Annotated in this window: 91 protein-coding genes and 18 pseudogenes (2 of these 109 running past the window's edge); 55 read left to right on the top strand and 54 right to left on the bottom strand. The window is 69.6% G+C overall.

Annotation, left to right across the window (positions count from 1 at the left end; all coding sequences use genetic code 11):
* Both ACFYMM_RS25895 and ACFYMM_RS25890 read left to right on the top strand, forming a co-directional pair.
* Positions 1-25 carry the 3' portion of an NAD(P)-dependent oxidoreductase gene (locus ACFYMM_RS25895; RefSeq protein WP_388390466.1) on the top strand. 593 nt of this gene lie to the left of the window's left edge, so the window shows 25 of its 618 coding nt (coding positions 594-618); the start codon falls outside the window, past its left edge; its stop codon occupies positions 23-25.
* On the top strand, positions 25-990 hold the full coding sequence (locus ACFYMM_RS25890; RefSeq protein ID WP_388390464.1) for an amidohydrolase family protein: 966 nt from the start codon (positions 25-27) through the stop codon (positions 988-990). The genes ACFYMM_RS25895 and ACFYMM_RS25890 overlap by 1 nt, the downstream gene beginning before the upstream one ends.
* A 354-nt stretch (positions 991-1,344) precedes the next feature.
* Here ACFYMM_RS25890 and ACFYMM_RS25885 read toward each other — a convergent pair whose 3' ends face one another.
* Positions 1,345-1,494 (bottom strand): hypothetical protein, encoded by a 150-nt coding sequence (locus tag ACFYMM_RS25885; protein ID WP_388390462.1) that lies wholly within the window; start codon positions 1,492-1,494, stop codon positions 1,345-1,347.
* Between the two features lie 604 nt (positions 1,495-2,098).
* Between ACFYMM_RS25885 and ACFYMM_RS25880 the strand changes: the two are divergent.
* Positions 2,099-2,993 (top strand): annotated as a pseudogene (locus ACFYMM_RS25880) (FAD-dependent monooxygenase); the annotation flags it as partial.
* A gap of 834 nt (positions 2,994-3,827) precedes the next feature.
* Complete coding sequence (locus ACFYMM_RS25875) at positions 3,828-4,532, top strand: trypsin-like serine peptidase (protein WP_388390460.1); 705 nt, start codon at positions 3,828-3,830, stop codon at positions 4,530-4,532.
* A 203-nt stretch (positions 4,533-4,735) separates the two neighbouring features.
* Here the strand turns inward: ACFYMM_RS25875 and ACFYMM_RS25870 are convergent.
* Positions 4,736-4,957: pseudogene (locus ACFYMM_RS25870) on the bottom strand (transposase family protein); the annotation flags it as partial.
* Positions 4,958-5,471: 514 nt separating this feature from the next.
* Here ACFYMM_RS25870 and ACFYMM_RS25865 point away from each other — a divergent pair.
* Positions 5,472-5,927, top strand: a complete 456-nt coding sequence (locus tag ACFYMM_RS25865; protein ID WP_388390458.1) for a hypothetical protein — start codon at positions 5,472-5,474, stop codon at positions 5,925-5,927.
* A 79-nt stretch (positions 5,928-6,006) separates the two neighbouring features.
* On the opposite strand, the gene ACFYMM_RS25860 is transcribed toward ACFYMM_RS25865, so the two are convergent.
* From ACFYMM_RS25860 to ACFYMM_RS25825, 8 genes are all read right to left on the bottom strand, one after another.
* Complete coding sequence (locus tag ACFYMM_RS25860; protein ID WP_388390456.1) at positions 6,007-6,870, bottom strand: LLM class F420-dependent oxidoreductase; 864 nt, start codon at positions 6,868-6,870, stop codon at positions 6,007-6,009.
* A gap of 219 nt (positions 6,871-7,089) precedes the next feature.
* Entirely contained in the window at positions 7,090-8,127 is a 1,038-nt protein-coding gene (locus tag ACFYMM_RS25855) for a 1-acyl-sn-glycerol-3-phosphate acyltransferase (RefSeq protein WP_388390455.1), read from the bottom strand.
* 29 nt (positions 8,128-8,156) lie between these two features.
* On the bottom strand, positions 8,157-9,032 hold the full coding sequence (locus ACFYMM_RS25850) for a patatin-like phospholipase family protein (RefSeq protein WP_388390453.1): 876 nt from the start codon (positions 9,030-9,032) through the stop codon (positions 8,157-8,159).
* Positions 9,033-9,201: 169 nt separating this feature from the next.
* Positions 9,202-10,059, bottom strand: coding sequence for a DUF2127 domain-containing protein (locus tag ACFYMM_RS25845; protein WP_388390451.1), 858 nt, complete (start codon positions 10,057-10,059; stop codon positions 9,202-9,204).
* Between the two features lie 826 nt (positions 10,060-10,885).
* Complete coding sequence (locus ACFYMM_RS25840; protein ID WP_388390449.1) at positions 10,886-11,242, bottom strand: ArsC/Spx/MgsR family protein; 357 nt, start codon at positions 11,240-11,242, stop codon at positions 10,886-10,888.
* A 48-nt stretch (positions 11,243-11,290) separates the two neighbouring features.
* A complete protein-coding gene (gene folE, locus ACFYMM_RS25835; RefSeq protein WP_388390554.1) occupies positions 11,291-11,902 on the bottom strand; it encodes a GTP cyclohydrolase I FolE in 612 nt (203 codons plus the stop codon).
* Positions 11,903-11,948: 46 nt separating this feature from the next.
* Positions 11,949-12,404, bottom strand: coding sequence for a hypothetical protein (locus tag ACFYMM_RS25830; RefSeq protein ID WP_388390448.1), 456 nt, complete (start codon positions 12,402-12,404; stop codon positions 11,949-11,951).
* 83 nt (positions 12,405-12,487) lie between these two features.
* Positions 12,488-13,033, bottom strand: a complete 546-nt coding sequence (locus ACFYMM_RS25825; protein ID WP_388390446.1) for a DUF2231 domain-containing protein — start codon at positions 13,031-13,033, stop codon at positions 12,488-12,490.
* A 120-nt stretch (positions 13,034-13,153) separates the two neighbouring features.
* On the opposite strand from ACFYMM_RS25825, the gene ACFYMM_RS25820 reads away from it, so the two are divergent.
* On the top strand, positions 13,154-13,906 hold the full coding sequence (locus tag ACFYMM_RS25820) for a helix-turn-helix transcriptional regulator (RefSeq protein ID WP_388390445.1): 753 nt from the start codon (positions 13,154-13,156) through the stop codon (positions 13,904-13,906).
* Positions 13,907-14,084: 178 nt separating this feature from the next.
* Entirely contained in the window at positions 14,085-14,678 is a 594-nt protein-coding gene (locus ACFYMM_RS25815) for a DoxX family membrane protein (RefSeq protein ID WP_388390443.1), read from the top strand.
* Positions 14,679-14,850: 172 nt separating this feature from the next.
* On the opposite strand, the pseudogene ACFYMM_RS25810 reads toward ACFYMM_RS25815, so the two are convergent.
* Positions 14,851-15,209 (bottom strand): annotated as a pseudogene (locus ACFYMM_RS25810) ((2Fe-2S) ferredoxin domain-containing protein); the annotation flags it as partial.
* Positions 15,210-15,246: 37 nt separating this feature from the next.
* Positions 15,247-17,238, bottom strand: a complete 1,992-nt coding sequence (locus ACFYMM_RS25805) for a heavy metal translocating P-type ATPase (RefSeq protein ID WP_388390441.1) — start codon at positions 17,236-17,238, stop codon at positions 15,247-15,249.
* Positions 17,239-17,342: 104 nt separating this feature from the next.
* On the opposite strand from ACFYMM_RS25805, the gene ACFYMM_RS25800 reads away from it, so the two are divergent.
* The 3 genes from ACFYMM_RS25800 (at position 17,343) to mscL (ending at position 19,368) form a co-directional block, all read left to right on the top strand.
* A complete protein-coding gene (locus ACFYMM_RS25800; protein ID WP_388390439.1) occupies positions 17,343-17,738 on the top strand; it encodes an ArsR/SmtB family transcription factor in 396 nt (131 codons plus the stop codon).
* Positions 17,739-18,137: 399 nt separating this feature from the next.
* On the top strand, positions 18,138-18,653 hold the full coding sequence (locus tag ACFYMM_RS25795) for a GNAT family N-acetyltransferase (RefSeq protein ID WP_388390437.1): 516 nt from the start codon (positions 18,138-18,140) through the stop codon (positions 18,651-18,653).
* A gap of 271 nt (positions 18,654-18,924) precedes the next feature.
* Positions 18,925-19,368: a large conductance mechanosensitive channel protein MscL gene (mscL, locus tag ACFYMM_RS25790; RefSeq protein ID WP_388390435.1), complete on the top strand. Its 444-nt coding sequence runs from the start codon at positions 18,925-18,927 to the stop codon at positions 19,366-19,368.
* 388 nt (positions 19,369-19,756) lie between these two features.
* Here mscL and ACFYMM_RS25785 read toward each other — a convergent pair whose 3' ends face one another.
* Both ACFYMM_RS25785 and ACFYMM_RS25780 read right to left on the bottom strand, forming a co-directional pair.
* Positions 19,757-20,155, bottom strand: a complete 399-nt coding sequence (locus ACFYMM_RS25785; protein WP_388390433.1) for a hypothetical protein — start codon at positions 20,153-20,155, stop codon at positions 19,757-19,759.
* Positions 20,156-20,308: 153 nt separating this feature from the next.
* A complete protein-coding gene (locus ACFYMM_RS25780; protein ID WP_388390431.1) occupies positions 20,309-20,695 on the bottom strand; it encodes a GGDEF domain-containing protein in 387 nt (128 codons plus the stop codon).
* 357 nt (positions 20,696-21,052) lie between these two features.
* Between ACFYMM_RS25780 and ACFYMM_RS25775 the strand changes: the two genes are divergently transcribed.
* A complete protein-coding gene (locus ACFYMM_RS25775) occupies positions 21,053-21,952 on the top strand; it encodes a virginiamycin B lyase (RefSeq protein WP_388390429.1) in 900 nt (299 codons plus the stop codon).
* Between the two features lie 719 nt (positions 21,953-22,671).
* Here the strand turns inward: ACFYMM_RS25775 and ACFYMM_RS25770 are convergent.
* Both ACFYMM_RS25770 and ACFYMM_RS25765 read right to left on the bottom strand, forming a co-directional pair.
* Positions 22,672-22,836: pseudogene (locus ACFYMM_RS25770) on the bottom strand (ATP-binding cassette domain-containing protein); the annotation flags it as partial.
* A 50-nt stretch (positions 22,837-22,886) separates the two neighbouring features.
* A pseudogene (locus tag ACFYMM_RS25765) lies at positions 22,887-23,267 on the bottom strand (PadR family transcriptional regulator); the annotation flags it as partial.
* A gap of 364 nt (positions 23,268-23,631) precedes the next feature.
* Here ACFYMM_RS25765 and ACFYMM_RS25760 point away from each other — a divergent pair.
* A pseudogene (locus tag ACFYMM_RS25760) lies at positions 23,632-23,751 on the top strand (hypothetical protein); the annotation flags it as partial.
* 298 nt (positions 23,752-24,049) lie between these two features.
* On the opposite strand, the gene ACFYMM_RS25755 reads toward ACFYMM_RS25760, so the two are convergent.
* Together ACFYMM_RS25755 and ACFYMM_RS25750 are read right to left on the bottom strand one after the other, a co-directional pair.
* The gene (locus tag ACFYMM_RS25755; protein WP_388390427.1) at positions 24,050-24,490 is read right to left on the bottom strand and encodes a non-reducing end alpha-L-arabinofuranosidase family hydrolase; all 441 of its coding nucleotides are present in this window, start codon (positions 24,488-24,490) and stop codon (positions 24,050-24,052) included.
* Between the two features lie 95 nt (positions 24,491-24,585).
* Positions 24,586-25,224 (bottom strand): TetR/AcrR family transcriptional regulator, encoded by a 639-nt coding sequence (locus ACFYMM_RS25750; RefSeq protein ID WP_388390425.1) that lies wholly within the window; start codon positions 25,222-25,224, stop codon positions 24,586-24,588.
* A 90-nt stretch (positions 25,225-25,314) separates the two neighbouring features.
* On the opposite strand from ACFYMM_RS25750, the gene ACFYMM_RS25745 reads away from it, so the two are divergent.
* The 9 genes from ACFYMM_RS25745 (at position 25,315) to ACFYMM_RS25705 (ending at position 34,644) form a co-directional block, all read left to right on the top strand.
* Positions 25,315-26,757: an amidase gene (locus tag ACFYMM_RS25745; protein WP_388390423.1), complete on the top strand. Its 1,443-nt coding sequence runs from the start codon at positions 25,315-25,317 to the stop codon at positions 26,755-26,757.
* A gap of 164 nt (positions 26,758-26,921) precedes the next feature.
* The gene (locus ACFYMM_RS25740; RefSeq protein WP_388390422.1) at positions 26,922-27,182 is read left to right on the top strand and encodes a hypothetical protein; all 261 of its coding nucleotides are present in this window, start codon (positions 26,922-26,924) and stop codon (positions 27,180-27,182) included.
* A gap of 105 nt (positions 27,183-27,287) precedes the next feature.
* Positions 27,288-27,968, top strand: a complete 681-nt coding sequence (locus ACFYMM_RS25735) for a class I SAM-dependent methyltransferase (protein WP_388390420.1) — start codon at positions 27,288-27,290, stop codon at positions 27,966-27,968.
* Between the two features lie 99 nt (positions 27,969-28,067).
* On the top strand, positions 28,068-28,364 hold the full coding sequence (locus ACFYMM_RS25730) for an IS3 family transposase (protein WP_388390553.1): 297 nt from the start codon (positions 28,068-28,070) through the stop codon (positions 28,362-28,364).
* A 723-nt stretch (positions 28,365-29,087) separates the two neighbouring features.
* Positions 29,088-29,456 carry a DUF4440 domain-containing protein gene (locus ACFYMM_RS25725; RefSeq protein ID WP_388390418.1) on the top strand — a complete coding sequence of 123 codons (369 nt, stop codon included), beginning with the start codon at positions 29,088-29,090 and terminating at the stop codon, positions 29,454-29,456.
* Between the two features lie 684 nt (positions 29,457-30,140).
* Entirely contained in the window at positions 30,141-31,919 is a 1,779-nt protein-coding gene (locus ACFYMM_RS25720; protein WP_388390417.1) for a flavin monoamine oxidase family protein, read from the top strand.
* 617 nt (positions 31,920-32,536) lie between these two features.
* Positions 32,537-32,794 (top strand): hypothetical protein, encoded by a 258-nt coding sequence (locus ACFYMM_RS25715; protein WP_388390415.1) that lies wholly within the window; start codon positions 32,537-32,539, stop codon positions 32,792-32,794.
* A gap of 30 nt (positions 32,795-32,824) precedes the next feature.
* The gene (locus ACFYMM_RS25710) at positions 32,825-33,592 is read left to right on the top strand and encodes a hypothetical protein (protein WP_388390413.1); all 768 of its coding nucleotides are present in this window, start codon (positions 32,825-32,827) and stop codon (positions 33,590-33,592) included.
* 944 nt (positions 33,593-34,536) lie between these two features.
* Positions 34,537-34,644, top strand: coding sequence for a sigma factor-like helix-turn-helix DNA-binding protein (locus ACFYMM_RS25705; RefSeq protein ID WP_388390551.1), 108 nt, complete (start codon positions 34,537-34,539; stop codon positions 34,642-34,644).
* A gap of 422 nt (positions 34,645-35,066) precedes the next feature.
* Here the strand turns inward: ACFYMM_RS25705 and lspA are convergent, their stop codons facing one another.
* Positions 35,067-35,654, bottom strand: a complete 588-nt coding sequence (lspA, locus tag ACFYMM_RS25700) for a signal peptidase II (protein WP_388390411.1) — start codon at positions 35,652-35,654, stop codon at positions 35,067-35,069.
* 143 nt (positions 35,655-35,797) lie between these two features.
* Here lspA and ACFYMM_RS25695 point away from each other — a divergent pair, with 143 nt between their 5' ends.
* The 3 genes and pseudogenes from ACFYMM_RS25695 to ACFYMM_RS25685 form a co-directional block, all read left to right on the top strand.
* On the top strand, positions 35,798-35,941 hold the full coding sequence (locus tag ACFYMM_RS25695; protein WP_388390409.1) for a hypothetical protein: 144 nt from the start codon (positions 35,798-35,800) through the stop codon (positions 35,939-35,941).
* Positions 35,938-36,252, top strand: coding sequence for a hypothetical protein (locus tag ACFYMM_RS25690; RefSeq protein WP_388390407.1), 315 nt, complete (start codon positions 35,938-35,940; stop codon positions 36,250-36,252). Before ACFYMM_RS25695 ends, ACFYMM_RS25690 begins: the two co-directional genes overlap by 4 nt.
* A 134-nt stretch (positions 36,253-36,386) precedes the next feature.
* A pseudogene (locus ACFYMM_RS25685) lies at positions 36,387-36,578 on the top strand (VOC family protein); the annotation flags it as partial.
* 385 nt (positions 36,579-36,963) lie between these two features.
* On the opposite strand, the gene ACFYMM_RS25680 reads toward ACFYMM_RS25685, so the two are convergent.
* Genes ACFYMM_RS25680 through ACFYMM_RS25650 form a run of 7 tightly spaced genes read right to left on the bottom strand, consistent with a single transcriptional unit; the run spans position 36,964 to position 48,006 of the window.
* Complete coding sequence (locus tag ACFYMM_RS25680) at positions 36,964-38,151, bottom strand: FAD-dependent monooxygenase (protein WP_388390405.1); 1,188 nt, start codon at positions 38,149-38,151, stop codon at positions 36,964-36,966.
* A gap of 28 nt (positions 38,152-38,179) precedes the next feature.
* Complete coding sequence (locus tag ACFYMM_RS25675) at positions 38,180-39,115, bottom strand: thiopeptide-type bacteriocin biosynthesis protein (RefSeq protein WP_388390403.1); 936 nt, start codon at positions 39,113-39,115, stop codon at positions 38,180-38,182.
* Positions 39,116-39,129: 14 nt separating this feature from the next.
* A complete protein-coding gene (locus ACFYMM_RS25670) occupies positions 39,130-40,659 on the bottom strand; it encodes a hypothetical protein (protein ID WP_388390401.1) in 1,530 nt (509 codons plus the stop codon).
* 37 nt (positions 40,660-40,696) lie between these two features.
* Positions 40,697-42,649 (bottom strand): TOMM precursor leader peptide-binding protein, encoded by a 1,953-nt coding sequence (locus ACFYMM_RS25665; RefSeq protein ID WP_388390399.1) that lies wholly within the window; start codon positions 42,647-42,649, stop codon positions 40,697-40,699.
* Complete coding sequence (locus ACFYMM_RS25660) at positions 42,639-44,336, bottom strand: hypothetical protein (RefSeq protein ID WP_388390397.1); 1,698 nt, start codon at positions 44,334-44,336, stop codon at positions 42,639-42,641. Before ACFYMM_RS25660 ends, ACFYMM_RS25665 begins: the two co-directional genes overlap by 11 nt.
* A complete protein-coding gene (locus tag ACFYMM_RS25655; RefSeq protein ID WP_388390395.1) occupies positions 44,333-46,933 on the bottom strand; it encodes a hypothetical protein in 2,601 nt (866 codons plus the stop codon). The genes ACFYMM_RS25660 and ACFYMM_RS25655 overlap by 4 nt, the downstream gene beginning before the upstream one ends.
* The gene (locus ACFYMM_RS25650; protein ID WP_388390393.1) at positions 46,930-48,006 is read right to left on the bottom strand and encodes a hypothetical protein; all 1,077 of its coding nucleotides are present in this window, start codon (positions 48,004-48,006) and stop codon (positions 46,930-46,932) included. Before ACFYMM_RS25650 ends, ACFYMM_RS25655 begins: the two co-directional genes overlap by 4 nt.
* 273 nt (positions 48,007-48,279) lie before the next feature.
* Here ACFYMM_RS25650 and ACFYMM_RS25645 point away from each other — a divergent pair, with 273 nt between their 5' ends.
* Complete coding sequence (locus ACFYMM_RS25645) at positions 48,280-48,783, top strand: hypothetical protein (RefSeq protein ID WP_388390391.1); 504 nt, start codon at positions 48,280-48,282, stop codon at positions 48,781-48,783.
* A gap of 93 nt (positions 48,784-48,876) precedes the next feature.
* Here the strand turns inward: ACFYMM_RS25645 and ACFYMM_RS25640 are convergent, their stop codons facing one another.
* Positions 48,877-49,053 (bottom strand): thiazolylpeptide-type bacteriocin, encoded by a 177-nt coding sequence (locus tag ACFYMM_RS25640; RefSeq protein WP_388390390.1) that lies wholly within the window; start codon positions 49,051-49,053, stop codon positions 48,877-48,879.
* Between the two features lie 226 nt (positions 49,054-49,279).
* Positions 49,280-50,794, bottom strand: a complete 1,515-nt coding sequence (locus ACFYMM_RS25635) for a SagB family peptide dehydrogenase (RefSeq protein WP_388390388.1) — start codon at positions 50,792-50,794, stop codon at positions 49,280-49,282.
* Positions 50,795-51,223: 429 nt separating this feature from the next.
* On the opposite strand from ACFYMM_RS25635, the gene ACFYMM_RS25630 reads away from it, so the two are divergent.
* The 3 genes from ACFYMM_RS25630 to ACFYMM_RS25620 are packed head-to-tail and all read left to right on the top strand — an operon-like array spanning position 51,224 to position 54,703.
* Positions 51,224-52,783 carry a class I adenylate-forming enzyme family protein gene (locus ACFYMM_RS25630; protein ID WP_388390386.1) on the top strand — a complete coding sequence of 520 codons (1,560 nt, stop codon included), beginning with the start codon at positions 51,224-51,226 and terminating at the stop codon, positions 52,781-52,783.
* A complete protein-coding gene (locus ACFYMM_RS25625; protein WP_388390384.1) occupies positions 52,780-53,622 on the top strand; it encodes a 2-amino-3,7-dideoxy-D-threo-hept-6-ulosonate synthase in 843 nt (280 codons plus the stop codon). The genes ACFYMM_RS25630 and ACFYMM_RS25625 overlap by 4 nt, the downstream gene beginning before the upstream one ends.
* Complete coding sequence (locus ACFYMM_RS25620) at positions 53,594-54,703, top strand: 3-dehydroquinate synthase II family protein (RefSeq protein ID WP_388390382.1); 1,110 nt, start codon at positions 53,594-53,596, stop codon at positions 54,701-54,703. The genes ACFYMM_RS25625 and ACFYMM_RS25620 overlap by 29 nt, the downstream gene beginning before the upstream one ends.
* 69 nt (positions 54,704-54,772) lie before the next feature.
* Here ACFYMM_RS25620 and ACFYMM_RS25615 read toward each other — a convergent pair whose 3' ends face one another.
* Both ACFYMM_RS25615 and ACFYMM_RS25610 read right to left on the bottom strand, forming a co-directional pair.
* The gene (locus ACFYMM_RS25615; protein ID WP_388390381.1) at positions 54,773-55,378 is read right to left on the bottom strand and encodes a LuxR C-terminal-related transcriptional regulator; all 606 of its coding nucleotides are present in this window, start codon (positions 55,376-55,378) and stop codon (positions 54,773-54,775) included.
* A gap of 414 nt (positions 55,379-55,792) precedes the next feature.
* Positions 55,793-56,293, bottom strand: a pseudogene (locus ACFYMM_RS25610) (sensor histidine kinase); the annotation flags it as partial.
* A gap of 522 nt (positions 56,294-56,815) precedes the next feature.
* Between ACFYMM_RS25610 and ACFYMM_RS25605 the strand changes: the two are divergent.
* Entirely contained in the window at positions 56,816-57,181 is a 366-nt protein-coding gene (locus tag ACFYMM_RS25605; protein WP_388390379.1) for a hypothetical protein, read from the top strand.
* 572 nt (positions 57,182-57,753) lie between these two features.
* On the opposite strand, the gene ACFYMM_RS25600 is transcribed toward ACFYMM_RS25605, so the two are convergent.
* The 4 genes from ACFYMM_RS25600 to ACFYMM_RS25585 form a co-directional block, all read right to left on the bottom strand.
* The gene (locus tag ACFYMM_RS25600) at positions 57,754-58,122 is read right to left on the bottom strand and encodes a DUF6233 domain-containing protein (protein WP_388390377.1); all 369 of its coding nucleotides are present in this window, start codon (positions 58,120-58,122) and stop codon (positions 57,754-57,756) included.
* Positions 58,123-58,297: 175 nt separating this feature from the next.
* On the bottom strand, positions 58,298-59,362 hold the full coding sequence (locus ACFYMM_RS25595) for an SWIM zinc finger family protein (RefSeq protein ID WP_388390549.1): 1,065 nt from the start codon (positions 59,360-59,362) through the stop codon (positions 58,298-58,300).
* Positions 59,363-59,631: 269 nt separating this feature from the next.
* The gene (locus tag ACFYMM_RS25590; RefSeq protein ID WP_388390375.1) at positions 59,632-62,613 is read right to left on the bottom strand and encodes an SNF2-related protein; all 2,982 of its coding nucleotides are present in this window, start codon (positions 62,611-62,613) and stop codon (positions 59,632-59,634) included.
* A gap of 223 nt (positions 62,614-62,836) precedes the next feature.
* Positions 62,837-63,820, bottom strand: a complete 984-nt coding sequence (locus tag ACFYMM_RS25585; RefSeq protein ID WP_388390373.1) for a GlxA family transcriptional regulator — start codon at positions 63,818-63,820, stop codon at positions 62,837-62,839.
* A gap of 70 nt (positions 63,821-63,890) precedes the next feature.
* On the opposite strand from ACFYMM_RS25585, the gene ACFYMM_RS25580 reads away from it, so the two are divergent.
* A complete protein-coding gene (locus ACFYMM_RS25580) occupies positions 63,891-65,201 on the top strand; it encodes an MFS transporter (RefSeq protein WP_388390371.1) in 1,311 nt (436 codons plus the stop codon).
* A 560-nt stretch (positions 65,202-65,761) separates the two neighbouring features.
* Here ACFYMM_RS25580 and ACFYMM_RS25575 read toward each other — a convergent pair.
* Complete coding sequence (locus ACFYMM_RS25575; RefSeq protein ID WP_388390370.1) at positions 65,762-66,727, bottom strand: Lrp/AsnC family transcriptional regulator; 966 nt, start codon at positions 66,725-66,727, stop codon at positions 65,762-65,764.
* Between the two features lie 115 nt (positions 66,728-66,842).
* Between ACFYMM_RS25575 and ACFYMM_RS25570 the strand changes: the two genes are divergently transcribed.
* The gene (locus ACFYMM_RS25570; RefSeq protein ID WP_388390368.1) at positions 66,843-68,279 is read left to right on the top strand and encodes an FAD-dependent monooxygenase; all 1,437 of its coding nucleotides are present in this window, start codon (positions 66,843-66,845) and stop codon (positions 68,277-68,279) included.
* 191 nt (positions 68,280-68,470) lie between these two features.
* Here the strand turns inward: ACFYMM_RS25570 and ACFYMM_RS25565 are convergent.
* Positions 68,471-69,071: pseudogene (locus tag ACFYMM_RS25565) on the bottom strand (transposase); the annotation flags it as partial.
* Positions 69,072-69,580: 509 nt separating this feature from the next.
* On the opposite strand from ACFYMM_RS25565, the gene ACFYMM_RS25560 reads away from it, so the two are divergent.
* From ACFYMM_RS25560 to ACFYMM_RS25550, 3 genes are all read left to right on the top strand, one after another.
* Complete coding sequence (locus tag ACFYMM_RS25560; RefSeq protein ID WP_388390366.1) at positions 69,581-69,787, top strand: transposase; 207 nt, start codon at positions 69,581-69,583, stop codon at positions 69,785-69,787.
* Between the two features lie 376 nt (positions 69,788-70,163).
* On the top strand, positions 70,164-70,421 hold the full coding sequence (locus ACFYMM_RS25555) for a hypothetical protein (RefSeq protein ID WP_388390364.1): 258 nt from the start codon (positions 70,164-70,166) through the stop codon (positions 70,419-70,421).
* Complete coding sequence (locus tag ACFYMM_RS25550; protein WP_388390362.1) at positions 70,418-70,789, top strand: fic family toxin-antitoxin system, toxin component; 372 nt, start codon at positions 70,418-70,420, stop codon at positions 70,787-70,789. The genes ACFYMM_RS25555 and ACFYMM_RS25550 overlap by 4 nt, the downstream gene beginning before the upstream one ends.
* A gap of 142 nt (positions 70,790-70,931) precedes the next feature.
* Here the strand turns inward: ACFYMM_RS25550 and ACFYMM_RS25545 are convergent, their stop codons facing one another.
* Both ACFYMM_RS25545 and ACFYMM_RS25540 read right to left on the bottom strand, forming a co-directional pair.
* On the bottom strand, positions 70,932-71,132 hold the full coding sequence (locus tag ACFYMM_RS25545; protein WP_388390360.1) for a hypothetical protein: 201 nt from the start codon (positions 71,130-71,132) through the stop codon (positions 70,932-70,934).
* Positions 71,133-71,539: 407 nt separating this feature from the next.
* Entirely contained in the window at positions 71,540-71,860 is a 321-nt protein-coding gene (locus ACFYMM_RS25540; protein WP_388390359.1) for a hypothetical protein, read from the bottom strand.
* A gap of 298 nt (positions 71,861-72,158) precedes the next feature.
* Here ACFYMM_RS25540 and ACFYMM_RS25535 point away from each other — a divergent pair, with 298 nt between their 5' ends.
* Positions 72,159-72,692, top strand: coding sequence for a hypothetical protein (locus tag ACFYMM_RS25535; protein ID WP_388390357.1), 534 nt, complete (start codon positions 72,159-72,161; stop codon positions 72,690-72,692).
* Here ACFYMM_RS25535 and ACFYMM_RS25530 read toward each other — a convergent pair.
* A pseudogene (locus tag ACFYMM_RS25530) lies at positions 72,679-73,092 on the bottom strand (transposase); the annotation flags it as partial. The gene ACFYMM_RS25535 and the pseudogene ACFYMM_RS25530 sit on opposite strands and share 14 nt — an antisense overlap.
* 89 nt (positions 73,093-73,181) lie before the next feature.
* Here ACFYMM_RS25530 and ACFYMM_RS25525 point away from each other — a divergent pair.
* Positions 73,182-74,303 (top strand): epoxide hydrolase family protein, encoded by a 1,122-nt coding sequence (locus ACFYMM_RS25525; protein ID WP_388390355.1) that lies wholly within the window; start codon positions 73,182-73,184, stop codon positions 74,301-74,303.
* 287 nt (positions 74,304-74,590) lie between these two features.
* On the opposite strand, the pseudogene ACFYMM_RS25520 reads toward ACFYMM_RS25525, so the two are convergent.
* Positions 74,591-74,665, bottom strand: a pseudogene (locus tag ACFYMM_RS25520) (hypothetical protein); the annotation flags it as partial.
* Positions 74,666-74,771: 106 nt separating this feature from the next.
* Between ACFYMM_RS25520 and ACFYMM_RS25515 the strand changes: the two are divergent.
* Together ACFYMM_RS25515 and ACFYMM_RS25510 are read left to right on the top strand one after the other, a co-directional pair.
* On the top strand, positions 74,772-75,461 hold the full coding sequence (locus tag ACFYMM_RS25515) for a helix-turn-helix transcriptional regulator (RefSeq protein ID WP_388390353.1): 690 nt from the start codon (positions 74,772-74,774) through the stop codon (positions 75,459-75,461).
* A gap of 32 nt (positions 75,462-75,493) precedes the next feature.
* Positions 75,494-76,057 (top strand): DUF3291 domain-containing protein, encoded by a 564-nt coding sequence (locus ACFYMM_RS25510; protein WP_388390351.1) that lies wholly within the window; start codon positions 75,494-75,496, stop codon positions 76,055-76,057.
* A gap of 208 nt (positions 76,058-76,265) precedes the next feature.
* Here the strand turns inward: ACFYMM_RS25510 and ACFYMM_RS25505 are convergent, their stop codons facing one another.
* Positions 76,266-77,684 carry an MFS transporter gene (locus tag ACFYMM_RS25505; protein ID WP_388390349.1) on the bottom strand — a complete coding sequence of 473 codons (1,419 nt, stop codon included), beginning with the start codon at positions 77,682-77,684 and terminating at the stop codon, positions 76,266-76,268.
* Entirely contained in the window at positions 77,681-78,451 is a 771-nt protein-coding gene (locus tag ACFYMM_RS25500) for a class I SAM-dependent methyltransferase (protein WP_388390347.1), read from the bottom strand. Before ACFYMM_RS25500 ends, ACFYMM_RS25505 begins: the two co-directional genes overlap by 4 nt.
* A 330-nt stretch (positions 78,452-78,781) precedes the next feature.
* Between ACFYMM_RS25500 and ACFYMM_RS25495 the strand changes: the two are divergent.
* From ACFYMM_RS25495 to ACFYMM_RS25485, 3 genes and pseudogenes are all read left to right on the top strand, one after another.
* Positions 78,782-79,224, top strand: a pseudogene (locus ACFYMM_RS25495) (RNA polymerase sigma factor); the annotation flags it as partial.
* A 169-nt stretch (positions 79,225-79,393) separates the two neighbouring features.
* Positions 79,394-82,195, top strand: coding sequence for a SpoIIE family protein phosphatase (locus ACFYMM_RS25490; RefSeq protein ID WP_388390345.1), 2,802 nt, complete (start codon positions 79,394-79,396; stop codon positions 82,193-82,195).
* Positions 82,196-82,300: 105 nt separating this feature from the next.
* Positions 82,301-82,716 (top strand): annotated as a pseudogene (locus ACFYMM_RS25485) (transposase); the annotation flags it as partial.
* Between the two features lie 117 nt (positions 82,717-82,833).
* Here ACFYMM_RS25485 and ACFYMM_RS25480 read toward each other — a convergent pair.
* Positions 82,834-83,897: pseudogene (locus ACFYMM_RS25480) on the bottom strand (aldo/keto reductase).
* Between the two features lie 118 nt (positions 83,898-84,015).
* On the opposite strand from ACFYMM_RS25480, the gene ACFYMM_RS25475 reads away from it, so the two are divergent.
* The 7 genes and pseudogenes from ACFYMM_RS25475 to ACFYMM_RS25445 all read left to right on the top strand — a co-directional run bounded on the left by ACFYMM_RS25475 (position 84,016) and on the right by ACFYMM_RS25445 (position 93,117).
* Positions 84,016-84,852, top strand: a complete 837-nt coding sequence (locus ACFYMM_RS25475) for a helix-turn-helix domain-containing protein (RefSeq protein ID WP_388390343.1) — start codon at positions 84,016-84,018, stop codon at positions 84,850-84,852.
* Positions 84,853-84,964: 112 nt separating this feature from the next.
* Positions 84,965-85,516 (top strand): annotated as a pseudogene (locus ACFYMM_RS25470) (IS3 family transposase); the annotation flags it as partial.
* Positions 85,492-85,755, top strand: a complete 264-nt coding sequence (locus ACFYMM_RS25465; protein WP_388390341.1) for an integrase core domain-containing protein — start codon at positions 85,492-85,494, stop codon at positions 85,753-85,755. The pseudogene ACFYMM_RS25470 and the gene ACFYMM_RS25465, both read left to right, overlap by 25 nt.
* A 657-nt stretch (positions 85,756-86,412) precedes the next feature.
* Positions 86,413-86,961 carry a hypothetical protein gene (locus tag ACFYMM_RS25460; RefSeq protein ID WP_388390339.1) on the top strand — a complete coding sequence of 183 codons (549 nt, stop codon included), beginning with the start codon at positions 86,413-86,415 and terminating at the stop codon, positions 86,959-86,961.
* Between the two features lie 14 nt (positions 86,962-86,975).
* Positions 86,976-90,182: a tetratricopeptide repeat protein gene (locus ACFYMM_RS25455; protein ID WP_388390338.1), complete on the top strand. Its 3,207-nt coding sequence runs from the start codon at positions 86,976-86,978 to the stop codon at positions 90,180-90,182.
* A 34-nt stretch (positions 90,183-90,216) separates the two neighbouring features.
* On the top strand, positions 90,217-90,897 hold the full coding sequence (locus ACFYMM_RS25450) for a glycoside hydrolase family 20 zincin-like fold domain-containing protein (RefSeq protein ID WP_388390336.1): 681 nt from the start codon (positions 90,217-90,219) through the stop codon (positions 90,895-90,897).
* A gap of 1,557 nt (positions 90,898-92,454) precedes the next feature.
* Complete coding sequence (locus ACFYMM_RS25445; protein ID WP_388390334.1) at positions 92,455-93,117, top strand: hypothetical protein; 663 nt, start codon at positions 92,455-92,457, stop codon at positions 93,115-93,117.
* A 397-nt stretch (positions 93,118-93,514) separates the two neighbouring features.
* Here the strand turns inward: ACFYMM_RS25445 and ACFYMM_RS25440 are convergent, their stop codons facing one another.
* The 4 genes from ACFYMM_RS25440 to ACFYMM_RS25425 form a co-directional block, all read right to left on the bottom strand.
* A complete protein-coding gene (locus ACFYMM_RS25440) occupies positions 93,515-94,135 on the bottom strand; it encodes a TetR/AcrR family transcriptional regulator (RefSeq protein WP_388390332.1) in 621 nt (206 codons plus the stop codon).
* A 221-nt stretch (positions 94,136-94,356) separates the two neighbouring features.
* Entirely contained in the window at positions 94,357-94,638 is a 282-nt protein-coding gene (locus tag ACFYMM_RS25435) for a hypothetical protein (protein WP_388390330.1), read from the bottom strand.
* The gene (locus ACFYMM_RS25430) at positions 94,635-94,817 is read right to left on the bottom strand and encodes a hypothetical protein (RefSeq protein WP_388390328.1); all 183 of its coding nucleotides are present in this window, start codon (positions 94,815-94,817) and stop codon (positions 94,635-94,637) included. Before ACFYMM_RS25430 ends, ACFYMM_RS25435 begins: the two co-directional genes overlap by 4 nt.
* A gap of 530 nt (positions 94,818-95,347) precedes the next feature.
* A complete protein-coding gene (locus ACFYMM_RS25425) occupies positions 95,348-95,680 on the bottom strand; it encodes a hypothetical protein (protein WP_388390547.1) in 333 nt (110 codons plus the stop codon).
* Between the two features lie 955 nt (positions 95,681-96,635).
* On the opposite strand from ACFYMM_RS25425, the gene ACFYMM_RS25420 reads away from it, so the two are divergent.
* The 4 genes and pseudogenes from ACFYMM_RS25420 to ACFYMM_RS25405 all read left to right on the top strand — a co-directional run bounded on the left by ACFYMM_RS25420 (position 96,636) and on the right by ACFYMM_RS25405 (position 101,629).
* Positions 96,636-97,295, top strand: coding sequence for a zinc ribbon domain-containing protein (locus ACFYMM_RS25420; protein ID WP_388390326.1), 660 nt, complete (start codon positions 96,636-96,638; stop codon positions 97,293-97,295).
* A 64-nt stretch (positions 97,296-97,359) separates the two neighbouring features.
* A pseudogene (locus ACFYMM_RS25415) lies at positions 97,360-97,617 on the top strand (DNA-binding protein); the annotation flags it as partial.
* Between the two features lie 157 nt (positions 97,618-97,774).
* Positions 97,775-98,725 carry an RICIN domain-containing protein gene (locus tag ACFYMM_RS25410; RefSeq protein WP_388390324.1) on the top strand — a complete coding sequence of 317 codons (951 nt, stop codon included), beginning with the start codon at positions 97,775-97,777 and terminating at the stop codon, positions 98,723-98,725.
* A gap of 453 nt (positions 98,726-99,178) precedes the next feature.
* Positions 99,179-101,629, top strand: a complete 2,451-nt coding sequence (locus ACFYMM_RS25405) for a SpoIIE family protein phosphatase (protein WP_388390322.1) — start codon at positions 99,179-99,181, stop codon at positions 101,627-101,629.
* Positions 101,630-102,460: 831 nt separating this feature from the next.
* On the opposite strand, the gene ACFYMM_RS25400 is transcribed toward ACFYMM_RS25405, so the two are convergent.
* The 4 genes from ACFYMM_RS25400 to ACFYMM_RS25385 all read right to left on the bottom strand — a co-directional run bounded on the left by ACFYMM_RS25400 (position 102,461) and on the right by ACFYMM_RS25385 (position 108,989).
* Positions 102,461-104,236: a sigma-70 family RNA polymerase sigma factor gene (locus tag ACFYMM_RS25400; RefSeq protein ID WP_388390320.1), complete on the bottom strand. Its 1,776-nt coding sequence runs from the start codon at positions 104,234-104,236 to the stop codon at positions 102,461-102,463.
* A 173-nt stretch (positions 104,237-104,409) separates the two neighbouring features.
* Complete coding sequence (locus ACFYMM_RS25395) at positions 104,410-106,326, bottom strand: autotransporter (RefSeq protein WP_388390318.1); 1,917 nt, start codon at positions 106,324-106,326, stop codon at positions 104,410-104,412.
* Positions 106,327-106,544: 218 nt separating this feature from the next.
* The gene (locus ACFYMM_RS25390) at positions 106,545-108,008 is read right to left on the bottom strand and encodes an alginate lyase family protein (protein ID WP_388390316.1); all 1,464 of its coding nucleotides are present in this window, start codon (positions 108,006-108,008) and stop codon (positions 106,545-106,547) included.
* Positions 108,009-108,794: 786 nt separating this feature from the next.
* The gene (locus tag ACFYMM_RS25385; protein WP_388390545.1) at positions 108,795-108,989 is read right to left on the bottom strand and encodes a hypothetical protein; all 195 of its coding nucleotides are present in this window, start codon (positions 108,987-108,989) and stop codon (positions 108,795-108,797) included.
* 642 nt (positions 108,990-109,631) lie between these two features.
* On the opposite strand from ACFYMM_RS25385, the gene ACFYMM_RS25380 reads away from it, so the two are divergent.
* Positions 109,632-111,908 carry a hypothetical protein gene (locus ACFYMM_RS25380; protein ID WP_388390314.1) on the top strand — a complete coding sequence of 759 codons (2,277 nt, stop codon included), beginning with the start codon at positions 109,632-109,634 and terminating at the stop codon, positions 111,906-111,908.
* An 18-nt stretch (positions 111,909-111,926) separates the two neighbouring features.
* Here ACFYMM_RS25380 and ACFYMM_RS25375 read toward each other — a convergent pair.
* The 3 genes and pseudogenes from ACFYMM_RS25375 to arsM form a co-directional block, all read right to left on the bottom strand.
* Positions 111,927-112,205 (bottom strand): annotated as a pseudogene (locus ACFYMM_RS25375) (transposase family protein); the annotation flags it as partial.
* Positions 112,206-112,409: 204 nt separating this feature from the next.
* Positions 112,410-112,580 (bottom strand): integrase core domain-containing protein, encoded by a 171-nt coding sequence (locus ACFYMM_RS25370; RefSeq protein WP_388390312.1) that lies wholly within the window; start codon positions 112,578-112,580, stop codon positions 112,410-112,412.
* A 366-nt stretch (positions 112,581-112,946) separates the two neighbouring features.
* The gene (gene arsM, locus ACFYMM_RS25365; protein WP_388390310.1) at positions 112,947-113,795 is read right to left on the bottom strand and encodes an arsenite methyltransferase; all 849 of its coding nucleotides are present in this window, start codon (positions 113,793-113,795) and stop codon (positions 112,947-112,949) included.
* A gap of 105 nt (positions 113,796-113,900) precedes the next feature.
* On the opposite strand from arsM, the gene ACFYMM_RS25360 reads away from it, so the two are divergent.
* Positions 113,901-114,275: an ArsR/SmtB family transcription factor gene (locus tag ACFYMM_RS25360; RefSeq protein ID WP_388390308.1), complete on the top strand. Its 375-nt coding sequence runs from the start codon at positions 113,901-113,903 to the stop codon at positions 114,273-114,275.
* A gap of 4 nt (positions 114,276-114,279) precedes the next feature.
* A pseudogene (locus ACFYMM_RS25355) lies at positions 114,280-114,848 on the top strand (aquaporin) (it continues 162 nt past the right edge of the window).

The following is a 114,848-nucleotide window of genomic DNA, read 5'->3' as shown; positions in this document are numbered from 1 at the left end:
CCTCGTCCCGGTGGGACGCGTCTGATGCGCGGGTACGTCGCCGTCGAGGAGGCCATCGCGATCCCGGGCCTGGCGGACCGGCGGCCGCCGTTGCCGATGCCGTCCAACATCGAACCGTCCTTCCTCGCGGACATGGCCGCCCGGCTGCCCGACGTCACGCGGTTGCGGCTGCCCGACATGGACGCCAACGGCATCGCCGTACAGGTGCTCTCCCTCACCGTCCCGGGCATCGAAGCGGAAGAAGATCCGGCCCGCGCGGTGGACAACGCCCGGTACGTCAACGACCACCTCGCCGAGATCGTCGACGCCCACCCTGGCCGGTTCGCCGCCTTTGCGGCGCTCCCGCTCCAGGACCCGGCCGCCGCTGTCACGGAGCTGCGCCGAACCGTCGAACGCCTCGGGTTCAAGGGAGCGCTCGTCAACGACCACATCCAGGGCCGGTACCTCGACGACCCCGCGTTCGACCGGGTCTGGGCCGCGCTGAGCGAACTCGGTGTACCGCTGTATCTGCACCCCGGCATGCCACCCGCGGACCGCTGGCGCGTTCTCGACGCCCATCCTGAGCTGGACGGCGCATTGTGGAGCTGGCAGGCCGCCACCGGCGGGCATGCCATGCGCGTGATCATGTCCGGGGTTTTCGACCGGCATCCGGAGGCGACGATGATCCTCGGGCACGCCGGCGAGTTCCTCCCCTTCCAGCTCTCCCGCTTCGACTCGCGCTACGCGACCCTCACCGTGCCGCACCCGCTGCGGCGCAAGCCGTCCGAGTACTTCGGGACGAATGTGCTCGCCACGACCAGCGGTGTGCTGTCCCCGGCCGCGATCGAAGCGCTCGTGCACGTGCTCGGTGCGGACAGCGTGCTGTTCGCCGTCGACTACCCCTACGAGAGGACAGGTGCGGCCGTCACCGCCCTCGAACGGACCCGCCTCCCGGACGCCGACAAGCAGAAGATCGCCTCCGGTAACGCCCGTCGGCTCCTACGCCTTTGACCGTGCGGTATCCCGCACATTGCGCGGCCTCCCACGGTGGAGGTGTCGATGCCCCGCTCGATCACGTGCAGCCCGTTGCCGCCCTCGCGCAGCTTGGCGCTTGATACCCGGCCAGCTGCGTGTAGGTGATCGGAGCTCACGAAGCCGCCGGTGAGGGCACCTACTCCCTGCGCAGCATCATGGGCATGTACGTCGGGCGAGACCCGGAGCTGGAGAAGGAGCGATTCGGCGACGGCCGAGGGCGGCCGAGGTCCATCGTCGGCCGAGAGCGTCGATTCGGCGGCAGCCTGCCTGGCCCGACCAGGCCCGGGGAGCCGGCCCGGACCGGCTGATGGATCCGTGCCGGCTCGTGGTTCATCCCTTCGGTGTGGTGTAGAGGGCTTCGGCGGTCCCGTGCGCCAGCACGGTGTCGGTGGGGAACGCAGGCGTGCCGAAGGCGGCGGTGAAGGCCTCCAGCAGCTCGGCGGTGGGACGCGGCGGCACGTCCTGGATCCGCACCCTCATCGGCTGGCCCGGCGGCGCGTTGTCCGTGGTGAGCCGCCGAACAGACCACGCCGGAATACCGACCGGTGCCCCATGTCGGCGCCGTTGAGCAGGCACGTCCCGGACGCCACCCCGTCCTGCAGGACGCTTTCCCGGTTCTCCACCCGGAAGTCCGTCCTGCGGCGTGCGTACCGCGACCTCGCCGTACAGACCCCAACTGTCCGCCGCGTTGCGAACGTTGGCGAGCGAGGGATCGCCCGAGCCGACCGCACGGGAAACCGCACCGCCGACCCGCGCGCATCCCTCACCAGCTCTGCAGGAGCCACCACCTCGACCACCGCCTCGAACCGGTCCAGCTGCTTCTGAGCCTGCGGTGTCCAACGAACCTCGACCCGGCCGTCGGAAACCGTGCTTCACTTGACGTCCGCGGCGGACGCCGTCCCCGCGAACTGGGCCAGCAACGGAGCGGGCATGGCCGCTCCCAGAACCATTCGCCGCGTCGTGCTCATCGCTGTGTGCACCATCCTTCCCCCCGTCGCCGGACACGACCCTGGAACAGTCGGCGAGTTTTGCTCTTCCGTAGAGGCCAACTCGGGGAGCTACGGCTGCGACGCCGACCTGCACAGAGCCCACCAGGCGCCAATGGCTGCTGGGCGAGGTTGAGGTGGCCGTTCCGCCCGAGACGCTGAACGCCGTGGTGGCCGAAGTCCGCAAGAATCACCGGGGGTTCGGCGCCATGTCGCTCGGGGATGGGATCTACCGCTTCATCGCGCGGACCGAGAAGGTGGCCGAGGACCGCGCAGTCCCGCCGACCCTAGAGGAGCTGAAGCAGCGGGTGCGGGTGTTCGCTGGCACCGACTTCGGCGTGCACTCGCCGCGCTGGCTGTCCCGCTTCGGCGATGCCACCCGGCTGGCCGGCGACGCGGCGCACATCCACCCGCCGCATGGCGGGCAGGGACTCAACCTCGGCTTCCAGGACGCGTTCAACCTCGGCTGGAAACTGGCCGCCGAGGTCGGCGGCTGGGCACCGGAGGGGCTGCTGGACAGCTACCACACCGAACGGCACCGCTTGGCCGCCGCCGTGCTGGACACCACCCGTGCGCAGGTCGAGCTGCAGTCCAGTGAGCCGGGCGCCCGGGCAGTGCGCCGGCTGGTGTCGGAACTGATGGACTCCGAGGAGGCGAACCGACACCTGATCGAGAAGATCACAGCGATCGGGGTCCGCTACGACTTCGGCGAGGGCCATGAACTGCTCGGCAAGCGGCTGCGGGACGTGGGCCTGAAGCGCGGGCGCCTCTACGAGCTGATGCACGGCGGCCGCGGACTGCTGCTCGACCAGACCGGCCGCCCTCTCGGTAGCGGGCTGGACAGATCGGGTCGACCACGTCGTCGACGTCAGCGAGGAACTGGACGTGCCCGCCGCGCTGCTGCGGCCAGACGGCCACGTGGCCTGGATCGGTGACGATCAGCAGGATCTGCTCAGTCGGCTGCCCAAGTGGTTCGGCGCTGCCGTCGGCTGAGGGCGCACTTGAGGCTCGAAAGCCTACCGGTCCTGCCAGCTGGCGGAGCGGATGAGCAAAGCTGTCACTCGTGAGGGGACGCTGTACCCGCTCCAGCCCACTGACCAGTCTGCTGGGTGGTTGAGGCGGGATGGGTGGCTTCGGTGGTGAGGCTGGGATGTGTGAGCGAAGGGGTTGCCGCCGCCGTCGCTCCCGAAGACGATTCCATGATCGCCAGAATCGAAGGGGACCGCGCTGTACTCGTCCAGGTGCGCAGTCACGGTGGAGGGCGGGCGCATGAAGTACCCGTTGCTGATGTCGGGCACAGACACGCGGGTAGGGCCGCACGAAAAGCCTCTGAACAACATTTCCCTGCAGCCGACGGCGAGCTGACTGAACTGCTGGACGATGAAACTGACTTGTCTCCGCTGTCCCGTCGTACATGTCATAGCCGAGGTTGTCGGTGATCTCGCCTTCCAGGCGGACTGCTGCAGCAGTCCGCACCGGCCGGTCAGCTTCCGGCCCCTTGCCTGGGGCCGGCCCGCCGCTCGTCGATCCGTTCTCACTGGTCATCGATGCAACTTCCATGATCGAGAGTTACACCGAGCGTCTTACGGGTTCAGGCCGCGGGCCCGGTTGATCGGCGGTGACAACGAAATCAGACGACTCTCACATGGCTCACATGCCGGTTTCAGGGCATTGGGTGATCGTTCAGTTACCACGAAGGGCAGGGACGGTGAGGTGGCGGTCATGAGGAGTTCCAGGCGGGCACGGCATGGCGAGCCGAGCCGAACCAGGCACCGCTCTCGGGTCCTTGCGGCGCTGGTGGCCTGCGCCCTTGTGACTGGCGGTGGCGTGGCCACCGCCAGTCGGCTTGCTGACCCGACCACCCCGCTGGCCGACACGGCGGAGGTCCTGGCTGACCCTGGTGTCTCCCACGCCGTGCCGGTGTCCCAGATGGCTCCGCAGATCGGTGCGGTGTTCGACAGCGGCGGGCTGAACGGCGCGCATCACTGCACCGCCAGCGTGGTGAACAGTCCCGGCGGGAACCTCATCGTGACCGCCGCGCACTGTCTGGGGTCGACGTCGGACGTGTTCGTTCCCGGCTACCACGACGACAAGGCGCCGTACGGTGTCTGGCATTTGCGGCGCATCGTGGTCGACCCGCAGTGGTCGGCCAGTTCCGACGAGGACCAGGATGTCTCGTTCGCGGTCGTGGAGCCGTTGAACGGCCGCAACATCCAGTCCGTGGTGGGCGGTTACACACTCGGGATCGACCAGGGCTCGGACAGCCCGGTCACGATCACCGGGTACCCGGCGGCGACACAGACCCCGATCACCTGTATCGACCGTATCTCCGCATACAGCAGCACGCAGTTGCGGATCTACTGCACCGGTTTCACCGGTGGGACGAGTGGCAGCCCTTGGGTCATCGGCTCCGGGATGGTCATCGGCGTCATCGGCGGCTACCAACAGGGCGGCGACACCGCTGACGTCTCCTACAGCGTGGCCTTCGGTCCGAACGTCAAGGCCCTGTATCGGCACGCCGTTTCGTTGTGAAATCCGTGTCCTTCCGATCACCTGGGACGACGTTCCGTCCTGGTGGGCGCCCTGGCGATGGAAGCCGCCTCCGTTGTGCTGCTGGCCTCGGCGGATGGCGCTGGTGCGCTGATCGCCGCCCATGTCCTGCAACGAGCGGCCACCGGCGCGGCCCTCCTCGACCTGGGCCGACCCCCGTCGTCGCGGGGCCGGTCCGCCCTGGCGGCCACGCTCCGGTCGCGGGTCGGGGACACGGGGCCGTCCACGACCAGCATCGTGCCCGCCGGGTGCCGGCCCCGGGCGGGGGACAGCGCGAGAAGCGGGGCGATGTCGTCGATGACCCGGGCAGCGACGAATTTTGAGATCCCGAACCAGGGGCCGAGTTGCCGCATCGTGTGGTTCGTCCGCCAGTAAGCCGCCACCAGCAGTATGAGGTCCTCTCGCGGAGCTTGGGCTCGGTGTTGGGAAGGCGCTTGTCGAACGTCGCACTGTGCGGGGGCTATTTCCAGCCGTGCAGGGTCAGGGCGCTGGATGGGTTGAGGCAGCCGTACGAGCCGGCGCCGCGGTACTCGATGACGTCGTCGGGAAGATCATGGTTGGTGAACCATCGGGGTGCCAGGTGTTGCGGGTCAGGATGTCGGTGACGTGAGTTGTTGGCAGATCAGCTGGTGAGCAAGTTGCGCCGTCGCCAGCAGGTCCTCGCGAGCCGTGTCGACGTTGGATCGCACCGACAATCCGTGCCAGACGGATTGGATGAATCCGGTCAGGACCGCTGGGTTGGTGCCCGCGGCTAGTGCTGTGGCCGGAAAGGTTTGCCGAGAAGCTCGCGGCGTCCGGTGCGGTGCATCGCAAGGCGGAGCGTCGCCCGCGTACTGGATGTACTCGGGTGATGCGACAACGCGGCGTGGGGGTACCCCCGGCCGAAGGCTGGGGGAGTGCCGTGCCGGGCGTCGCGAGCCGGTGCACCTCGGCGGCCCCCTCCCCGGTTTCGGCATCCTCGCCGACGCGCTGAACGAGATCGCGGGCTTCGGCGTCGACAACCCGATCCGCGAGCATGGCTTCGTCCCTGGTCGTCTGCCCTTCCACGTCGTCAAACTCGCCTTGCGGAACGGACACGCACACCCTGATCACCGGGGAACTCTCCACCTGGGTCCTGGACTGGCTGGCGACAATTTCAGCAACTGGTACGTGGACGCAAAGGACCGCGAGCAGTCGAGCGGGCGCATCGTCCACGAGTCGCCAAGGAGGTCCGCCCAGTTCCATGAGAAGCGCGTCGAGATCGGCGGCGCGAGCAACCCCGTCGTGCAGGCCGTGCAGGCGGCGCGCGTCAGCATCGCCGCGGCCTCGGGTGACGACACGCCGCTCATCGCCGCCTCCGGTCGCAGGGACGTCGTCACCCTCATCCGCAGCGTCTGAGCCGCGCCACCGGTCGGCACCAGCCGCGGTGAACGCACCCGCCCTCCTTCCACCGGGTGAGCGTGGGCCGGGGACAGCGTCACGGGCGGATCCACGTCCGCGCGAGTTCGGTGACCCAGGCGCCCGCCGCGTCCGGACCCGGTGGGGGCGCGCCGACGACGACGAGTTCGGTGACGCCCGCAGCGGCCAGCGCGGGGAGGTGCTCGGGGGTGCCGTCGCCCAGGGCGACGGCGACCGTGAGCTCGTCGAAGGCGCGGCCACGACGGGCGCACTCGTGGGCGAGGACGGCGATACGGGCGGGCACGTCGGCCGCCGCGACGTTGAAGCCGTACCAGCCGTCGGCGAGCGCCGCCGCACGGCGCAGGGCGGCGTCGCTGTTGCCGCCGAACACGACCGGGAGTCGGCCGCCGCGCAACGGCTTGGGGTTGACCCGGACCGCCTCGAAGCGGGTGAACTCCCCCGCGAAGGAGGCCGGGTCCTCGGTCCAGAGGGTGCGCATCGCGGCGAGGTACTCCTCCGTGCGTCGCCCGCGCCCGGCGAAGGGGACCCGGAGCGCCGCGAACTCCTCGGCCGACCAGCCGACCCCTACCCCGAGGCTGAACCGCCCGGCACAGAGCACGTCGAGTGTGGCGGCCTGTTTGGCGACGACGACCGGGTTGTGCTCGGGCAGCAGGAGCACGCCGGTGGCGAGCTCGATGCGGCTGGTGACCGCCGCCGCGAAGCTGAGGGAGAGCAGCGGGTCCAGCCAGTCGGCGTCCGCGGGTACGGCGATCCGGCCGTCCGCGGAGTAGGGGTAGCGGGAGGCGGGCGCGTCCACGAGCACCACGTGCTCGCCGCACCAGAGCCTCGCGAAGCCGTGCGCCTCCGCGGCCGTGGCCACCGCCCGGATGACCTCGGGACGGGCACCGTCACCGATACCGAGCGCGTGCAACCCCACTCGCATCGCCCACCTCCTGGCGGCACCGTAAGCGGACGGCGCGCCCGCGCCGGGACGACATGGCCGACGACCGCTGGATCGGGTGCGGCGCCGCGCCGTGCCTTCTGACCGAGGCGGACATCCTGCGCGTCGGCGGCCGTCAGTACATCGGTGCGTGTCAGGAGCCGCGTGCCGCGGCGCGGCTCCCGCGGTCCGCAGGTGCGCCGGCGCGCGCACGGCCCGGCCTCACGCGTGCGTCGCGTCCGGGGTGGCGTGGTCGGCGATCCAGCGGTCGACGCGGGCCCACTGGCCGAGCAGCCACTCGCTCCGGGCGTCGTCGCCCGGCGGGACACGGGCGGCGGGTATGCGCCACCAGTGCGCCCGCACGCTGTCACGCAGCGGCAGTCTGGTCCAGGCGGTGCGCGCCGAGTGGACGACGTCGAGGCCGGTGTGGGCGACGAAGACCACGTCGGCAGCGGGTGCGGCGGCGATCGCGGCGAGTGCGCCGGCGTCCTGCGGCGGCAGCACATGGTGCATGCGTTCCGCGCGGGACGCCCGGCGCGGCAGCCCCCGGCGGCGCAGCGAGGCGATCGCGCGTCGGCGGCGGCGCGGTGTGAAGTTGCCGCCCTCCGGGAAGATCACGAGCGTGTCACCCGGGCCCAGCCCCGCCGCCAGCTCCCCGATCGCGTCCTCGGCCCGCCCGTCGAGGGGCGGAAGGAAGCAGTGGGGGACCCGCCCGATGAGGACGTCGAGAGCGGGGTCGGCACGCAGGGCCCGCTTCAGGACGGTGTGGGGACGCAACCCGGCCTCGCTGAGCAGCGTCTGGAGCAGCAGGAAGGAGTCGCCGACCCCCGCGTGCCGTACGAACACCAGGACCGGCGCCGCCGTGTGTCCGTGCGCGACCGCGAGCGGGGGCGTCGCCTCCACCCGGAGGTGGAAGACCCGCTCGCCCGCATGCCGTAGCAGCCGCAGCACCCTCTCCAGCACGGCGAACGCGTCCGTGGCCGCCGCGGCGCGCCGCTCCCCGCGGTCCCGCAGGGCGGGCACGCGTCGCGCCCACAGGCCGGCGGCGGCCACCAGCCCTGCCAGGTCCACCAGGAGGTACAGCAGGGCGAACCCGGCGATCCGCACCGGTCGCCACGCGCCGCGTGTGGCGAGCGAGACCGGCGCGCAGAGCACGCCCGCGGCGACGAGGAGCGCGGCCACCGCAGGGACGAGGACGAGCAGCAGCGCGATGGTGGTCGTACGGCGCAACCCGGTGACCACCGCGCCGGCAAGCCGCACCGGAAGTCCTCGATGCGCACCCGCACCGCTCATGGCGCGCCGTCGGGTGCGCTGAGAACGGTCTCGAGGTATCGGGACGAGGCCGCGTAGGCACGTTCGATGCGCTCGGCGGTCCGGCCGAAGGTGCGGTACCTCAGCTGTCGCAGCGTGGCCGCGCCCTCCTCGGGGCCGGAGCCCGACGGCAGCACGCGGACCGTGACGCCGGGCGGCAGGTCGGCCATGTCGCGGGCGAACCGGTGCCGGCGGGCGATCTCGAACGCCACCAGCGCCACCTGCCAGGGCGCACGCGGCGGCGAGAGGGCCCGCTCGACGCGGCCGACCTGCAGGACGTACACCTCGGTCGCGCCGAGGGCCACCGCGCGGCCGACGGGGATGCTGTTGACCAGGCCGCCGTCGACGAAGTGCTCGCCGTCCAGCCGGACGGGCGGCAGCAGCCCGGGCACCGCGCACGAGGCGAGCACGGCGTCCACCAGCGACCCGGCGGCGAACCAGTGCTCGGCGGCCCGTTCGATGTTCGCGGCGACGCACTGGAACGGCAGGGCCAGATCCTCGATCCGAGTCACCGGGAGGTGCGAGGAGAGCAGATCGCGCAGCGGCGTCGGGTGGTACAGGTGGGTGCCGCTGCGCACGGCGGTGCCCAGCCGCCCGAGCAGCGATCCGGAGAACACGCCGGCGCGGCCCAGACCGGTCCACAGGTTGGCGAGCCGGGCCACCGACGCCCGTGACGGGTCGGCCGCGACGGCGGCTCCGTTGATCGCGCCGACGGAGGTGCCGACGACGAGGTCCGGATGCACCGCGGCGGCGAACAACGCCTTCAGCATGCCGACCTCGTAGGCGCCCAGCGCACCGCCGCCGCCCAGGACGAAGGCGCGGGTCGGTGGACGGGTGGGCCGGCTGTCCTCCATGGCCGAAGGGTGCCCCGGCACGGCTCGGCCAACCACCGCAGGCCCCCTCACGGACCGCGACGGCGGCCGTGAACACCCGGACGGCTCCGGCACGGCAGGCGACGTCCGGCGGGGCGGGCCCGGTGTGCGTGCAGCGGTGCCGCACGCCGGGGGAGGCGGAGGGGCGCGGTCAGTGTGGCGGCGGTCCCGGCAGGACGCGCTCCAGGGCTTCCCAGTTCGTATCGCGGGCTCTTTCGGCCGCTTCGGCCCTCCCTCCGCCACGTAGACCGAACAGACGTTTGGCGATGAGGAGGTAGACGCTGATCGCCACGTTGATGACCAGTGTGAGGACCTTGGTCGGCGTGACGCGCCCCTCGGCCAGCTCGTAGATCTCCGGGACGAGCAACACGGTCGTGGCCACGAAGGTCAGGTATTCCGCCCAGCGCTTGGTCAGCCACAGCCCGACCGCCTCGACGCCTTCGAGGACCGCGTAGGCGCCGAGGACGAGCCCGATGGCCCACAAGGTCGACGAACGGGCGGCGAAAGCCTTGCCGAGCTCGCCCAGCAGTCCCTGCCCGGATCTGCCCGTGGGCCCGCCGATGCCGTTCTGCAGCGCGTCCATCGTCCGGTAGAAGGGCCCCCTCAGGCGTCGCCGTTCGTGCGCGAAGCCGAGTACGGCGACCGAGAGGACACCGAGCACCAGGAAGTGGAGCAAGCGGTCGAGCGCGATCAGCCGGAGTACGTAACGGTCCCGCAGCGGTTTGCCGCGCAGCGGAATCTCGATCTCCTGGCGCCCGGGCGGGAACTCCCGCTGCGGATGTGCGGCGGGCCGCACCGGGAGCCAGGCGTCACAGCGCAGGCACCGGTGCCAGCGAAACCCGTCCCCGAAGTCTCTGACCAGGACCGCGTCCTCGCCGCGCACCCGCGCCGCGTCCGTGCCCGCCAGGCGGTGCCCGCGCCGCGCGCACTCCAGGAGCTCGTACCAGAACAACCGGCGCCGCTTGGAGCCGATGCCGGGGGGCTGGTCCGTGGCGATGTCTTCGGTCATGCTCCGTATCGTCCTGCCCGGAGGGTCCCGGCGCGGCCGACCGGGCCGTCGCTCGCCCCGCTTCTTTTCGCCCCCGTCAACCCGCCGGCCGGCGACGGCTCACGTGGCTCCGCAGGCCGTCGACGGGCGGGCACGTCGGGGCGCTCCGCCCGAGCGGGGCGCGCCTTCGTCCAGGTCACCCGAAAGGCGGCACGTCAGTGCGGCGGGTTACTTTCCCCCACAACCGCTGGGCCGGGTCACTGCAAGACCGATCGTTTGGAGCCCGGCCCCATGGACGAGTTCTCCCCTCCCGAGGACAGTACCGCCCTCTCCTGCGATGAGTTGGACGCTTCTAGACGGAGCGGTCAAGGCCTTCGACGCGAATGCAGGCAGCAGCACGGCCGCCGAGGTGCGCGGCGACGACCGCGGGAGAGACCCCGAACAGCGGCGCGAGCTCCAGCTGAGGGGCCTGAGGGGCCTGAGGTATGGCGACGAGGTCCCACCGCCCCGGGCCGACGCGGCCGTGAGCAGCCCGCCTTCGCCCAGCAGGGCAGCACCCGGGGCGTCGGCGCGGTCCAGCAGCCGCTCGACGATCTCATCCACGAGCTTGTCCTCGACCGGTTCGACGGCCGGGATCTCGTTGTCGTTCATGTCCGTCCCGGCTGGTCGAAGGCCCAGGTCAGAGCCCCGACCAGCCTGTCACATCACGGACTTGCACGATCTTTCAGACGCGCTCGGCAGCTACAACCAAGGAGACGACGGCGGTGCGCACCCTATATTCCACGCCGCCGTCAGTCGATCGGTACGAGCCGGGCCGGGGCCGTCGACGTCATCGTGTCGCGCCGGGTCAGCGCAGGACTGACCGTACGGCGTCCGGGGATCGGCCGACGGCTGCTGTGCCGTCGTCGGCGGTGATGATCGGGCGTTGGATGAGGATGGGATGGGCGGCCAGGGCTTGGATCCAGCTGTCGCGGTGCGCGGCGTCGCGCGTCCATGTTGCCATTCCCAGGCTGGTTGCGGCCGGTTCTCCGAGCCGGGTGATGTCCCAGGGCTCCAGCCCGAGCCGGTCCAGTACCTGCTCGAGTTCCTGTGTGGTGGGTGGCTGTTCGAGGTAGTGCCGAACTGTGTACTGGGCTGCTTCCGCGTCGAGCAGGGACAGGGCGGAGCTGCATTTGGAGCAGGCTGGGTTGATCCAGATTTCCATGGGTTGTGGTCTTTCTGATGCCGGGGCGGGGGCGTGCGGCGCGGTGGGTCAGGAGGTGGCGCCGGTGAGGGCGAGGAATTCGCTGCGGGAGCGAGCGTCGGAGCGCAGCAGACCGAGCAGGGTCGAGGTCATGGTGCTGGACCCGGTGGCCTGGACACCGCGCAACGTCATGCAGCAGTGTTCCGCCTCGATCACCACGCCCACACCCTTTGGTTCCAGATGGGTCCGCAGCCAGTCGGCCACCTGCTTGGTCAGGCGCTCTTGCACCTGCGGGCGGCAGGCGAAGTGCTCGACAACGCGGGCCAGCTTGGACAGGCCCAGGATGCGGGCACCCGGCAGATAGCCGACGTGCGCGGTGCCCACGAACGGCAGCAGATGGTGCTCGCACACCGACCGGACCGGTATACGACGGGCCAGGACGAGTTCGTCGTAGCCCTCGTCGTTGGGGAAGGTGGTCAGGTCGAAGGGGCGCGGGGTGAAGAGTTCGGCGTACGCCCGGGCCATCCGCCCTGGTGTACCGCGCAGGCTCTCCGAGGCGGTGGAGATGCCGAGGGCGGTGAGGAATTCGCCGGCCGCGGCTTCCGCGGCGGCCAGGTCGACCCCGTCGGGCTCGTGGACGACCCGCAAGGCGGGCCGTCCGGGTATCGCCTCATCCTCCATGAGGGGGTCTGCTCGGGCGGTGGTGACGTCCCGGCGCTCGCCCATGTCAGCTGCCCCCGATGCCCAGAGCGGTGAGCAGCACCAGGACAAGGGTGACCACAGCGAGCAGACCGTGGGCCAGCACGACCGTCACGGGGAAGTGCCGTTCGGCAGGGACGGTACCTTCGGCTCCCGGACCTGTGGCGGTTGTCGCCGCCCCGGCCGTGGCACGGTCACGGTAGACGGGCATCCAGCGGGCCAGCATCACGAAGCCCAGTAGGGCGACCGGCAGCAGCAGGCCGAAGGCGGTCCAGGCCAGGGCGCTCTTGTCGGCGACGACGTAGATGATCCATACGACCAGTCCGATCGCGGCCAGGGCGAAGTGCCCGAAGACGACGGGTGCGGGCAGGCGGCTGGTGCCGGTCTGCTGCTGCCGGATGCCGCCGCGTTGGATCCAGGTGCCGAGCATGTAGAAGCCGCCGAGGGCGGTGACGACCCAGGCGATCAGTGCGGCGATGTCCATGGGAACTCCCAGGTGCAAGTGAGGTTGATATTGAAGGCAGCCTGCAAAGGACGGCAGCCGTGCGGGGAGGTGGCGGGGCCGGGTCACGCTGGGGTGTGCGGGCTCCTGCTGCCGCCGGAGGTGTATCCCTCGGCCTGAGTGGCCTCGTCGGCGACACGCACGCCGTAGCGGTAGGCGAGCTTCCCGCCCAGGAATCCCGAGACGCCCAGGACCACCACGCTGAGCGCGGACAGGACGAGCCGGCCGATGCCGACGCTTGTGCCGCTGGTGTAGTCGCCGTACCGCCACAGGAAGTTGACGACGTAGGCGGCGGTCACCAGCAGGTTCAGCGTCATGTGGACCAGGCCGGTCCGGAACGCGGGGGTGCCGGAGGGAATCGCGAACAGGTCGAGGAATCCGACCATGGCCGCCAGCAGGGCACCGATCACCCCGACCGCGATCAGCCACTGCGAGGACTGGGTCAGGAACCCCGGCCGGTGCACGACGTGGGAAGCGATGTCGAACACGAGGCTGGTCACCCAGGCTCCGATCGGCACGGTCACCAAGATCGGGTGGAAGGGATGGCCGTAGGGGCCGGCGAGCGCGGCGCTGACCGGGCGCTTCGCCTGAAGCTGTGATTCACAAGTCATCGCAACCTCCTCTCATTTCACCAATAAATCTTGGTCTTATTGGGAGATGGCGTCAAGACGTGCAGCACACAGCGCCTGAAAAACACTTGTCCCCACGCAGATGGGAGTTACTGTGGTCTCGTGGCTTCTGATCTGACTGCGCAGGCCAACGCGGCCGACAGCGCCATCGACTCCGTCAGCGTCCTGAGCGAGGACTCCCGCCGGCGCATGTTCGCCTTCATCCGGCGTGCCGGCCGCGCTGTCACCCGGGACGAGGCCGCCGCCAGCGTCGGCATATCCCGCAAGCTCGCCGCCTTCCACCTCGACAAGCTCGTCGAGGCCGGCCTGCTGCGGGCGCGGTATGAAACGCCCGGCGGGATCCGCAAGGTCGGCAGGCAGCCGAAGGTGTACGAACCCACCGACGCCCAGATCACCGTGAGCATCCCCGACCGCCGCCACGAACTCCTGGCCGACCTCCTCCTGGACGCCGTCCTGACCGAGGGCGCCGACGAAAACGCCGCCCAGGCAGCGATACGGACCGCCGAACAGCGGGGCCGGCAGCTAGGTGAGGCCGCACGGGAGCAGACCCGCCCTGGCCGCCTGGGCCCCGAGCGAGGGCTCACCACCTGCGAGCCGCTACTGGACGAGTACGGCTACGAACCCGTCCGGGAAACCCCCACCCAGCTCCGGCTGCACAACTGCCCCTTCCATCCACTGGCCGCGAAGGCCCCGGAGCTGGTGTGCGGCATGAACCAGGCATTCCTCTCCGGCTACCTCCACGGCCTGGGGGTCAACGGGATCCGAGCCGTCCTGGCCCCCGAGGCCGGGGAGTGCTGCGTGCGGCTGGGCCCGAGCGACCCCGATCGTGATGACGAGATGGCGCAGGACCACTGACGCGACGCCGGCCGGCTGCCCGCGCGGGCCACCGCCGAGGTGCACGGCGATGCCCCGAGCGGAAGCGTCGCGGTGGCGGAGGCGCTCCGCAATGCTGCAGGCTCACGCACCACCGGTTGCTCGGGCTCCGCCCGAGCTGGGGGAAACGCCCGTTCTGGCGTTCGACCGGAGCACTGTCATGTTGACCAACCGCATCCTGAACCGTCCCGCTCGTTCCACGGAACCGGAACCGGAACCGGAACCGGTAGCGCATCGAGCTGACACCGTCACCGGGAGCACCACCGCAACGACTACCGCCGCCGACTTCGGACTGCTGCTCATCAGGCTGACCTTCGGCCTGCTGATGACCGCCCATGGTGCTCAGAAAATCTTCGGGCTCTTCGGAGGCCGGGGTCTTACCGTCACCGGCAAAGGGTTCGCGGCCCTGGGCTACCACCCGGGCAAGCTCTTCGCCACGATCGGCGGCCTGTCCGAGCTGCTCGGCGGCCTCGGTCTGGCCCTCGGTCTGCTGACGCCACTGGCGGCCGCCGCACTGATCGTCGTCATGATCAACGCGATGACCACGGTCACCGGCGCTCACGGCCTGTGGGAAACCGACGGCGGAGTGGAATACAGCGTGTGCATCGCGGTCGTCGCCCTCGCTCTTGCTGCCATCGGCCCTGGCCGACTGGCTGCCGACCGCTACCTCCCTTGGGGGGCAGGCGGTTGGAAAGAGGCCGCCTTTGCCCTCGGCCTCGGTGGTCTTGCCGCTGTGATCACACTGGCTCTCTGAACGGCGACCCCCACCCGCACTCTTGTGGAACGGGTGCCCAGGGGCGGGGGCACCGGTACACCTGGGGGACGCGGAGGTATCCGTGTACGCTCGGCGGTCGCGAAGGGGTGTAGCCCCGTAATACCGGTCGTCGACATACTGGAGCCCCGCCGCATCCGCCGGCAGATCGACAACCGAAGCGAACCAATACCGAAGGCTCCACCCTGTCCACCTGGGTGTCGGGTGGGTCGGCGAGGCTGGGGCCGCCGGCTTGGACCCAGGCGGTGATGTCGCGGGCGGCGTCGGGGTCGTTGACCAGGCCGAGCCAAACGGAGCGTCCGCCGGCCTTGCGGTCTTCGGCGGAGGGCTGGACGACGATGACGTTGCCCTGCGCGCAGGCGTTCAGAGGCAGTCGGTGGGGCGTACGGTCGCCATGCCAGCGAGGGGTTCGCGTAGGTCGGTGAGCTGGGCGCGGTGGCCCAGGCCTGGGACCTTGGGGGTGCCGCAGCGGCAGCCCCGGGAGACCGTGACCGTGCAGCGGGCCGCCGCCACCTTCTCGGGGCGGCGGCCGACTTGCGGGTGCGCTTGCTCACCGGCGGCCCTCGGCGCGGGCCCGGCTCCAGGCGGCCTCGCGCAGCAGCCGCAGTCCGTTGAGGCCGACGATGACGGTGGAGCCTTCGTGGCCGAGGACACCGAGCGGCAGGGGCAGGGTGGCGATCAGGTCCCAGACCACCAGGCCGGTGATGAACACCGAGGCGATCACCAGGTTCTGCACCACGAAGGAGCGGGCGCGGCGGGAGAGGGCGACGGCGGTGGGGACGGTTTCGAGTTCGTCGCGGACGATGGCGGCGTCGGCGGTCTCCAGGGCGAGGTCGGAGCCGGCGCGGCCCATCGCGATGCCGGTGTGGGCGGCGGCCAGGGCGGGGGCGTCGTTGACTCCGTCGCCGATGACCAGGACCTTGCGCCCGGCCGTCTCCTGCTCGCGGACGGCGGTGGCCTTGTCCTGGGGCAACAGGCCGGCGCGGATGTCGGTGATGCCGACCTCGGCGGCCAGTCGGGCGGCGGCGCGCGGGTTGTCGCCGGTGACCAGCATCGGCGCGGTGCCGGTCAGGGAGGTGAGCGCGGTGACGGTGGCGGCGGCGTCCGGACGCAGGCGGTCGGCGATGCCGAGCACGCCGACCGGGCGGCCGTCGGCCTCGACCAGGACGGCGGTGCGCCCGCCGTCCTCCAGCTCGCCGGTGATGGCGGCGGCGCGGGCGCAGACGGTGTCCGCGGCTCCGTTGAGGAGTCGGGCCGGGGCGCCGACCGCGACAGCGCGGCCGTTCACGGTGGCGGTGACGCCGATGCCCGGGGCGGAGGAGAAGTCCTCCGCGACGGCAAGGACCAGGTCACGGGCGCGGGCGGCGTCCACCATGGCCCGGGCGAGTGGGTGTTCGCTGGGGTGCTCGGCTGCTGCGGCCAGCGCCAGCAGCTCGTCCTCGTCCAGGCCGGAGCCGTTCAGGGGGCGGATGTCGGTGACGCGCGGGGTGCCCTCGGTGAGGGTGCCGGTCTTGTCGAGCGCGACGGCGTCGACCTGGCCGAGCTGCTCCATGACGACGGCGGACTTCACCAGCACGCCGTGGCGCGCGGCATTGGCCATCGCGGACAGCAGCGGCGGCATGGTCGCCAGCACCACCGCGCACGGCGAGGCGACAATCATGAAGGTCATCGCCCGCAGCAGTGAGCCGGTGAGCGGGGCGCCGAAGGCCAGCGGCACCGCGAACACCGCGAGGGTGGCGATGACCATGCCGATCGAGTAGCGCTGCTCGACCTTCTCGATGAACAGCTGGGTGGGCGCCTTGGTCTCGGACGCTTCCTCGACCATCTTCGCGATCCGGGCGATCACCGAGTCGGAGGCGTCCCGCTCGACCTTCACCCGCAGCGCGCCGGTGCCATTGAGGGTGCCGGCGAACACCTCGTCGCCGCTCTCCTTGGCGACCGGGAGGGGCTCGCCGGTGATGGTGGCCTGGTCGACGTCGCTGGCGCCGTCCAGGACGCGGCCGTCGGCGCCGATCCGCTCGCCGGGTCGCACCAGGATGGTGTCGCCGACCGCGAGCTGCTCGGTGGGCACGCGCTCCTCGGTGCCGTCGTCCAGCAGCCGGGTCGCGGTGGTGGGAGCGAGGTCGAGCAGGCCGCGCACCGAGTCCGCGGTACGGGCGGTGGTGATCGCCTCCAGCGCGCCGGAGGTGGCGAAGATGACGATCAGCAACGCACCGTCCATCACCTGTCCGACCGCCGCCGCACCGAGCGCGGCAACAATCATCAGCAGGTCGACGTCGAGGGTCTTCTCCCGCAGCGCCTGCAGCCCGGCCCACGCGGGTTCCCAGCCACCAGTGGCGCAGGCGAGGGCGTACAGCGGACCCCATGCCCACGCCGGGGCGCCGGTCAGCTGCAGCGGCAGCGCGATCAGGAACAGCACAGTCGCAGCCAGAGCCCAGCGGGCCTCGGGCAGCGCGAAGATCCGCGTGCGCCTCCGGGGAGCGACGCTTGCGGAAGCGGGCGCCACCTCGGGGGCGGGACGCTCGATCAGGGTGGAAGGCATGGCAGGCAGAACCCTTCGCACAGGCCATGGGCAGGACTAATGACCCGATCCACGATACAGGAACGAATGAACATCTCTTCATGAGTTGTCTGTAGTATTGGCGCATGGGTCATGGAGCCGTCCCCGCGAAGAACGCCGTCCCGCGCACGCGCCTGGACGCGGACAATGCCGCCCGGGTGGCGACCACCCTGCAGGCCCTGGCCACTCCGTCCCGGCTGCTGATCCTCGCCCGGCTGCGCGAGGGGTCCTGTGCGGCCACCGAACTCGCCCACGAGGTCGGCATGGAGCAGTCGGCCTGCTCCCACCAACTGCGGCTGCTGCGCAACCTCGGCCTGGTCGTCGGCACCCGGCAGGGGCGCTCGGTGGTGTACGCGCTGTACGACAACCACGTCGCCGAACTCCTCGACCAGGCCGTCTACCACACCGAGCACCTCCGACTCGGGCTCAGCGATACCGCCGGCGCCGAGGATGCGGACCTCGTGGCCGATACGGCGACCTGACCGGGCCTCCCTGCCGCCGACCACGATCACCGTGACGGTGGAGACCTGGTGACCAACGGCGCCACCCAGATGCGGGGGGACACCGCTCACCCCGCCTACCTGTCCACCCGGCCGGTGAGGTGCAAGGCTCAGCAGCCGGCATACAACGTCCCCGGCGATCTCACGCCTGCCCGGCTACTTTCCAGCGTCCATCCGACCTGAGCACGTCACTACCCGGGAGTCCCCCGGCAGTAGCTCTCCGGAGGACGCTTGAGATCTGGTATCCGCCGGGAGATCATGTCCGGCAGCATCTGCCGAACATGTCACGGAGGCCGTCCCGGGACAAGAAGGTGCCCCCGGGCGGGGTGCCTGGCGGCGCTGGAACGGGTATCCGTCGGCTGTTTGGGCACACGGGACGTCATGCACGGACAACATGCGCGTCCCGCCCACAGCAGTCTCATCGGCCAGGCCTCCACAGCCGAGACATCGCCGCCCGGTCACGACGGGGCCAAGCACTCACGCCGAGGCCGGCGCACCGGCCGCCTGCGCCGCCGGGTCCTCGCCTACCGGGCCATCGAATTCCTGTCCACGCACATCCCGGACGACCCCGGCCCGGGCGACGAATGCCTGCTCCTGGTCCACACCCGCCAGGTCGTCGGGCAGGTCCGGTACCGGATCTGCACCGACTGCGCCCAGGGCGTCATCACCACCGTCGTCATCGACGAGCGCTTCCGCAGCACCGGCCTGGGCACCCGTGCGCTGTCACACCTACGGTCCCGCCACCCGGGACTGACCTGGCGCAGCACACTGCGCAAGCGCACCACCCGTGACCTCCTGCACCGGATGCGCATTGCCACAACCACTTCTGCCACGCCCTGCCCCCACGCTCACCAGACACGCTCTGCCCCGGCCGGCCCGACACTGACCAGCGGCTGACCCCGACGTCCGGCAGTCACAGGGCACAGCGGAGACGGCGCCCCCTCATCCCGGACCTGCCGTAAAGGGCGGTACGTGAGTCAATGTCTGTTTCGGGGTGCAGCTCAGGCTGAGCGACCGGTCGCGATGGCGTGCTTGACGTACATCACAGCGCCGCGCGGAGGAGCCGGCATGGGGGACGGGTGGCAGGGCATCCGAGCTGAAGGGGGTGGGCTGACCGCGCTTTCGGTAGCGCCCCGTCGACGTCAAGAGCCTCTTAGGAGTTGAGAAGGTGAAGGGCTTCCGCAGCTTCATCCTGCGCGGCAACGTGGTCGACCTGGCCGTCGGCATCGTCATCGGGGCAGCGTTCACCGCCGTGGTGAACGGCTTCGTCAGCGCCTTCCTGACGCCACTTGTCGGGCTGGCCACCGGCGCCACCGGCGACATGAGCCGCAAGACCTTCACCGTAGGCGCCACCAAGTTCCCCTACGGCGCCTTCATCAACGCGGCGATCAGCTTCCTCCTCCTCGCCAGCGCCCTGTACTTCCTGGTCGTGCTCCCGATCAACAAGCTCCACGAACGCCTCGCCCCGCACCAAGACGTCCAAGCCCCCAAACGGGACTGCCCCGAATGCCTCAGCCCCGTACCCGCCCAGGCCCGACGCTGCGCCTCCTGCACCGTCTCCCTGCCGGCCGTACCCGCTCAGGCCGGGCAGACAACCCAGCGCGCCGGGTGACCCGACCTCCCAGGCCCCGCCCCAGGTATGGCCGCGCCTGACGGCGGGACCGGGAGCCAAGGGGGAACGGTTCTACGACTGGGCCCGCCGCCCGCGCTGGTACTCCATGCCGACGAAGACGCCTGCGTGGTAGCGGCACTGGTCCTGGGCTTCGAAGCAGGCCCGGCAGTCCTCCCAGGACACGTCATACGGCGTGGTCTACGGCCCCGGCCGGTGGCCGGCGGGGGAGTCTGGGCTGGGGGTGAACAGGTCCTCCTGCCAGGCGGGCGGAAGTTCACAGAGGTAGCCGGCCAGGGCGGCCGGGATCGGCCGGTAATGCTCGAACAGCGACGCCCAGAGCCTGCGGGCCTCGGTGTCCGGGTCGAATCGCGAGGGCAGCCCATGGGCCTCACGAGCGAAGGCGCATGCCTTCTCGCGGCACTCTTCCCAGTGGCTGGTGTCGATGCCGGCCTCCACGGTAGCGCCCAGGATCTGGGTGCGCGCCGCGCTGCGCCCAGGGGCTGATGCACTTCTCGGGGCCCTGATCGGGGTGGCAGCCGGTGAGGCGAGCGACGCCGACGACCGCACCGAGGTGCAGTTCGTGGTCGCGGTTCGCAGTGGCGACCAGTGGGTCGCGCAGGGCGGGGCGCTCCAGCTTCGGTCCGGTGTGGATCATGATCCAGCCGCGCCACGGCCAGTTCACGGGCCTGATTTTCGGGATCTCGCCCGCGAGGGTGCAGGTGGCCCAGGGCTGGCGGATCGTGATGCCGCGGATCCAGTCGCCCTCGGGCAGGGTGACGGCGCTCATGCGGTTCGCCCCCATGCTGCGGTGCCGGGGCGTCCCGCACGGCGGCCGTTGATGGACGGCACCGTGGCGTGCGCGGCAGCGGCGAAGTACGCACGGCCGCAGTGCTTGCCGTTGTAGAAGGCGGCGTCAGCGGATCGCTGTACAACGGTCAGCTCATAGGAGCTGATCACGTCCGGGGGCGCCGCGGCGGCTGCGACGGTGCGGCCGTCGTCCGGGACGAACCGGGGTGCGCAGCACGCGACCCAGCTGCTGAAAGCGGGGTGCGCGCCGGTCGGCGGTCAGCCCCAGGACCACGGCGAACTCATCGCCTCGGAGGCGGCCGACGGACGAGCGCGGGACCGCCCAGGCGGTGAGTCGGGCACCGAACGCGGCGAGGACGGCATCGCCGGCCGCGTGGCCCATCGTGTCGTTGATCTGCTTGAAGTGGTCAGGATCCGGCGAGGCGCGGGCGGTGTAGGCCTCGCGGCGCAGCAGGCCGGTCAGCGGATCGCGGTGGGAGGCGGCGAGCTGCCTGTGCAGCGTGACCGCGTGGACCGCCAAGCCCTCAACGGCACGGCGGTGGTCGTCAGTAAGAGGGTGCGCCGGCCGATCCGGCACTGAACGCGCAGAAGAGACGACATACTTGGGGTTCTCCGTCTCGTCTCGTGCGGGATGGATGGGCGCGTGCTGTCCGGGCGGCGACGGGCGAGGGGCGCCCGGAGTCGGTGCAGGGTTCCAGCTTGAGCGAGCATGTCCGGACGCAGACGGTGCATATCGGCCCGTCAGCAGTGCGGGCGGCGACGCCCTCTATTCGTCCGCAGCTGACGGCCAAACTCGAATATCCAGGCGCGTGGGCGCTGTTGGCACAGATAGCATCCGCAGTCGCACTATCACCGTTCACCGATCAAGGAATTTGCGATGCCGAGCCGTCCGTCCGTTGCGATCGCCGAGTTCTCCGTATCCGACCAAAGTGCCGGGCCCTACGGCATCACTGCCGGACCAGACGGTGCACTGTGGTTCACCATGGTCCACCACGGACGGATCGGCCGCATCACACCCGACGGCGACGTCACCTCCTACCAACTCGAACCGGCTTCCAGCGGACCGTCGCTCATCACAGCAGGGCCCGACGACGCACTGTGGTTCACCGAGTTCCGCAGCCACCGGATCGGCCGAATCACCACGACCGGAAACATCACATCGTTCCCGCTGCCAACGCCGGGTGCCGGGCCGTTCGGCATCACCGCGGGCCCCGATGACGCACTGTGGTTCACCGAGGCCAACGCCGACCGCATCGGCCGCATCACGCCCGACGGGCAGATCACCGAGTTCCCTCTCCCGCTGTCAGGTGCCTTCCCGTCAGCCATCGCCACCGGCCCGGACAGCCGGCTGTGGTTCACGATGAACCAGGCGAACGCGATCGGTGCCATCGGACGCGACGGCGACGTCACCGTTCACCCGTTGCCTACACCGGCCAGCGCCCCGGTCGGCATCACGGCCGGCGCCGACGGCGCCATGTGGTTCGTCGAGATCGGCACCGGTCAGATCGGACGGATCACACCGGACGGGAAGGTCGACGAATTCGCCCTGTCCGACCGTGCGTCACGCCCGCACGCCATCGCCGCCGACGTCGACGGAAACTGCTGGTTCACCGAATGGGGAGCCAACCGCATCGGCCGGATCACCCCCGGCGGCCATATCGACGAACACGACCTTCCCAGCCCGGCCTCGGAACCCCACGGCATAGCCCAAGGGCCAGACGGCGCGATATGGACCGCTCTGGAGATCGGAACGATCGCACGCCTCACCGCACCCTGAGACGGAATCCCGGCAGAGCATGTCGACGACGATCCCCCGAGCGTGACGAACCGGATCTTGAGGTTTCTTGGGCCGCTCGGGCTCGGTGAAGGCGGAGGAGCGGACAGCGGTGCTCATGGGCGGGGTCCTCTCGGATCAGGCGGCAAGCAGGTGCTTGGCCATGGGCCCTTGGTGGCGTCCTCCAAGGCGGCGCCACGATGTATGCGGCCGCGACAGAGCGGGGCCGGACTGCCGACGAGTACGGAGTGACCGTTCGCGTGATCGTCGTTCACTGGCATGTGAAGACGACCAAGATGATCCGTGTTGTCGCCGCCGTTTGCATGACGGTCGCCGCAACAGTCGGGGCGGGCTCCCTCGCACGCCGGTTCCGTAGCGCCTGCCGCTCGGCGGGCCGCCGACGAAACCTGCACCCCGGAGACGGACAGCTACAGTTCCGACCGATGGACCTCAGCGCGTTGGAAGACCTGTCTCGGCACCTACGGCGGGCCCCACGGTTCCTTCCAGGCGAAGTGCTGGGGCGGACAGGTCATCGGCTGGAGCCAGATGAACTGCCGTGTCTCTGGACAGTTCGAGATCCGTGACGGGCAGAAAAACTGGTGAAGAGTGGTGGTTTCGGCCTGGTCTGCAACGGGCTGATCGACGAGCCCACTGTCACCACCAACGCGTTCCGCTTCAACTGTGACGGAAGGACTCATGGCCAGTTCACCTTCAAAACCTTTGCAGTGCAGCAGCGTGGACTTGCCGGACCCGGAGGGGCCCATCACGGCGACGACGTCACCGGGGTGGATGGAGAAGTCGGCGCCGTCGAGCGCGGTGGTCGGCCCGTAGGCCTTGCGCAGGTCCTGGGCGGCGAGCAGAGAACCAGGAGGAGGAACATGGGTCACGCGGTCACCGCCTCGGCGAGCTTGTCCAGACGCGCTGCGGTCAGCTCCAGTCAGCGCAGGTCCGCTTCGAGGTGGAACAGTGCGTGGTCGCAGATCAGTTGGTCGGCCAGGTCGCCCTGGCGCTTGCGGTCGGTCAGGATGCGCATGCTGCGCAGGTGCTCGGAGCGCTGCGTGTCGAGGATGCCGGCCGCGTCCCGGTGCGTCAGCAGCGCCAGGACGACCTTGCTGTACAGCAACGACTGCAGGTACGGCTCGGGCTTCTCTGGCGTCGCGAGCCACCGCTCGACGTCGGTGAGCCCGGCGTCCGTGATGGCGTAGCGCTTGCGCTCGGGCCCGCCGCCGGCCTCGATGCCGTCGACCTCGACGAGGCCGTTCTTCAGCAGGCGCGACATCGTCGCGTAGACCTGTCCGTAATGCAGGGGCCGATCGTGCCTTTGTCACCCTTCTGATACGAGGGCCCCGCCTCTTCGGGCGGGGCCGGGTGTGTCCTGGACAGCCGTCCAGCCATCCGTCGGCGTCCTGTAGGAGAACTCGCCGTCCCGTTCCTCCATGACGCTCCAGGAACACGCACGAAGGTCGTTTTCAGCATATATTCGCCCTGAGCAAAGCGAAGGGCCGCATTTGCTGTGCGGCGGCGGCGCGCCGGCGCCGCACCACCGGTTTCCCCGGACAGCGCATGGACGCTCACCTGGCAAGGGGGTCGATCAGGAATGAGATGTGATTCGCCTGTTTGGCCTACGAGTTGTTCGGTGGACCGTTCGGCCTACATCCGTCCAGCGGTAAGGCCAGATCGAGAAAGCGATTCCATACGGAATCCATGACATGGCGGCGAACACCGGCTGGGTCAGCATCGGCACCGGTCACGACACCGCAGCGTTCGCCGTCGCCTCGATCCGGCGCTGGTGGCAGGCCCGCCGCCGCGTCAGCGGCTGACGGCCCGGCCTCCAGAGCGTGCGCCCCGGGCCGTCGGCCTCCGCTTGGGTGTCGACGGCACCAGGAAACTGCGCGCGGCGGTGCCCTTCCTACCCGACCATCTCTTCCTCGCCCCCGGTTGAGTCGGTCCGGGGGAGACGGGTCTTCACACGGGTCGGAGACTCGTTTGACGTCTGCAGGCGTAGTCCACGCAGCAGATGGCGTCGAGCCACAGCCTGCGGCTCGGGCCTCCGAGCCGCAGGTCGTCCTGCCGCGCCACCTGCGCCGTGGATGGGGCGGGTCAGTGCTGCAGGGTGAGGAGACCCGGCCGGTACGGCAGTTTGTCGTAGGGGCCGCTCGCGGTGGGGGACTTGCCCTGGTAGAGGAACTGCAGGTTGCAGGGGTCGACGGTCATGGTCTGGTCGGGGTTGTCGCGGACCAGGTCACCGTGGCTGATGTCGTCGGTCCAGGTGGCACCGCTGTTGGCCTTGCCCGCGAAGGGGTTGCTCTCCGTGGCGGCCTGCGGGGTCCACGAACCGCTCAGGCTGGTGGCCGTGAACGAGCGGAAGTAGCGCTGCTGATGCGCACCCTTCGCCTCGACGATCATGAGGTACCGGTTCTGGCCCTGCACCTTGTAGACCTGCGGCGCCTCGAACAGGTTGTCCGGCGAGTCAGGTCGGCGCGGCCTGACCGCGCTGTTCTGGTCGAAGGTCAACCCGTAGGGGACGTACAGGCTCGACATGGGCGAGCGGCTCGCCCGTGCCCGGGGCAGCTCCACGGCCGTGGCAATTCGGTGCAGCCGACACGGCACGCGCGAGGCGACGAGTGCCCTGAGTATCAGACGGTCTTTCGGGGACGGGTGGTGCCGAGGCGTTCCCAGAGGCCGGCCAGATGCGTGTGCAGGACTTCCTCGGCTTCTTCTGCGGTCAAGTGGCCTATGAGTACATGGGTGGTGAGGCCGTCGGCGAGGGCGAGCAGAGTGCAAGCCTCGTGCTGCGGGTTGGGTGGTGTAGCACCTTCGTCGGCCGAGCCGCCCCTGTCCGTGGCCTCTGTGATGAGGCGGGCGAGAAGGTTCTGGAGGGCCGCGTAGCTGGTTCTCAGCGGGCCGGCCAGTGGCTCGCTGACAGAGGCCTGAGCGATGAACGCGAGCCAGATCCGTGCTTCGGCGCGGTGTTCTTCGCGGAGCAGGGCGATCTCGTTGGCCGTGTGGCCCAGGGCCGTGGCGGCAGACTGGGCCGGGCTTGCAGCCAGGCGGGTCCTCACACGTTCGGTGATGCGCTCGCCGACGTGGTCGACGGCGAAGAGGAGCATCTCCCCCTTGCTGCGGAAGCAGCGCTGAACGGCGCCCAGTGAGACCTGCGCGCGGGCGGCGACGTCGCGCATGCTTACGCCCTCCGGTCCGCGTTCGTCGACGAGGAGGCAGACGGCCTCGGCAATCCGGCGGCGTCGGCTTTCGTAGTCCACCTGTTTGGGCATGCGCGGTCGGCCTCCTTATTCCGATACGATCGTATCGCTTCCGGGTTAGGGTTCGGCCACAAATACTTCGGCATGTGGATGGGAAGCGCGATGATCAGGCAGGACGCCCTGTGGGCAATGACGGCCGGCGCCCAGGCGGAGGCGGTCCGAGGCGGAGAGATGTCGGCCCTCGAACTGGTTGACAGTCATCTGGAACGCATTGCCGAGGTCAACCCGCAGATCAACGCGGTCACGCAGTTGATGGCTGAGCGAGCCCGTGAAGCGGCGGCGCAGACGGACCGGCGGCGGGCATCGGGCGAAGAACTCGGGCCGCTGGCCGGTGTGCCGTTCACGGTGAAGGAGACCACCGCTGTCGAGGGCGTGCCGACCACACTCGGAACGTCACGCTTCCGCGACCTGGTGGCTCCGGCCGACGCACCACCTGTGGCCCGGCTCCGTGCGGCGGGAGCCATACCGATCGGCCACAGCAATATGCCCACTCTCGTCGTGGCCGGGATGCACACCCGCAGCGAGTTGTTCGGCGACACCGTCAACCCGTGGAACCGGAGCCGGACCCCGGGCGGCAGCAGCGGCGGTGACGGCGTGGCCGTCGCCACCGGAATGGCCGCACTCGGGCTCGGCAACGATTCCGGCGGATCAGTCCGGATCCCAGCCTCGTTCTGCGGCGTGACGGGGCTGAAGCCGACCACCGGGCGGTTCCCCGCAGACCACCGCGTCCTCGGCCCGGACGACCCGGGACCAGCCTCACAGACGCTGGTCACCGACGGGCCCCTGGCCCGTACGGTCGCCGACCTGCGGCTGGCATACGAGGTGCTGGCTGGGACCGACCCTCGGGACCCACGGGCCGTACCCGTGCCCCTTTACGGCGAACCGCTGCCGGGGCCGGTCAGGGTCGCGGTCGTCGCCGACCCCGGCGGTCACGGCGTCCACCCCACGGTCCGCGGGGCCGTCACAGCGGCAGCGGAAGCGTTGCGCGACGCAGGGTACGACGTACGGGAGATGGCGGACGTTCCACGGCTGGACGAGGCACTTGAGGCATACGGCCGGATCACCGTGACCGAATTCGCGCCGACCTGGCCGGTGGTGCGGAAACTGCTCGGCGAAGGCGGAGACCGCTACATCCAGATGGCCATGGAGAAGACTCCGCCTGCGAACGCGGCAGAGCTCACGAAGCTGATGGGGACCTGGCTCGGCATCCGCCGCTCCTGGGCAGAATTCCTCGACGAATACCCGCTGCTGCTCGGCCCGGTGTTCACCGAGCCGCCCGTCGAGCCGGGACTGGAGTCACGCGATGAAGCGGGACGGGAACGGGTCGCCCAGGGCATGCGCCTGTGCACGGTGACCAGCTTCGTGGGCATACCCGCGGTCGCCGTACCGACCGGGCTCGGCGACGGACTGCCATCCGGCGTACAGATCATCGGGCGCGCGTTCCGGGAAGACCTGTGCCTGGCCGCTGCCCAGGACATCGAGGATCGCCTCGGCGTGCTCACGCCGATCGACCCTCGCCCCGAATCCCCGGCTGCCGCTCGGTAGGCGGAGCTACCACAGAGGGCAAAGAGACGGCCAGAGGTCAACGAGCGGCGCGGAGGAGGCTGCATCCGTGCCGCGCCGCTCACTGGCCCCTCCCCGGTCGAAGTGTCGGCAAACGACGGCACCCTCAAGTGATCAACGCACTACCTACAGATGATCATATGATCATGGAGGCACAGGTGCGTGACTACGGGTTTTCGCCGGCTCAGCAGGATGAGATCTGTAAACGCTGCTGCGAGGGGCAGTCGTTCAGCTTGATCGGGCGGGCGCTCGGGGCACCGATGCAGAACGCTCGTCGGTTCCTGCACCAGAGCGGCGGCATCCGCGAAACCTTGGCCGATTGCCACCGAAGACTGGTTGACGACGGTTTGTGCCATCGGAGATGGTCTGCGCAGGTCAAGGATGCCGTGGCCGGTCTGTTTCGATGACGTCCAGTGCGATTGCGCCCGGCTGTTCCTCGCCCCTTGGGCGCCGTTTTGCCGGAGTGGCAACAGGAGTGGCGTGAGCGGGCCACGATGGGTGACGGTGGGCCCGTGACCGACAACATCACAGCGGGATCGCCCGCGACTGACACTTCCTTGCCTGGCGACGGATACGTCGGAGACCCCGCGGTGCGGGCGGAGTGGGACGACCGATACGCCGACCGACAACAGCTGTGGAGCGGCCAGGCCAATGGTGTGCTCGTGGCCGAGGTCGCCGGGCTCACGCCCGGGCGGGTGCTCGACGTCGGCTGCGGCGAGGGCGCGGACGCCGTCTGGCTCGCGCGCGGCGGCTGGGACGTGACCGCCCTCGAGGTCTCGGGCGTGGCGCTGGAGCGGGCGGCCGGGCACGCGCGGGACGCAGGCGTCACCGTTCGCTGGGTACACGCCGCGCTGACGGAAGCGGCTCTCCCGCCAGCTTCCTTCGACCTGGTCTCCGCGCAGTATCCAGCCCTGCTGCGCACCTCCGACGCCGCAGCCGAGCGAGCGCTGCTCGCGGCCGTCGCGCCCGGTGGCGTGCTGCTGGTCGTACACCACGCGGGGATGGACACCCAGCAGGCGCGCGACAGCGGCTTCGACCCGGCTCACTACGTCTGGCCCTCGATGGTCGCCGCCCTGCTCACCGACGACTGGAAGGTGGAGGTGAACGAGCAGCGGCCACGCGTGGCACCCGACGGCGGCGCCGGCGCGCACCATACCGACGACCTGGTGCTGCGTGCGCGACGGCTGCGCTGAGTCCCTCCGCTCACAGCAGGCCCGGCAGCTGGGCAGACTGGATGACCGAGCCACCGAAAACGGGCTGCGGCCTCTCACGGATCGGTCCGTGACGCCGAGCTGGAGACGCAGATCAGTCGCGTCCACACGGAGAACTTCAGCGTCTACGGAGTGCGGAACGTCTGGCGGCAGCTGCACCGCGAAGGCATTCCGGTAGCCCGCTGCACGGTCGCCCGGCTGATGCAGCTCACGGGGATCAGCGGCCTACCGCAGGCCCTACCCGGGAGAACTGCGGGATCTCGTTCACCCGCTGCTCATGGAACGCGTTCACTGCGCACGCGGACTGCATCGAGGTGTACGACATGCGATGGGCGAGGTCTGGCTCAAGATGTCGGGCTGCCCGGCACGGGAGCGTGAACGACCTTGTCAGGTAGCGATGCCGACCAAGGCACTGCGGCTATCAGCCACCTGTCGCTCTGCGTGCACCGGGTGTTCCCGACGGGCGCACTTCCGAGAGCTGCACCTTGCACGTTTTTCGGATTCCCTGCTGGAGTCGTGGTTTTGCCGCACCCGCCGATAGAAGGCAGAAGCAGCGCTGTGGCGATGCACGAGCCGGCTGTTCGGAGCCTCACTGTCCTGCCCTTCTGCGTGAGCGTTGTCGGCGCACGGGTTTGACGTGATCGCGTTTCTCCCGGTTCACCGTCCCGGGACCCATTCGTCCCGGGACACGGAGGCATGCTCAGTGCGTGGGCTGTGGGTAGCCGCCCATCGTGATGTCCACGGCCCATGTCGGAGAGGTCCAGCTCCAGGCCGTTGGTGGAGTCGGCGCTGATGACGCCCTGGGGATGCACGCCCGCCCCGACGGCACCCCGCACGCCGGACACGGCGCCATGTCCTGAGGCGTGCTCGCCCACACCGCGATCCGCTCACCCCCGTCGACCACGCCGTCTATGACCAGCGGGAACAGGCCCGAAAGCACCGTCCTGACAAGCTCGTTGACGATCTTCACACGCATACCAACGACGCGTCACGACACTCCGTCACCACCGGATGTGAGACAGGGCCGTCTATTGGACACTCCCGCCGTGTCGCGTGAACAATTCGCTGTTCCCTGGGGTGCCGTGTTCGTAAGGTTCCGGCATGGCGGATGACGAGCGGAAGCAGGCTGTGCAGGCAGCCATTCACGGAGAACTGCGGCTTCTCGATCCTGAGGTGCGAGCTGTCCCGGCACGGGTCCTGGAGCTCCTGGACCCGGAGTTCACCGAGATCGGGGCTTCCGGACGCCGGTGGGATGTGGAGTCGGTCCTCACGGTGACGAGTGGCGGCTCGGTTTCCGCGGAGTCTCCGGTCAAGGTCAGTGAAATGTCCGGAGTCCTCCTCGCTCCTGGTGTCGTTCATCTGACGTACTTCGCCGAAAATCAGGGCCGTCGTGCATGGCGGAGTTCATTGTGGCGTCTGACGGAGACAGGTTGGCGGATGTACTTCCACCAGGGCACTTTGACCGGCTGAGCGGGTGAACCGCCGCCGGCAAGGGCGGCGGTCGTCCAGCCGACCGGGGCTGCTTCCGCTGGCCCTGGCTGGCGTTTCCGCTCGCGCCCGGGTGCTCAAAGGTTGGTGCTGCTCGTCGGCCGCGCCGCCGAGCGCATGCGGAGGGACCCAACCGCGCGAGAATCCGCAGGTCGGACCCGAGGAGCTCCCAAGCCTGTTGGAACGGCTGGCCGCGGTGCCGGGGCCCGTGTGACCCGCGCGGGGTGCGCCACCGGGGGCTGGTGGGACGGGAAGGACGCAACACCGCGTATCTCGGCACACATGGGGACGTCGCGGAGAGCGGGTCCCGTCGGGCGCCCGTGCGCCGGTCGTCGCCGATCGATGGCTTGATGTCGTCGTCGCGCCTGCAGGAACCCTGTGTACGCGAGGCCCGCTTGGGGATCCGACTGCCCGTGCACCGGTGAAGGGCAGGTTCACGCGAGCCCTTCGCCGTGTCATCTCACGGAGGAACTGGTCGTGCGTGCGACGTTTCTGCAGATGTCGTCGGAGTTTGTGTGCGAAGTGCCGAAGTCGCCGAGTGGTAGGGGAATTCGAATTGTAAGGGCGATTATCTGCTTAAGTTTTGATCGAGGGTGGCGTTGAATTTCTGCCATATTGCTTTTGCGCCGATGACAGGAGCCAGGGCGCCCGCCTAGCGTATTCGCCGTGACATTTGACACGTCTCAGGGGATGGGGCGACGGGGGTTCGTCGGCGCCGCCGCAGCCCTCGTCGCCGGGACCGCCACCGCCGCTTCCTCACTCAGCGCCCTCTCCGTGGCCAGGGCCGCCGACCGGGCCACGGACACCAGTCGCGACCTCGCCCGCAAGCTTCTTCTGGTAGGGGACCGCGGAGAGGATCTGAAACTTCACTATCTGCGGATCCTCATCGACCACGGCCTTCCGAAAACGACCCATCCGAAGAAAATTCTCATCGTCGGGGCCGGTATTTCCGGACTGGTCGCCGCCCTCCTGCTCAAGGGAGCCGGTCACCGCGTCGTCATCGTCGAAGCCAACGGAAACCGTACGGGCGGTCGTATCAAGACCTTCCGGGGAGTGTTCTCCGACAAGGCATTGCACGCCGAGGCGGGGGCCATGCGACTCCCGGATTTCCATCCGATGGTGCTGGCGCTCGCCGACAAGCTCGGCGTCAAACGGCACCTTTTCTACAACACGGACGTCGCCCCCGGCGCCCGCGGCGTCGGGACCGTTCCGCCGGTGGTCTACAAGTCGTTCACCGGGGAGACCTGGAGCAACGGCCGGCCGACGGACTTCCGTGCGCCGGCGGCCACCATGCGCAGCCTCGTCCAGGTCAACGGATTGCGCGTGTCGCGCGGCGACTACGCCCACGCGCCGGGAACGGTCAACCGCTCGTTCGGGACCTCGGTGGCCACCACCATGTCCGCGGCCGTCGACGAGGCGCTGAAGCCGGTGACGGTCGCGCAGGCCGGCGACATCGACACCCGGATCGCCGGATGGGCCAAGGTGATCGACGACTTCGACAACTACTCCACCCACCGCTTCCTCGTCGAGCACGCCGGCTGGGAGCTGGCCAAGGTGGAGGCCGCCGGGACGCTGGAGAACATGACCTCGCGGCTGCACTATTCGCTCATCCCGACGCTGATGGACCGCGCCATCATCAACCCGACGTCCCGTTACTGGGAACTGGAGGGGGGAACGGCGTCCCTGACCGACAAGCTCACCGAGTTGCTGAGCGGCGTCATCCGCTTCAACCGGCGGATGACCAAGCTCACCCAGACGCCTGGGGGCGTGCGGATCGAGACGACCGCGGAAACCGGCAGTGAGGAATCCCGAGACGGTGCGCCCAACCCCCCGGTCCAGACGTTCGAAGCCGATTACGCGATCGTCACCGCGCCCTTTTCCGCAGTGCGATTCTGCCACTTTCAGCCGGCCCTGTCCTACCCGAAGCGGCGCGCCATCACCGAACTGCACTACGACTCGGCGACAAAGGTGCTGCTGGAGTTCAAGACCCGCTTCTGGGAGAAGGGCGCCCAGGGTTTCACCGGCGGTGGCTGCGTCTCGGACAGCCCGAGCCGCTTCACCTACTTCCCGTCCCTGGTCGAGGGGTCGCGGGGCGGCGTGGTTCTCGCTTCCTACACCTGGTCGGACGACGCCATGCGCTGGGACTCGCTCACCGATGGCGAGCGGTACGCGTTCGCGCTGGACGATCTGGAGCGGATGTTCGGTCCGCAGGTGCGGCGCGAGTTCACCGGCGTGGGTGCCACCCAGTCCTGGGCACGGGCCCGGTACGCCCTTGGAGAGGCGGTCATCTTCACCCCGGGACAGCTCCACGAGCACCACGCCGCCACCCGGACCGTGGAAGGACGCGTCCACTTCGCGGGCGAGCACACCAGTCTCAAACCCGCCTGGATCGAGGGTGCGCTGGAAAGCGCGGTCCGCACCAGCCTCGAGGTGAACGACCGTTGAGGGGTCCTTCCCATCGCCCGCCGTCGTCGGTCGCGCCGACGGCGGCGGCGAGCCCTTCGGCGGGGCCAGGTCCCGCACCCCGCTCGGTGTCGGTAGCTGACGGCGGCCACGGACGGCGGTTCGTCGCCACGGTGCTGCTGGGTGTGGTGGTCGGCGTGGTCGGTGCTCCTCCGGCTCATGCGACAGGCACGCCGAGTGCTCTTCCCGCTCATGCGACGGGTCTGCCCGGACCGCAGCCGGTATACGGCGGATCCGGCGGGGCAGTCCACAACTCGGGAACCGGGGTCGATGTGTCGCTCGGGTGCTCGCGCTCTCTTTCGGGCGGCTCCGGGTGCGAGGCCGTGGTGAGGATCTGCGACGGCGACGTGCGCATGGTGTCATCCGTCCTGGTCGTTGCGGGCGACGGGGCCGTCCCCGGCGGTGGCGGACCGGCGGGAAGCGGCCTGTCCGTCGCGGCGGCCGGTCGGTGCGCCCGACAGGGCGGCCCTGCACCGCGGCCTCCGCGGCCTCCCGTGCCGGCCGCACCGAGACCGGTCCCGCCCCCGGCCAGCCCTTCACCTCCGCCTCGACCGCCGCGGCATCCCGTGCCTGTGCGGCCCGTCCCGCCGCGTCAGCCGGTGCGGCACGTCCGCCCGGCCTGGCCCGGCCCCGCCGTCTCCCCGCCCGCCGCAAGCCCACCGGTGAACGTCGTCCACCCCTCACCACGGCCGGGCAAGCCGCCGCAGCGGGTGATCCTTCCGCAAGCCGCCCAGCAGTCCCTCTCTCCGCGTCCCGACGACTCGGGGCGGTGGTGGCTGCTGACGATGACAGCCGTGCTCCTTCCCGCCGTCATCACCGCCGTGGTCAACGCCGGCTTCGCCGGCCGCCGTCCCTGACCGCCGCGCCCGCACACTTCGGAGTACCTCATGTCCATGTACGCCCTCAGCTTTCTCGCCACGCTCGGCGGCGTCCTGTTCGCCTTCGTCACCGCCAAGCTCCTCGGGCGCGGCCGGCGAGCGGCGAGCGGCGAGTTCAGCGGCCAGGCGCTCTCTCTCATCGGCAGTGTGCTGCTCAGCTCGTTCGTGCTGCTCACGGGCTTTCAGGTGGCCGGCAGCTGGTCGACGCTGAGCACCGCCCGGGCTCGTACTTACGACGAGGCCCGCGCGTTGACCGACACCTACTGGGCGGTGGGGAGCCTGCCCGACCCCGGCCGGAACACGGTGCGCACCCTGCTCAAGCGCTATACCGGCGAGGTCAGGAGCGTCGAGTTCCCCGCGCTTGCCCATGGCCACACCAGCATGGAGGCGTGGCAGGCGCTGGACAGCGTACGAGGGGCGCTCAACGCGGCACCCGCGCCGCAACCGGAACAGCAGGCGGCGAAGTCCGCGGCCGAGTCCAACCTGGCGACGGTCTACCAGACCCGTGCCGACCGCGCCGCGGAGGTACGGGCCGGCATCCCGCGGATCGTCTGGGTCGCTCTGCTCCTGGCCGGTGGCTTTCTGATCGCCTTCCCCGCGGTGCTCGGGCTCGCCTCCCAGCCGCGCAACCTGGTGGGTCTGTGCTTCGTCGGCGCCGCGGTGGCGTTCGCCATCTGTCTCACCGCTCAGCTCGACCACGCCTTCCGGCCGCCGTTCGCCGTCCGGCCGACGGCGTTCTCCTTCGCCGAGACGCGCTTCCGGCAGATGGACGGCTGACCGGACGAAGGCCCGGCCACAGGCGGCGACCACCGGGTGCGGCCCCCGATGACTTCATCGGAGACCTGCCCGTCAGCTCCTTCGTCCACCCTGCCGGCCCGCTCATCACCTCCCCAACGCTGGGGTGTTGCGACAACTGGTTGAATCCGCCCAGTTCACGTCCTGGCTTCCACCGCACGCGCCCGGCCCACGGGCCCGTTGAATCGTTCTGCGGCCGGGTGCAGAACGAGCTGCTCAACCACCGCCGATGGCGCACCCGTCCAGAGCTGCCCAACGCGATCTTCGAATACCTCGGAACCTTCCACAACCGGCAACGCCGACACCCCGCACTCGGGCATGCTCACGCCCGCCGAGTTCGAGCTGAGGGCGGCCCCCTCGAACGCCTGGACTCCAGCGACTCGACACCACGTACGGGGCACATCGAGGCTCGTGCGGTCCAGGCCAGTCCAAGCCCCGAGGTCGTCACGGCCGTCACCTCGCTGCGGCGTTGGCTTTGTCCCGGGCATGGACCGGTCGCAACTGTGATGCCGTCCCGCCCGTCAGCCAGCCGGATGAAGTCCGGTGCGCCAGGTGCCTGTCCAACTCCCATCAGCGGATGTGGAGTTGGCTATTCCGGGCTCACCGGGGCCGAGCTGTGGGTCGGTTCGCGTCCTGACCCGCGGCCGTTGGGTGGGGCGGTCCGTCGCGGCTGTGCAGCGCATCCGGTCGCCCGCTGCCGCAGCAGGCTCCGCCACCACCGCGTCGAGGACCGTTGGGGAGTGCGCCGGCGAGGCTGTCGCACGACCGGCCGGGGGACTTGGTCGTCCGCAGGTTGGGCGCTGGGCTTGAGACCGGCACTCTTCGTGTTCAGGGCTCTCCTGGTGGGCGGGAGGGGACTCCCCTGGGAGAGGTGCCGGTGGGGGAGGGGAGAACCGATCGGCTGCATTTGACGTGGGCCCGCAGGTATCCGACCGCGCGACTACAAGATCATCCGCTGGCGCTTCGTCGAGGAACTCGCATGGAAGGAGATCGGCGAACGCCTGGGTGTTTCACGGTGCACGTCTCCCGCGTGATCGTGCCTCCTGGCCCCTGTGGGAAGGCATGCTCAGCACGAACCGAACTGGGAATCTCTCCTGAGGAAGCGGTGTCGTTGCTGGGGCAGGGGAAGGTGTCGGGAGGAGTGACCCACTTTGTGGGGTTTTGTCGTTCGGGCAGGACTCCGCAGCTGAGCAGTGTGGACGTGGTTCCGCTCGGTTGGGCGACCTAGCGGATGAACACGGCCTTGTCGGGCGGGTATTTGTTCTTGCCGTCCAGTTGCAGCACACCGGAAGCGTCGGGGTGCTGGGACACGCCGTGGCGGTGAGCCACAGGTAGATGTCGTTGGGCAAGCGAGACGATCGAGGATTTTCTGTTTCCGGAGCTTGACAGGAATGGAGACGCAAGTGATACCGAGGCCTGCGCTGCGCGGCGGTCGAGCTCTCGGTTCTGGAGCATCTCACCGCGGGGAGAGAATGCTCCGGCCGTGACGATCCTGCGCGGCTGAGCCGTCCAGGGAAGTACCCCGGATCGACATGAGGACCATCAGGACACCGCCGCAGACAATGCCCGAATCGGCGAGGTTGAAGACCGCGAAGTGCTGGACGGAGATGAAGTCGACGACGTGCCCGCGAAAGACCGCGGGGGCCCGGAAGATCCGGTCAGTCAGATTGCCGAGGGCACCCCCAAGCATCAGGCCCAGGGCGACAGCCCAGGGAAGGCTCTGAAGCCTACGCGTGGCACGCGTGATGACCACGACAACCGCGACCGCAATCGCCGTGAACACAGCAGTGAAGGCCTGCCCCGAACTGAAAGCCGCACCCGAGTTACGGAACACCTGCAGCGTAAGCACGTGGCCCACCAGGGAAACGGGCTCTTGGCCTTCCAACCGCGAGACAGCCACAAGCTTGCTGCCGAGATCCAAGGCATAGGTGAGAACGGCCGCCGTCAGCAGAGCGGTCAGAGCCAGTGTGCGCTTGCCAACAGCACGCGATGCGGGCTCGGGCTGGGATTGCGAGGCATTGTGGGTAGTAATGATCCGCTCCATGGATGCCGAGCCGCCCTGGACAACACCACATTACAAGAGCCTGCGAGGGGAAACGTCCGGCAGGCGGCAGCTTCCACATCTCCGTGCTCGGATCATGTTGGCTCTGGCCTCAGGTCCCGCGAACAGCCTTCCACGATCTATGCATGCTGGTTCCCAAGCTACTGGAGCGGATCATCGCGCGCCGCGCTGAACTGGATGAACTCGAAGAACAGCTGGTCAAGCAGCTGACGGAGGTCGGTCGGAGCGGGACGAGCTCGCTGTCGCCGAGCGGGTCCTGGGGAGGGTGAGCGATCAGCTCGCCGACGAGCGGGCCTCGGCCGCGCCCGTGCCGGGGCAGGTGGGCGGCCGGCCGGTGATGCCGATCCCGCACCGCACGCCGGACAGGGAGGAGACCATGCTTCCGCCGGACTACCAGCGCATTCTCGCCGTTGTGCGTCAGGCCGCCGGACCGGTCACGGCCCGGCAGGTCGGCGAGATGCCCGGAGTCGATGTCACCGTGCGGTCCAAGCTGGAACCGCTGCGCGGGAGGCTGGTCAAGCCGGCCGATCGCGGCTGGCTGAACAAACTGCCCGACGGCAGGTTCACCACCCGTCCGTGACCGGGGAAGCGGCGGGAACAGCGAAGAATCACGGTAAGGGCAGCCAACCCCGACGGGGACACACCACTGCTGTTTGCGCAGTTCAGGGCATCAGTGACCACCACTGGCCGCACGCGGAAGAGGGAGAGACCAGCATGGCGATTCAGCGGATGGACAACGTCGGCAGTCTCGTCGAGGACATGGATGCCGCCATCGCGTTCGTCGTGGAACTCGGTACGGAGCTGGAGGGCAGGGCGGAGGCCGAGGGCCTCTTCGCCGACCGGTGCACCGCACTCGACGGCGTCCGCTGTGGCATCGCGATGCTCCGGACCCTGGACGGTCACAGTCTCGTTCTGGCTGTCTTGGATGCCCAGCCCGGCGGGCAGGGCAGGCTCTTCGACACCGGGTGCTGCCATGCGGCCTTCACCGGCTCCCCGTTCTGCCCGGTCGACGCCTAGCGTGATCACCGGCGGCACGCTGTGGTGGAACAAGTGATCGCGGACATCAAGAACAGTGCCTTCGCGCCCGCCTTATCCGGACACTTCCAGGCACACCGCCTGGCTCACCCTCGCCGCCCTGGCCGGGACATTCCATGCCAGAGCGGTCACCGCGATGATCCGCGACCACCTCATCAACGTGCCCGCCCGCTCCGCCCGCCGGCTCACCCTCCACCTGCCCGAACACTGGCCCTGGAGCGAGGATCGCACGGTCCCGTCGTCGGCCGAAGCGTACTCACCGGGGTGCCGTGGCGCCCGCTTCGTGGCCGTAGAGCCAGGCGCGCTCGCGCAGTCCGGTCAGACCCGCCGCTCGGCTCATCGCGTGATCCCGTTCGCGTTGCCGCGGGCCGTCGGGCAGGTGCATGGCCTCCGTATGGCCCCGTGAGCCCTTTTGCACAGCCGCCGTACGCGGTGCGCGGGCCTCCTCGTACCTGGCGAGCAGCCCGGGTATGTCGTCACGGCGGGCGCCGGCCAGCAGCGCGGCCAGTTCGACCGCGTCCTCGACGGCCTGGTTCGCTCCCTGTGCCATGAAGGGAAGCATCGGGTGGGCGGCATCGCCGAGCACAGTGAGCCGGTCCGAAAACCAGGTGCGCAGCTCGGGGCGGTCGTAGAGTGCCCAGCGGCGGACCCCGTCAACGGCACGGGTGATGTCGGACACCAGTCCGCGCCACCCCTCGAAGGCCGCCACCAGTTCCGCCGGGTCGCCGGCCGCCGACCAGGATTCCGCTCCCGCGTGGGCGAGCGGGGCGATCGCGGCGAAACTCATCAGCCGTCCGCCGGAGACCGGATAGCACACGAAGTGCCGACGCGGTCCCAGCCACAGCCTGATCAGCGGTTCGCGTGCCGCGGACGGCAGCCGGTCGACCGGAACGAGCCCTCGGAAGACCCCGAGACCGGAGAACACCGGAGCGTCGCGGACGAGGGTCTCCCGGACCACGGAGTGAATGCCGTCGGCCCCCACCACGAGGTCCGCGCGATGGGTGGCGCCGTTCTCGAAGGCGAGGGTCACTTCGTCGCCGTCACGGGAGACGGCCTTCAGTCTGTGCCCCAGCCGCAGTGGTCCCGGTCCGACCAGCCGGAGCAGCGCCCCCTGCAGGTCCGCGCGGTGCATGGCGTAGTAGGGCGCCCCGTACAGCTTCTCGCAGGCGGCTCCGTGCGTCGTACCGGTGATCATTTCGCCGGTCCAGCCGTACACGCGTATCTCTTCCACGGCCACGCCGCGCTCCCGCAGGACGGGTTGGAGTCCGAGGCGGCCAAGAGGACGTGCGGCGTTGGGCGCGAGCTGTACCCCCGCTCCGGTCTCCGTCAGCGAGCCTGCCTGTTCGAACACCGCGCAGCGCGTGCCCGACGCCGAGAGTGCCGCCGCGAGAGTCAGCCCCCCGATGCCGGATCCGATCACGGCGATACGCGGCCGGTCGGTCATGGCCGGCCTCCGAGGGCGGCCCGGGGCGTCATCGCCGCCCGCCCGGCATCGCCGTGGCGCTTCCGTCAGGGAACGCCGTGGGTCCTTTGGCGGAGGGGAGTGCCGCGGCCAGCCACGCGTAGGTGCGCAGTTCGTCGAAGAGCGTCCGGCCGAGACGGTTGTGGAACATGTGCACGTGGGAGACGAGGATCTGCCCCGGTACGGTCGCCGAGGTGGTGCGTATCGCCCCGGCGAGGTCCGACAAGGCGGCGTGCCAGGTGCCGAACGGGCCGTGCCGGGTGGGATCGACCGGCTTGACGGCTCCCCGGGGGATGCGGCACATCTGGTCCACCTGTTCCCGCGTGCAGCCGAACCCGAACGCCCAGGCTCGCCAGGCCGCCAGACTGTTGGCGTAGAAGGCGGCCTGCTCCGTCTCGTCGCCCAGGGCCGCGGCCGCGGAGACCGTGGCGCGCAGGGCCAGGACGGAACGTGCCTGCGCATCGGACACATGGGGGAGGACAGCGAGTACCAGCTCGCTGGAGAGCTGGAACAGCTGTTCCGTGCGCTGCATCAGTTCCGGCCCGCCGTACCGTGCGGTCTCCGGCTCGTACACGGCCCGGTGCACGCCCGGGGCGTGGAGCGCCTGAACGTGACGGTCACCGCCCGATTCGTTCCGTGCGAGCAACCGTGCCTCGGCACGGTAGGTCTCCTCGCTGATCGAGCTCTCGCCGGCCGCGGGCCTTCCGGAGGTCTCCAGCCGTTCTCGCAACAGCCGTTCCACCCGGTCGAACTCCGCCGGGCTCAGGTCGCCCACCCGCAGTCTGATGTGGGGGCCGCCCTGCCAGTAGCGGATGAAGAACCACGGTGCGCCGTCGAGCGAGCGCACCACCGGTGCGACGACCTCGTTCACCACCCGGTCCAGCAGTGACCGCGCGTTCGAGCCCAGATGTAGATGCCAGGCACTCCACTGCGTTCGCGGTGCCATGATGTTCTCCTCCGTCACACTCTGAGGTCCAGCAGGGAATGGGCCGCGTGTCTGGGGGCGCCGACCACGGCGGCGAGGGCGATCATCTCGTCAGGGTCCAGTCGGAGGATGCGCTGCGTCGGTATCTCGTTGAACGCGCGGACCGGGCGGGCGAACATCCCGTGCGCCGTGGCGGCCAGGCACAGGCCGTGCAGGGCCCAGCCGCAGTAGTACTGCGCCGCACTCCACCCGCCCGGCCCGAAGCGGGAGAAGAGGTCGCGTGGCTTCACCGACAGGAACCAGATCGCCGAGGCGTTGCGGATGTCGCAACCGGCGTCCGCGCTGAGGCCGTACCCGTACTCCGCCTCCAGCCGGGCCGCAGCCGTCCGGTCCGCGCGCAGCAGGACCGCCTCGCCGCCGCGCACGCGGTGGACACCGTCCTCATGGTCCGCCACGTCCTGGATCACGGCGGTGAACGTCACCAGTTCGGACATCGCCCGCAGGCTTCGTCCGGGCGGTGGTACGTCGAGCCATCGGATCGTGTCCCGCACGGAGTCCGCGGACATGTGGGTGCGCCGGCCGCTCATGCCGAGCAGACCTCGGGGCATACGACCGGAGTTGCGTCGCCACATCAGATCCGCCCAGGACTGCGCACGGGGCGCGGCCGGGGCACCCTCCGGAACGGCCGGGGGCAGGGGAGTGGGAGGGTCGCGGAACTCCTGGGAGCGATTGACACGCACCACGTCCCTGAGTACCGCGTCCTGAGGGATCTCCTCGGATACCCGGACCGGCTCCGGTGTTTCCGGGGACACGGTGGCACCCTCCGGCGCGACCTCGATCACCAGCGGCAGCGACCATTCCCAATCGGGCGTCAGCCCGAGTTCGTCCAGCACACCGCCCGAACCCGCATGCGGCAGCAGGAGCCGGCCCGACAGACCGAACAGTTCGAGGCCCAGCGCCAGGGAACGGAGGGTGATGCCGAGTTCCAGGTTCACGAGAGAGCCGCGGAACCACTTGTAGCCTCGGGGGACGCGCGTGTACCTCCCGGTCAGTACGATGCGCCGTTGCCGCCCGCGATGGCTGCCGGAAGTGAGGGCGGTGAGCGCATGCCGCTCCGGCTCCAGCAGGTGCCAGCGCTCGCCGTCGTCGACGAAGACCTGTACGGGGTAGAGGCAGCGCGGCGACGCGTAGCCGCGGTGCGGGTTGTAGATGTTGTCCGGGTCGGACCACTGCACGCCGAAGCCCGCGACGAGCGCACGGGCGAGCGCCTCGTCCGGGTCGGACATGGCCGCCCGGCCGTGTGGGAAGGGCACAGCGTCCAGCAACTGCGCGGTGCCGCGGGGAAGCTCCGTACGTCTTCCGTCGCGGACGCACGCGGGTGGGGGCGGAGCGACGTGCGACGTCACGGGCGGCTCCGTCGCCCAGGTCGAGGGCGGTACGGGTGGCTCGTCGTGCCCGGCGCCGAACTCGAACCACAGCGGCTCGCGTTCGATGCTGCTGTCGCCGAACGGCGGCGGCAGGTCCACGGGGGCCCGCCGGGCCGCAGGGGCCCTCCCCTCGCTCATGTGCGTCTCCCTCTGATGCGAAGGCACGTCGCGCCTTTCACGGGAACGGATGCGGATCATAGGGGATCGCCCGGTGCTCCTCCGGAGTCCCGGCCAGCGCGGCCGCCAGGCGGGGCAGGTTCTTCAGACGCTGCTGTGCGTGACCGAAGCACATCGGCAGAATGCCGGGGACGACGGCCTTGGCGACCGAGACGCCGACGTCGGCGTGTTCGCGGGTGGTCTGGTTCACCAGGACGATCCGGTCGAGCCCGGCAGCGGCGTACAGCCCCCGCACGTGGTCCAGGGCTCCGCGCACCGTCCCGCCGGAGGCCCGGCGCAGGATGTCCGGCCAGCCGGGGAAGGCCTCCCGCAGAGTGATCTCGGGGCCGCCGAGGACCTCGGTGACGCGTGGCAGCGCCTCCGGCAGGGTGTACAGCTGAGGATGCTGTTCCAGCTCCACCAGCAGCCAGGGGTCGGCGAGTATGCGCTCGGCCTCCTCCCGGTTCCACTGCACCTTGTTGGTGACGAGCTGGGCGACCTCCCGCAGCGCGCCGCGGATCGCGGTGTCCGGGTTGGCTCCCGACCCGCCGGAGGAGTACGTGGCGGGGTAGGGGTTCCTGCGGTTCACGGCGAGTACCCAGACGATCGGCAGGTCGATGTCCTGCTTCGCCACGAGCACGTACACCTCGAAGCCGCGCGTGTGCATCAGGTCGATCAGGCTCCGGTTCTCCGGGTCCGTGATCGAGGCATTCGCGATGCGGGGCAGCGGTGTCCGCCGGTGCCAGGAGAGCAGGAAGGCGTCGCGTTCGGCGAGTTCGAGCAGGGAGTGCAGCGCGGCCTCTTGGAGGCTCGCTCCGGCCGCGCAGCCGCTCGACGAGTCGTGGAAGTACTTGCGCAGGGTGCCGGGTTCGGGCGTACGGCCCGCCGCACGAGCCTGTCGCGCGACCACGCGTGCCGCCCGGGCCGCGTGCCGGGAGAGCTTGAACCGTTGTTCGTACTGGTAGAAGCCCGCCTCGGCGGGGACCAGTCGTGGCTCGCCGGAGGCCAGGTCGTGACCCCACACCCAGTCCATGGGTGTGTCCGCAGTGTAGGGAAGCACCTGACAGCTCGGGTGGGCGAGCTGCTCATCGGTGTGCTCCCCCAGGGTGGTCGGATCCAGTGCGTGGTCGGAGACTTCGCGATGGCTGCGCTCCAGCAGGAGCGGGGTGTCGAAGGGGAAGCTGCCGAGCCGTTCGTAGGTTTCGATGATCGCGACGGGGTCGGATTCGGCGAACGTCGCGGCACGGCCGTGCCCCGGGGCGGCGGCGTCCGGGGCCAGGCACATGCTCATGGCGAACGGGACGTCCGATTCCCGCATGATGACCTGGATCGGCCCGTACCGCGTGTCGAGCAGCCGGTCGCGCAGTACGCCGGGCTTCACCAGGTGCGACCCACTGGTGCCGCGTGTCGGGTCCTGGGGGGAGAGGGGTTCGTCGCGCAGCGGCGGCGGTGCCGGCGGCCGGTCGTCGGCCAACACCTTTGCCGGGTAGGCGCACATCGGGCAGAAGAAGCTGCGGGGGATGCGATGGCGCCGCACGTAGCGGGTCCCGACCGCGTACAGTTCACCCGGTTGCAAGGGCCGATCCGCCAGGTTCTCCACGGCGGCGTCGACCAGGAACGGCAACAGGGGATGCGGCGAGCGCGGCATCACACGCGGTGCGTCCAGGCTGTCCGCCAAGGGATGCTCCGCGGTGTTGCGCTCACGTACCTCGGCGCAGCCCGCACAGCCGGAGTCCGTGCCGGGCACCCACCGCGGTCCGACGATCACCTCCTCGTCGTACACCCGCACCGAAACGAGTTCCTCGCCGTTCGCGGCGTTCTTCTCGAACTGCGCCCGCTCCCAGGACAGGTCCCAGCCCCGGTTCAGCACGACCCTCGCGGGCACCAACCCGCTGATCCGGCGGAGTGTCTCTTCCAAGGAGGCGTCACAGGCCGCCGCCATGCCGGGGCCGTACCGCGCTTCATCCTGCATGCCGGTCCTCCTGCGTGAGCTGCCGGGTCCGGACGGGCCCGGACCAGAAGGGGATCGCGCCGAGCGCGAGGTCTGCCCGGAGGGCACGGCCCTGGTAGGCGATGCCCCGGGCCGCGGTCAGCCCGTCGATCTGCTTCCGCAGCGACCAGATCTGTTCCTCGTCCGCGAAGTTGACGGCGTCCGTGCGCAGCAGGGGCACCTCGGCGTCGCCGTCCCGTGTGGTGTCCACCTGGGCCCGTGCCAGGGCGGTGCTCAGGGCCTCCCGCACCGCGGTGTCCTCGTCGGGAGCCCAGGCCGCCCCCAGGGCCAGACCGGTGTCGGCGAGGCCGACCCGGGCCAACTGCCAGTCGAGCCCGGGAACGCGCAGCACCAGCACGGTGAGGCGCTCCGGCTGCCAGTCCTCCAGGATCCGCCGGATGCGGGCCGTTTCCTCGCTCTCCGCGGGAACCGTGTGCGCGACCTTCGCCTCGTCGGCGAGCAGGCGCAGCGCACCGTCCAAAAGCCAGCGCTCCTCCGTCAGACCGGCGGCGGCCGTCTCGCCCTCGGACGTCGGGCCGGAGCCGCGCAACACCTCGAGCGCCGCCCCCACCGTCGCGGAACGCTGGTCCGGCGCCCATACGGTGACCTGTCCGGTGGTACCCGTACGGAGCGCCATCTGCCGTATCGCCAAGGGCATCTGCGGGAGGAGCTGCTCCGAGCGCGCCGGGGTGAACATGCCCTTCCACCGGGCGGTGAGGGCATTGACCCGCTCGATGGAGCCGTCGGCGTCCGGAACGGGTTCGGACACGGCGTCCGCGAGTGTCCGGGGCCCTTCGTCCACGCCGTCGGCGCTCCCGAGCAGGACCCGTTCCGCGACGAGTTCGGCGCCGTGCACCACATGCGCGGCGCCGTCCTCCGCGACCCCCGCCAGGACGTCGAACACCAGCTGACCGGCGATCGCACCGATCATCGCGTCGGCGACCGGCCGTGCGGCCGTGGCGAGTTCCTCACCCCGCGCCCACCCGAGCACCCTGCGGCGGCAGGCTGACAGGACCGGATACCCGTCCACGTCCCGGACGACCGGCCCCGCCTGCAGCGCGTGATCGTCGAGCAGGACCGGTACGACCGGTACGCCCTGCGGGATCCGCCCGGGACCGTGGACCCGGAACCCTCCGGCGCCCAGCGCTTCGTCGGTGCCGCACCACAGCACGGCGTCCACTGCGCCGCACGCGCCGAGGTCGGCGGGGTCCGGCGTGAGCACCTCACCGACACCGGCACGGTCGAGGCCGCGGGCCGCCGGTCGTACCGCGTCCGCCGGCCCGAACAGCGCGACCCTGGCGGAGCGCACCTCGGCGAAGACGGCGTACGGATCGGCGCACACCGATTCCAGGTACGCCAGGGAGCCCGCGTACCGCTCCCGGTCCTCGCCGCTGGGTTCGCCCCCGCTCAAGGCGTCCTCGTCCAGCAGCATGCCGTGGTCGCGCAGCCCGCTCGTCAGCCGGCGCACGACCGGCCGGGCCCGTTCCGTGCCCAGCGCGGCCACCAACTCGTCCTCGGTCGTTCCCCGTTCGAGGAGCGGGACGCACACATCCGCGATCTTGAACAGCTGATCCCAGCCCTTGAGGACGAACTGGGTACGCGCGCCACTGAAGTACACCCCGTCAGGTACCGGTGCGCAGTGCAGATACGGCCTTGCCCTCATCCTCATCGGGTCTCTCCCTCATACTGGAACAGGCCGCCCGGGGGCCGTCCGATCTCCACCACCCACTCCTGCGCGTGCGTCCCGTCCACCACCGCGGGGAGGGCCTCCTCCAGGTAGGTGGCGGACTCCTCTTCCGTCGCCCGGCGCTCCAGCATCTTCGGCAGGACCCGGGTGCTCAGCGCACTGCAGAGGTCCACGTACTGCGGCTTGTGCTGGAGGCGGCGGGGCACCACGTCCGCCGGGTCGAGCGTCCTGGGCGCGTCCTGCCCGAACGTCGTCTTGACCACGACCTCCTCGGGAACGTCGTACCGCGCCCGCCAGGCGGCCAGCGCCAACAGCCGCTCGTGTTCCGCGGGACCGGCGCCCAGGGCCGAGGCCAGCTCCTTACCGCCGTACCAACGGCGCCTCGCCAGCACGACCGTGCCGACGGAGACCCTGGGGCAGGTGAGCGTGCGGCGCTGCTCCGAGGAGTGCGTCCGGTACCAGCTGTCGAGCAGGTCGTTGTTGAGCCGCCCCCCGGCGGACAGGGACGTCGCCACGGACAGGGGAGGCGGGAAGAGCCCCGGATGGCCCGTGCCGAGCGGGAGCGCACGGATCCGCTGTCCGTCGGCGTCCTCGACGGCGAGCGTGTCGGACTCCCGGTCGTGCACCAGGCGCAACGAGAACCAGTCGTCGGGCCGCAGTCCCTCCGGCAGGATGCGCGGGTGGGCGTTCACGTTGAGCCGGTGCAGCCCGAGGTCCTCCACCACGCGGGCGCCGTCCCACGCGTACCGGTCGAGGAGCCGCCGCGCCAGGTGGCCGAGGGAGCCACCGGCAAGCTTCCGGTCGGCGTCGAGGAACCGGGCGTACAGCATGCCGTGCCCGGGCAGGCCGTCGTTGAACACGAGCCGGTCACCGGCGGCCTGCACCAGCACGCCGTAGCTCAACGGGTCCTGGCGGACGCGCCCCGGCAGGCCGGAGGTCAGTTCGACCGCTTCCGACGCGGACAGGGCGACCTCCGTCGCGCCGGCGTCCACCGCCTCCTTGACACGCGACTGGGTCGCCTCGATCACCCGGCGGCGCACGGCGAAGAGCTGTTCCAGGCTGCCGTCCGCGGTACCGAGGCCGCTCAGCGCGTCCGCGTCGCCCCGGGCGTAGGACTCGCCCATCACGGCCGCGCGCCGGGAGACCTCGCGGGCCAGTGACTCGGCGTGTTCGGCGAGCGGAACGCCGGCTCCGGCGCCGAAGCGCTGCACGAAGGCGGCCGTTGTCAGGACGCGCACGTCGTGCAGCCAGTCGAACACCGACAACAGCTCGACCGTCGCGCCCAGATCGGCCAGCGGACGCCGCCAGCGGCCGGAGTCGACGGTGAGCGGAGCAAGGACGTAGTCCTCCTCGACGGTGACCCGCGCCGGACGTCGGGCCAGCCGGCTGAGCTGCTCGAAGTCCTGCTCGATCGCGCGGAGTTCGGTCCTGCGTTCGGCGGCAGGTGCGGTCGCCAGGCGCGGCAGGCGCGTCCTGACGTCCTCCAGCAGCGCGGAGCCCGCAGACCCGGACCGGGTCAGCATCTGCGACAACTCGGCGGCCCCGTCCTCCTCCTCGTCGTACGTGCACAGGATTCCCTGGTGGACCGCCTGCATGACGGCTTTCGCGGCGTCCTGCGCCGTACAACCCGTCTGCGTGGCGAGGTGGGACACCACCGAGCGCACCGGCCTGGGGCCCATCACGGTCGCATCGACCAGCGCCCGGACGACACCCCTGACCGGAGCCGACATCCGCTGGAAGCCGGAATCGTTGGGACGCAGGAAGTACAGCGTGGCGCCGTCCCCGTCGAGCGCGGAGGTGGGGGAGAGCGCCACCCAGGCGTTCAGCAGCGCCGCGCCCGTCGCCGGCCGGAGTCCGCCGAGGACGTAGGCGAGCATGACACGATCCAGGCTCGGAAAGGCGGTGGCCCCCTCGAACCTCACCTCACCCGGATCGACTCCGCCCGGCTCGGGGACGGCGATGCCGACGGCGGTGAAGCGGGCGAGCGGGCTGGTCCGCACCATGGCGCGGGTGACGTACTGGATCAGTCCCCGCTCCGACTTGCGGCTGCGCGCGGAGAGCTCGCCCGGACCCGCCAACGCGGCACGGTAACGCTCCGACTCCTCGTACACCTCGGGGGATACCAGGGCGAGGGACCGGCGCAGGTGTTCGTCGCCGAGAAGACCGGCGAGCGTCCGGCGCTCCCGCCCCGCCGCCTGCCCGTAGTGGCGGGCCACCTCCTGCCGAAGGCGGCGGCGCAACTCCGCGGCCTGCTGCCATGCGGACACCGATGGCGTCGACGGCGGGGCGCTCCTGAGCGGGCGGTCGTTGTGAATCGCACGGCGTACGGCGATCAGCCGCCCACGCTCCCTGGCATCGGCGGTTGCTCCGATGAGGGCGTACAGCTCCTCGGAGCAGCGTTCGGCGGCGAACCCCACGTCACGTTCCGCCTCCGCCAGCCGTGTCAGGAGGTTTCTGAGGGCGGGATCACCGAGTCGGCTGCGCGACAGGGGGTTGATGCGCAGAAGCCACAGGGGCTCCTTGCCCGGGGCCCGGTACGCATGCTGTGGCGGCCGCGCCGGGGTCTCCACTGGGTTCATCGTGGGGCTCCCTGCGCCATGGCCCACCGCACCCGCCCCTTGGCCAGCCGCTCCTGCCAGCTCTCGCCGAGGACCTGGTCGATCGTCTCGGCGAGGGCGTAGCACATGTAGTACCGCTGGATCGGAGAGACGGTGAGCAGCGGCAGCTGCTGGTAGAAGAGGTTGATCAGCATGCGGTAGGAGGCGAACCACGGAGGCGGGTTGTCGATCACGCCGGATTCCGCGGCGGCCCGGTGGAACTCGGTGTCGGGGTGCCTGCCCTGCGGCACCACCTCCGGCGCGGTGGGCGGCCCCATGGCGGTGTTGTCCACGGCGTCGGTGATCGAGTCCAGCATCGCGGGCGTCAGTCGGCCCTCCACGACCGCACTGTCCAGGGTGCCCGTGCAGTAGGCGAAGGCCGTACGCCACGCGGCCGCCGCCGGGCCGACCTCCCCGGTGAGGCGCTGCCGCACCACCGTGCGCAGTTGGGGCGCCTCCTTCTCCAGTCGCGCGGCGAACACCGGGCGCATGTCCTTGCTGGGGCCCGCCCAGGCGAAGAAGGCCTCGGCGTGAGAGCGGAAGGAGAACGCGCCGTGGGCCAGACCCAGGAAATAGGAGTCGCCCAGCGCGAGGAACGCCTCCGCGAGCCGGGTGGTGGCCACTGAGGGATCCCTGGCCAGCTCCTCGATCGTGTTCATCAGCGGCGGGCACAGCACGCCGTGCACGACCTCTGCCTCGCGCAGGTCGCGCAGCAGCGGGTCACTCGGGACCACGGCGTCGGGGCCGAGGAACTCGACCTCCCCGTGCTCACGCAGGGGGAGATAGGGCGGGGGCACCGCTTCCAGGCGACCGAACTCCCGGGCCTGGGCGAGATAGGTTTCCTCGTCCAGTGCCCTGTCCCCGGGCAGGGGCCCGGCGTCCAGCCGCTGCGCGATGGTCTCCCAGGGGAGTTCCTGTCCCAGCCCGCCCCGCCCGATGATGTCCACGTGCGGGCCGCGCAGCCATCCTCGGCGGAGCCGGATCACGGCGCCCGAGGTGTCACGTACGGAACGGGCGAGGGGCACCACCGTCCTGGAGAGCCACGGCAGTGTCACCGGTGCCCTGGTGAAAAGCCGGACTCCTGCCGGACGGCCCGCTGTCGGGTCGTCGGCACGCTCCTCTGGCGCACTGGCTCTCATGGTCACTCGTCTTTCAAGAATCGAATGCGATCGGAAAAGGAATGCCGATTACTTGCTGACATTTGTCATGTACTTCATGGCACTTCGTACTGCATTGCAGATGAGGTGCCGCGATAGGGTGAGCAAGTGATCAATGAATCCGGCGGGCGAAAACTGAGTGAAGACCGGCTCACACAAGGTGCGTTGGTGATGTCCGTTTTCGCGTCGATGTGGGAATTTCTGGGGATATCCGGGCTGGCGCCCCGGGTGTCGGTGTCGGCTTTGTTCTGCGTGGTCGCCGTGGCCGTGGCCGTGGCGGTTGCCGCGGTGACGCTCACCGTCCGGTTCGGCCTACTGCCGGGGCAACGGCGTATGCGCCGGACGGCGTCGAACAGCTTGAGGGTTTTCGGCCAGGTCAACATCGGGCAGACCGTGGCGGTCGTCGCCGCCGTCCTGGTCCTCGGCCGTCTCGGCCTGTGGTCCTACGTTCCCGCTGCGGTGTGCCTGATCGTCGGGGTTCACTTCCTTCCTCTGGCACGGTCCTTCGCACAGCCGCAGTACTGGTGGACGGGTGGACTGCTCGTATTCCTGGCGCTCACCGGCGCGGTGACGCTCAGTGCCGGCGGCGACGCCGCGAACGTCCGCGCACTGATCGGATTCGGGGCCGCCGTCGCCCTGTGGGCCACCGCCCTGGACGTCGCCCGCCGAGGCTGAGGTGCCCGTTCCCCGCCGCGACGGGCGGCGTTGTCCGCACCCCGAGGTGCGGACAACGCCGCCGGTCTCAGCGGATCAGACGATCAGCCTTCGTCAGCAGCAGGACGAAGAGCAGGTCGACGAGGAGGACGACGTGCCGCCGTTGCCGCCGGAGGCGCCCATCTCGGGCAGGGCCACGCCCTGCGAGACCTCGAGGACCTCCAGCTCAGTCACGTCGAACGAGTCGAAAACCTGCTCAATGTCGGCAGAATTAACCGAGACGGTGTTCATGGTGAACTCCTCATCAGTTTCCCTGTGCGACCGGGCGGCCGCACAGGAAAACTATTTCTAATTTCCCGGCCGGAATCCACTCTCTGGAATGCTTGATTGACAATTGTCACGTGCGTGATTACCGGTATCACGGATGGGAGAAGTGGAATTCTCGATTCCATTGAAGCGGTCGCGAATACCCCCACCGAATCGATGGGGGTATCAATCGGATTCTCCGTCGCTCTGATCAGGGCCCGCCAAGGATCGAGCCGGCCCATGCCCCCCATTCCGGATCGTTGACCCACTTCCAGCCCTGCTCCTGGTCCCAGATTCCCGGATCGCCCGGCGGTCGGCTGCCCAGGATGAAGTCGCCCACGGACGACTCCTGCAGATAGTCGAGACCGAGAACGCGCGCCGACATGTCGGCGTTGCCGATGCCCAGACCGCACGGAGCCATACCCATCGCGGTGGCCACGAGATACATGGTCTGGTACAGCACGCCGGTGTGCCGGAGGGTCGTCGCATACGCGATGCCGCTGTATTTCCAGGACAGTCGCTGAAAGCGCGAGGTCATCGTGACCAGGATGTCCGGATCGGCCTCCCGGGACGTCGACACCGACGCCACTTCCAGCATCGCCCTGCGGTCCCGGGGGGCGTCGTTCACCAGCACGAGTCGATGCCCGACCGGATCGTAGTAGTAGATGCCCTGGTCGAGTCCGCTGCACCGTTCGATGGTCAGATACAGCTCCAACTCGAAGGCAGAGCCTCCGGTGGGATAGGGGCGCGAGACCATCTCACCGCCCGGTTCGTCGTCCGGCGCCGGCACGAAGTGCGTCCTGACCCTGGCGACCCGGTAGAGGAACTCGCCGATCTGCTCCGCGGTGAGCGGCTGTTCGCCGTAGCCGCGGAACGATCTGCGCCCCTCCAGCGCGGCGGTCAGGCCGGGGTCGTGCCGCGTGACGTCCTCCAGGGAGGGGCGGTACAACGCGACCGAGGGTCCCTCGGGCGGAGGCTTCACCGCCGCTCGCGGCGCGATCTTGCCCCGGTGCGGGAAGACGCCCCCCAGGGGTTCGTCGAAGCGTCCGCTGCGAATGCGCGAGTGGAACAACAGGTCGTGGAAGTCCCACTGCCGCAGGGTCGGATCCTCGTCCTCGGCGAAGTCCTCACCGGGCGAGCTGAGGTCGACGAACCCGGCGCCGGCCAAGAGGCCCACCAACACACGGACCTGCGCCGGCGTCAGGTCACCGCCGGCCGACTCGGTGAGATCCTCGACGCTCCGTACGGTCCCGAGCGACGCGACGAGGTCCCGGGCGGTCCGGTGCACCAGCAGCACCCTCACCTTGGCCAGCGGTGACTCCAGGACCAATGTCCCGGACCTGCGGCGGCACAGTGCGAACCCGGACAGTCTCAGCAGGTCGTCGGGACGTACGACCGCCGGCTGCGGAGCGGCGTCGTACGCGGTGTACTCGATACGCAGCAGTTCCCGCCCACCGATCAGCACACCGCGAACCAGAAGGCGCCCGATGCGTTCCAACAGCCGCTCGAACTGCACGCGTTCGGCGGGACCGAGTCCCTCGAGGGCCTTGTCCACGGGGACGAGATCACTGGTGAGCAGGGCGACGGCGTCTCGGAGAGCCCCCTGGGGGAGCCGGATCTCGAAGGTGCTCACCGGTGAGGTGAGGCTGACCGACGTGGCGCCGAACTCCGCCCGGACGTCGTCCCGGAAGCCCACGACGTACTCGACGGCAACGTTGTCGGCCACCGGAGGAGGCGGCGAGGAGCCCGGTTCGGGCCGCGGGGTACCGGGTCGCATGCTGACCTCCGAGAAGCACGGTTACGAATCCTCCCCATGGTTCGGCAGCAGCCGTCGCCCGTGCCAAGCAGTTCATGACGCGGGTCAGACGCTCCATGACATTGGTCATGGAACCGTTGTGGCAGTGAGCCTTTCCGGGGCGACATGGTGAATTCTCCACGCAGTCGTCTCGGTAGTCGTCTGCAGAGCCGTCTTCTTCGCCGTCTTCTCCGTGAAGTCGTCGGCCCACCGTTTCTCCCCGGGCGATGATGATTGTCATCCACCACCGATGGACGCTTGCACGCTCTCTCCCGCCACCCGCAGGATTGTCGATGATCGCGCATTGTGCGGCGCTGATCGAGAGAATAGAGTTCACCCCTCGCGGCAGATGGGACGGGAATGTCTACTGGGCTTGCTCCGAACAGCCGCACCACCCAGACCCGGAACTATGTCCCACGTATCCTGGAGGGGCTCGACAAGGAGCCGGCGCGAATCGCCGTGTATTCCTGGGACGGTAACCTCACCGCCGCAGAATTCCACCAGCTCATCGCGAAAGCGGCGACGTCCCTGGCGCGGGCAGGAATCGGCCCCGGCGACACCGTGGCCCTCCTCACCGAACCCAACTGCGCCCTTGTGCTCGCCGCACGGTACGGCGCCCATCTACTCGGGGCCTCCGTGATCCACATCCGTTCCATGAACGCCCGGTCCGACGCGGACGAACTGCCCGTCACCGAGCAGGCGCGGCTCCTGCGGGTCACCGGCGCGCGTGTACTGGTCGTGGACGACCCCAACGTGGCCCGGGGACGCGCCCTGTGCGGGAGCCGGGACGGTGTCGCCCTCGTCACCCTCACCCGTGACGAGGCGGCGCACGGCACCGGTGGCATCCCCCCGGCCGCCCCCTACGCGCCGCACGATCCCGCGGTGGTCGATCTCACCAGCGGCACCACTGGCCGGCCCAAGCTCGTGCGTCGCTCGTTCGGAGTGCGGGACCGGCTCGTCGAACTGTCATTCGGCGTCTCCGCACCTGAAAACCCTCCCACGCTCCTGTCTGTCACACCGGTCAGCCACTCGACGGCGACGATGGTGGACGCGGCACTCGCCGTGGGCGGCAGGGTGGTGTTGCACAAAGGCTTCCACGTGGACGACGTGCTGCGCGCGCTGACCGAGCACCAGGTGACCGACGTGTACCTCGCGGTGCCCCACCTCTACCAGCTCATCGGCCGGCCCGGCATCGACGCATCCGCCTTTCCGTCGCTGCGCCAGGTCCTCTACACCGGTACGGCTGCGGCTCCTTCCCGCATCGCCCGGGCCGCGCGCGTCTTTCAGAACTCTCTGGTCCAGCTCTACGGCAGCACCGAAGCGGGCGGCATGTGCACCCTGACCCCGCTGGACCACGCCGAACCGGAACTCCTGTCCAGCGTCGGCCGTCCGTTTCCCTGGGTGGAGATGGAAATCCGGCACCTCCAGTCCGATGAGGTGGTCGAACGGGGAGAGACGGGCGAAATATGCGTCCGGTCGCCCACCGTTATGGATGGTTACGTCGGAGAACAGGAATCCGGCGGCCCCGTGATGCGCGACGGCTGGCTCCGCACCGGAGATCTCGGCCACTGGGACAAGTACGGATACCTGCACCTGGTGGACAGAGTCGACAGCGTCGTCAAGGCGAAAGGGATAAAGATTCATCCGTCATCGGTGCAGGACGTCATTCTGCAGTACCCGGGGGTGGTAGATGCGGTGGTGTACGGAATCCGTGACACGGCCTACACCGAACACCTTCAGGCCGCCGTCCAACTGCGCACCGGCGCACGCTGCACCGCCGACGACCTACGCACCCACATAGCCGCCGCCCTGTCGGCGGCCCACGTTCCGGAATGTTTCTCCTGGTGGGACGAGATCCCGATCAACCTCTCCGGGAAGCCCGACTACGCACTGCTCAGAGATCGAAAGGACGCGCAATGATCCCCCATGGGCATTTCGCGCGGTCGTTGCGCTTGCGCCGGCTGCACCACCACACCACATCCGGGTTGATGATCACGCCGCTGGACCACTCGATCAGTGACGGTCCCGTGGTGCCGAGGAACAGCTCGATCGATCTGCTGGCGGGACAGCTCGCGGCAGCCGGCGTCGACGCGATCGTGGTGCATAAAGGCAGCGTCCGGCACATCCGCCCGGAACGGTTCGCGGACATGTCGCTCATCATCCACCTCAACGCGAGTACGGGACAGGCGTCCGACCCGGACGCCAAGTACGTGGTCACCGAAGTGGAAGAGGCGCTGCGTCTGGGCGCGGACGGGGTGAGCGTTCACATCAACCTGGGTTCCGACGACGAGCGTCAGCAGATCGCGGACCTGGGCAGGATCTCCGACGCCTGCGACCGCTGGAACCTTCCGCTCATGGCCATGGTGTATCCCCGCGGTCCACGCATCGCCGACCCCCATGATCCCGCGGTCGTGGCCCATGCCGTGACCATCGCGGCCGATCTGGGCGTCGACCTGGTCAAGACGTCGTTCCCGGGCGCCATGCCCGATCTGCTGGCCCTCACGGAGGCCTGCCCCGTCCCGATCCTCATAGCGGGGGGACCGCCACGGGCCACCGAGGACGGCGTCCTCGAATTCGTCGGCGAGGTCCTCGCCGGGGGTGCCCTGGGCGTCGCCATGGGACGCAACATCTTCCAGTCCGCGGACCCGCAGCGGATGGCCGGGCGGGTGGCGCGGCTCGTGCATCGGTTGCCGGAAGAAGAACTCGACCACACGACAAGGGGACACCAGCGTGACGGACAGCAAGCTGTGCTGGCTTGACATACGCGAACTCGGCGATCTCGCGCCAGCGGTTCTCGAAGAGGCGGTACACCAACGCATCGACGGCGTCGTCGCCGCCGACATGACGGCGCTGGCCGACCTGCCCCCGACGATCCGCCGGATCCTCGTGCACGACGCCGACGAGCCGACGGACGGCTTCGGCGGTGCCGACCTGGTCCTGGTGGCCGGCACCGCCGATGATCGAGCCAAGCTGACCGAAGCGCATCCAGCGACCGAATTCGGCCGTTACGTCGAGATCGTTGACGCGGAGAGCCTGGAGATGGCCTGTCTGTCGGCCCGGACCGAACGCTGGAGCCTGCTCGACTTCCGCGATCCCACCAAGATCCCGCTGGAGATCGTCATCGCGGCCGCGGCCGGGTGCGACGGAACCGTCGTGACCATGGCCGCCGATGTCGAAGAGGCCCGCATCGTCTTCGGAGTGCTCGAGCTCGGTTCCGACGGAGTACTCATGCCCGTGCGCGCCGTCGGTGACGCCACCGCGCTGAAGCAGGCCGCCGGTACCACCACCGGGGAGATTCCGCTCGTCGAGCTGGAGGTCACGGCGACCACCCACATCGGCATGGGTGAGCGTGCCTGCGTCGACACCTGCAGTTACCTGGGAAAGGACGAGGGCATTCTGGTCGGCTCGCACTCGAAGGGCATGGTCCTCTGCGTCAGCGAGACACATCCCCTGCCCTACATGCCGACGAGGCCCTTCCGGGTCAACGCCGGAGCGATCCACTCCTACACGGTGTCGCACCACGGCCGTACCCACTACCTCAGCGAACTGGTCGCAGGAAGCAAGGTGTTGGCCGTCGACACCTCGGGGCGTACCCGCGTGGTCAGCGTGGGGCGCGTCAAGATCGAGACGCGGCCCCTCATCTCCGTCGACGCGGTCGCACCCAACGGGCAGGCCGTGAACCTGATCCTCCAGGACGACTGGCACGTCAGGGTCCTCGGCCCCGGAGGCGCCGTGCTCAACAGTACGGAGTTGCGCCCCGGTGACAGGATCCTCGGCCATCTGCCGACGGCCGACCGCCATGTCGGCTATCCCATCGACGAGTTCTGTCGCGAACAGTGAAGTGCGGTGGTTCCCCCGGAGGTAAAAACCCGCCGCGGGGGAACCACCGCACGGCTGCTGGTCAGTCGGTCAGATCCAACATCGTTCGCTCGCTATGCGCACAGCGTCGTAGCGGTTACGGGCCTTGAGCTTCTTGATCGCGGCCGAGGCGAGGTTGCGAATCGTGCCCACCGATAGATAAAGTTCGTCTGCCATTTCCTTGACCGAGGCTCCGGATGCTGTCAATCGCAGCACATCCGCCTCACGGTCCGTCAACGGACTCCCTTGTCCCCCCACAGCACCTAACAGCCGCGGATCCATGACCACTTGTCCTGAGGCGGCCCCACGCACCGAGTCGATGAGTCTTCGCAGTCCGGCCCCCTTGGGGACGATGCTCAGCACTCCGGCTCGCAGGGCCCGGTCCACCAGAGTCCGCGTTGGAGTGTCCACCGTCAACGCCACCCCACACTGGGGTCTCACCTTGCGTAACTCACCGGCCGCCGCCACGCAGTCCCCGTCGACCCTGTCCGGGTCGATCAGCGCGACCTCCGCCTCCGTCCGTGCCACGGCCTCGATGAGCCCGGGGTAGCCGCTGACGGCGGCCACCACATCAAGGTCCTTTTCCCGGTTGAGCGACTCCGCCAGCAGTTCGACTATCAGAAGCGATTTCCCGGCAATGACCACGCGATGCGCCATGGTTCTCCTGTTACTCTCCGTGGTGGCCCGAGCTCGACACCGAACACCCGGGAACCATCCAGCAGTTGTGCTCCACGGCTGACGACTGAAGAAGATTCGGCAAGACACCCCCGTCGTCTCACCGTTGTTTCAGAGGTCGATCTCTCTCCCTTGGTTCCGCCTCAACGCGGCCGAATCCGATGGTGCCTCCGGCAAGTGACCACGGCTTGTCACGTGATCACGACGGTCCACCTGTCGCCGGGCCCCGCGCCCACAGCCTGACTCGCGAACCACGCACGCGAAGGCTGACAGGACGTCGCCATGGGGGCGCAGGTCAGCCGGTCAATCCCTCGTGCTGTGGAGATCTTTCAAGTGGCCAACTCCACGGTGGGGTCGGCCTGATGGTCTCCTTGGTAGTCGAACGGGCTCCGGTATCCGCACGATGGCCAGCCCCGGACCGGTGGAGCCGGTGGCACAGGTGCGTGCGGAGTCGCCGCGGGCGAAGCTTTCGAAGACGTGCGGGAGCAGCTCAGGGCGGAGCCCTGTCCGTTGTCCTCCACGTCGATGCACAGCCACGAGCCGCGCCGCTGCACTCGGGTGGTGACGGTCGTCCCCGGTGGTGTGTGCGTGCGGGCGTTGACGAGCATGTTGACCAGTGCCTGCTGCAACCGGGCCCCGTCTGCACTCACCAGCGCCGGTTCGCCAGGCAGTTCGAGCCGCCAGAGGTGATCGGGCCCTGCCGCGCGCGTCGCTGACGGTGTCCACGACGAGTGGCACGAGGTCGGTCTGATCGGTCCGTAGGGGCCGGCGAACGTCCAGCCGGGCGAGCAGCAGCAAGTCCTCCACCAGTGTGGTCAAGCGTTTGGCTTCGGACGCTATGCGGTCCAAAGAGTGCCGGGTGTCGGGGCCGACCTGTTCTCGGCCAGCAATTGTCAAGACCTGTGGATGCGTCCAGGTGCGTTGCCCTCGCCAGCTGGGCGCTGGCGACGGCAACGAGCTCATGCTTGGTCGCGGGCCAGGACGGCGATAGCCGTCAGTAGCAGGATCGATCCGAGTATGAGGGCCGAGCTGATCTGCTGCACGAGCAGAATGGCAAGGAGCGCGGCCGTGGCCGGTTCGAGGAGCACGAGGACGGCGGCGGTGGTGCTGGGGACCGTGGTTGTCGGCGTACAAGCGAACGCGGCCCTGGCAAGATTTCCGTGAAGCGGGGGTGCACCACCTCGTACGGATGAAAGTGCACCATTCTTGGTGCGGTGACGGGGCGTTGGCCGTGAGTCTGCTGCTGCCGGTTCGGGGTGGCAGAGAGGCGACTGACGGTGGTCTTGGATCCGCATCGCTGGCTGGAGTTGAGGCGGTTTCGTTCGCTGTACGAGTCCGGTGCGATGAGCCTGCGGGAGATCGCGAAGGAGACGGGGCTTAACCGCCGGACGGTCAGCAAGTACCTCAAGGACGAGCACCGTGGCCTCCATCCTGGACGCCGACGCGCTCACCGATGGAGTGCTCGCCGTGATCGGAATACGCGCGGCCCGCCGGGTCAACGCCAATTCCCAGGGGGTTACCGTACGCATGGTCGTCGTCGTCACCGCGACATCGATACACCTGCCGGCTCTCTCCGGCTGGGGGTACGAACCCGAGCGTGAGCTCCTCCGCATGAACCGGGCCACCACCACCAGCCAGGTCAAGTGGTGGGGCCTGTCTCGCCGATTGAAGCTGAGGGACGCGGATGGTCAGAAGATCGAACTGACCAGCTCAATCTCGTACCTCTCCTTCTACCGCAAAGGCGCCAAGGCCATTCTCGCCGCACTCGCCTCCAACGCGGCCTGACGCTGAGGTTGCAAGGTTGGGGTGGCAGGCAGCGGGCCGGGCCTCGATGGTGCTATTGCCGCGTCAGGGAACCTTTGCTCTGTTTGCGTCCCAACGACCTTGCTGTCCCAGGGCCTTACGAGCCATCCGTTCCTGGCTCACCCCCGCCATCACCCTCACCCGGTGACGGTCACGCGGTGGCCCTGCTTGAGCAGGGCGCGGGCGGTGGCGGCGCCGACTGCGGTCGAGCCACCGGTGATCAGCGTGGCGGGTTCCATGCGACGGCCCCCTCAGCGATGTGGTCATCGGGGCTCCGCCAGGAACCGCGGCTGTCGATGAACACGAGGTGGCGCGTGAGGTCGACCGACTCCGGGTCACCGGTTCCCCCAAACGCCTGCACTATACCCAGCGATCTTCCTGCTAAGCCGTACGCCATCGCTGACCGGCCATGATGCCGCACGAATGGGGCCGAACCCGCGCTGCTGGCCCCCCTGTTGGGACCTGTGTGGCGCGCAGATCCCAACAGCGTCACAAGATCAGCGCCAGGGCCCCGTTCTCTGCTTCTTGTCGCGCCGCTCTTTGGGGCTGGGTGGTTATGGCGTCTCGCTGGGGTCCGTGTCCTGTCGGGGTTCGTCGTGGCGCTGTTGTTGGGTCGGGTGGTTGTGGTCGGTTGGCTGCTGTTGCGGGGTGAGGGATCGGGCCGCGTCGCACTCGATGCAGGCTGCTGAGCGGGGTTGACGGAGCGCGGTAAGGGCCTCTTCCCGGGTGAGTGCCCGGTCGCTGGGGGTGCAGCCGATGACGTGGAGGCATGTGGCGCCCGGATGCCCGGGGCGGTGGGGGAGGTACTGGGGTGTCCATGCGGGCGGGCGTTTGTGGGACGGGGTGTCTGTTGCGGACAGACGGTGGGTCGGGACGTGTTCGCAGCAGACAGCGGGTACGGGGCGTGCGTGTGCGGGACGCACCCAGACTCGCTGCTCGGCGGGTTCGGAGGGGCCGTTTGTGCGGTTCTGCCACACCAGGATTCCTACCTGGAAGAGCCGCCGTCCTTCACCTGCCGGCGGGCGGGCAGCCGTCCGCGGACTTCCTGGGCGTCGGGGAGTATGACGAAGATCGGAGCCCCTTGGGGCGACGTTATGGTCACGAGCGGTGATCTTGGAGTTCCAGCAGCGCTGCGAGGGCTGTGGCGGGGTCAGGGTCGGGTCGGCCGATGGGCCACCAGGCGCCGTCCTCTTTGCGGTACGGATACCAGCGGCCGTCGCGGCCGTAGCGCAGTTGGCGGTCGCGGCCGACGACGGTGAAGCGGTTGCGCCACGCGCGCAGTTGGGGAGGCCGTCCGTCCGCCCAGTCCTCGGCGAGCGAGGCGCGGGCGCGGTTGAGTACCGAGGGGTCCGGGGTCCAGGGGTCCTCCAGGACCGCGAGCGCGGTCATGCCGCCGTAACTCCAGGCCCGCACTGCCTGGGCGAGCTCGATCGGCGGGCGGCCGGTGCTCTTGGCGATCCGGGCGAAGACCTCTGTCTGTGGGTGCTCGGCGGCGATGCGCACAGCGTCCTGCCACTCCGTCAGGTCAGGTGGATCGGGTGGTGTGTCGTCTGCCAGTGCGGCGGCGAGTTGGCGTCGGGCGCGCTCGGCTGCGTCGACGGCCAGGGTTTGAAGCGCCTCGGGGTCGATGCCTGGTTCGGCGGACCGGGACGCCTCGAAGACGGGCGGGTGCCCGGCGCGTTCGGGCAGGGGCGGCAATCCGGGCAGCGGTGGCAGGTCGGCGCGCGCCGCGAAGGCCTCTCGGGCCGGTGTACCTGTGGATGGGGCGGGAGTTCGCGGGGACGGAACCGACGCCGAAGCCGAGGCTGCCGTCTGCGATGCCGCGCGGGCGGCGTTGCGACGGGCGAGCTCGTCCAGCAGCTGCTGTTCGCCGCGGCCGCGCATCAACAGCAGTACGAAGGGGTCTTCGTCCAGCAGGCGTGCGACCTGGTAGCACAGCGCGGCGCCGTGCTTGCACGGGTAGCCCCAGTCGGGGCAGGAGCAGGACGGTTCCAGATCGTCGGCGGCTGGTAGCAGCCGTACGCCAGCCTCAAGTGTGTCCTTGACCAGCTCGGTGGGCATGTCGCGGTCCAGCAGTGCGGCGATGTGCGCTGCGCGCGCCGCCACCGCGTCGAGGAGCCGGTCCCATGCTGCGTCGCTGAGGACGGGGATTGCCAATGACACCCGGTAGGGCCGTGGTCTGCTGCCCTGCACCGAGGCGCTGATCCGGCCTGGGACCACGGTCATCTCGCCCACGGATCCGCGTCGCGCGTAGGTGCGACCGCGGGTGAGCCGACCGGAATCGAGTGAGCACTCCTCCAGTGCCGACACCCATGTCTGGCCCCACCAGGTTGAGGCGAAACCGCCCCGGCGGCCGGGAGCCGGAGGGAAAGGAGAGAAAGTGCGGGCGAGCTGATCCTTGGCCCGTTGCTTGGGATTCGTCGGGCGCGGGCTCACTTGCGGCTGCCCTTCGTGGTGCTCGGACGGCCTGTGCTGCGGGGCGTGGTGTTGTGGCGCATCGTTACCAGTTCGGCCAGTTCGGCGTCGGAGAGTTCGGTGAGTGCCGCCTCGCCACGGCTCAGCACGGCGTCCGCGAGCCCCTTCTTCTGCTTGAGCATCTGCGCGATCCGGTCCTCGACCGTCCCCTCCGCGATCAGGCGGTGCACCTGCACCGGCTGGGTCTGGCCGATGCGGTACGCGCGGTCGGTGGCTTGGTCTTCGACCGCCGGGTTCCACCAGCGGTCGAAGTGGATGACGTGGCCGGCGCGGGTCAGGTTCAGGCCGGTGCCGGCGGCCTTGAGGGAGAGCAGGAAGACCTGCTGTTCGCCGCGCTGGAAGCGGTCGACCATCTCCTCGCGCTGCTTCACCGGCGTCCCGCCGTGCAAGAACTGCGCCGCGATGCCGCGAGCAGCCAGATGCTGCTCCAGCAGCCGGCCCATCTCGACGTACTGGGTGAAGACGAGGACCGAGCCGTCCTCGGCCACGATCGCATCCAGCAGCTCGTCGAGCAGTTCCAGTTTGCCGGAGCGGCCGGCGAGCTTGGTGTTCTTCTCCTTCAGGTACTGCGCTGGGTGGTTGCACACCTGCTTGAGGCCGGTGAGCAACTTCATCACCAGGCCGCGTCGGGCCATCCCGTCCGCCTCGCCGATCGCCGCAAGCGACTCGCGCACCAGCGCCTCGTACAGGGACGCCTGCTCCTTCGTAAGCGAGACAGGCTGGTCGGTCTCGGTCTTGGGCGGTAGCTCGGGAGCAATCCCAGGGTCGGACTTGCGGCGGCGAAGGAGGAAGGGACTGACCAAGCAGGCGAGACGGTTCGCACTCTCCTGGTCGCCGTCGGCCTCGACCGCGCGGGCGTAGCGGTCGCGGAAGGCGGTGAGCGTGCCGAGCAGGCCGGGTGTCGTCCAGTCGAGCAGGGCCCATAGCTCGGAGAGGTTGTTCTCAACCGGGGTGCCGGTCAGCGCGATGCGCCCGCCGGCGGGGATGGTGCGCAGCGCCCGCGCGGTGTCGGAGTACGGGTTCTTGACGTGCTGCGCCTCATCCGCGACGAGCAGGCCCCACGGCACAGCGGTGTCGGCCAGGAGCGCCGCGTCACGGCGGAGTGTGCCGTACGTGGTGAGGACGAAGGCGTTCGGTGTGACCTCCTCCAGGGTGCGGCCCGTGCCGTGGAAGCGGCGTACGGGGATGCCGGGTGCGAAGCGCTGCACTTCGCGCTCCCAGTTGCCGAGCAGGGACGTCGGACAGACCACCAGGGTGGGGCCGTGGGCCGATCGCTCGTGATGGCGCAGGTGGAGGGAGATCAGGGTGATCGTTTTGCCGAGGCCCATGTCATCGGCGAGACAGCAGCCCAGGCCGAGGGAGGTCATCCGGTCCAGCCAGGCAAGGCCCCGCAGCTGGTAGTCGCGCAGGGTGGCTGAGAGCATGGCGGGCTGGCCGATGGTGGCCGATGCGGCGTCTTGGCCCGCCTCCGGCTCGGCGATCCGCGCGCGCAACTGCTCCAGGGTGCCGCCCGCGGTGACCGGTACGGACGTGCCGTCGATCTCCACCTCGCCGGTCAGCGCCGCGCCAAGGGCGTCGATCGCGGTGAGCTCGCGGCCGCGCTGCTTGCGGACCTTGCGGACCAGCGCCTGGTCGACCACCACCCACTGGTCGCGCAACCGCACCACCGGGCGGTGCGCCTCGATGAGGCGGTCCATCTCCTCCTCGGTCAGCGACTGGCCGCCTAGCGCCAACTGCCAGCGGAATTCAAGGAGCTGACCGGAGGAGAGGAAGGTCTCCAGGTCCGAGGGTGTCTTTTTGCGCGGGGGCGGCTCCAGCAGGCCGGTCGCGGTCAGCTCCTTCGTCAGGCCCTTTGGAAGGTGGACCTGGATTCCGGCGGCGGCCAGGCGCTCCGCAGCCTCACCGAGCAGTTGCAGCAGTTCGTCGTCGGCGAGCTGCAGCACATCGGGCGCGGCGGCCAAGAGCAGACGCGACAGCGGCGGCCATGCCTTCGCGCCGCGGCGCAGTACCAGCAGCGCGTCGATACGGGTACGGGCGCCGAACTGCTCCTGAGCGGCTGCAGATCCGGACCACAGCTCGGTCGCATCTGCCACCAGGGTGGGGTCGGCGAGGCTGTGCAGCTGCACCACGGCCCTAAACTTTGGCCCGGCGCCGCCGCTGTCGCCGAAGTCTTCGCCGTCCCATGCGTCGCTGTCTGCCTCCAGACGCAGGGAGACGCGCACGCCCGCGTCCATCCCGGCGGCGACCTCGGCCGCCCATTCCCGCTGTTCGGGGATAGACACCGGCATCCGAACGGCGAAGGCCGGACCGGCCATCAGGTGGCGCGCTGCCGGGGAGCGCGGCAGGCTGTCCGCGACCGCGTCCACAAAGGCCCGCAGGAGCGGCTCGGCGGCGGGCAACGCTACGGGCGACGAGCCCGGCAGCGGGACCGCGCGTGCCTCCGGCGGCATCGCCGCCGCGAGGTCGCGTATCCGGCGCACGTCGTCGCCGTCCAGCGGACCGAGCCGCCAGGCGTCGAACCCGGTGGGGCTCAGCCCCGGCAGCAGCCGCCCACGCGCGGCAAGCTGAAGCGCGATCAGGGCCCCTGCTCCCCAGAACGCGGTGGAAACGGAGGCGTTGCCGCTTGGCACCATGACACGCGCGCGGGTGAGTACGGGCACCGCCTGCGCGACCGGCAGCAGCACCGCGCTCACCCTCCGCCGCCGGATCCCGTTCCCGTGCGGCCGCACGACGGTGAGCTCCCCCGGCTCCACATCGCAGTCGGGCATCTTGCCGCCGTCCGTCCGCCAGAACGCCACACGGCCTTCCCTGGCCGGATCTCCGGGCAGGAAGACAGCTTCGCATGCGCTGAGCGCGGCTGAGACAGCCGGCGCAACCGCTTCCGGCTTCCGCTGCTCGGCAGGCCCATCCAGTTCGACGACCTGGAGGATACGCGCCATGATCGTATGCCCTTCGAACCGGGGTCCGGGTATGCGCTGAAGCGACACCGTCACGCTTTTTCATCGCGCATCCACAAGCTGTACGGCGAAATGCTATCGGTCCCTGACGGGCGCCCGTGGCCCGAACAAAGGACGTATGAGCGTGCGTGCGCCCAGTCCTTGAGCGGCTCGGTGTCCAGCGTGACGCCGCCCGGCGCGGTGTACGACGACCTTGCGCTCGCCCTCACTGTGCTCCACGGAAGGTGTTGCGGTAGGCGCGCGGTGATACACCCAGCGTTTCACGGAAGTGCTGGCGCATCGCGGTGCCCGTCCCGAAACCGGCCTCGGCTGCGATGCGGTCCACCGATTCGTCCGTGCGTTCCAGCAGCCGGCGAGCGTACTGCAGGCGCTGCTGGCCAAGCCATTGCATCGGCGTCATGCCGGTCTCCTGGCGGAATCTGCGGGTCAGCGTGCGCACGCTCGTCGCTGCCCGGCGCGCAAGATCTTCCAGGGTGAGGGCCTCTGAAAGGTGTTCCAGCGCCCAGGCGCGGGCGGTCGCGGTGGAACTGCCGTCGCTCTCCGGAACGGGGCGGTCGATGTACTGGGCCTGGCCGCCTTCACGGTGCGGGGGCACCACCGTGCCGCGGGCGACGGTGTTGGCGATGTCGGCACCGTGGTCGCTGCGGATCATGTGTAGGCACAAATCGATCCCGGCGGCGACGCCCGCGGACGTCAGCACTCCTGCGTCGTCGGTGTACAGCACGTCGGGGTGCACGTCGATCTCCGGGTACAGGGCGGCCAGTTCGGGACAGGACTTCCAATGTGTCGTCGCCCGCCGACCCGCGAGCAGGCCGGCTGCTGCCAGTACGAAGGATCCGGTGCAGATGGAGGCCAGACGCGCTGTTGCCGGCACTTGCGCGAGAGCGGATCCAACGCGGGAGCTCAACTGGCCGCGCTGCTGGGGACGGTAGTCCTCGACCGCGGCAGGCACGATCACCGTGTCCGCGTCACGCAGGGCCTGCGGCCCCAGCGGCACGTTGACGGTGAAATCGGCGTCCGTGGACAACTCACCCGGCTCTACAGCGCATGTCACCACCGAGTACAGGGGCCGACCGGCCGCATTCACCGCGGTGCCGAACAGACGGTGCACGATTCCCAGTTCCATGGGCAGAAGACCGGGACGCACCAGGACAACGACCCTGTGCACTCCATCAGTACTCACTGTCATGGCCAGATTCTTTCACCACATGTCCAAACGGTCAGTGGTTCAAGCTCCCGTCTCACCGAAGGATGAAGACATGGATGACACGATCGGCCATCACACCAAGGATTCCGGGCACCGCGCCTGGTGGGTAGCCGCCGTCGCCGGAGTGGCAATCATCGTCGCCGGCGCCTTCTCCACCATGCCAGGCATCCTGCAGGACCCCCTGCGTCAGGAGTTCCACTGGTCCCGAGGCTCCATCAGCCTGGCGGCCTCGGTCAACATGATCCTCTACGGACTCACGGCTCCTTACGCAGCCGCCCTGATGGACCGGTTCGGCATCCGCCGGCTCGTCGTCGCGGCGCTCGGAACCGTCGCCGCCGGCGCACTGCTCACCACGGTGATGAACGCTGCCTGGCAGTTCACGCTCTTATGGGGCTTCCTCGTCGGCCTGGGCACCGGCTCACTGTCGATGACCCTCGGCACCACCGTCACCAACCGCTGGTTCAGCACCCGCCGCGGCCTGGTGACCGGCATCCTCTCCTCCGGCAGCGTCCTCGGCCAAATGGTCTTCCTGCCAGCCCTGTCATGGACCATCGCCCGCTACGACTGGCGGCCCGCCCTCGTCAGCCTCGCCCTTGCAGCACTGGCGGTCACCCCCTTGGCCTACCTGGTACTGCGCGAGCACCCGGCCGACATCGGGCGACGCCCCTACGGCAGCAAAATTTTCATCCCGCGCCCGGCACCTGTTCCCGGTGCGGCCCGCCGCACCGTGATCGTCCTGCGCAGCGCCACCCGCACCGCTCCCTTCTGGCTGCTCGCCGGTACGTTCGCCATCTGTGGCGCATCCACCAACGGCATCATGTGGACCCACTTCGCCCCAGCGGCCCACGACCACGGCATGCCCGTCACTACGGCCTCGACCCTGCTGGCGCTGATCGGCATCTTCAACGTGGTCGGCACGATCGCCTCCGGGTGGCTGACCGACCGGGTGGACGCCCGTCGACTCCTCGCTGCCTACTTCCTCCTGCGGGGGTTGCTGATGGTCAGTCTGCCCCTGATCATGACCGCCACCGTCAACGCACCCATGATCACTTTCGTGGTCGCCTTCGGCCTGCTCGACCTGGCAACCGTGCCACCCGTCATCGCGCTGTGCCGAACCTTTTACGGCGACGACAGCGCCATCGTCTTCGGCTGGACCAACGCGGCACACCAGATCGGTGCAGCCTCGGCCTCCTTCCTCGGCGGCGTCGCCCGCGACACGTTTGGCAGCTACAACCCTGTCTGGCTCGCACTGGCTGCCGCCTGCGCCGCAGCCGCCTTGCTGTCCCTGGCCATCCGTCTCCGTCCCACCGCGTCGGCCGAGTCTGACCAGAGGAAGTACGCATCCTCGGGCAGTGGGCGATGAGTGCAACACGACAGCACGCAATGATCAGTGCTGTGAGGTCTTCCGTAGGACCTGGAACCCGTCCTTGGGACTGATGTGGCGGAGTGTGACCAGCAAGCCGATGGCGCGTAGTCGCTGCCGGGGCAGTGTTCGTCGTCCTCGCGCCGGCCGACTGTACACAGTCCACGCCCGGACACGACGAACGGCTCAGCAAAGCCGCCTGCGGAACGACACCAAGCCTGACGGCGGGAACAACAACGTGAAGGCCACGGTGTCTGAACCGTTCCGCTGGTTTGCGAACTGCGACTGGATATGAGTACTCCAGGTGTACATCGTGATCTTGCTGGTCGGGTGAGCCGGAGCACGATAGGTGTCACCAAGGCAGCGTGTTGTCACAAGGATCGTCGGACGGGGCGCGACGGGGGTGATTTTCGGGGCCGCTGTGCAGCCAGGTGGCCGGTGCGGCGTCGGAGCCGGTGACACCTACCGTGCTTCGCGCGCTGCCGGTGACAGGTAGCGCGCCGTCCTGGTGACAAGCAGTGTGCTTTGCACGGTCGAAACCGCAGGGGGCTGATCGGTTGCTACGTCTGGTTCGCTGCCTGCTTGACGGTCCTGATCACTGGTGCCGTTTCGATGTGTGTGATGGCTGGGAGTGCGGCGACCCGGGTGGTCAGGTACCGGTACAGCTCCCGTTGGTTCGTGCACACCACGCTCGCGTACAGGTTGGTCGGTCCGGTCGTGGCGGCGGCGAACGCGATCTCCGGATGCTCGGCCAGCGCCTGACCGGTCTCCTCCAGGTGTGTGGGGGCGACCGAGAGCCAGAGGAGGGTTCGGGCGTTCACGTCGAACATGCGCCAGTCGACGTCGATGTCGAGATAGAGCAGCCCGTGTTCGCGCAGCTCCGTCATCCGGCGCCGGACCGTCGTCGGCGACCAGCCGGTCGCCGCGGCCAACTGCTCGAACCCGGCCCGGCCGTCGGTGGAGAGCAGGGCGAGGAGTGAGCGGTCACTGTCATCGAGCCGCACTGGTCCGCGCCGATGCGGCATTGGAGCCGGGCGCAGTCGCTCGATCGCCTCCGCGTCCAGCGACCCGAGTTTTCCGACCAGGTTGTCGGGGCCGCCGTAGAAGGCGTGGAGCACGGAGTGCGCGGTCACTCCCTCCACGCGCGGGGTGCGGGGGAGTTTGGCCAGCAGCAGTGCCTCGCTGTCCGCCTCGCTCTCGGTACGGACCACGCAGGTGACCTCGGTGCCGCCCGAGCTGAGGCTCACCCAGGACGTGTCGGGGCGCCTGGCCAGCGCCTCGGCGACGGGGAGCGACGCGGCGGGCGCACATCGCACCCGCAGGAACCACAGGATGGCGCCCAGCGCGGTGGGGTCGACCCCGCACAGCACCCTTACCGCCCCGGCCGACCGCAACCGGGCGTACCGGCGGGCGATGGTGCGATCCGACACGCCGAGAACCTCGGCGATGGTGCTGAACGGGGCACGTCCGTCGATCTGTAGGGCGTGCACGAGCCGACGATCCAGCTCGTCGTAGTCGGATTCCACCGAGCCGACGCTAGATGATGTCAGATACCAACGCAATCGAGCCGGGTTCTGGCTCGGGCGGCTCGGCAGGCGGAGCGTTGCTTCTGTCCTGATCGACACAGCCCCAGGAGAGTCCATGGACACCGATGTGCTCATCGTCGGCGCCGGCCCGACCGGAATGACGCTGGCCAACGAACTGCTGCTGGCGGGGGTGTCGACCGTGCTGGTCGACAAGCTGTCGCAGCGCAGCGACCTGTCCAAGGCAGGCGGCGTGCAGTCCCGCACACTGGAGGCGCTCGACCAACGAGGGCTGCTGGAGCCCTTGCTGGCCACCGGAGAGCACCCCGTCACCACTGGCCACTTCGCCGGTATCCCACTCCCGTTCCACTCCGACCGGCACCGTCTGCCATGGCGGTCCGTGCCGCAGGTAGTGATCGAGGGATTTTTCGAGCAGCACCTCGCCGCGCAGGGCCTGCACGCCCGGAGGGACCACGATCTGGTCGGCCTATCCCAGGACGACAACGGGGTCACCGCGGCCTTCGCCAACGGCGCCATCCTCCGCTCCCGTTACCTCGTCGCCGCCGACGGAGCCCACAGCACCGTACGGTCGCTCCTGCGGGCCGGGTTCCCCGGTCAGCCCGGAACGTTGACGATCATCGCCGCGGACGTGCGGCTGGGCGGCGTCGATCCGTCCACGCCGCACACCTGGAACGAGGACGGGCACTGGGCGGCACTGTTCCCGCTCGGCACCGATCCGCAGGGCAGGCAGCTGTGCCGACTGGTCCTCGGCGGGCCGGGCCGGTCACTGCCGAGGGAGATCCCGGTCACCGAGGACGAAATCCGCCACGGCCTGAGCACCGTGTTCGGAACGCGGGTGCACCTGATCGAACTGCGCTACGCCCGCCGTATCACCAACGCGTCACGGCAGGTCGAGCAGTACCGGCACGGTCGGGTTTTCCTGGCGGGCGATGCCGCCCATGTCCACCTTCCACTCGGCGCGCAGGGCATGAACACCGGGATGCAGGACGCGCTCAACCTCGGCTGGAAGCTCGGCGCCGCCGTGCACGGCTGGGCACCAAAGAACCTGCTCGACACCTATCACACGGAACGGCATCCGGCCGGGGCCGCCGTATTGCGCAACGTCCGGGCACAGAGCCTGCTGATGGACTGGGCCGGCACCCGCGATCCGGACGTACTGGCCGCCCGGGAGATCTTCACGGCCATGACCCAACTGCCGGACGTCCAGCACTATCTCACCGACCTGATGTCCGGGATGGCCATCCGTTACCCGATGCCGGGCACCGAAACCCATCCGCTCGTCGGCCGGCCCGCACCGGACCTGAACATCGGCCCGGCCCGGGTGCACGAACTACTGCGGTCCGGACACGGCATCCTGCTGGACCCGGCCGACACGTTCGCCGGCACCGTCGGCCGCTGGTCGGATCGGGTGGACCGGGTGGGTCAAGGCGCCGATACCGAGGCGATGCTCATCCGGCCGGACGGCTACGTGTGCTGGGCAGGTGCGGATGACGTGGAACCGGCGCTCCACTGCTGGTTCGGCGGGCCCCGCTGAGCCGACGTTCAGGAAGCCAGCTTACCGAGGAACGGACGGCCATCTCCGTATTCGGTCCCGGGCCGCCAGGTCCGCAGGACCTGCGGCGGGTAGATCCCCATGATGGCGAAGAAGAAGACGAAGAACGACCAAGTGGACGGCGAAGGCAGCCCCCTTTGAGGTCGCTTTCTCCCCTTGTTCCATCCCGGAATCTATCGTTTGGTCTGCAGTGCCGGGTCACGCAAGGCGATGGTGTTCTCGCTGGTGAGGCGGCTGGCATGAGGTCGGTCATGGCGATGTGGATCACGGCTTCGGAGCGGACGGGCAGGGTCTCGTAGTCGCGGGCGAGCCGGCGGTGGAGCATGAACCAGCCGCCGGTCCGCTCGGCTGCCCAGCGTTTCGGGAACGGGGTGAATCCGCTGGTGACGGGCCTGCGTTGGGTGATTCCATGCCGATGCCGAGGGTGGCAGCGTGCCCGACGAGGTGCTGACGGTAGCCGCCGTCGACCCACACCTTGCGGATGCCGGGGTGTTCGGCAGCTACCTGGTCCAGGAGTCGGGGCCCGGGGACGGGGTCCTGCACGCTCGCCGCTGTGACCTGCACGGCAAGCAGGAAACCGATGGTGTCGGTGACGACGTTCCGCTTCCTGCCCACGATCTCCTTTCCGGCATCGACGCTCTGGTCGGCGGCTGGCACGCTTGTGGATGTCTTGCCGCTCGGGGCGTCAACGGCACAGGTCGACGGCTCGGCATTCCGCCCCTCCTTCTCCCGGAGGAGCTGCCGGCGCAGGCCGTTGAGCTGATTGAACGGTCCCCGTGCGACTGCAGGTCTGCGCCGTTCGAGGACCGCCTCACGCAGCTCCATGTCGACGGCGCCGAAAGCCTGCAGCAATCTCTCATGGGCGGACGTCTGTGTCTCCGGAAGCCACTTGCGATTCTCGCTGTGCTGCCCAACGACCCCTCCTGCAACGACGCCCACGGTGGTGGCGGTGGCACCGCCTACGGTGGATATCAAGAGCTTCCATGGAACAGCCATTTCACACCTGGATGGTTGTCAGAAGCCGCCCCAACCGGCCTCGGAACCGTGTGGGACCCACAGGGTCTTGTCGAGTGAACTTCCGGCGGCAGGTGCATGGAGGCAGGGCCTCCTGGTAGCTCAGGGGTCCGACCCCGTTCCGATCGGTTCCCGCAGGCCCTGTTGTAGTTGTTGTACGCGCCCGAGCCCGTCAGCTTCAACTCGCCAGCCGCGTCGTGCGATTGTCTCGCGCATGGTACGGCAACGCGACCGATCACCCCGGTCGGGTGCGCCGGTATCCCTCGGTCATGACGGATGCGGAGTGGGCGGCCATCCGGCCGTTGCTGTCGGTGCCGGCATGGCTCCAGGGGCGGGGCGGACAGCCCGAGGGCTACTGCCACCGCCAGATGCTGGACGCGATCCGTTACCTGGCCGCGGGCGGGATCTCCTGGCGGGCGATGCCCGCTGACTTCCCCGATGGGGGCCGCCGGGTCTACGCCTTCTTCCGCCGCTAGGGCGAGCACGGGCTGATCACAGAGTTCCACGACCGGCTGCGCGGACGTCAGGGGGCGCGAAGGCCGTGAGGCCGAGCCCACGGCGGGGATCATCGACGCGCAGTCGGTGCGGGCCGCCGCGACGGTGCCGGCCGCCTCATGCGGCTACGACGGCGGGAAGAAGGACGCCGGCGTCCATGAGCTGCCGACGAAGAAGGCCGCGAAGAAGACGACCGGCCGGGGGTCTCACAGCGCCTGGCGGCGGTGCCTGGAAGCTGCGGCTCGCGGGGAAACCGGTGATCGGTCCGGGGGCCGGCGAACGCCGAGCCAGCATGACCGGTCGCAGGTCCTCCGGGCATGCGCCCCACCTCTGCTACCACCCTGCTACCTTTTGCGTATGGCCTCCCCGAAGAAGCAGACACAGGTCCGTCTGGAGCCTGACGTGCTCGCCGCAGGCAAGGACGCCGCGGCCGCCCGTGGCCTGGACTTCAACCGCTATGTCGAGCGTCTGATCGTCGAAGACACGACCGGCGCCCGCGCCGCCGGCATGGCCGCCGCGCAGCGCCTCATCGAAGAGCACGGCGCCTTCCTCGACGACCTGGAGCAGCAGTTCGACGCCCCCTACGTCCAGCCGCAGCCGGGCGCCGCCGCGTGATCCTGCACGTCGACGAGTCCTGGATCCTGGAAGTCGCCGAACGGTCCGGTCACCACGACCCGGGCGTCGACGACTACGGGGTATCAGTCGCCGCGGTCGCCCGCCACCGTGGCGAACTCCTCGAGCGGCCCCTCTACGACGGCCCCTACGCCCGGGCTGCGGCCCTGGTGCACGTCCTAGGCCGCTGCCGCTGGCTGGAGCGCTCCAACCTGACGGTCGCCTGCGCCGTCGCCGTCATGTACCTCGAAGCCAGCAACATCCCGGTCAACCCGACCCGCGAGCAACTGGCAGCGCTCGCCCACGAGTTGAACAGTCCGCGTTCCACAGCTGCCCGGATCTCCGCCATGCTCCGCATGTGGAAGCCCTGACCCGACTGCTCCGAGGGATGCGGTCGTCTCCGATCGTTCGTTCATGGATCTGGCCAAGCAGCACAGTGAGACGAGCTGCACCACGGTGCGGGGCTGTCGGGCTTGGGTGGTGGGCGGTCCGCTGGGCCGGGGCCCGCGCGGGTTACAGCGGGCGGCCCTGCGGCGGCAGCCCGTAGAGGGGCCGCAGTGCTGAGCGCAGCTCGGGGTCGGTTTCTTCCCAGACTATCCGCTCGATCCGGTCGTCGGGGTGCTCTGCGTATCGCTCGTATGCGGCGTCGTCGAAGCGGAGATCGATCCGGGCCGTGCCGAAGTCCTGGGCCGGCAGCCGGCTCAGATTCCTCACCGATGGTTGGCTGGGCAGGGGGACCGCCACCACATGCCCATGCCCATGCCCATGCCGGCGGTCACCACGGCATTGCCGATGTCGTACGGGAAACGGATGCGGTACCGGGAAGTCGCCGAACTCCCGGGCCGGCGGATGATTCACGATCTGGACCGAGTCGCCGGTCAGGTCAGGTTCAGGACGGTGCGCTCGCCGTTCCGGTCCTGCAGGTAACGCCGCATGTGCTCGTGCATGCGGCAGTGGCGGACGAAGCCCCGCATCGCGTCGGCGTTCGCGCGCACCTGAGGGTGCTCGGGTTCGGGGTGGCTCCACCAGTGTTTCGGACTCGAGCGCGCTGCGGATACGGCACCCGGCCCGGACCCCGGACCGGTGTACGGCCTCTTCGGCGGGTCGGCCCCCTCCGTGGCTCAGGAGTAGGTCATCGGGCAGGCGTACCGCAGGGAGTACTGGGCGGCGCGCAGGTAGAGCGCCACGTAGAAGGCCGCGTCCCGGTCCTCGGCCCACGGTCCCGGTCGCACCCGGGCGGTCCGCTCCGCCCCGCCCTCCAGGAACCACAGGGTCAGTGCGAGGTTCTCGCCCGCCGGTATCGCGTCCACGGGCAGTTTGACGGCACCGGCCAGCCGCTCGGCCAGGTCGAGCACCCGCGGGGCCCCGGCGACCGCTGTCTGTTCGCCGGAATATGCGGTGCCGACGGGGAGCACGATCTCCTCCTCCAGCGCGAACGGCACCAGCACGCTCCAGTCGAGGAGGGCCGTCCATGGACGGGCTGACCTTCTCCTCGAACCAGCCCGGGGCCTCTCGTACGACCTGCCGCAGCTCGTAAGGGGGCAGCCCGCGCCGCTCCAGCTCGGTGTTCAGCGCGGCGGCGACGTCCCCGTACCCGTCCTCACCCGGCTGCGACCAGTCCTGCGCGGCGACAGGGCAATTGTCAAATCCTGGGGATGTGGCGCGCCCAAAGTTCGACCCTGGGTCTGCCACGGAGTAATCGCGTGCGATCTTCCGGCAACGGTGGGTACCGTGCCGACCATGGACGTGACGTTCACCAAGGTGCCCGGGCGCCGCTACCGGATGACCATCGTTCGGGAACGCGGTCCGCAGTTGGCGCCGCGGCAGGGGCCCGGCTATGACGATTACATGCCGCATGACGCCGTGCACTTCCTGGTTGAGGCCGAGGCGGGCCTGTCCGGTGGTGTGTTTGGCCGGATTGCGGCCGGACAAAGCAATATTTTTTGGGCGGCCGATCCTGTGATCAGGAAGCGCCAGGCACGCCGGGAAGCGAAGCGGCAGCCGAGCAAGGGCGAGCACGCCGACATGGCTCGCTCCGAGACGTTGGCCTCCCTGTGCGAGCCGTTGTGGCAGTTGCGAGCGGGCCGACGCTCGAGTCTTCCCGAGTGGTTCTCCTCGATGGAGCCAGGTATCGGCGAGTCGCAGCTCGTCGAGCGCATCCTGGCCCGCATGGACGACTTCGCCGCGCACTGGCACCCGCTACCGGCAGGCGGCAGCGTTACGTTGGCGTGGCCGTTGCACGCTCGTTCTTCACAAGCCCTCAGGCTGCGGTAACCTCGCCGCGTTCGACGAGGTGGCCGCGTTCGAAGCGGGCTCCGGCGCGGACGAGGGCGACGAGGTGGGGTGCGTTCACGGACCGCCAGCGGGCCTGGGCGGACTCGACCAGTTTGAAGATCATGGCCAGGCTGGCCGCCCTGCTGCCGGCCCCCTTCGGGACCTTCGTCCGCAGCCGCACAGTCGCGAAGGCCGACTCGATCGGGGTTGTGGTCCGCCGGTGGATCCAGTGGTCGGCGGGGAAATCGGAGAACGCCAGCAGCTCGTCCTCGTCATCGGTGATCTTCTTGACGGCCTTGGGATACTTCGTGCTGTACTGCCGGGAGAAGGCGGCCACGGCCTTGCGAGCCTGGTCCTTGTCCTCGGCGTTGTAGACGTCCTGGGCCGTCCGTCGACCGCCGCGCCGGACCCGACGCCACGCGTGGGAGCCCGCGATGACGGTCCACCTGCATCTCTCCGAGAACGCCCTGACCAGTAAGGAGCCCTGCCATGTCCGCCGAGCCATTCGAGGTCAGCATCACCGAAGCCGAGATCGCGGACCTGCGTGAACGATTGCGACGGACACGGTGGCCCGAGCGCGAGCCGGTGGACGACTGGTCACAGGGTTTGCCGCTGGCGTATGCGCAGGAGCTTTGCCGCAGCTGGGCCGAGGACTACGACTTCGGGTTCGCCGAGCGGCTGAACGTTTTCCCGCAGTACCGCGACACGATCGACGGGCTGGGCATCCACTTCCTGCACGTCCGCTCGCCGGAGCCGGACGCGTTCCCGCTCGTGCTCACGCACGGGTGGCCGGGTTCGGTGCTCGAGTTCCTGGAGGTCCTCGGCCCGCTGACCGACCCGCGCGCGCACGGCGGTGACCCGGCGGACGCGTTCCACGTGGTCGCGCCGTCGTTGCCCGGGTACGGCTGGAGTGACAAGCCGTCGACGACCGGGTGGGGCATCACTCGCACCGCGCGCGCCTGGGACACGTTGATGGTCTCGCTGGGTTACCAACGGTACGGCGCGCAGGGCGGTGACTGGGGTTCGGCGGTGTCCGCGGTGCTGGGCGAGGTGGCGCCCGAGCGGGTCGCCGGCGTGCACCTGAACCTGGGATCCGTGGCGGCGGGCACGTTCGACGACCCGACGCCCGCGGAGCTGGCGAATCTCGAGGCCGAGAAGGAGATGCAGCGCACCGGCCGGGGGTACTCGGCGATCCAGGCGACCCGGCCGCAGACGCTCGGCTACGGCCTCACCGACTCCCCGGCGGGGCAGGCCGCCTGGATCGCCGAGAAGTTCTGGGCGTGGACGGACAACGACGGCCATCCCGAGGACGCGTTGTCGCGGCGGACGATCCTCGACGAGATCTCGGTCTATTGGTTCACCGCGTCGGCCACGTCGTCGGCGCGCCTGTACTGGGAGAGCTTCGCCAACTTCCGGGACAAGGTGACCGCGCCATCCGGGCTGTCGGTCTACCCGCGCGACATAACCCGCCCGTCGAGGCGGGAGGCCGAGCTGCGGTTCACCGACCTGCGCTGGTTCGAGGAGCTGCCGCATGGCGGCCACTTCGCCGCGCTGGAGCAGCCGGAGTCGCTGGTCGAGCAGGTGCGCGGGTTCTTCCGCCTGTTCCGCTGACTGTCCGTGCCACCCCTGGGAAGCCCGCCCCCAGAGGATGGTCCTGTCCGTCCGGGGTTACCGGGAAGACGACGGCCGCGCTCTGCGGCCACCTTCTTCCCGCCGTCCCAGCCGGACGTCGAGCGGGGGATGTCTGCTGCCGCCCGCAGTGACTGTGAGTCCACGATCGCGGCCGTTGGGTCCACCGCGCGGCCCTCCTTGGCCCGGACACGGTCGCGCAGCCGGTCGTGGAGTTCGGCGAGCAGGCCCTGGATCTGCCAGCGGCGGGCGAAGGCATGCACCGTTTTGAACGGCGGGAAATCCGCAGGCAGGTTCGCCCACTTGACGCCGTTGTCCACGACGTAGCGGACCGCGTCGATCATCCAATGCCACGAAGTCAAGGATCAGTTGATGGTGTCAAGGCCCCGGGAAGAGGGGGCTGGGCCCCGCCTTTCTATCTCCAACCTGTGTTGTTCCTAGAATGGCCAGGTGGAGGACATCGACGCGATCGCGGTATTGCAGGATCCGGTACGGCGCCGCCTGTACGAGTACGTGGCGGCGCAGGGCCGTGAGGTCGGCCGCAACGAGGCCGCCGAGGCGGTCGGGGTGGCGCGCACGCTCGCCGCGCACCATCTGGACAGGTTGGTCCAGGCGGGGCTGCTGGGGAGCGGTAGCCGCCGCCTGACGGGCCGCTCGGGGCCGGGGGCGGGCCGTCCCGCCAAGGTGTACACGCGAGCGCGGGCCGAGCGGTCGGTGTCGTTGCCGGCCCGCGATTACCGCACCGCCGCCGAGTTGCTCGCGGAGGCGGCCGAGCAGGTAGGGCTGGACGCCGGCCTGTGCGCGGCCGCGCGGGGCCGAGGTGAGACGCTGCGCGGCTCGGCGGCGCCCTGCGGCGGCCTCGAAGAGGCCATGGAGGTACTGGCCGCCCGCGGCTACGAACCCTACGTGGAAAGCACCGAAGGAGCCGAGGGGGCGACCGGGACAGCCGCGCGCGTCGTCCGTATGCGCAACTGCCCCTTCCACGCCGTCGCTGAACGCTTCCCGCCGTTGGTCTGCGGCATGAATCTCGCCCTGCTGGAGGGACTGCTCGGCGCGGACGGTCCGGTCCGCGCTCGTATGGACGCCCGGCCGGGGGAGTGCTGCGTGGTGGTCGAGCCTTCTAAAAACAATATTGATTGACATAGAAACGCGGGCCGTGCTGAGATGAGGCCATGACAGCATCAGCGCATGCCGCCCACCTCGCCGAGCTCAACATCGCTATGCTGCGCCATCCCCTCGACGACCCGCGCATAGCGCCGTTCGTCGAGATGCTCGACCCGGTCAACGCCGCCGCCGACGGCGCGCCCGGCTTCGTGTGGCGACTCGTGGAAGAGGGGGAGGCCGACGCCACCGGCCTGCGCCCGGCGGGCGAGGACGTCATCGTCAACCTGTCGGTGTGGGAGACGCAGGAGGCCCTGTGGGACTTCACCTACCGCAGCGGGCACCTGGAGGTCGTGCGGCGGCGCCGCGAATGGTTCGAGCGGCACGTCGAGGCGCACCTGGTTCTCTGGTGGGTCCCCGCCGGTCACCTCCCGACCGTCGGTGAGGCCCTCGGGCGGCTGGCCGACCTGCGGGCGCACGGGCCGTCCCCGCGCGCTTTCACCTTCGCCTCCTCCTACACCGCGGCCGAGGCCGCCCGGCACCATCGAGCCGTACTGCCGGCGCAGCACGATCCGTCCGCCCGGAGCGCCCGGAGCGCCCGGCCGACGCCGGCCGGGGACAACGCGTCGGTGTAGGGCACGGGCGCTCAGCCCAGTAGGGAAACCCGGTACGCGAAGGAGCAGGTCGCGTCGGCGAAACGTCGGCTCTCCACGCGCGTACAGGCGCACGGCAGGTACGAGGACATCCCCGGCCGCACGCCCTGGCGGCCTCGCAGACCCTGCCCACGAGCATCCGCACGGACCCGCACGACCTCGGTGAGCCGTGGCCTGCAGCGCCCGACCCCTACCGCCTGTCCCGGTCAGACCCCTGGGCGGCCCCCCTCGCGGGCACACACCGCAGGGCGAGGCCCGCCGCGGTCAGGTAGGCGAGGGCGCCCACGGCCATGGCGATGCGCAGCCCCGTGCCGAAATCGCCGCCTGTGGCGAGCAGGCTGCCGCCCAGGGCCACGCCGGTGGCGCTGCCGATCTGGCGGGTGGTGTTGAACAGGGCGGAGGCCGCACCCGAGTACGCCTGGGGCGCGGCCGCCATCACGGTGGCGGTCGAACCCGTGAGGGCGAACGAGGTGCCGAAGCCGGCCGCCATCATCGGAGCGACCAGCACCACATAGGCGGCATCAGCCCCAGCCGCGGCCCACACGGCCAGTCCCAGCCCCGCCAGCAGCATCCCGGAGACGACCAGCGGACGGTCTCCGGTGCGGCGGGACAGCCGCCCGGACAGAACAGAGGCGAACATGGTCATCGCCACCGCCGGGAACAGCGCCGCCCCGGTCCGCAGGGCACTGAACCCCCGTTGATGCTGGAAGTACAGGCTGGCGGTGAACACCATGCCGTAGAAGCCGAAGTTGAACAGCAGGCCGACGGCGGCTCCGCCGCTCATCGTGCGGGAGCGCAACAGCGCCAGGGGCAGGGCCGGCGAGCGCGCCCACCGCTCGCGCACGACGAACGCGGCCGCGGCCGTGAGCGCCAGGGCCAGTCCGGCGAGGACGGCGGGATCGGACCAGCCGCGGCGGCCCGCCTCGTTGAGCGCGGCAGTGAGCAGAGCCACCGCCGCGACCACCGCGCACTGCGCCGGCCAGTCCAGAGCGCGGGCGACGCGTCGCGGGGAGCGAGCGACGTGCCGCAGCGTGAGCAGCAGGCACGCCGTTCCGACCGGCAGGTTGATGAGGAAGACCCACCGCCAGCCCACCGTGGTGACGAGCAGCCCGCCCAGCAGCGGTCCGGCGGAGGCGGCGACTCCTGCCATCGCGCCCCACAGGCCGAAGGCCCGCGAGCGGTCCGCGGGCGCCGGAAAGGACTGCTGGAGCAGGGCGAGCGAACCGGGCACGATCAGTGCCGCGCCGAGCCCCTCCACCAGCCGGGCCCCCACCAGGGCGGAAGCGCTGGGGGCGAACGCGCACGCGGCCGACGCGAGCGTGAACACCACCACGCCGCAGCAGAAGATGAGCCGGTTGCCCAGCCGATCACCGAGCGCGCCACCGGTCATCAGAAGGCCGGCGAGGACCAGGGTGTACCCGTCGGTGATCCACTGGACACCGGTGAGCGAAGCCGATAGATCCCGGCCCACCACGGGCACGGCCACGTTGATGATCGTCACGTCCAGAATCACCATGAAGTACCCCGTGCACACCGCCAGCAGCGGTGCCGGGGAACGCCGACCGGCCTCCACGGCCGGCTCGGCGGCGGGTACGGGCGCCCCGGTCACGACGGTGTCGCCGGTCTACGGCCCCAGGCGGTGAGCATGCCGGGGGACAGGCCGGCGTACTCCGGCGCCTCGAGACACCGCTTCGCCTCGTCGATCCCGGCGTCGTCCACCAGGCCGGTGCCCACCATGGCGGCGCGCGCCCGGTCCCAGGTGTCGGCCCAGAACCGGCTGATGGGGCTGCCGGGCAGCAGGGGAGGCACATGGATCTCGGCGGCCACGGACTCCAGCCCGGCCGCGACCATCAGACCGGGACAGCCCGGCACCCAGGAGACATCGGTCCCGATCGTCGCCCGCAGACCGTGCCACATCGCCCGCATGGCCGTCGTGTACGGCGTCCGGGGTGCGTTCTCGGTCGTCAGGTCCACGGCGTCGCTGAGTACGAGGACCCCTCCGGGGACGAGCAGCGCGGCGAGTCGCTCCACCATCCGGGCGGGGGAGGGCAGGTGCATCAGCACGAACCGGGCGTGGACGAGGTCGAAGAGCCCATGGGCGAAGCCGGGGGAGGTGACGTCGGCCTCGAGAGGGGTGAGTCCGGCGACGGGCTCGGCGGCGAGGAAACGGATGTCCCGGTCCATCGCGACGACCTCGGCCACGCCCGCCTTGCGCAGCAGCATCCGGGCCACCGTTCCGGTGCCCGCGCCCACGTCCAGACAGCGCATGCCGGGACCGGCGCCCAGCTGCCGAAGACGGGAGAACGTGGTGGCGTCGTAGACGAGCGCCCCGAGATCGATCCGTTCCGCCTCTCCCACGTCCTGGGGGCGGAACACACGCTCGCCGTAGAGCCCCGGCCCGACCTGTCCCCGTCGGAGCCGACCACCTTCTTCCCGTACCACCTCTCCATCCTGGCGGCCGGGGGCGCACCGTACACCTCGACACGGCCGCGCGGGCGCAGACAGGCGAAGTCAGCCGCCGACCCGTTCATGAACGGCGGTCGCGGAGACCAGGACGGTACGCGTCGCGGCACGAGATTCGGGACACCTCACTCAACTCATTTCCGAGGAACTGTTATCCGAGAGGCGTCGAGTGAACTCCCAGGTATCGGACACGATCGTTCGGCCTCGAAGACAGGAAGCATGGGTATGAGCACGTAGGACGCGGTGGAGACGGCGATACTGGTCACGGCCGCCCGAGAGGGCGACACGCAAGCTAAGGGCGTGCAGGTCAACGCGTATCTCCCGCTGGTCCACAACATTGTGGGCCGGGCTCTGATCGGCCCGGTGGATGTCGACGACGTGGTGCGGGAAATTATGCTGCGCGCCCTCGACGGACTGGGCGAACTGCGTACTCCCGAGCGTTTTCGCTCCTGGCTCGTGGCCATCGCGATGAACCAGGTCCGGGCGCACTGGCAGCACCGGCGCGCCGCGCCGGGCGCGATGGCGGAAGCCGAGGATCTGGCCGACCGGGTGCTGACTTCGTCGATCTGACGGTCGTCCGACTCCAGCTTGCCGGACAGCGCCAGGAGACAGCGCGGGCCACGCGCTCGCTGGAGCCCGCTGACCGGGGACTGTTGTCACTGCGGTGGCTGGAGTGTGCCGGGAAGCACGACTTGACCGTCTGCCTGCAGCACGCCGGGCTGGAGGGCGTGGACGAGGTGGACGTGGCCGAGTCGCTCTTGATCGAGTGGCGTGGCCCCGAGGTTTGGGAGAGAGAACGCTGATGGCTTCGAGGTCAGCCGCTCCCGGCACACACAGCGGTGCTATGAAGGGAGCATGAGGGTACGTTTCGGACGAGATCGGACCCAGGCGCGGCCCCCGCCCCCCGGACGCGCGCGTGAGCGCCGCAGTTCCCTGCTGAACCCGCGCAGCGCGGCCGGGCAGGTGTTCCTCCTTCAGACCGTGATCGTGGTGCTGCTCGTCCTGGCCGCGATGGCGACCGTGGTGCTCCAGGCAGCGCAGGACGCGCTGCGGCAGGGGCGCCGCGTGTCGGTCGTCGCGGCCCAGTCGTTCGCGAACGCCCCCGGTGTGGCGCAGGCTCTGCGCAGCCGGGACCCCACGGCGGTCCTGCAGCCACGGGCCGAGGCGGCACGCAAGAAGGCGGGCGTGGACTTCGTCGTCGTCATGAACACGAACGGGATTCGTTACACGTACCCATACCCGAAGGAGATCGGGAAGAAGTTCGTCGGCACCATAAAGCCGGCGCTGCAGGGCAGTACCGTCGTCGAACAGGCCGGCGGCCCGCCCCTTCCCTCCGGCAGGGGGACGGACGTTCAGGCCGTGGTCCCGGTGAACGACTCGCACGGCACGGTCGTCGGCCTGGTCTCGGCCGGGATCACGGTGAAGAACGTGGCGCGCCTGTGGATGCCGCAGCTGCCGATCATCCTCGGCAGCGGCGCGGCGGCGCTGGTCCTGGCCGCCACCGGGACCACACTGGCGTCCCGGCGGCTGCTGCGGCAGACCCGCGGAATGGCTCCGGTGGAGCTGGCGCGGCTCTACGAGCACCACGACGCGGTTCTGCACGCGGTGCGGGAGGGCGTGCTGATCACCGACCCCGACGGGCGGCTGCTGCTGGCCAACGACGAGGCGCGGCGGCTGCTGGGCCTGCCTGCCGGTGCGCAGGGGTGCCCGGTGCGCGAGCTGGGCCTGCCGGAGCAGATCACACGGCTGCTGCTCTCGCCGGACGCGGTGACCGACGAGGTGTATCTCGCCCAGGACCGGCTGCTGGTCGTCAACAAGCGGCCCACGTTCCCGCGCGGGGGCCCCGGAGGCAGCGTGATGACGCTGCGGGACACCACGGAGCTGGCGGCGGTCTCGGGTCGGGCGGAGGTGGCGCGGGAGCGGCTGAAGCTCCTGTACGAGGCGGGGCTGCGGATCGGGACGACGCTGGATGTGGGGCGTACGGCGCAGGAGCTGGCGGATGTGGCGGTGCCGCAGTTCGCCGACGTCGTCACCGTCGATCTGCTGGATGCCGTGCTGCGCGGCTGGGAGCCGACCGCGGAGGGGTGGCGGCACCTGCGGCGTACGGCGATCAGCGGGGACCGGCAGGTGATTCCGGTGTACCGGGTGGGCGAGATGATCACGTTCTCGCCGGGCACCCCGCAGATGCACGCGCTCCAGCAGGGCCGCGGGATGGTGGAGCCGGACCTGCGGCAGGCGCACGGCTGGCGGCAGCAGGATCCGGAACGCGCCCGCAAGGCGCTGGAACTCGGGCTGCATTCGCTGCTGACCATGCCGCTGCGGGCGCGGGACGCGCCGCTCGGCGTGGTGAACTTCTACCGGATGACGGACTCCCCCGCGTTCGAGCCGGACGACCTGTCCTTCGCGGAGGAGCTCGCCGCGCGGGCGGCGGTGGCGATCGACAACGCCCGGCGGTTCACCCGGGAGCACGCGATGGCGGTGACGCTGCAGCGCAGTCTGCTGCCGCGGGGGCAGCCGGAGCAGGACGCGCTGGAGGTGGCCTGGCGGTATCTGCCGGCGGCCACGGGGGTGGGCGGCGACTGGTTCGACGTCATCCCGCTGCCGGGCGCACGTGTGGCGTTGGCGATGGGCGACGTCGTCGGTCACGGACTGCACGCGGCGGTGACGATGGGGCGGCTGCGCACCGCGGTCCACAACTTCTCCACGCTGGACCTCCCGGTGGACGAGGTGCTGGGGAACCTGGACGACCTGGTCGCCCGCATGGACGACGAGGAGGGCGCCGCCGAGGCCGCCGACGGGCGTGAAGGCGAGGGGGTGACGGGTGCGACCTGTCTGTACGCGATCTACGACCCGGTGACGGGAGCGTGCACGATGGCCCGTGCCGGGCACCCCGAACCGGTGGTGGTGCGTCCGGACGGAACCGTCACGTGTCCCGGCGGGCCGGCGTCGGCACCGCTCGGCCTGGGCGGCTATCCCTTCGAGACGGTCGAACTGCGCCTGGGCGAGGGCTCCCAACTGGTGCTCTACACCGACGGCCTGGTGGAGGAACGCGCCCGTGACATCGACATCGGCCTCGACCGGCTGCGCAGGGCGTTGGGCGGAGCCGAAGGGCGCACTCCGGAGGAGGTGTGCCAGGCGGTGATCGATGCGGTGGGGCCGGCGCAACCCGCCGACGACATCGCCCTGCTGGTGGCGCGGACCCGGCTGTTCCCGCGCTCGCGCGTGGCCGAGTGGGGTGTACCGCCGGACGCGGCGGTCGTGCCCTCCGTCCGGACGCGGTGCAGGGACACGCTGCAGGAGTGGGGGCTGGAGGAGATCGCCTTCACCACGGAGCTGATCGTCAGCGAGCTGGTCACGAACGCGATCCGGTACGGGGCACCGCCGGTGACCGTGCGGCTGCTGTACGGACGCTGCCTGATCTGCGAGGTGGCGGACGGCAGCAGCACCTCGCCGCGGCTGCGGCGGGCGGCGACCACGGACGAAGGCGGGCGCGGGTTGTTCCTGGTGGCGCAGTTCGCCCAGCGCTGGGGCACGCGCTACACCGCCCAGGGCAAGGTCATCTGGGCGGAGCAGACCCTTCACGACGGCACCTCCGCCGCGACGGACCACACACCGGTCGACGTCCTCCTGGAACAGTTCGGCGATCCGACCCTGTGAGAACGGGCGGCAGCCGTTGCCCGAGCGCGCCGGCTGCTTTCCGCGGTCCTGCAAGAGGGCCGCCGGCCTCCGGGCCCGGCATGACTGTGTCCCCCTGCCGAAGGGATCGCCCGCATCGATGCGCAGATCGAGGCCCGGTTCCGCGAGCACCGGCACGCCGAGGCGACCACCAGCACGCCCGGTATCGGCAGCCTGCTCGGCGCCGAGTTGGTCGCCTGCACCGGTGGTGACATCGCGTCCTTCGGCAGCGCAGGGCGCACGACCAGCGCTGCCGGCCTGGCCCCGGTCCCGGAGGGACTCCGGCAAGATCAGCGGCAACATGCGTCGCCCCCGCCGCTACCACCGCCGGCTCCTACGTGTCTTCGACCTGTCTGCCAAGTCGCCGCCCGCTGCTGCCCATCTCACAGGCCTTCTACCAGCGAAAACGCGATGAAGGGGAGACACACAAGCAGGCCGTGCTCGCACTCGCCCGGCGACGCCTCGACGTGCTGTGGGCGCTCATACGCGACCAACGCACCTTCACCGTGGAGCCCCTCACCGGATCCCTGAGTTCGACCGAGTCCGACGGCGGAAGCGATCCGGACGTGGCTCGCCCGGGCGGTGAACAGACCCCGGCTCCCGCCGTTGACGGCCGACCGTCAACGGCGGGTCTCGATCCGCAGGCCGCCCGTGGTCACCCGGCGGACGTGGTCGCTCGCCAGCAGGTCGTGCGGCTGGCCGAGCTCGATCGCGCTCGCCGCGTCCAGGCGGGCCGTCTGGGCGGCCGTGAACACGACCTCCAGGGCGGCCAGGTTCTCCTCCAGCTGGGCGGGAGTGCGCGCCCCCATCAGCGTGGTCGCCACGCCCGGTTTCTGCAGGGTCCAGGCCAGCGCGACCTGGGCCGGGGTGCGGCCCAGGTCGGCGGCGACCTCCCGGGCGACCCCGGCCACGGCCAGGTTGTGTTCGGTGAGCGTGCCCAGGGCGAGGTCGAGGCCCCTGCGGGTGCCGACGCCGTCGCCGGCGCCCGTCGCGGTCACGTCGTCCCGGCCGTACTTGCCGCTGAGCACCCCACCGCCCAGCGGTGAGTACGGGACCACACCCAAGCCCAGTTCCTGGGCCATCGGGATCAGGTCGCGCTCCGCGGTGCGTTCGATCAGGCTGTACTCGAGCTGCAGCGCGACCAGCGGCGACCAGCCCCGCAGGTCGGCGATCGCCTGCATCCGGGACACCTGCCAGGCCGGGGGGTTGGAGATCGCCACGTACAGCACCTTGCCTTGCCGGACCAGGTCGTCCAGGCCGCGCAGGACCTCCTCGACCGGCGTGCGGAAGTCCCAGACGTGCAAGTACAGCAGGTCGATGCAGTCGGTGGCCAGCCGCCGCAGGCTCCCCTCCACCGAGCCGAACAGGGCCTTGCGGTGACCGCCCCCGGAGTTGGGGTCGCCGGGGCGGCGCAGCGTCGAGTACTTGGTCGCCGGCACCAGGCGTTCGCGCTCCTGACGGACGAACTCACCCAGCAGGCGCTCGGAGCTGCAGTCGGTGTAGGTGTCGGCGTGTCGAGGAGGTTGCCGCCGAGCCCGACGTAGTGATCGAACAACTTGCGGGCCTCGGCCCGTTCGGCGCCCCAGCCCCACTCGGTGCCGAAGGTCGCCGTACCCAGGGCCAGCGGTGAGACCCGCAGTCCCGAGCGGCCCAGCAGCCGGTGGGCGTCGAGGGTCAGTGCCATCAGGTCCTCCTGTGCTCGTGGTCCGTTGCCGGGACCGAGTGTGTGGCGGCGGCGGCCCGGGGGTAAGGGACGGCACTTCCTGGGAAGACCGGTCCCACCCAGGAGGTTTGGACCGGTCATGACGACCCGAACCATGGACACCGCCCATGAGTTGGCCGCCTTCCTGCGGAGCAGGTGCGAAGGCCTCGACCCCGACCGGCTGGGCCTGCCGTCGCACCGGCAGCCCCGGCGGACGCCGGGGCCGCGCCGAGAGGAGGTCGCTGAACTGGCCGGGGTCAGCACCGACTACGTGATCCGGCTGGAGCAAGGCCGCGGGCTGCGACCCTCGGCGCAGGTGCTGGCGGCGCTGGCCCGTGCCCTGTGCCTGGATCCAGGCGAACGCGACTACCTGTTCGACCTGGCCGGACGCCGCCGCCCCGACACCACCGGCGAGCCGGCCGCCGGTGCGGCGGCGTCGCTGGCCCGACTGGTCGCCGACCTGTCGCCGCTGCCGGCCATGCTGCTGGACCATCGCTACGACATCCTCGCCCGGAATCCCGAAATGGCCCGGCTGCTACCGGGTTTCGAGGCCGTGCCGCCCTCACGGCGCAACGCGATGTGGCTGTGCCTGCTGCACCCGGCGATGCGCGGCTTCTACGCCGACCGGGAGCAGGTGCTGCGGGACGGGATCGCCCACCTGCGCGCGGCATGGGCCGCGCACCCGCAGGACCGGGAACTGTCCAGCCTCATCGCCGAGTTTGTCACGCAGGACGAGGACTTCGCCCGCTTGTGGTCGGAGCGGGAGGTCGGCGTCAACGGACGCGGACGGAAGGTGCTGCGGCATCCGGTCGCCGGTGCGATCACCGTCGAGTTCGAAGTCCTGCTGCCGCTCCAGGACCCGGACCTGCGCCTGCTGGTCTACCGCGCCGCGGACGAGGAGAGCCGCGCGTCCCTGGACCGGCTGTGCGCGCGGTGACTGGGCCAAAGACCGACAACTCACGGTTGGTTGCAAGAAGCGTGACCATTGGTGCCAACAAGCGTGAGCGGATATCCCGAATCCTTCGGGTCTCGCGCTCGGGCTATTACCGGTGGCTCGCCGACGCGAAGGCCGCGTCGAGAGGCAGGCCGCCGAGGACGCGCTCGTCGCGGAGATCCACGAGGTTCACGCCGCGCACAAGGGAACATACGGGGTCCGCCGCGTCCACGCCGAGCTGCGGGTCTTCGGGAACACCGTCAACCGCAAGCGCGTCGAGCGCCTGATGCGCCGGATCGAGGGCCGCGATCTGCGGCGCCGCAAGCGCACCACGGTCCCCGACCGGCTTGCACCACCGGCCCCGGACCTCGTCCAACGCCATTTTTCCGCCGGGCAGTTGGACGAGAAGTGGTGTGGCGACATCACATATGTGCAGGCTGGCGGGACGTGGCTGTATCTCGCCTGCGTAATCGACATCTGCTCACGTCGGGTGCCCGGCTGGTCGATGGCCACGCACATGCGCACGGAACTCGTCATCGACGCCCTGACGATGGCGGTGGCGACCCGCGGCGGCCACGTGGACGGGGTGACCTTCCATGAGGACAGGGGCGCGCAGTACACATCGACCGCGTTGGCACAGGTTTGCGACAGCCGCGGGATCCGCAGGAGCATGGGCCGGGGGGCTCGAGCTACGCCAACGCTCTCGCCGAGTGGTTCTGGCAGGGACCCAAAAGGGAGACGATGCACCGAAGGCTGTTCGCCACGATGCGTCAGGCTAACCTGGAGATCTTCCAGTTGCTGACCTGCTACAACACCCGACGACTTCACAGGGCCCTCGACTACCTGTCGCCAGCCGAATTCGAACGACGGCACCAGCGAGAACGTAAACTCACACTCGCAGCATGAACCCCTGTGTCCACACTCCGGGGGACACCTCACTCTTGGCGATCCCCGAAAAACTCGACGCGGCCCGCCCCCGCCGGACCGCACTTCAACCTGGCCCCTCCTCGGTACGCATGACCGCCACCGGCGCAAGGGGTTCGGCAGGCGTCGGCCCCACCGCCCACGACCGGCTCACTGCGCCGGAACGCTCTGCGCCGGCCTTCACAGTCAAGGCGTTGCGATCAGGGCACCTTTACAGCTCTCCAGAATTGGAATAACTTCCACTCTTGGAGTTGGATCAAGCAAAGGCCTGACCCAATGGAGTTGACTCATGGCGCAACCCGCCAAGGGCCGATACGGATCTGTTCGCCGCCGCCGGGCTGCCCGGAGTGGAGTGGTGTTGGTACTCGGCGCGGGGTTCAGTCTGGCAGTCGGCGCCTGCGGCCGTGCCTGCGAGGCCGCGCCCGGGGCCGCCGACCGGACGAGCACCGCGCAGACCCCGTCCGTGACACCCACGGCGACGCCGTCCTCAGCATCGCCATCGTCGTCCGCGACACCGAGCGCTGGTCCCGCCGTGGCCCTCACTGTCTCCCCCCGGGGGAGTTTCGCGGTCCGGAACCAGGGGGGACGCGCTACGGCGTTGCCCTGGCCACCGGGTTGCTGCGGAACGCTCGCCGGGGCGTGTCGAAGGCAGCCCCGGAATCCGGTGGCCTTTTCACGGACGCGGAACCGCCCGAGAGGGTCGTACTGGGCAGCTTCTGCCATGACGTCGACTACGACACGGACGACGTCCTCCCCTTGACGGTGAGCAGGACGGGGGAGCAGAACGTGCCCGGCCTCGATCTGGAGGTCGCCGCCGACGTGGGCATACCGCTGCCCAGTGGAGTCCAGGTGGCACTCGAAACGCGCGGATTCTGCGGCCGGGCGGGGCAGGACGGGCTGGGAAGGGCGACCACGGGAAGGACGGTCAGCGTGTTCCAGCCGTTTCTCCTCGTCGGCGAGGTGCGGACGGACATCCTGCCCGCCCTCCTCACCCTCAAGAAGTACCGCTCCGATCCGGCGAAGTTCCGCGACGTGCGCTTCGACCTGGTTCCGCAGAACGGCTACGGCGAGAGCGGCCTGCCCCGGATCAGCGACCTCAAGGGCATGGCATGCGGCACCCACGTGAGCATTCTCGGCGAGACCCTCACCCGGGGTGTCCAGATCCACGTCACTCGCCGGACCGGCTGAAAGAGAGAAGAGCGGTGGGAACGAAAGACGGGCGGCGCCCCGGAGGCTGGCTGCACCGCAGACGGCAGCGTCGTGTCGAGCAGAACCTGGATGCCCTTCAGGGCACGCTCGCGACCGTGGGCATGACGTACGAGAGCATGACGGAGCGGCTCGACCGGCTGGTCGAGGAGGGCCGTACCGAGGAGGCTGTACGGCTGGCCGAGGCGGCGCGGGCGACCGGGGAGCCGGGCAAGTGCGCCGCAGCGGAACTCCTCACCTGCCTGGCCGAGTTGACGGCGCAACGCTACGAAGAGGCAGGGGCGGCGATAGATCGCGCAGTCGCTCTCGTCGGTGCCGAGGCCGAGTGCGACGCCCTCTATTACCGGGGTGTCGCTCTCGCTCGCCAGGGCGACGCCCCGCAGGCGGCCGCGCACTTCGAGCGGGCCGGGCGGTCGCCGCTGCGCCGGCTGACCGCCCGATCCGCGCTGGCTCTGGGGTTCCTGCACGTCCAGGCGGGCGATGACGATCGGGCCCTGCCTCTGCTGCGTGCGGCATACGCGTCCGGATACGAGCCCGTCGTTCCTCAAGCCGCCTTGAACCTGGCTCAGGTGGAGCAGCGCGCGGGCGATCAGACGGAGGCCGCGCGGCTGTACCGCACCCTGCTGACCGGGCCGCCGGACATCGCCCAGGAGGCCCGGCTGCGGATGTCCCACATGCACACGGACCTGGGACAGTACGAGGAGGCGCGGCGGGCACTGGACGAAATGCACGGCCCTGACGCCGACGCCCAGGCTTCGGCCGCGGCCTTGCTGGCCCGGGCGAAATCGCATAGGGCGCAGGGCGACACGGGGCAGGCCGAGGTTCTTCTGCGCACTGCCGCGGAGGCCGGCGTACAGCCCCAGAGCCAGCTCGCCGAACTGCGCCTCGGCGACCTGCTGGCGGACCGCGGCGAGACTGGTCAGGCCACCCTCCACTGGCGGCGGGCGGCCGAGGGCGACCACACGGAGCTTGCCGGCGAGGGCGCTCAGCGGCTGGGCCGGGTGCTGACGGGCGATCCGGCGTTCCTGGTGACCGCCGACCCGGCCACCGTGAACCAGCTGCTGGAGCTGGCGGTGGGGCCGGGGGTCGCGTTCGTCAGGCAGGTCTACCAGACCTCGGCCGAGCTGCATGCGACCGCACCCGCCGCCGTACGCCGCTCCCTGCTCGCCCTGGACGCCGTGCGGCGCGGCGACCGGCAGCTGGCGTCCCGGATCAGCGCCGTGCCCCTGCCGGACGAGCCCGCCCCGGGGTGGGGACGTGTCGCATGGTCCACCGGCACACGACTCGGCGGCTTCCGCTGGAGTGCGGCGGGCCACGACGGCGGTGCGTACGGCGTGGTCACGGCGCTGCTCGACGGTCGCCCCGTCGCGGTCAGCGCGGGCGCCGACGGCACGGTGCGGGTGTGGGATCTGGGCAGCGGCGAGCCATTGGGCGCCGCCCTGGAGGGCCATCGCGGCGCCGTGGTCTCGCTGGCCGTGGAGGAACTGGAGGGCCGTACGCTGGTGGTCAGCGGGGGCGATGACGGGACCGTCCGCATACGGGATCTGAAGAGCCGTCAGAATCTGTGCCCGCCCCTGGCCGGTCACACGGGCCCGGTGACGGCGGTGGCCACGACCATGGTCGGCCGTCGGCCGGTGGCGGTCAGCGCGGGCGCCGACGCGACCGTACGCCTCTGGGACCTCGCGACAGGCGAGCCGGTCGGCAAGCCGCTCACCGACGGCAACACCCCGCTGCGCCTGCTGGCCACTGCCGTGATCGACCACCGAACGGTGGCGATCACGTTCGATGAGGAGGGCGTCGGGCGGGTGTGGGACCTTGGCAAACGCCGGCTGACGCAGCTGCGCGGGCGGATTCCCCGAGCCGGCGAGGCACAGTCCTTGACGACGGCGGTCCTCGACGGCCGGCCGGTCATGGTCTTCGGCGGGAGAAGCGGCGAGGTCGTCGTCGCCGAAATGGAGACCGGCGCGCAGGTGGGCAGCACGATCTCGGGGGAGGCGAATGGCGCGCGCGGGATGGTTCTGGCGCAGGCGCACGGCCGCGACATCGTCGTCACCGGAGGCTTGAGCGCGATCGCGCGGGTCTATGACCTGGCCGACGGCGAGGAACTCGCCTCCGTCTACACCGGTTTCGGCGGTCAGATCCATGCGGTGGCGGCCACCGTGGCCGAGGCGCGGCCCGTCGTCGTCCTCGCCTGCGCCGACGGAAGGATCCGGGCCTGGGAACTGCCCTGGTTCGATTCCCCGGGCAACCGGTCGTCCGGGCACGGCGACACCGTCCACTCCGTCGCCACGGCCGAGACCGACGGGCGCGCGGTGGTGGTCAGCACGGGCGCCGATGACACGGCCCGGGTGTGGGATCTCGCCACGGGGAACGTGGTGGGCACGCCGATCACCGGGCACGGCGGCACCGGGACCGCGATGGCGACGGCGCACATCGAGGGCCGGCTTGTCGTGATCACCGGCGGCTACGACGGCATGGCCAGGGTGTGGGACCCGGCCACCGGCGAGGAGACCGGTGGGCCCCTGGCACACGACGACGCCGTGAACGCCCTCACGGCGACGGTGCTCGACGGGCGTCCCGTCCTGGTCACCGGCGACAGGGCGGGTGCCGTACACATATGGGACCTGGCGGATCGCAAGCTCCTGCGGGGGCCGTTGCCCGGTCACGAGGAGGAGGTGGCCGACGTGGCCACGGCGTTGCTGGAAGGCCGCGCGGTCGCGGTCACCGGGGACGGCACGGGTACGGTCCTGGTGTGGGACCTGGCGACCGGCGCCCGGGTGGGGGAGGTCGTGACGGTCGAGCCGAACCCCGAGAGCGACGACGACGAGGAGTTCCTCGACGCGGTGGCCACGGCGGTCGTCGAGGACCGTCCCGTCGTGGTCACCCTCAGCAGCGACGACACGAGGGCAATGCTTCGGGTGTGGGATCCGGCCACCGCAGCCCCTGTGGGCGAATCCCTGACCGTGCACGAGACCGGAGCCGTCTCGCTGACCACGGCCGTACTCGGCGGGCGCCCGGTCGCGATCACCGGCGGCGAGGACGGCACCGTCCGCGTCTGGGACCTGACAACGCGCGAACAGCTCGCTCCTCCCACGCAGTTCACCGACCCCGTCACCGCGCTCGCGGCGGCGCCGGACGGCCGGCTGGTCGTGGCCTACGGCCCGGAGGTGACCGTGCTCGACGAACCGAAGGGAAACCGGTGACGGACCGTTTTCCGAGCCGCAGACGGTTCGCCGGATGGCTCCTCGGGGGTGGGGGCTTGTTGCCGCAGCCGCGTGCGGCGGGGCCTCACCGGCGCGAAACCGTACTCCTTCCAGCGCCCCGACGGTCATACCGGCCCTGTACAACTGGACGGCAGGCCCAACCAGGTTCACCCTCGGCGAGTCCCCGGAAATCGTCGTCGCCGGTGCCAGGCCGCTGCTGTCGGCCCCCGCTCGTCTCTTCGCCGCCGAGGTGAAAGCGCTGACCGGCGTCACGCCAACCGTGACGACCGGTACCGCGTACGACGCGCTGACCGGCGACATCCACCTTGCCCTCGACAACCCCGAACTGCCCAAGGACGCCTACTGGCTCAACGTCCGCGGCGCACTCACCATCAGCGGCTCCAGCGACACGGGCGTCTTCCACGGCACTCGGACGGTCGGGCAACTCCTGGGCCAGAGCACCACCATCCCCGGCGGCAGCAGCACCGACGCACCCGCTTACCCCGAGCGTTCGTTCATGCTCGACGTGGCCCGTAAGTACTACTCCATTGGCTTCCTCAAAGCCCTCATCCGGGAGCTCGCCTGGCTCAAGTACAACATGCTGCACCTGCACCTGACCGACACCCAGGCATACCGCATCGAATGCGACACCCATCCCGCTGCCGTCGCTGAGAAGCACTACAGCAAAGCCGAGATGGCCGATCTCGTCTCCTAGCTGCGGCCCGGCACATCACCATCGTCCGGAGATCGACATGCCGGGACACATGAACCCGATGCTCGGCCAGTACCCGGACCTGGCCTTGCGCGGACCAACGGCTACCTCAGCCTCGACCTGTCCCAGATGGACGCGGCGTGCGACCTGGCCCGGTCGTTCCTCAGCGAGTACTTGGACGTCTTTCCGGGACCGCGCTGGAGCATCGGCGCCGATGAGTGGCTGACCTCCGACGAACCGGCCCACGCCGTCTGGAGGAAGCGCCGAACGAGCTGGACGACCTGTGTGGCGACCTGCTTCTCGAGTGTTACGCGGAGCCCGCTCCCGCAGAAGACACTCCACCCGTGTATTCACGTCAGATACGGCTGCCGGACATCGCCGCCCGAACCGGGCCGGGCTGCCGAAGCCCGGCAGATCTCTGGGGACACGAGCACACCGTGGCCCAGAGGAGACCTCGTGCTGACCCTGCCCACCTGGCGGGCCCGCTTCGCCGCCGAGCGGCTGAGGGCGATGGACACCGGACAGCTCCTGTTCCGGGACGGCGCTGGCGTACCGTGCAGTGATCTCGCCTCATGACCGTGGGCGAGACATGGCGGAAGATACAGCCGTTGCGCGTCCCTGCTGGCTGGACGACGAGCTCGAACAGCTTCTACGAAGTGGACCCTGGGCCCGACACCATCGACTGGCTGTACGGATCCGTGCTGATCAGCGCTGACCACGCGGGTACGGGACTGTGCCTCGACACACGCTGGGAGCCGGCAGGTGATCCCCACGGGTGTTACGTCGTGGACTTCCTGCGCCTGGGATCGACGCAGGGGCGGTCGGGACGGCGGGGCGGATGCCGGGGTACTGCTCGGCACCTGGACGACGCGGAATCGCCCCGCACTCGTAGCAGCCTTGGAGGAGTTCATGTTCACACGCGAGGTACCGGGCGCGACGTACGGGACGTGCAGTGAGGGCGGGCCTGGCCGACGTCCGTGGGCAGGAGTCTGCGGTAGCGGACGAGTCGTTGCGGCCGAAGGCCCAGACGGGATCCAACAGTTGGGCCTGGTGGCTGCGGAAGGTGCGTGCTCACTCGCCGGACGCCATGCGCCTTCGTCGATGGTGGGCGGTGCCCGGGTGGTGGTCGGTCGGCGCCGACGCGTCGGTGATTCTTTGCGACGCCGTGGACGAGCCGGGCATGAGCGGGGTGTGGAGCGGTGAGCTGTTCCGGCTGATGGGCCCGGCGTCGGCCGTGGTGCGAGCACGGCTGGTGGACGAGCCGGACGGGCCCCTCCCCGTACATCTTTTCGTCCGTGTCTTCGGGGGCTGCCGCCATCCGGGCGTGGGCCGGCCGGCTTATTCGTCCTGTGCTGGCGGCGAACTGCTTCAGTGCGATCTGAGGATCGAGCCCCCGCTTGCGCCCGAGGTCCTGGACGAGGTGCGGCCGACCGGTCCGTCACCGCAGACGCTGAGCCTGGACTGGCTCACGCGGCTGGGGAGGATCGTGTCAGGGCGCTGGGACACTTCGCCAAGTGCTGGTACCCGCGGCCGGGTCTCGCCCCGGCCGCACGCGGTGCGGTGCCCGCCGACCTGCCGCGCGCCCTGCGGGAGTTCTACCAGCCGGCCTGCCAGCGGCCCGGGATGCTGGGCAGGCAGAACCGGATCCTGCCGGCCACCGAGCTGCGCCCGGGCGTGGATCCGCGACAGGTCGTCTTCGGCGAGGAGAACCAGCTCTGCTTCCACTGGGAGCTGGACCCGGCCGAGGTCGCCCCGGTCGTCTGGCTGACAGCGGCGGAGGACAGCGCCGAACGCGAGCCGCTCAACGGCCTCCTGATGCAGTTCTCGTTGTTCGAGGCGATGGCTGGGGCACCGTACCAAGCCCAAGCCAGGTACCCACCAGTACCAGAGCCGCTCGTGCAGGGCCTCACCGACCGGTTGCGCCCTGTGCCGTTCCGGCCGTGGCGGTGGCCGGCCGACCCGACGACGTTCCACGCCGCCCCCGGCCTCATCGCATGCACCAGTGACCTGGGCGACGGCATGTTCGAGATCACGATCGGCGCACAGCACCGCGGCGCACCACGGCCGTTCGGTGAACTGGCATCGAATGTCGTCCTTCGACGGATGACGTCCCCACGACCCGCCATCACCTCGACACGCACGTCAGGCGACGAGACGGCGGCCGGTCCGGTCGCTCGCCTCCAGAACCCCCTGTCACACCCTGACGGTACGTTCGCGCCATGAGTGTCTCCCTTTACTACCACGCGAGACGGGCGGAGCCGCTGACGGGGGTCGAGACGACCGCCATCCAACGCATCGTCGCCGCCCACGCGGCCTCCTTTCCGTATGCTACGAGTTGGGGCAGTCGATGCGGCTGCGCGAGACGACGGGGCCACCAAGCGGTAGACCCGAGGAATGCTCGACTCCGCCTGCAGCTTCTACCCCGACAACCTGCTGGCCTGCCCCCTGCACGAAATCCTGCAGAGCAGCGCGAGGACGAACGCATGGTGCTGTCCGATGCCCTCCAACCGCAGTCCTCCACCGTCGAGGTGCTGCTGGAGTCGTCCCGGTACCTCGTATTCGACGCCGAAGTCTTCGCGAAGGAACTACCCCGGAGCACCTGACTGGTGCATGCGCAGGGTCAGGTCCTTGCGTCGAGGCCCCGGGTGATCACGGTGAGGATGGTATCGAGCACGGGGCCCATGTCCTGCGGGTCGACATGGAGGCGGTCAGCGCGCCAGCTCAGGGCCAGGATGCCGTTCATGGCGGCCCACAGGGCGTAGGCGGCGGCTCGTGGGTCCAGGTCGGGGTTGAAGGAGCCGTCGGCGATGCCGTCGCGCAGTGCGGCGGTGAGTTTGGCGTTCTGTTCGTCGACGAGATCGGCGATGCCCTTCAGTGACCCGGCGTCGGCTGGGGGTTCGGCAAGCAGCCGGAAGTGGTACGGGCGGTCGAGGGCGAAGCGTGCGTAGGCGTCGGCGGCCAGCAGGATGCGTTCGCGCGGTGTGCCGGGGGTGGCGTAGGCGGCGTCCATGTACTCCCGGTTCTCCCGGAAGGCCCGCTCGGCCACCGCGACGAGGACCGCGGATCTCCCGCCTACCCGGTTGTAGACCGTCTGCACGGCCACGTCGGCGCGTTCGGCGACGGCCTCCAGGGTCAGGGCCGTGGGCCCGCCCGCGACGAGAATCGCCTCCGCCGCTTCGATGATCGACTGCCGCGTCGCGGCTGCCCGGCGGGCCGTTCGGGAGGTCTCGTTCGCTGCCACAGGGCGACTTTACAGAACCTGAAGATTTCATGCTCTTCCACAGTTGGAATTCACTCCAATAGTGTGTCTGTCGGTGTGGCCGGAACGGATGGCCGAAGCCTGCCGGCCGTACATCTGACGCTTGATCATTTTGATCCGGTTGACGTGGCCTTCGACGACACCGGAGCGACGACACCGGAGCTTCACGGCAGTGTGAGGCCGGCGGTGACGGCGGCGTCAGGTCAGGTGGCCGTGGCGCCCTGGCCTCGCCGGATGCGTCCGAGGAGGTCCCGGTGGTAGGCCGCGAGGCCTCCTCCGGGGATGGGTGCGGGGCTGCCGGTGAGGGTGTACCACTCGTCGGCGCCGGTGTACTGCACGGTGACGCAGGCGGTGTGCCGGTCATCGGCGAGGATGGTGCGGACGGTGAGGTCACCGGTGATGACGCCGACGTCGTCGGTCATCGCCCCGCCGGGGCCGGCGGTGACGGTGCTGGTGTAGGTGCCGGTGTCCGGGCTGGTGTTCATGCGGGGCAGGTGTCCAGCATCTCGCTCAGCTTGCTCTTCTCCGGCACGGTGGTGTTGAGGTCGAAGACATACTTCACGTGGGTCCCGGCACGCGCGTAGGTGGATCGGTAGGAGTGCAGCGGTGGTGCCCACTGGTCCAGGGACTGGTCGCCCTTTTGCCGGTTCGAGCTGGCGGACACGGCGACCAGTTGGGGGGTTGGTGAGGTCGTTGGCGAACTGGCGGCGCTTGGCGGTGGTCCACTCATCGGCGTCGGAGCGCCAGCCGGCCGAGCCCGCCTCGCACGGGCGCTCTACGAGCGGCTGGACCACCCAGAGCGAGCCGACCGAGTCGGCCGCCTCCTGATCCGTTGCGCAGCCGGGCGAGACCCGCCCGGTCCCCGGGGCGCGCCGTACGGCGGTGCCAGCAGGTCGGCCGCAGAGCGGCCGGTGGCCCGGGACAGAGTGGTGCTGCGACCGACGTACTGCAGGCGGCCGGACGGGGCGTAGCGGCCCAGAAGCAGCGTGCCGGGTGCGTCACGCCATCCGGTGACCGGCCGATCTCGGCTTCTGTGGTGACCCGGACCAACTGGCGGAGGGGCAGTGTTCCGAGGGTGTGCTATCCACGGACGTCTACGGCCTCGATCGCAGGCCGACGGCTTGCACTCCAGGTCGCGGCCGACGGTGACAAGGGTGACGAGGGCGCGGACTCAGTACTTCTTGCTGTCGTTCGTCACCCGTCGGCGAGGCGTTGGATGGTGGCGCTGAGCCATGCCTGGAGGTGGGCGGGGTCGCCGAGCTCGGAGCGCAGGACCCGGCGGCGGGTCGAGACGCCGAGTACGAAGGCGTCGATCGCTGCGGCTCGGCTGCGGGCGTCCGCCTCGTCCAGGCCGCTGTTGCGCAGGTAGCGGCACAGCGGCTCCAGCGCATTGGTGTCGAGGAAGGCGGCCAGCGCCTCGGCCGCCTCAGGGCGTTCGCCGGACGCGCGTTGCAGGACGAGCAGCGGATCCTCCCCGGGGGCGCCGAACCAGCGCTGGACGATGCTCGCCGCGAGGCGCGAACCCAGCCCTCTACCGCCGGGACCATGGCGTCACCAGCGAACCACTGCGGTACGGCTTCGACATCGCCAGCCCCTGAAGCGTACGAGGCAGAGGCAGCAGTCCACCACGGTCCCCACATTGCCGTGGACCCATCTCCCTCTGTTACCGCCTTGCGTAACCCGCAGCCCCGGAACGGGGTCATCCGTCACCTCTGTATGAGCCGCACCGGCGAGGGCACGGCGATGACAACCAGCGGCGATCACGATCGACGGCAAGAACGCCAGCGGCAAGAAGAACACCGCCAAGCCGTCCTCATCCGCGACGCCGGGCGCGAGCGTCTCCGGGGACGGCATCAACGTCGCCCTCTACACGGCACCACTACCGATGGCCTGGCAGCGACAGCCGCTGTCGGCGCTCACCCGACACGGTTTCACGGTCACCGGCACCGCCAACGCCACCGACCGACAGCACGACACCACCGTCATCCAGTACGCACGGGCCTCGAAACCCAAGTCCAGACCGTCTCCAAGCTGTTCCCGGACGCAACTTTGGAGCCCATCGGCGGCTCGGTCATCAACGTGGTCATCGGCGTCCCCTACAAGGCGGCGACGCCGCCTCCGCGACACCGGCAGCAGTCCCCAGCTCGGTTGCGAACGACGCCCGCTCCGCGGACGACAACCTGCGCTCCAACCTGTCCTACGGCACAGGCGGCTGACGATGCGCCCCACTCCAGCCGAACCTGCCAACAATCCTGCGAACTTCGAATCTTGCGCTCTGTCTCCGGCCTCCGAGCGGGGGTCGGCACCGACTACGGCGTACCGTCTCTCAGCGTACTCGCACCGCCGGCCCGCTCGGCTGAACCCCGACGGAACTGGGAGGGGCGCCCCCTGTCATTGCACGCCTCGCCCATGGCGAGAACCAGTAGCCTTCCGCCTGCGTCGTAGGGCAGTGTGCCGACGGCCTGAACTGTGGGGGGACCACATGAGCAGCGAGATCTACTTCAGCAACAACTACCGTGACCTGTGCGAGCGCAACGGTACCGGGGCCGGTTTCCAGTTCGAGTTCTCGTGCTCCCGCTGCTACGACACCTGGCGCTCGCCCTTTGAGTCGTACGCCGGTGAGCGAGCCGCGACCTGGCTCGGCAAGGGGGTGGACATGGCCTGGAGCCTGCTGGGCCGGGCCGGCGGCGGGCTCACCTCCGCAGCCGAGGGACTCGCGGGCGCCGGCTGGGGGCCCGCCCGAGACAAGGCTTTCGAGCGGGCGATCGGCAATGCGCAAGGACACTTCAACCGCTGTGCGCGATGCACCCACTACGTCTGCGAACGCTGCTGGAACGCGGCGCAGGGACTGTGCCTGAACTGCGCCCCGGACACCGCGGCCGAGGCCATGGCGGCCCAGCAGCGCGGCCTGAACGACACGGCCACACAGCGGGCGTACGCCGTGGGCCAACAGGCCGGCCAGGGGTACGACCCCAACACGCCCCGGCAGCTGGTCTGCCCACAGTGCCGCACCGAGACCCGTGGCGCCGCCTTCTGCTCCGGCTGCGGCTATCACCTGGCCCAGTCCACCGCATGCACCTCCTGCTCCGCCGTCGTGCCAGACGGCTCGGCCTTCTGCCCGAGGTGCGGTACTCGGCAATAGCACGGTCCCAGCTGTGGCCGGCCGGCCTGCCCTCGGAGAACGAGCCGGGGTGCCGTCGGTTCCTCAGCTGACCTCCACGCTCGACACCAACGAGGCGTTGCGCCGACTCGTGGCACTGTTTGTGCCCCGGCTGGCGGACTGGGTGGTCATCGACCTGATCACGGAGCGCGATGAGGTGTGGCGCACCGCGGTCATCCGCGCGGACGGCGACACGCTGGTGCACCACGAGGATCTCGAAGGACCGATGCCGCCGGTGCCGGAGGAATCTCCGATGCCGCTGTCCAGGGCGCTGCGCGGGGTGGCTTCGACCCTGGCCGGTCCCTGCCCCTGCCGGAGACCCTGCGCCCCTCACGGCGTACGTCGTCAGCCGCGCCAACGGGCTGCTGGCCGCCAACCGCCCCGGGCTGCGTCCCGTCCCCGGCATCACGGACTGACCGCGGGAGCGCCGCAACCTCACCCGCTACATGTTCCTGCACCCCATGAGGTGCAGGCTCTACCGCGACTGGGAGAAGAGGGCGGCGCACAGCGCGGCCCACCTGCGGGCGATGGCGGGCGCCGACCCGGACACGCCGGAGCTGACCCAGCTCGTCGGCGAACTCGTCGTGAAGAGCCCGGAGTTCGCGCGGCTCTGGGAGAGGTACGACGTACTGGCGCGGGGTCGCGGCCAGAAGCACCACTTCCAGCACCCGGAGGTCGGCTCCATGCGCCTCGGCCACGAGGTGATGGCGATCTTCCGCACGGACGGCCAGCGCCTTGTCCCCTACCAGGCCGCGCCGCGCACCCCTGACCACGACGCCGCGCCAACGGCATGGTCGCCGATGGCGGCGCCACCGCGAACGGCGACCCCGTCCTGGACCCCCTGGGACGGTGGCACCAAACGGCAGTGGCAGCTCAGGTACCAGGGCGGCGGCAAGTACTGGATCGTCAACCGTGCCACTGGCCTCGTCCTCGACGGTGGCGGCAACGTGCCCTCGGGCTCCGTGACCAAGCGGTGGTCCGGGAGCAGCAGCTCCAACGTGCAGTGGACCTTCACCGCGGTCTGGGCGGGGGCGGGGGCGGGGTCAGCCGCGCCGGCCCCCGCTGTCGAGACGGCGCCGCCAGGTACCCGAGCCCGTCGACGAGCGCAGCGTGACCACCAGGCGGTCAATCCGGCGCTGCGGATCTCCCCGCGGACCGGCAGCCATACAAGGGCCTCAGCCACGAAGCCCGAGGACTTCGGGACTGGCGACGCGCCGAGGTGCCCGCCGGGCCGGCCGCAGGCCATCGGACGCTCCGCGGCGACGGACGGCTCTGCCCGCGGGCGACGGCGTCGTGGGCCGCCCGCCGTCCTGGCGGCCGGCGGACTGGACCTCGTCGAAGGCAGCCTCCTGGGCACACTGGCCTTCTCCCCTGACGCCCCCCCGGCTGGCGGCCGGCGGTCGGCGACGTGAACGGCCGGGTCACACCGGTGGTACGGCGATCTCCGCCACCGCGCCGTCTGCTGCCCAACGCCTTCCGGCCCCGGATCTGCTCCGGCTGGAGGAAAATTTCGGCCCTCGCCCTCAGCACCGACGGACGCACGCTGACGGTGTGCGGGGCAACGGCGCCCCGCAACTGTGACGTGCCGACCGGGCAGCCGATCGGCGGACTGCGCACCACTCCGGGGGAGGCGGTGTACAGCGCCCTGGCGCGGGTGTGCGCCCGCGGAGCCGGACCCAGCCCGAGCCCGGCCCCGAGGCACAGCTGCTGACGTCCCCGTACGGGCGGGTGTCCCGGCCCAGGCCCGGGCTCTCGACCGCATCGGTTGGGACGCCATGCGGCAGGAGCGCTTCTAGGCTGGAAACAGCCGCCGCAAACCAGCCCCGGCGGACGCCGCTGTCCGGACGGAGGTGTGGCGCGTGGAAATGGCCGAAACTCAGGACGCACCCACCGCCGTCGTCGTGGTGGACCCGGACGACCGGGTGAGCGGCTGGAGCGAGGGTGGGTGTCAGCTGCTGGGCTGGAGGGCGGAGGACACCGTCGGACGACCCGTGACCGACCTGCTGGTCAGCCCCCGGTCACCCGGGTTCCCCGAGGGCCACGGCACAGCCGCCGACCTCTCCGGGCTCATCGCCCTGCGGCACCGGGACGGCTTCACGGTGGACGCCGTGGTGACGGCGCAGCCGCTTTTCGGCCCTCATGGGCAGGCACAGGGCCGTGTCATGATCGTCCGACGTTGGGATCGCCGGCCGGTCATCGCCGACAGGGCCTTCGAGCAGTGCCCCTTCGCCCTGGGTGTCTACGACCCCGAACTGCGGTTCCTGTGGATCAACGCCTCCTCGGGCCGGGTGATAGCGCACTCCGAGGAACAAGTGCTCGGTAAGAAGTACCGTGAGGTGCTTCCCGAGTTCGACCGCTCGCTGTTTCCCGAACGGGACGACAAGCCTTACACCGATCAGCTCTCCGAGGTGGCGAGGACGGGAGAGCCCGCGCGGCTCATCACCGTCTTCCAACCGCTGGGCAGCAACTACGCCAACGCCTGGGCCACCAGCATATGGCCCGTGAGGGATGCCGAGGGCAGGATCCGCGCCGTCGCCAACTGGGGCTTCGACATGAGCGCCGAGTACTGGGCCCGGCAGCGCCTGCTCATCCTCAACGAGGCCGGCCGCGACATCGGCCGGACGCTCGACGTGATCGGAACGGCCCAGGAGCTGGCCAGGAGTTCCGTACCCAGATTCACCGACCTCGTCACCGTGGACCTGTTCGACGAGGTGCTGCACGGTGAGGAACCGCCCTCCCTCTCGGAGATCACGAGCCGGGGCACCATCAGGCTAAGCCGCGCCGCCCGGTACAGCGCCAGGGAGGACAGCGACGCGCAAACCGGGCTCCCGACGCCGGTCACGCACGCCTTCGACTCCGTCGCCGCCCGCTGCATGGCCACCGGCACGTCCATGGTGCAGCTCGCCGCCGAGCCCGGCCCCGGCGGCGAATGGGCCTTCGGCCCCGGACTCGCCGCCGACCCGGCCCACTGGCCGCCGGGCAACCCGCTGATCGACAAATCCATCGCGGCGGACGCGCTGACCGGCCGGATCACCGTGCCGCTCCGAGCACGCGGCGCGCTGCTCGGCGTCGTCTCGTTCTCCCGCAGCGACCGGCCCGAGGCCTTCACCGCCGATGACCTGATCCTCGCTGAAGAGCTCACCGCCAAGGCGGCCGTCGCCATCGACAACGCCCGCCGGTACTCGCGCGAGCGCACCACCGCACTGACCCTGCAGCGCAGCCTGCTACCGCAAGGGCTGCCGCACCAGGAGGCGGTCGAGGTGGCATCCCGTTACCTGCCTGCCGGGACCGGCGCGGAAGTGGGCGGTGACTGGTTCGACGTCATTCCACTGTCCGGCGCCCGGGTCGCGCTGATCGTCGGCGACGTCGTCGGTCACGGCCTGCACGCCTCGGCCAGCATGGGGCGGCTGCGCACGGCGGTCCGCACCCTCGCCGACGTCGACCTGCCGCCGGACGAGCTGATGACCCACCTGGACGACCTGGTGCTCCACCTCGCGAGCGACCTCCAGCCGTCGAGCCACCTCCAGACCACCGGCGAGACGGGCGCCACCTGCCTTTACACCGTCTACGACCCGGTCTCCCGCCGTTTGACGATGGCGAGCGCCGGCCATCCACTCCCGCTGATCATCTCCCCGGACGGCACCAGCACCCCTGTCTCCGCACAGCCCGGACCGCCGCTCGGAATCGGTGGGCTGCCCTTCGAGGCGACCGAGCTCGAGCTGCCCGAGGGCAGTCTGTTCGCCCTCTACACCGACGGACTGGTGGAAAGCCGCGAGCGCGATGTCGACCAGGGAATCGCCGAACTGCTGCGGGTCCTGAACCATACGGTCACCTCGCTGGAGGAACTGTGCGACACGGTGACGGACGCGATTCTCCCCGAACACCGCACCGACGACGCCGCCCTGCTGCTCGCGCGCACTCACGCGCTGGATCCCCAGCACGTCGCCGACTGGGACGTCGAACCCGAGTTCGCCGAGGTGCCGCGCGCCAGGCAGTTCGCCATCGACCAGGTCGACGCCTGGGGCCTGGAGGAGGCGGCCTTCGTCACCGAGCTGGTCGTCAGCGAGCTGGTCACCAACGCCATCAGATACGGCGAGCCCCCGATCAGGCTCCGGCTGATCCGCGACACCGCCCTGATCTGCGAGGTATCGGACTCCAGCAACACCGCTCCGCATCTGCGCCGGGCGCGCACCTTCGACGAGGGCGGCCGAGGCCTGTTGCTCGTCGCCCAACTCACGCAGGGCTGGGGCACCCGGCACACCAGCCACGGCAAGACCATCTGGTGCGCGCAGTCCCCCCAGCCCGATCCGCCATGAGGGCCGGGGCCGGCAGACCGCCATCGGACAGGAAGGCCGCCAAGGGCGCAGTGGAGCCTCGGCACCGCGGCGTGCGATCCGCAGACCGCACGCGGATCGACTGTTCATCGGTGCGAGCGTGATGGGGTCTTCGGGAGTGTATGCCGACGCGTTCGGCCGACGCGGCGGGCGCCGGACGCGCTGGGCCACGACGTTGCCCTGAGCGCCGGCCCGGGCATCCCGGTCCGGTTTTTGCACCGGATCGGGATGCTGTCGGCTCCAGGTAGCCGGTGTTGCGACCACCGGTTGAACCCAAGTTGCGCCCCATGGTCGGAATGCAACGTCGAGCCGTCCAGGCCGCTGCGGGGCCGGGTGGCCATCCGCAAGGCGTCCGACACCAGGCTGGTGCGCATGTGGTCGACAACCGCGTCCGTGGATGGTGCCGCAGCGGGCGACGAGTGCGGCCCGCCATTCCCCGTCGTCGTTACCATCGGCGTCCGGGACCACCGCGGCATTCGTGGCGGGCGCCTTTGACGAGGATTTCTGGGAACGGTTCAGTCCGCGATTCCCTGGATCCGCACGTGGGCGGGCGAGCGCGGGAACGTCTCTTGCCGTCGGCCGGGGCGGCGCGTGCGCTCCCGCTAGCGGCGCCGTCTGCCGAACGTCCGGGCGCGGGAGGGCCCTTGGTCATCCCCGTGCAGGTGCGGCGGTTCTTCCGCGACCGGTCCGGATGCCGACGGCGGACGTCCGCCGAGCAGGTTCCCGAGTCAGCGAACGATATCGGCGCCAACGGCTGTGCCGGAGCCTACGGTTGGGCACCGGCCGCGCGAAGCCGATCGCGTTCGCACGGCGTCAGGACACGACGGAGCGCTGGGGCACGGTGACCGCGTCGGTCGGCGTGGAGCGGGTGGTGTACTGCGGTACGGGAGCGTCGTCGCGACCCGTGTCGCGCACGAGTCCGTACCGTTCGCGGTCGGCGGAGTTCGGGGCCGGGGGACTGGCGATGTCGTCGGCTGTCTCCTGCCAGGAGGAGGGCAGGACGTCGAGGTTGTAGTCGGCCTGGGTCTCGTTGAGATGGAGGGTGACGCTGCCGTCGAGGTAGTAGTACTCGTTCTGCCACATCTGCTGGGCTCCCGGCGGCAGGCTGATCAGTCCCTGCTGCGTGTTGCCCATCCAGGTGCCGTCGGCGATCGCGCCCGGCTGACGGTCGTCCATGCGGTGGCCGCCGCCCGAGGCCACGTGGAACAGCTTTCCTCGCAGTCCGGTCCACGAGGGCATGGTCAGCAGCCCGGGGCGCAGCCCGTACATCACGTCCCAGTGGACGGTGAAGTAGCCCTTCCCGCGCAGTACCACGCTGTCCCCGCGGTGGACGAGCTGGTAGCCGCCCAGGTGCCTCTTGAGCCCCGTCATCGTCACCGCGGTCTGCGAGCGGCGGGGGAGTGCCGCGGGCGGCCGGTCCGGCGGCGGCGCGCTGTCCACGGCGTCGACCACGGACCCGTACCGCGGCTGGGGCAGGGGCCGGGGCGACGGACGCGAGACGACCGAGCCCCGTACCGGTGCCGACCGCGACGGTGATGCGGTTGCGGTGGGCGAGGGCGCGGGCCTCGGGCGGGAAGCCGTCGGAGCGGTGACCGGACGCGCCGACGGGCTGGGCCATGAGGTCGCGTACACGAGTGCGCCGCCCACGGCGAGCAGCGCACTCGCCGTCACCACCGCCTTCGCGGTGAGGCTCGTCCCTGCGATCCCTGCCGTCCCGGTCGTCGCGGAACCCCCGCCGCCTGAAGTGGCCGCGGTGCCGGCATGATCGGCCGCCGGGACGTGCGTTCCCGCGGACAGCCAAGGGCGCCAGGCCAGCAGCGCCGCCGGCACGGGCAGGAGGGCCAGGGGTGCCAGCAGTCCTTCCGGAGCCAGCAGGTCTTCCTCGTGGCGCAGGCACCGCGGGCACTGTCGCACATGGCGGCCGAGGCGTTTGCGCCACAGGCCGCTGGGGGTCCCGTTCCACTTCAGGGTCAGCCGGGTCAGTTCCCCGCATGCGGGCCTGGCCGCGAGGGCTCGGACGATGACGCGGGAGGTGTGCAGGCGCTCCTTCATGCGTTGCACCCGTACAGCCGCTTGCTGGCCGGTCATGGCCAGAGCGGAAGCGAGCTCGGCCCGGGCGAGCCGGCCGGCCGTCTCCAGCCACCACAGTGACAGCAGCTCCCGGTCGTCCTCATCGAGCCAACGGGTCGCGCGCACGGACTCCTCGCGCTGCCCGGACAGCCGTAGGTCGAGGATGACTCCCTCGGCGAAGTCGGCGGCCGGGTCGGGCCGGTGCTCAGCCGCGTCGAACGCCGCTCCCGTCGTCTCCCTCCTGCCGCGCCTGCGGATGTGGTCGCGGACCTCGTTCACGGTGATGGTGATCACCCAGGATCGGAACGCCTCCGGCCGCTCCAGTCCCCCGATGCCGCGCAGGATGCGCATCATCGTCTCCTGGACGACATCGTCGACGTCGTCGCGGTAGGGGTGCGCACGCGCCGCGACGCTGTAGACCAGCGGAAGCGTCCGGGAGCTGAGCTCTTCCAGAGCGCCGCGCTCGCCGGCCCGAGCCGCGGCGACCACGTCGGCCGTGGGCGCGGCATGCCTTGGCACTGGGTCTCCCTTCGACCTGCCACGGGTACGAAGCCCCGCTCGCTCCGGCCCGCCAGGTTCCGGGCGCCCTCGGGCAACCGCCGTCGGTATCACGGACACCGTGGTAGCGCTCTCATCATAAGGGTGAGCGCTGACAGCCAGGGCGGGCCAGCGGAATCCATGGCGGCCGGGGATCAGCGCGAGTGACGCGGGGCCGGACGCGGACGCGAGCGGCTGCGTACGAAGAAGAAGAGCGAGGCGGCGCCGGCGAGAACGACGCCCGCGACTCCTGTGACAGCCCACCGCACGTCGAAGTTGCTGCCCGTGTCCGCCATGGTGCCGGTGGAGGCGCCCAAGGGCCTGGCGGGGGAGGGGTCCGGTCCTGTCGCGGCGGAGTGGTGTGCGGGCGTGGGGGCGGGGAGAGCGGTGAGTACGGTGTGGGCGCCGGCCCGGCTGACGGAGAAGCGCACCCCGCCGATGGCGAGACGGGTACCGGAGACCTTTGCGGTCGTCGAACCGACGGTCAGCTCGGGGGAGTTCCGTCGAAGAAGGATCTTCGCACCTGTGACGACCTGCAGCCTGCGCAGGGTCGTGGCGCGTGCCTTGCTGAGGTCCAGGACGGCCGAGGGACCGCTCAGAGCGACCGCCTTGGAAGTCCGCAAAGAGGTCCCGGAGACGATCAGGCTGCCTTTGGCCACGGTGGTGACGCCGGTGTAGGTGGCGCTGGTGACGGTGGTGGCCGCCGCCCCCTGTTGGGTAACCGATCCGGTACCGGTCACCGCCGGGAGCGCGGTGGGTGTCCTGGTGTTGCGGATCACGAGTGAACCGTTGTCGATAACTTTGTCGAGGACTCCGCCGGTGTGGAGGCTTCCGTCGCCGCCCGAGGTTCCGGAGCCGAGATGGAGGGTCGCCCTCCTGTCGATGGTGGTGGATCCGTCGTAGTACTGGGCTGCTGCGAAGGTCACGTCGTTGCCGCTGGTGCCGGCGACGACGATGTCCCCGGCGCCGGGAGCGCTCAGGGTGTCGTGGTACATGCCGCCGCCGATGGGCGCGCCCAGGGTTACCGGCCCGTTGTAGTCGAAGGTGAGCCGGGAGCGCTGCCGTCTGGCGTGCAGGTTGATGTAGACCGTCTGTGCCGTGCCGGGCATGAAGATCATGTGTGTGGTCCCGTCGCCCCACTGGACGTCGGCGCCCTCGATGTTGGTGCCGCGCTTGTTGAGTTTGTGGGGCACGGGTCGCCAGTTCAGTCCGGGGTCGCTCAGCGAGGGCGCCGCCCCGTCGGCGCTGTCACTCCAGCTGTAGACGCCGGTGAGGATCACCTTGCTGCCTGGGCGGGAGTGCACGTTGACGTCGTTGCCGTACTCGTGGCTGTAGAAGTTCTGCCGCTGTACGACAGTGTGGTTGAGCGGGGTGTCGATGATCCATGAACCGCGGTTGACGATGGAGCGGGCGTTGGGCAGGTCGGCGGCACAGGTGGTGCTCGCGAAGTTGACGCCCGTGCCGTTGTCGAAGATGCCGGAGAACGGATTGGTGCCGCAGACCTGGAGCGTTCCCCACATGCCCCGGGGCTGGGTGACCAGGCCGGAGCCGCTGATGACGCCCAGGTTGAACAGCCGGGTCAGCGAAAGGCGCAGTGTGCCGTCCACCCGGATGTTGTCCTGATTCTGCTGGTAACCCGGTGTGTTGTACGGGAAGGACCCGATCAGGCCGGTCGTACCGCCGGTGCCGTACTGGAGGGTCGCTCCCGCGTCCACGGTGACCGCGGGCTCGTCGGGACTGCCGACCACGACGTACGGGTGGTTGCCGCCCGGGATCTGGACACTCTGGTGCTGCCGGGAGTGCGGCAGGGTGAAGGTGCTGTCCCTGGCGAGGACCAGTGTGCCGGTGCCGGACACGCGAAGGGCCCCTTCACCGCTGATCACGCCGGTGTACGTGTGGGTTCCCTGTGGGACGCGCACGACCGCGTCGCCGGTCAGGACGACATCACGGTTCGCCAGGACGGCCGAGGTGATGTCGCCGTCCGCGGCGACCGCGCTGCCCGCGGCAACCGCCGGGGTGACGGCTCCGGCGACGAGAGCGGACGCCAGAGCAAGGTGCCAAGATCGCTTCATGGAGTCAGGGCGCTTCCTGGAGTGCTGGTGATCCTTACGGATGTGGAGACCGGTGGCCGGCCACCGGCATCTCAAAAACCTGGAGAATTTTTCCGTTCCGCCTACGAAGGAGGCCATCGGCTCGCTGTCCGGGCCGAGCAACCTCTGCCGGTTCGACCGTCCCGGCCAGCGCGACAGCCGGCAGGGGAGCAGAGGCAGGGAAGGACTGCACCGCCCTGCTACGACGCCCCGTGGCGCCCCCGGTCGCGTCGGCGCAGGAAGAGCAGGCCGCCGGCGACGGCGGTGACGCCCGCGGCGGCCGTCCACCCGACGATCTCCCCGGAGCCGGTCGCGGCGAGACCGTCCCCCGTGGTGGGGGAGGCCGATGCGGCGGCCGCCGTCCGGGGCCGCGAGCCGGCGGCGGCGCCCGAGGCCGAAGCGGCGGGCTTCGGCCTGGCCTCGGTGTCCGTCGCCTTGTCCCGTGTGAACGCCAGCGTTCCGAAGCCGAGCTGGTCGAACCCGCCGCTGTTGGGCCCGTAGTCCCCGCCGCCGCCCTCGGGCGCGGCCTTGGCGGCGATCTGCGTGAGGTATGTGGCGGACAGCCCGCGCCGCTTGGTGTAGTGGTTGGCGACCATGGCCCAGACCGGCCGTACCTGTGTCGGGCTGGCCTGGGCGACCGCGGTGGGGTGCTGGATCCCCGGACGCTGGTCCAGTTGGGCGTAGGGCGTGTACGGCACATTCCCGCCCAGGCTCCACTTGGCCACGTACTGAGCGCCCTTGAGGAAGCGGTTGTCGTCGTAGCCGTACAGGTCGATGCCCTGGTTCCAGGCCATCTCGCAGAAGGTGCCCATCAGGCCGACGCCCATCAGCGAGTGCCCCTGGTCGCGCCCGGCCTCCATCCACTGAGCGAGCCCGTCGTCGAGCACGGCCGGGATGGCGTGCTTGATCGAGCCCATGCCGGCGCCGTGCTTGAAGTACTCGACGGCCCGCTCGACCTTGGCCTGGTCGTCGCAGAAGATGCCGGTGGCCAGCGCGCAGGCCATGTTGCACAGGTCCCAGTTGGGCCAGTAGTGGGGGGCGGGAGTGCCGTTGTTGTGTTTGACGAGAAAGTCCTCACTCACCGAGTAGAAGACGTCGACCAGCATCTTCTGGAATCTCTCGAGCTGGAAGTCCTTGTGGTCGCGGACGAGTTCGGCCGCATTGGCGGCCTGGTACCCGTATATCCCGGCGGCCAGGAACCGGTCGGCGCTGCCGAAGACTTTCGTCAGCTTCGCCGACCAGGCGTTGAGGATCGCGACGGCGGTGTCGGCGTGCGCGCTGTCGCCACTGACGTGGTAGCGCAGGGCGTTCTGGTACGCGGCATGGATGTCGTTGTAAAGGATCCCGTAGTTCTGCGGCCACGTGCTGCGGGGGCGCAGTTCCGCGCCTCGGTACACGATGGTCTGCGGATTGGCCGTCCAGTTGCTCTGCGAATGCCGGTTGGCGGTCAGCTTCGCGTACCCGGCGGTGTAGGGGGAGGCGCCGGCCTTCACCTTGGAGGCCATCCGGGCGAGGTCGTCGCCGGTGTGAAGCAGGCCGGGGTGCGCGAAGGCCCCGCCCGCCGCCACCGAGGGGGTGGCGGCGGCGCCGATCGAGGCGGCTCCGGCTGCGACGCCCGTGGCCTTGAGTATGGTGCGGCGGCTGATCTGTCGTGTCCCATGCATGCCTATAAGACGGATGGGGGAGGACGCCGATAACGAAAACCTGACTGGCCGCTCCGTGGTGCAAAGGACCACCGGCGATGGGGGCCCGGCGCCCCGCATCGGCGATGCGGCCGTCCGGCCGGCCTCGCCGCCGGAGCGACCGTGTGCGCCCAACTGCTCCGGACCGTGGCCCGCGGAGACAACCTGGTCCTCGAAGGACCGCTTCGGAACTGGGCTGAGGACCTCCGCCGCCGCTGAGCCCGCGCTGACCCTCACGCGGTACGTCGACATCCACCTTGCGGAGACGCGACGTAACATCGCCTCCCTCGGCTCCTAGCGGTTGGGCAAGAAGGCACTGCCGACGGCCGGGGTGGACAGGTCTTCCGGGGCGAGCGCGTTGCCACGGTCGACGTCTAGGACCAGGAGGGCTCGAGTGGCTGGAGAGTCTCCGGTGGTTCGACGCGTACCCGTGACAGCGGCGAGACGCTGGCAAACGGCCAGGCGCCGCCGTGCGCGATCTGCGATGACCCGGCGGCGTTCGACTTCGACTGCGTCGTCGCCGGCCGCGCGCTGGACGTGTCCACCGCCGGCTGGAGCAGCGGAGAAAAGGTCACGGTCGACGGCGCCGCCTTCCTCGGGAGTGCGCGTACAGCCCTGCCCGTGCGAAGTCCACTTCGACGCCGCCGTCTCGGTCCCCGACACCAGCAACGGCGAGAAGAAGGGCTTTCTCGGCCAGCAGCCGCCGCAGGTCGGTCCCGGTCCAGACCTCGCGTTGGGCTGCGGCCGTCCGCAGCCGCCATCGGATCTTCACGCTGTGGTGTCCTTTCCGGTCAGCTCGACCAGGGTGGCGGCTACCGCCCGCTGGTAGGCGTCCTCGATGAACGTCGCGTAGGGCCGGACGTAACGCATGGCTGAGCTGACCGTCCAGTGGCGGAGCATCTGCTGGATCGCGACCAGATCGACTCCGCGCTCGTAGTTGTGCGTCGCGCACGCCCGTCGCAGGGCACCCGAACCGATCGACGACGCCGAGGCCACGCGGCCTACGTAGCAGTCACGCGCACCCGTCGGCGCCTGGACCTCGGAGGCCTGTCCTGGATCCGCGACACCCCCCAGCAGCGCTGTCCGTCCGTCAGCCGTCACCTGATCGCAGCGCTGACACGGCCGTCACGCCTACCCGGACGCCCCGCCTTTCGCTGTGCCACGCCTGGCCCGCACCCGCTGCGCTTGCCAGCCCGCGCACGAAGTCTGCGTCCCAGGACCTGGACTTGTTCCTCGGCTCGGACAGCCAACCCTGCAGCCAAATGACGCCTCGCAGTTGGAGAGTGAGATCAGGCGTGTACGGAACAGACCCGCTCGCCCCACAGGCCCTCCTGCTGCTTGCGGCGCCGACGGTGTTCGCGTTGGGCCCGGGCGCGGGCGCATTCACGGGTGCTGTGCTTAATGCCGCTGGTGCGGTTCCGCCTGTACTCGACACGGTCGCGTTGGCGTACGAAGTTCCGGCGGCAGGTCTGGTTGACGCACTCGCGGACATGTTGATGAGCTGCAAGCCCTTGGGCCGGCCCGCATTGCGGAGGATCCACAACCGGACCAGTCTGGAGGGAGGGGACAAATAGGCGACCGCCGTCTGACGGCAGGTGAGCGGTAATGGACTGGGAAGAAATACAGCGGAAGGAGATCGACCGCGCGATCTCTGACGCACTCCGGACTGACCCGGAAATTATCTCCGCCATGCGCAAGATCGACATTTCCGCCGATGAACTGAAAAAAGAAATCAAGAAACGGCAAGAAGAACTGGAGTCCGCATATTCGCGTGAATTTAGCCGCCTGCAGGATCTTGAGGCGCACGAGGAGGCCATGCAGAAGACACTCGCGTCGAATACCCCATGGGTGACACTCAGAAGAATACTCGTGTCCTTGATTTCGCTTGGCGGTATCGCAATCGGCGTGCTTTTTGCTCTCGCTTTCTTCGTCAGTGACGGGACCGCCGGAAGAATTTCCGGGATTCTTATCCTCCTCATCATGGGTTTCGTCGGATGGCGTGCCGTACGCAACAAGATCCGTGATCGCAAACACAAGGACGCCGTGGCGGATCGGCACACGGTACTGCAAAACAATCTTGAAGCTGCATGGATGGACTGGCGAGCGGTCCTCCGAGGGCGAGCGGTGTCCGGACTGCTGCGCGAGGAGATTAATCGCCGGAAACCCTCATATTCTCTGGTCCTTGACATCAGCGATCCCAAAGGACTGGCAGAGCTGGAGGATCCACAGTTCCTCATCACCGTGCCGGCGGTGAAAGAGATCAACCAATTGATATCGACGATGCCCGGCGGCAGCATCGGTATATCCGGACCTCGCGGAGTCGGAAAGACCACGTTGCTGCGACACTTTTGCTCCAAGGAGCATGCACCGGTCGCGGAATCTCTGGCCGATAAACCACCGGTCCGTGTGCTGATCCCGGCACCCGTCAAATATGATGCGCGGGAGTTCATTCTGCTGCTCTTTTCCAGATTGTGCGCTGCCGTCGTGCCCGATAATTTCCTGCCGCAGCGTCCCCGCGAGGATGAAGGAGAGGAAGGCCCTTCCGCTTACACGCCGGTCGACATCGGCGTCATGACCGTCCTCACATTCGCGGGTTGCTGGGGAATCTTCCTGCTGATCATCTCCGGCATGCACTGGAAACCACCGGCCCATCTCGCTTCCGCCATCGTCTTGATCTTCGCTTCCGGCCTGGGTTGGGTCTTCTGGAGTTCGTACCGCGGGGACCGCTGGCGAAGGGCTGACGAGTTCAGCACGATCGCGGAGACCCACGGCAAGGATGCGGCCGAGGCTTCGGCACTGCTCCGCGGGCTGGCATATCAGCAGTCGATGTCCCGCACGTGGTCCACCGGAATCAAAACTCCGGTAGGTGTAGAAGCCGGAGTTTCCGCGAACACGACAATGACCGAGAATCCGATGGGATTCCCGGAAATCGTAGCTCGGTTGAACGACTTTCTCAGGACACTGGCGGTCAGTCGCAAGATATTCATCGGAATCGATGAGCTTGACAAGATCGACGCAAATGACCAGGTGTATCAGTTCATCAACGACATCAAGGGCATCTTTGGACGGGAGGACTGTTTCTATCTGATATCCGTCTCGGACAATGCCATGAGCTCGTTCGAGCGGCGCGGGCTACCCGTCCGGGACGCCTTCGACTCGTCGCTGGACACCGTGGTGGATCTAGGCCCGGCCGCGCTGTCGATGTCGCGAACCTTGATGAGACAGCGCGTCATCGGTATGCCCGAGGCCTTCCTCTGCCTCTGTCATGTCATCTCCGGAGGGCTGCCGCGGGACCTCATCCGCGCAGCCCGAAACCTGGTCTCACTTGCGAAAGGAAAGCAGGAATCGGATCGTACGCTGGCGGCCCTTACCCGGGCCATGGTGCGGAGCGACCTTTCGCGAAAGATTCATGCGTTGGAAGTCGCCGCACAGCATATCGACCTTGAGCCGGACACCGGGATTTTCCTCTGCACCCTCCATGAAGCCCTGGATCGTACACCCGTGCCGACTTCTGACTCCCTGCTGGACGAGATGGACCGCATCACGGACCGAATTTATTCTAGCGCAAATGATTCTGAGGCCGTACGATCCGCTCACGAATATCTGAACCGCCTCCGTCTGGAGATGGCGGCCTACTTCTACTTCTGCTCGACGTTGATCGGCATATTCGACAACTTCTTGGAGGAGCAGGCTCTGAAACGGCTTTCCGAGGGTGCCGGTCCTGGCTGCCTGTCACGGCTGGCACAAGTGCGCTCCGAGTTCTCCGTCAACCCCAGAGTGGCCTGGGCGACGACTTCGGCCTTCCGAGAAACGCACGACCTGGACTCCAAGCCGTATCCGGATCCGATACCGCCAGCGACACCCACCGACTCCAGTCGATGATCCAGTGGTCGTCGGACCAGGGTCTGTGTCCGTCGCAAAGAGCGGCAGGCCGGGCGCGCGGTCGTCGAGCAGGCCGATCACCGCAGCGGTGTAGGCGCGGGCGATGCCGACAGAGATGCCGAAGCCGGCGGCGAGCTGGGCGAGAGTGTCGTGTCGGCGCAGGTACACCAGACCGACCAGGGCACGCTGGTGCGGCGGGAGCTTGCAGCGGCGGTCACCCTCTCGGGTGACGAGGAGCATGGTGATCCACTCGACCAGGGCATGGGGCAGGTCGAGTGCGGCAGGATAGGAAACCAACAGGGCTCCTCTGCGACAGGGCTCCTGTGCCAGTGAGTTGAGACGTCGAACACCTCCCTCAACGGCACGGGAGCCTTGTCCGTTGCGCATATCTACGTCGTCACCCGATCAGAGGCCACGCTGAAAAACCTCAGTGTGAACCGCCCCGGGTTCGGTAGAGATCTCGGATGTGGCTTTGACCCGGTGTTTCGTGAATTCCGTGTATTAGTTGGCTTCGTACGCGACGGGCGGGATATGGCCTATCTCACCGTGGAGTCGGCGGTGATTGTACCAGTCGACCCATTCGGCGGTAGCCAGTTCGACCTGGGAGAGCGTCTTCCAGGGCCGCTGGGGCTTGATCAGCTCGGTTTTGTACAGGCCGATCGCCGATTCCATCAGGGCATTGTCGTAGGCGTCGCCGACCGAGCCGATGGACGCGGCTATGCCGGCGGCGTCCAGGTGCTCGGCGAGCCTAACGACACGTATTGACCAGACTCAACCGCTCGTTGCAACACCGGCTTGTTGGAGCAAGACTAGCTGCCAGTCGAATGCCCCGGCCGGGGTCCTCCAGCCAGCGTGGGACGCGTCGGCGGATCCGCTAGTGCTGTGGCCGGAAAGGTTTGCCGAGAAGCTCGCGGCGTCCGGTGCGGTGCATCGCAAGGCGGAGCGTCGCCCGCGTACTGGATGTACTCGGGTGATGCGACAACGCGGCGAGGTGCCGTGCCGGGCGTCGCGAGCCGGTGAACCTTTCCGGTCGCAGCACTAGCCGCAGCCGGATGCCGTCTTGGCCTCAGTGATGGTCAGGGCGGGGTCGGCGGAGTTCTCGCCGGGGGTGCAGGCGTTGACGCCGCAGCACGCGTCGGCCGTCGGCTTGGTGGCTCGGACGATGGCGGAGTACATGCCGTCGGCGACCTGGTGGGTGGGGGTGATCTCGATGCCCCTGAAGCCGGCGGCTTCCAGTCCGTGGCGGTATTCGGCGAAGGATAGGGCGCCTGCGATGCAGCCGACGTAGTCGCCGCGTTCGGAGCGCTGGCCAGCGGTGAGGGTGTCGTCGGCGACGACGTCGGAGACGCCGATGCGGCCGCCGGGCTTGAGGACGCGGAAGGTTTCGGCGAACACGGCGGGCTTGTCTGTGGACAGGTTGATCACGCAGTTGGAGATGACGACGTCGATGGTGTTCGCGGGCAGCGGGATGGCTTCGATGGTGCCCTTGAGGAACTCGACGTTCGTCGCGCCTGCCTTGGCGGTGTTGGCGAGGGCCAGGGCGAGCATCTCCTCGGTCATGTCCAGCCCGTACGCCTTTCCTGTCGGTCCGACGCGGCGGGCGGAGAGCAGGACGTCGATGCCGCCGCCGGAGCCGAGGTCCAGGACGCGTTCGCCGTCGCGGAGTTCGGCGACGGCGGTGGGGTTGCCGCAGCCGAGTGAGGCGGCGACGGCTTCGGCGGGCAGGGCGTCGCGTTCGTCGGCGGCGTAGAGGGTGGAGCCGAAGTTCTCGTCGACCTCGACCGGCTGCGGACCGCAACAGGCTGTGCTGCCCTCGGTGACCTTCATGGCCGCCGCCGCGTAGCGCTCGCGGACGGTTTCACGCAGGTCGGTGGACTGCTCGCTCATGACTCACTCCTGAGTGACGGGGCATGGCGGTGGCCCGGAACGGCTTATATTGACGTTCGTTGATGCAACCTTGCACCTTGAATCGAAAAACGTCAATATAGAGCCATGTCGAAACAAGAGCTTGAGGTCATCGGCCAGGACGCCGACGGCTGTTGCGACGGTCTCGCGTCCGCGCCGCTGGACGATGAGCGCGCCGCTCAGCTGGCGAGGGTGTTCAAGGCCCTCGGGGATCCGGTCCGGCTGCGGCTGCTGTCGATGATCGCCTCTCGGGAGGGCGGCGAGGTCTGCGTGTGCGAGATGACACCCGCCTTCGACCTGTCCCAGCCGACGATCTCCCACCACCTCAAGCTGCTGCGCCAGGCCGGCCTCATCGACTGCGAACGCCGCGGCACCTGGGTGTACTACTGGGTGCTCCCCGGAGTCCTGGACCAGCTCGCCGCGTTCCTGGCCACGCCGCAGACCGCAGGAGCCACCGCGTGACCGCATCCCTCGGCGCCGCACAGCTGCTGAAGCCCTGGGGACCGGGCTGCTGGTCGCGGTCGCGGTCGTCGTCGGCTCCGGCATCCAGGCCACCGAAGTACGCACGATGTTGGCGTGCAACTGCTCGCCAACTCCCTCGCCACCGTCTTCGGCCTGGGCGTGCTCATCCTGCTCCTCGGCCCGGTCTCCGGGGCGCACTTCAACCCCGTCGTGACCCTCGAGGCCTGGTTCACCGGCCGCCGCACCGCCGACGGGCTCACCCTGCGGGACGTCGCCGCGTACGTACCGGCCCAGACAGTGGGGGCGATCGGCGGGGCGGTCCTGGTCGACGCGATGTTCGCGAAGCCGCTCGTGCAGTTCTCCACCCACGATCGGTCCGCCGGCCACCTGTGGCTGGGCGAGATCGTCGCCACGGCCGGGCTGATCCTGCTGATCTTCGGCCTGAACACGATGGGCCGCGCCTCGCTCGCTCCGGCGGCGGTGGCCTCCTACATCGGAGCCGCCTACTGGTTCACCTCCTCCACGTCGTTCGCGAAGCCGGCAGTGAGCATCGGTCGCGCCTTCACCGACACC

Source organism: Streptomyces sp. NPDC006739, assembly GCF_042869815.1.
Lineage (GTDB): Bacteria > Actinomycetota > Actinomycetes > Streptomycetales > Streptomycetaceae > Streptomyces.
This window is presented reverse-complemented; position numbering and strand designations above follow the sequence as displayed.

What these genes read in the sequence shown, in the direction of transcription:
- arsM (WP_388390310.1), bottom strand. Translation starts at nt 113,795, where the DNA reads ATGAGCGAGCAGTCCACCGACCTGCGTGAAACCGTCCGCGAGCGCTAC.
- ACFYMM_RS25785 (WP_388390433.1), bottom strand. Translation starts at nt 20,155, where the DNA reads ATGAGCGCCGTCACCCTGCCCGAGGGCGACTGGATCCGCGGCATCACG.
- ACFYMM_RS25710 (WP_388390413.1), top strand. Translation starts at nt 32,825, where the DNA reads ATGTCCATGTACGCCCTCAGCTTTCTCGCCACGCTCGGCGGCGTCCTG.
- ACFYMM_RS25395 (WP_388390318.1), bottom strand. Translation starts at nt 106,326, where the DNA reads ATGAAGCGATCTTGGCACCTTGCTCTGGCGTCCGCTCTCGTCGCCGGA.
- ACFYMM_RS25555 (WP_388390364.1), top strand. Translation starts at nt 70,164, where the DNA reads ATGGCCTCCCCGAAGAAGCAGACACAGGTCCGTCTGGAGCCTGACGTG.
- ACFYMM_RS25695 (WP_388390409.1), top strand. Translation starts at nt 35,798, where the DNA reads ATGCTGGTTCCCAAGCTACTGGAGCGGATCATCGCGCGCCGCGCTGAA.
- ACFYMM_RS25655 (WP_388390395.1), bottom strand. Translation starts at nt 46,933, where the DNA reads ATGAACCCAGTGGAGACCCCGGCGCGGCCGCCACAGCATGCGTACCGG.
- ACFYMM_RS25805 (WP_388390441.1), bottom strand. Translation starts at nt 17,238, where the DNA reads ATGCCTTCCACCCTGATCGAGCGTCCCGCCCCCGAGGTGGCGCCCGCT.
- ACFYMM_RS25370 (WP_388390312.1), bottom strand. Translation starts at nt 112,580, where the DNA reads ATGGAATCGGCGATCGGCCTGTACAAAACCGAGCTGATCAAGCCCCAG.
- ACFYMM_RS25390 (WP_388390316.1), bottom strand. Translation starts at nt 108,008, where the DNA reads ATGCATGGGACACGACAGATCAGCCGCCGCACCATACTCAAGGCCACG.
- ACFYMM_RS25815 (WP_388390443.1), top strand. Translation starts at nt 14,085, where the DNA reads ATGTTGACCAACCGCATCCTGAACCGTCCCGCTCGTTCCACGGAACCG.
- ACFYMM_RS25360 (WP_388390308.1), top strand. Translation starts at nt 113,901, where the DNA reads ATGTCGAAACAAGAGCTTGAGGTCATCGGCCAGGACGCCGACGGCTGT.
- ACFYMM_RS25435 (WP_388390330.1), bottom strand. Translation starts at nt 94,638, where the DNA reads ATGAACACCAGCCCGGACACCGGCACCTACACCAGCACCGTCACCGCC.
- ACFYMM_RS25675 (WP_388390403.1), bottom strand. Translation starts at nt 39,115, where the DNA reads ATGGCACCGCGAACGCAGTGGAGTGCCTGGCATCTACATCTGGGCTCG.
- ACFYMM_RS25740 (WP_388390422.1), top strand. Translation starts at nt 26,922, where the DNA reads ATGGAGGCACAGGTGCGTGACTACGGGTTTTCGCCGGCTCAGCAGGAT.
- ACFYMM_RS25380 (WP_388390314.1), top strand. Translation starts at nt 109,632, where the DNA reads ATGGACTGGGAAGAAATACAGCGGAAGGAGATCGACCGCGCGATCTCT.
- ACFYMM_RS25775 (WP_388390429.1), top strand. Translation starts at nt 21,053, where the DNA reads ATGCCGAGCCGTCCGTCCGTTGCGATCGCCGAGTTCTCCGTATCCGAC.
- ACFYMM_RS25570 (WP_388390368.1), top strand. Translation starts at nt 66,843, where the DNA reads ATGGACACCGATGTGCTCATCGTCGGCGCCGGCCCGACCGGAATGACG.
- ACFYMM_RS25535 (WP_388390357.1), top strand. Translation starts at nt 72,159, where the DNA reads ATGGACGTGACGTTCACCAAGGTGCCCGGGCGCCGCTACCGGATGACC.
- ACFYMM_RS25800 (WP_388390439.1), top strand. Translation starts at nt 17,343, where the DNA reads ATGGGTCATGGAGCCGTCCCCGCGAAGAACGCCGTCCCGCGCACGCGC.
- ACFYMM_RS25410 (WP_388390324.1), top strand. Translation starts at nt 97,775, where the DNA reads ATGAGGTGCAGGCTCTACCGCGACTGGGAGAAGAGGGCGGCGCACAGC.
- ACFYMM_RS25890 (WP_388390464.1), top strand. Translation starts at nt 25, where the DNA reads ATGCGCGGGTACGTCGCCGTCGAGGAGGCCATCGCGATCCCGGGCCTG.
- ACFYMM_RS25840 (WP_388390449.1), bottom strand. Translation starts at nt 11,242, where the DNA reads ATGGAAATCTGGATCAACCCAGCCTGCTCCAAATGCAGCTCCGCCCTG.
- ACFYMM_RS25590 (WP_388390375.1), bottom strand. Translation starts at nt 62,613, where the DNA reads ATGGCGCGTATCCTCCAGGTCGTCGAACTGGATGGGCCTGCCGAGCAG.
- folE (WP_388390554.1), bottom strand. Translation starts at nt 11,902, where the DNA reads ATGGAGGATGAGGCGATACCCGGACGGCCCGCCTTGCGGGTCGTCCAC.
- ACFYMM_RS25615 (WP_388390381.1), bottom strand. Translation starts at nt 55,378, where the DNA reads ATGGCGCATCGCGTGGTCATTGCCGGGAAATCGCTTCTGATAGTCGAA.
- ACFYMM_RS25670 (WP_388390401.1), bottom strand. Translation starts at nt 40,659, where the DNA reads ATGAGCGAGGGGAGGGCCCCTGCGGCCCGGCGGGCCCCCGTGGACCTG.
- ACFYMM_RS25830 (WP_388390448.1), bottom strand. Translation starts at nt 12,404, where the DNA reads ATGGACATCGCCGCACTGATCGCCTGGGTCGTCACCGCCCTCGGCGGC.
- ACFYMM_RS25490 (WP_388390345.1), top strand. Translation starts at nt 79,394, where the DNA reads ATGAGGGTACGTTTCGGACGAGATCGGACCCAGGCGCGGCCCCCGCCC.
- lspA (WP_388390411.1), bottom strand. Translation starts at nt 35,654, where the DNA reads ATGGAGCGGATCATTACTACCCACAATGCCTCGCAATCCCAGCCCGAG.
- ACFYMM_RS25560 (WP_388390366.1), top strand. Translation starts at nt 69,581, where the DNA reads ATGACGGATGCGGAGTGGGCGGCCATCCGGCCGTTGCTGTCGGTGCCG.
- ACFYMM_RS25725 (WP_388390418.1), top strand. Translation starts at nt 29,088, where the DNA reads ATGGCGGATGACGAGCGGAAGCAGGCTGTGCAGGCAGCCATTCACGGA.
- ACFYMM_RS25420 (WP_388390326.1), top strand. Translation starts at nt 96,636, where the DNA reads ATGAGCAGCGAGATCTACTTCAGCAACAACTACCGTGACCTGTGCGAG.
- ACFYMM_RS25640 (WP_388390390.1), bottom strand. Translation starts at nt 49,053, where the DNA reads ATGAACACCGTCTCGGTTAATTCTGCCGACATTGAGCAGGTTTTCGAC.
- ACFYMM_RS25625 (WP_388390384.1), top strand. Translation starts at nt 52,780, where the DNA reads ATGATCCCCCATGGGCATTTCGCGCGGTCGTTGCGCTTGCGCCGGCTG.
- ACFYMM_RS25795 (WP_388390437.1), top strand. Translation starts at nt 18,138, where the DNA reads ATGCACGGACAACATGCGCGTCCCGCCCACAGCAGTCTCATCGGCCAG.
- ACFYMM_RS25850 (WP_388390453.1), bottom strand. Translation starts at nt 9,032, where the DNA reads ATGGAGGACAGCCGGCCCACCCGTCCACCGACCCGCGCCTTCGTCCTG.
- ACFYMM_RS25860 (WP_388390456.1), bottom strand. Translation starts at nt 6,870, where the DNA reads ATGCGAGTGGGGTTGCACGCGCTCGGTATCGGTGACGGTGCCCGTCCC.
- ACFYMM_RS25665 (WP_388390399.1), bottom strand. Translation starts at nt 42,649, where the DNA reads ATGCAGGATGAAGCGCGGTACGGCCCCGGCATGGCGGCGGCCTGTGAC.
- ACFYMM_RS25510 (WP_388390351.1), top strand. Translation starts at nt 75,494, where the DNA reads ATGACAGCATCAGCGCATGCCGCCCACCTCGCCGAGCTCAACATCGCT.
- ACFYMM_RS25825 (WP_388390446.1), bottom strand. Translation starts at nt 13,033, where the DNA reads ATGACTTGTGAATCACAGCTTCAGGCGAAGCGCCCGGTCAGCGCCGCG.
- ACFYMM_RS25745 (WP_388390423.1), top strand. Translation starts at nt 25,315, where the DNA reads ATGATCAGGCAGGACGCCCTGTGGGCAATGACGGCCGGCGCCCAGGCG.
- ACFYMM_RS25755 (WP_388390427.1), bottom strand. Translation starts at nt 24,490, where the DNA reads ATGTCGAGCCTGTACGTCCCCTACGGGTTGACCTTCGACCAGAACAGC.
- ACFYMM_RS25525 (WP_388390355.1), top strand. Translation starts at nt 73,182, where the DNA reads ATGTCCGCCGAGCCATTCGAGGTCAGCATCACCGAAGCCGAGATCGCG.
- ACFYMM_RS25630 (WP_388390386.1), top strand. Translation starts at nt 51,224, where the DNA reads ATGTCTACTGGGCTTGCTCCGAACAGCCGCACCACCCAGACCCGGAAC.
- ACFYMM_RS25645 (WP_388390391.1), top strand. Translation starts at nt 48,280, where the DNA reads ATGTCCGTTTTCGCGTCGATGTGGGAATTTCTGGGGATATCCGGGCTG.
- ACFYMM_RS25680 (WP_388390405.1), bottom strand. Translation starts at nt 38,151, where the DNA reads ATGACCGACCGGCCGCGTATCGCCGTGATCGGATCCGGCATCGGGGGG.
- ACFYMM_RS25845 (WP_388390451.1), bottom strand. Translation starts at nt 10,059, where the DNA reads ATGACCGAAGACATCGCCACGGACCAGCCCCCCGGCATCGGCTCCAAG.
- ACFYMM_RS25750 (WP_388390425.1), bottom strand. Translation starts at nt 25,224, where the DNA reads ATGCCCAAACAGGTGGACTACGAAAGCCGACGCCGCCGGATTGCCGAG.
- ACFYMM_RS25475 (WP_388390343.1), top strand. Translation starts at nt 84,016, where the DNA reads ATGACGACCCGAACCATGGACACCGCCCATGAGTTGGCCGCCTTCCTG.
- ACFYMM_RS25450 (WP_388390336.1), top strand. Translation starts at nt 90,217, where the DNA reads ATGGCTCCTCGGGGGTGGGGGCTTGTTGCCGCAGCCGCGTGCGGCGGG.
- ACFYMM_RS25585 (WP_388390373.1), bottom strand. Translation starts at nt 63,820, where the DNA reads ATGACAGTGAGTACTGATGGAGTGCACAGGGTCGTTGTCCTGGTGCGT.
- ACFYMM_RS25660 (WP_388390397.1), bottom strand. Translation starts at nt 44,336, where the DNA reads ATGAGGATGAGGGCAAGGCCGTATCTGCACTGCGCACCGGTACCTGAC.
- ACFYMM_RS25885 (WP_388390462.1), bottom strand. Translation starts at nt 1,494, where the DNA reads ATGAGGGTGCGGATCCAGGACGTGCCGCCGCGTCCCACCGCCGAGCTG.
- ACFYMM_RS25405 (WP_388390322.1), top strand. Translation starts at nt 99,179, where the DNA reads ATGGCCGAAACTCAGGACGCACCCACCGCCGTCGTCGTGGTGGACCCG.
- ACFYMM_RS25580 (WP_388390371.1), top strand. Translation starts at nt 63,891, where the DNA reads ATGGATGACACGATCGGCCATCACACCAAGGATTCCGGGCACCGCGCC.